This is a genomic window from Bacillus pumilus (assembly GCF_009937765.1).
Taxonomy (GTDB): domain Bacteria; phylum Bacillota; class Bacilli; order Bacillales; family Bacillaceae; genus Bacillus; species Bacillus pumilus_O.
Genome location: NZ_CP047089.1, coordinates 3513304 through 3628646 on the forward strand (window position 1 = coordinate 3513304; position 115343 = coordinate 3628646).

113 protein-coding genes, 1 tRNA gene, 2 pseudogenes and 1 riboswitch (2 of these 117 only partly in view) are annotated in these 115343 nt (G+C 41.6%); of the genes and pseudogenes, 55 read left to right on the forward strand and 61 right to left on the reverse strand.

Annotation, left to right across the window (positions count from 1 at the left end):
* On the forward strand, nt 1–494 hold the end of the coding sequence (gene xylB, locus GPS65_RS17705; RefSeq protein ID WP_012010224.1) for a xylulokinase. The gene continues 1006 nt to the left of window position 1, outside the view; the window shows 494 of its 1500 coding nt (coding positions 1007–1500); its start codon lies beyond the left edge, outside the window; it ends in the stop codon at nt 492–494.
* A gap of 90 nt (nt 495–584) precedes the next feature.
* On the forward strand, nt 585–1271 hold the full coding sequence (locus GPS65_RS17710; protein ID WP_012010223.1) for a glycoside hydrolase family 11 protein: 687 nt from the start codon (nt 585–587) through the stop codon (nt 1269–1271).
* 243 nt (nt 1272–1514) lie between these two features.
* Here the strand turns inward: GPS65_RS17710 and GPS65_RS17715 are convergent, their stop codons facing one another.
* Together GPS65_RS17715 and GPS65_RS17720 are read right to left on the reverse strand one after the other, a co-directional pair.
* The gene (locus GPS65_RS17715; protein WP_144468448.1) at nt 1515–3557 is read right to left on the reverse strand and encodes a molybdopterin oxidoreductase family protein; all 2043 of its coding nucleotides are present in this window, start codon (nt 3555–3557) and stop codon (nt 1515–1517) included.
* 121 nt (nt 3558–3678) lie between these two features.
* A complete protein-coding gene (locus tag GPS65_RS17720; RefSeq protein ID WP_119124983.1) occupies nt 3679–4875 on the reverse strand; it encodes a cytochrome P450 in 1197 nt (398 codons plus the stop codon).
* A gap of 471 nt (nt 4876–5346) precedes the next feature.
* On the opposite strand from GPS65_RS17720, the gene proC reads away from it, so the two are divergent.
* From proC to GPS65_RS17740, 4 genes are all read left to right on the forward strand, one after another.
* Nucleotides 5347–6144 (forward strand): pyrroline-5-carboxylate reductase, encoded by a 798-nt coding sequence (gene proC / locus GPS65_RS17725; protein WP_012010220.1) that lies wholly within the window; start codon nt 5347–5349, stop codon nt 6142–6144.
* Between the two features lie 27 nt (nt 6145–6171).
* Nucleotides 6172–7290, forward strand: coding sequence for a glutamate 5-kinase (gene proB / locus GPS65_RS17730; protein WP_119124982.1), 1119 nt, complete (start codon nt 6172–6174; stop codon nt 7288–7290).
* 13 nt (nt 7291–7303) lie between these two features.
* Nucleotides 7304–8572 carry a glutamate-5-semialdehyde dehydrogenase gene (locus tag GPS65_RS17735; RefSeq protein ID WP_012010218.1) on the forward strand — a complete coding sequence of 423 codons (1269 nt, stop codon included), beginning with the start codon at nt 7304–7306 and terminating at the stop codon, nt 8570–8572.
* Nucleotides 8573–8656: 84 nt separating this feature from the next.
* Nucleotides 8657–9217, forward strand: a complete 561-nt coding sequence (locus tag GPS65_RS17740) for a GNAT family N-acetyltransferase (protein ID WP_012010217.1) — start codon at nt 8657–8659, stop codon at nt 9215–9217.
* Between the two features lie 243 nt (nt 9218–9460).
* On the opposite strand, the gene GPS65_RS17745 is transcribed toward GPS65_RS17740, so the two are convergent.
* The gene (locus tag GPS65_RS17745; protein ID WP_119125699.1) at nt 9461–10030 is read right to left on the reverse strand and encodes a GNAT family N-acetyltransferase; all 570 of its coding nucleotides are present in this window, start codon (nt 10028–10030) and stop codon (nt 9461–9463) included.
* Nucleotides 10031–10116: 86 nt separating this feature from the next.
* Here GPS65_RS17745 and GPS65_RS17750 point away from each other — a divergent pair, with 86 nt between their 5' ends.
* Nucleotides 10117–10938, forward strand: a complete 822-nt coding sequence (locus tag GPS65_RS17750) for a MerR family transcriptional regulator (protein WP_119124981.1) — start codon at nt 10117–10119, stop codon at nt 10936–10938.
* Between the two features lie 46 nt (nt 10939–10984).
* On the opposite strand, the gene GPS65_RS17755 is transcribed toward GPS65_RS17750, so the two are convergent.
* The 3 genes from GPS65_RS17755 to gltC form a co-directional block, all read right to left on the reverse strand.
* Nucleotides 10985–12814 carry an ABC transporter ATP-binding protein gene (locus GPS65_RS17755; RefSeq protein ID WP_041815624.1) on the reverse strand — a complete coding sequence of 610 codons (1830 nt, stop codon included), beginning with the start codon at nt 12812–12814 and terminating at the stop codon, nt 10985–10987.
* Nucleotides 12811–14544, reverse strand: a complete 1734-nt coding sequence (locus GPS65_RS17760) for an ABC transporter ATP-binding protein (protein ID WP_119124980.1) — start codon at nt 14542–14544, stop codon at nt 12811–12813. The genes GPS65_RS17755 and GPS65_RS17760 overlap by 4 nt, the downstream gene beginning before the upstream one ends.
* A gap of 94 nt (nt 14545–14638) precedes the next feature.
* Complete coding sequence (gene gltC / locus GPS65_RS17765) at nt 14639–15541, reverse strand: glutamate biosynthesis transcriptional regulator GltC (RefSeq protein ID WP_012010212.1); 903 nt, start codon at nt 15539–15541, stop codon at nt 14639–14641.
* A 153-nt stretch (nt 15542–15694) separates the two neighbouring features.
* On the opposite strand from gltC, the gene gltB reads away from it, so the two are divergent.
* The 10 genes and pseudogenes from gltB to GPS65_RS17810 all read left to right on the forward strand — a co-directional run bounded on the left by gltB (nt 15695) and on the right by GPS65_RS17810 (nt 30458).
* Nucleotides 15695–20266, forward strand: coding sequence for a glutamate synthase large subunit (gene gltB, locus GPS65_RS17770; protein ID WP_144482366.1), 4572 nt, complete (start codon nt 15695–15697; stop codon nt 20264–20266).
* Between the two features lie 16 nt (nt 20267–20282).
* Complete coding sequence (gene gltD, locus GPS65_RS17775) at nt 20283–21767, forward strand: glutamate synthase small subunit (protein WP_119124978.1); 1485 nt, start codon at nt 20283–20285, stop codon at nt 21765–21767.
* 75 nt (nt 21768–21842) lie between these two features.
* Nucleotides 21843–21929: pseudogene (locus tag GPS65_RS19905) on the forward strand (hypothetical protein); the annotation flags it as partial.
* A gap of 309 nt (nt 21930–22238) precedes the next feature.
* A complete protein-coding gene (gene nirB / locus GPS65_RS17780) occupies nt 22239–24659 on the forward strand; it encodes a nitrite reductase large subunit NirB (protein WP_012010209.1) in 2421 nt (806 codons plus the stop codon).
* A gap of 14 nt (nt 24660–24673) precedes the next feature.
* Nucleotides 24674–24997, forward strand: coding sequence for a nitrite reductase small subunit NirD (nirD, locus tag GPS65_RS17785; RefSeq protein WP_012010208.1), 324 nt, complete (start codon nt 24674–24676; stop codon nt 24995–24997).
* Nucleotides 24998–25063: 66 nt separating this feature from the next.
* Complete coding sequence (locus GPS65_RS17790; protein ID WP_041815618.1) at nt 25064–25759, forward strand: DUF421 domain-containing protein; 696 nt, start codon at nt 25064–25066, stop codon at nt 25757–25759.
* A 94-nt stretch (nt 25760–25853) separates the two neighbouring features.
* Nucleotides 25854–26834 carry a pectinesterase family protein gene (locus tag GPS65_RS17795; RefSeq protein ID WP_119124977.1) on the forward strand — a complete coding sequence of 327 codons (981 nt, stop codon included), beginning with the start codon at nt 25854–25856 and terminating at the stop codon, nt 26832–26834.
* 127 nt (nt 26835–26961) lie between these two features.
* On the forward strand, nt 26962–28446 hold the full coding sequence (gene dacB / locus GPS65_RS17800; RefSeq protein ID WP_119124976.1) for a D-alanyl-D-alanine carboxypeptidase/D-alanyl-D-alanine endopeptidase: 1485 nt from the start codon (nt 26962–26964) through the stop codon (nt 28444–28446).
* A gap of 19 nt (nt 28447–28465) precedes the next feature.
* On the forward strand, nt 28466–29833 hold the full coding sequence (locus GPS65_RS17805) for an MATE family efflux transporter (protein ID WP_119124975.1): 1368 nt from the start codon (nt 28466–28468) through the stop codon (nt 29831–29833).
* 64 nt (nt 29834–29897) lie between these two features.
* On the forward strand, nt 29898–30458 hold the full coding sequence (locus GPS65_RS17810) for a CatB-related O-acetyltransferase (protein ID WP_012010203.1): 561 nt from the start codon (nt 29898–29900) through the stop codon (nt 30456–30458).
* Between the two features lie 19 nt (nt 30459–30477).
* Here GPS65_RS17810 and GPS65_RS17815 read toward each other — a convergent pair whose 3' ends face one another.
* A complete protein-coding gene (locus tag GPS65_RS17815) occupies nt 30478–34344 on the reverse strand; it encodes a beta strand repeat-containing protein (protein WP_338014786.1) in 3867 nt (1288 codons plus the stop codon).
* Nucleotides 34345–34824: 480 nt separating this feature from the next.
* Nucleotides 34825–34926, forward strand: a riboswitch (TPP riboswitch).
* Between the two features lie 98 nt (nt 34927–35024).
* Between GPS65_RS17815 and thiT the strand changes: the two genes are divergently transcribed.
* Nucleotides 35025–35600: an energy-coupled thiamine transporter ThiT gene (gene thiT / locus GPS65_RS17820; RefSeq protein WP_012011009.1), complete on the forward strand. Its 576-nt coding sequence runs from the start codon at nt 35025–35027 to the stop codon at nt 35598–35600.
* Between the two features lie 240 nt (nt 35601–35840).
* Here the strand turns inward: thiT and GPS65_RS17830 are convergent, their stop codons facing one another.
* Entirely contained in the window at nt 35841–36395 is a 555-nt protein-coding gene (locus GPS65_RS17830) for a GNAT family N-acetyltransferase (RefSeq protein ID WP_088002053.1), read from the reverse strand.
* 168 nt (nt 36396–36563) lie between these two features.
* On the opposite strand from GPS65_RS17830, the gene GPS65_RS17835 reads away from it, so the two are divergent.
* Genes GPS65_RS17835 through ftsW form a run of 3 tightly spaced genes read left to right on the forward strand, consistent with a single transcriptional unit; the run spans nt 36564 to nt 39507 of the window.
* Nucleotides 36564–37199 carry a DUF1232 domain-containing protein gene (locus GPS65_RS17835; protein WP_119125278.1) on the forward strand — a complete coding sequence of 212 codons (636 nt, stop codon included), beginning with the start codon at nt 36564–36566 and terminating at the stop codon, nt 37197–37199.
* A 14-nt stretch (nt 37200–37213) separates the two neighbouring features.
* A complete protein-coding gene (gene rodA / locus GPS65_RS17840) occupies nt 37214–38368 on the forward strand; it encodes a rod shape-determining protein RodA (protein WP_119125279.1) in 1155 nt (384 codons plus the stop codon).
* Nucleotides 38369–38370: 2 nt separating this feature from the next.
* Complete coding sequence (ftsW, locus tag GPS65_RS17845) at nt 38371–39507, forward strand: putative lipid II flippase FtsW (RefSeq protein ID WP_119125716.1); 1137 nt, start codon at nt 38371–38373, stop codon at nt 39505–39507.
* Nucleotides 39508–39536: 29 nt separating this feature from the next.
* Here the strand turns inward: ftsW and GPS65_RS17850 are convergent, their stop codons facing one another.
* Nucleotides 39537–41084 carry a flotillin lipid rafts scaffold protein FloT gene (locus GPS65_RS17850; protein WP_119125280.1) on the reverse strand — a complete coding sequence of 516 codons (1548 nt, stop codon included), beginning with the start codon at nt 41082–41084 and terminating at the stop codon, nt 39537–39539.
* An 11-nt stretch (nt 41085–41095) separates the two neighbouring features.
* Entirely contained in the window at nt 41096–41626 is a 531-nt protein-coding gene (locus GPS65_RS17855; protein WP_012011014.1) for an NfeD family membrane protein, read from the reverse strand.
* 204 nt (nt 41627–41830) lie between these two features.
* On the opposite strand from GPS65_RS17855, the gene GPS65_RS17860 reads away from it, so the two are divergent.
* Entirely contained in the window at nt 41831–42310 is a 480-nt protein-coding gene (locus GPS65_RS17860) for a DinB family protein (protein WP_003213650.1), read from the forward strand.
* Between the two features lie 39 nt (nt 42311–42349).
* On the opposite strand, the gene GPS65_RS17865 is transcribed toward GPS65_RS17860, so the two are convergent.
* Both GPS65_RS17865 and betB read right to left on the reverse strand, forming a co-directional pair.
* Entirely contained in the window at nt 42350–43558 is a 1209-nt protein-coding gene (locus GPS65_RS17865) for a choline dehydrogenase (protein WP_012011016.1), read from the reverse strand.
* A gap of 27 nt (nt 43559–43585) precedes the next feature.
* Nucleotides 43586–45055, reverse strand: coding sequence for a betaine-aldehyde dehydrogenase (gene betB / locus GPS65_RS17870; protein ID WP_012011017.1), 1470 nt, complete (start codon nt 45053–45055; stop codon nt 43586–43588).
* A 207-nt stretch (nt 45056–45262) separates the two neighbouring features.
* On the opposite strand from betB, the gene cudC reads away from it, so the two are divergent.
* Nucleotides 45263–45820: a transcriptional regulator GbsR gene (gene cudC, locus GPS65_RS17875; RefSeq protein ID WP_012011018.1), complete on the forward strand. Its 558-nt coding sequence runs from the start codon at nt 45263–45265 to the stop codon at nt 45818–45820.
* A gap of 72 nt (nt 45821–45892) precedes the next feature.
* Nucleotides 45893–45965, forward strand: a tRNA-Ala gene (locus GPS65_RS17880).
* Between the two features lie 54 nt (nt 45966–46019).
* Here GPS65_RS17880 and GPS65_RS17885 read toward each other — a convergent pair.
* The 18 genes from GPS65_RS17885 to GPS65_RS17970 all read right to left on the reverse strand — a co-directional run bounded on the left by GPS65_RS17885 (nt 46020) and on the right by GPS65_RS17970 (nt 61367).
* Nucleotides 46020–46208 (reverse strand): hypothetical protein, encoded by a 189-nt coding sequence (locus GPS65_RS17885; RefSeq protein WP_012011019.1) that lies wholly within the window; start codon nt 46206–46208, stop codon nt 46020–46022.
* 114 nt (nt 46209–46322) lie between these two features.
* Nucleotides 46323–47147, reverse strand: coding sequence for a peptidoglycan-binding protein (locus tag GPS65_RS17890; protein ID WP_012011020.1), 825 nt, complete (start codon nt 47145–47147; stop codon nt 46323–46325).
* A gap of 56 nt (nt 47148–47203) precedes the next feature.
* Complete coding sequence (locus GPS65_RS17895) at nt 47204–48274, reverse strand: acyltransferase family protein (RefSeq protein WP_012011021.1); 1071 nt, start codon at nt 48272–48274, stop codon at nt 47204–47206.
* Nucleotides 48275–48336: 62 nt separating this feature from the next.
* Nucleotides 48337–48600 (reverse strand): phage holin, encoded by a 264-nt coding sequence (locus GPS65_RS17900; RefSeq protein ID WP_012011022.1) that lies wholly within the window; start codon nt 48598–48600, stop codon nt 48337–48339.
* Between the two features lie 11 nt (nt 48601–48611).
* Complete coding sequence (locus GPS65_RS17905) at nt 48612–48824, reverse strand: BhlA/UviB family holin-like peptide (protein WP_012011023.1); 213 nt, start codon at nt 48822–48824, stop codon at nt 48612–48614.
* Nucleotides 48825–48884: 60 nt separating this feature from the next.
* Nucleotides 48885–50369 carry a hypothetical protein gene (locus GPS65_RS17910; protein WP_238389114.1) on the reverse strand — a complete coding sequence of 495 codons (1485 nt, stop codon included), beginning with the start codon at nt 50367–50369 and terminating at the stop codon, nt 48885–48887.
* Nucleotides 50370–50419: 50 nt separating this feature from the next.
* The gene (locus tag GPS65_RS17915; protein ID WP_119125291.1) at nt 50420–50719 is read right to left on the reverse strand and encodes a hypothetical protein; all 300 of its coding nucleotides are present in this window, start codon (nt 50717–50719) and stop codon (nt 50420–50422) included.
* Between the two features lie 11 nt (nt 50720–50730).
* Nucleotides 50731–51873 (reverse strand): hypothetical protein, encoded by a 1143-nt coding sequence (locus GPS65_RS17920; RefSeq protein WP_119125292.1) that lies wholly within the window; start codon nt 51871–51873, stop codon nt 50731–50733.
* A gap of 13 nt (nt 51874–51886) precedes the next feature.
* Entirely contained in the window at nt 51887–52270 is a 384-nt protein-coding gene (locus tag GPS65_RS17925) for a phage tail-collar fiber domain-containing protein (RefSeq protein ID WP_012011031.1), read from the reverse strand.
* Nucleotides 52271–52281: 11 nt separating this feature from the next.
* On the reverse strand, nt 52282–53205 hold the full coding sequence (locus GPS65_RS17930; RefSeq protein ID WP_012011032.1) for a YmfQ family protein: 924 nt from the start codon (nt 53203–53205) through the stop codon (nt 52282–52284).
* Nucleotides 53189–54238, reverse strand: coding sequence for a baseplate J/gp47 family protein (locus GPS65_RS17935; protein ID WP_012011033.1), 1050 nt, complete (start codon nt 54236–54238; stop codon nt 53189–53191). The genes GPS65_RS17930 and GPS65_RS17935 overlap by 17 nt, the downstream gene beginning before the upstream one ends.
* The gene (locus GPS65_RS17940; RefSeq protein ID WP_012011034.1) at nt 54231–54653 is read right to left on the reverse strand and encodes a DUF2634 domain-containing protein; all 423 of its coding nucleotides are present in this window, start codon (nt 54651–54653) and stop codon (nt 54231–54233) included. The genes GPS65_RS17935 and GPS65_RS17940 overlap by 8 nt, the downstream gene beginning before the upstream one ends.
* A 14-nt stretch (nt 54654–54667) precedes the next feature.
* A complete protein-coding gene (locus GPS65_RS17945; RefSeq protein WP_012011035.1) occupies nt 54668–54934 on the reverse strand; it encodes a DUF2577 family protein in 267 nt (88 codons plus the stop codon).
* On the reverse strand, nt 54931–55941 hold the full coding sequence (locus GPS65_RS17950) for an XkdQ/YqbQ family protein (RefSeq protein ID WP_012011036.1): 1011 nt from the start codon (nt 55939–55941) through the stop codon (nt 54931–54933). The genes GPS65_RS17945 and GPS65_RS17950 overlap by 4 nt, the downstream gene beginning before the upstream one ends.
* 11 nt (nt 55942–55952) lie before the next feature.
* Nucleotides 55953–56621 (reverse strand): LysM peptidoglycan-binding domain-containing protein, encoded by a 669-nt coding sequence (locus GPS65_RS17955; protein WP_012011037.1) that lies wholly within the window; start codon nt 56619–56621, stop codon nt 55953–55955.
* On the reverse strand, nt 56614–60747 hold the full coding sequence (locus GPS65_RS17960; RefSeq protein ID WP_012011038.1) for a transglycosylase SLT domain-containing protein: 4134 nt from the start codon (nt 60745–60747) through the stop codon (nt 56614–56616). Before GPS65_RS17960 ends, GPS65_RS17955 begins: the two co-directional genes overlap by 8 nt.
* A complete protein-coding gene (locus GPS65_RS17965; RefSeq protein WP_088002055.1) occupies nt 60748–60885 on the reverse strand; it encodes a hypothetical protein in 138 nt (45 codons plus the stop codon).
* A gap of 41 nt (nt 60886–60926) precedes the next feature.
* Entirely contained in the window at nt 60927–61367 is a 441-nt protein-coding gene (locus tag GPS65_RS17970; protein ID WP_012011040.1) for a phage tail assembly chaperone, read from the reverse strand.
* 152 nt (nt 61368–61519) lie between these two features.
* Between GPS65_RS17970 and GPS65_RS17975 the strand changes: the two genes are divergently transcribed.
* Entirely contained in the window at nt 61520–61609 is a 90-nt protein-coding gene (locus GPS65_RS17975; RefSeq protein WP_080772987.1) for a putative holin-like toxin, read from the forward strand.
* 285 nt (nt 61610–61894) lie between these two features.
* On the opposite strand, the gene GPS65_RS17980 is transcribed toward GPS65_RS17975, so the two are convergent.
* The 18 genes from GPS65_RS17980 to GPS65_RS18060 all read right to left on the reverse strand — a co-directional run bounded on the left by GPS65_RS17980 (nt 61895) and on the right by GPS65_RS18060 (nt 73159).
* Complete coding sequence (locus tag GPS65_RS17980; protein ID WP_003213309.1) at nt 61895–62338, reverse strand: phage tail tube protein; 444 nt, start codon at nt 62336–62338, stop codon at nt 61895–61897.
* Nucleotide 62339: 1 nt separating this feature from the next.
* Nucleotides 62340–63686 (reverse strand): phage tail sheath family protein, encoded by a 1347-nt coding sequence (locus GPS65_RS17985; protein WP_012011041.1) that lies wholly within the window; start codon nt 63684–63686, stop codon nt 62340–62342.
* A 3-nt stretch (nt 63687–63689) separates the two neighbouring features.
* Nucleotides 63690–63902 carry a YqzN/YkzM domain-containing protein gene (locus GPS65_RS17990; protein WP_012011042.1) on the reverse strand — a complete coding sequence of 71 codons (213 nt, stop codon included), beginning with the start codon at nt 63900–63902 and terminating at the stop codon, nt 63690–63692.
* Nucleotides 63889–64344, reverse strand: coding sequence for a hypothetical protein (locus tag GPS65_RS17995; RefSeq protein ID WP_012011043.1), 456 nt, complete (start codon nt 64342–64344; stop codon nt 63889–63891). The genes GPS65_RS17990 and GPS65_RS17995 overlap by 14 nt, the downstream gene beginning before the upstream one ends.
* A 4-nt stretch (nt 64345–64348) precedes the next feature.
* A complete protein-coding gene (locus GPS65_RS18000; RefSeq protein ID WP_012011044.1) occupies nt 64349–64846 on the reverse strand; it encodes an HK97 gp10 family phage protein in 498 nt (165 codons plus the stop codon).
* A complete protein-coding gene (locus GPS65_RS18005) occupies nt 64843–65199 on the reverse strand; it encodes a YqbH/XkdH family protein (RefSeq protein WP_012011045.1) in 357 nt (118 codons plus the stop codon). The genes GPS65_RS18000 and GPS65_RS18005 overlap by 4 nt, the downstream gene beginning before the upstream one ends.
* Entirely contained in the window at nt 65196–65579 is a 384-nt protein-coding gene (yqbG, locus tag GPS65_RS18010; protein ID WP_012011046.1) for a protein YqbG, read from the reverse strand. The genes GPS65_RS18005 and yqbG overlap by 4 nt, the downstream gene beginning before the upstream one ends.
* Before the next feature lie 13 nt (nt 65580–65592).
* On the reverse strand, nt 65593–66516 hold the full coding sequence (locus GPS65_RS18015) for a phage major capsid protein (RefSeq protein WP_088002015.1): 924 nt from the start codon (nt 66514–66516) through the stop codon (nt 65593–65595).
* Between the two features lie 22 nt (nt 66517–66538).
* Nucleotides 66539–67627: an XkdF-like putative serine protease domain-containing protein gene (locus GPS65_RS18020; protein WP_144459843.1), complete on the reverse strand. Its 1089-nt coding sequence runs from the start codon at nt 67625–67627 to the stop codon at nt 66539–66541.
* A 38-nt stretch (nt 67628–67665) separates the two neighbouring features.
* The gene (locus GPS65_RS18025) at nt 67666–69123 is read right to left on the reverse strand and encodes a phage portal protein (RefSeq protein WP_088002011.1); all 1458 of its coding nucleotides are present in this window, start codon (nt 69121–69123) and stop codon (nt 67666–67668) included.
* Entirely contained in the window at nt 69120–70433 is a 1314-nt protein-coding gene (locus GPS65_RS18030) for a PBSX family phage terminase large subunit (protein ID WP_088002009.1), read from the reverse strand. The genes GPS65_RS18025 and GPS65_RS18030 overlap by 4 nt, the downstream gene beginning before the upstream one ends.
* Complete coding sequence (terS, locus tag GPS65_RS18035; RefSeq protein WP_012011051.1) at nt 70430–71074, reverse strand: phage terminase small subunit; 645 nt, start codon at nt 71072–71074, stop codon at nt 70430–70432. Before terS ends, GPS65_RS18030 begins: the two co-directional genes overlap by 4 nt.
* Before the next feature lie 152 nt (nt 71075–71226).
* A complete protein-coding gene (locus GPS65_RS18040) occupies nt 71227–71745 on the reverse strand; it encodes a sigma-70 family RNA polymerase sigma factor (protein WP_012011052.1) in 519 nt (172 codons plus the stop codon).
* Nucleotides 71746–71870: 125 nt separating this feature from the next.
* Nucleotides 71871–72077 (reverse strand): XtrA/YqaO family protein, encoded by a 207-nt coding sequence (locus GPS65_RS18045; protein ID WP_012011053.1) that lies wholly within the window; start codon nt 72075–72077, stop codon nt 71871–71873.
* A 12-nt stretch (nt 72078–72089) separates the two neighbouring features.
* On the reverse strand, nt 72090–72476 hold the full coding sequence (locus GPS65_RS18050; RefSeq protein ID WP_012011054.1) for a RusA family crossover junction endodeoxyribonuclease: 387 nt from the start codon (nt 72474–72476) through the stop codon (nt 72090–72092).
* Between the two features lie 50 nt (nt 72477–72526).
* Complete coding sequence (locus tag GPS65_RS18055) at nt 72527–72769, reverse strand: hypothetical protein (protein WP_012011055.1); 243 nt, start codon at nt 72767–72769, stop codon at nt 72527–72529.
* Complete coding sequence (locus tag GPS65_RS19340; protein ID WP_162900861.1) at nt 72747–72899, reverse strand: hypothetical protein; 153 nt, start codon at nt 72897–72899, stop codon at nt 72747–72749. The genes GPS65_RS18055 and GPS65_RS19340 overlap by 23 nt, the downstream gene beginning before the upstream one ends.
* Nucleotides 72896–73159, reverse strand: a complete 264-nt coding sequence (locus tag GPS65_RS18060; RefSeq protein WP_012011056.1) for a helix-turn-helix transcriptional regulator — start codon at nt 73157–73159, stop codon at nt 72896–72898. Before GPS65_RS18060 ends, GPS65_RS19340 begins: the two co-directional genes overlap by 4 nt.
* A gap of 158 nt (nt 73160–73317) precedes the next feature.
* On the opposite strand from GPS65_RS18060, the gene GPS65_RS18065 reads away from it, so the two are divergent.
* The 3 genes from GPS65_RS18065 (at nt 73318) to bioB (ending at nt 75487) form a co-directional block, all read left to right on the forward strand.
* Nucleotides 73318–73695 carry a helix-turn-helix domain-containing protein gene (locus GPS65_RS18065; protein ID WP_012011057.1) on the forward strand — a complete coding sequence of 126 codons (378 nt, stop codon included), beginning with the start codon at nt 73318–73320 and terminating at the stop codon, nt 73693–73695.
* Between the two features lie 197 nt (nt 73696–73892).
* Nucleotides 73893–74243 carry a hypothetical protein gene (locus GPS65_RS18070; RefSeq protein WP_012011058.1) on the forward strand — a complete coding sequence of 117 codons (351 nt, stop codon included), beginning with the start codon at nt 73893–73895 and terminating at the stop codon, nt 74241–74243.
* 248 nt (nt 74244–74491) lie between these two features.
* Nucleotides 74492–75487 carry a biotin synthase BioB gene (gene bioB, locus GPS65_RS18075; RefSeq protein ID WP_012011059.1) on the forward strand — a complete coding sequence of 332 codons (996 nt, stop codon included), beginning with the start codon at nt 74492–74494 and terminating at the stop codon, nt 75485–75487.
* Between the two features lie 41 nt (nt 75488–75528).
* Here the strand turns inward: bioB and GPS65_RS18080 are convergent, their stop codons facing one another.
* The 8 genes from GPS65_RS18080 to dnaA form a co-directional block, all read right to left on the reverse strand.
* Complete coding sequence (locus GPS65_RS18080; protein ID WP_003212767.1) at nt 75529–76002, reverse strand: hypothetical protein; 474 nt, start codon at nt 76000–76002, stop codon at nt 75529–75531.
* A 764-nt stretch (nt 76003–76766) separates the two neighbouring features.
* Nucleotides 76767–79295 (reverse strand): DNA gyrase subunit A, encoded by a 2529-nt coding sequence (gene gyrA, locus GPS65_RS18085; RefSeq protein WP_119124309.1) that lies wholly within the window; start codon nt 79293–79295, stop codon nt 76767–76769.
* A gap of 232 nt (nt 79296–79527) precedes the next feature.
* Nucleotides 79528–81444 carry a DNA topoisomerase (ATP-hydrolyzing) subunit B gene (gene gyrB, locus GPS65_RS18090; RefSeq protein WP_041816108.1) on the reverse strand — a complete coding sequence of 639 codons (1917 nt, stop codon included), beginning with the start codon at nt 81442–81444 and terminating at the stop codon, nt 79528–79530.
* 57 nt (nt 81445–81501) lie between these two features.
* Nucleotides 81502–81747: an extracellular matrix regulator RemB gene (remB, locus tag GPS65_RS18095; protein ID WP_041815080.1), complete on the reverse strand. Its 246-nt coding sequence runs from the start codon at nt 81745–81747 to the stop codon at nt 81502–81504.
* Nucleotides 81748–81764: 17 nt separating this feature from the next.
* Nucleotides 81765–82877, reverse strand: a complete 1113-nt coding sequence (gene recF / locus GPS65_RS18100; protein WP_119124308.1) for a DNA replication/repair protein RecF — start codon at nt 82875–82877, stop codon at nt 81765–81767.
* A 16-nt stretch (nt 82878–82893) separates the two neighbouring features.
* A complete protein-coding gene (gene yaaA, locus GPS65_RS18105) occupies nt 82894–83109 on the reverse strand; it encodes a S4 domain-containing protein YaaA (RefSeq protein WP_041815077.1) in 216 nt (71 codons plus the stop codon).
* Nucleotides 83110–83259: 150 nt separating this feature from the next.
* A complete protein-coding gene (gene dnaN, locus GPS65_RS18110; protein ID WP_041815072.1) occupies nt 83260–84396 on the reverse strand; it encodes a DNA polymerase III subunit beta in 1137 nt (378 codons plus the stop codon).
* A 196-nt stretch (nt 84397–84592) separates the two neighbouring features.
* A complete protein-coding gene (gene dnaA, locus GPS65_RS18115) occupies nt 84593–85933 on the reverse strand; it encodes a chromosomal replication initiator protein DnaA (protein WP_012008628.1) in 1341 nt (446 codons plus the stop codon).
* Between the two features lie 620 nt (nt 85934–86553).
* On the opposite strand from dnaA, the gene rpmH reads away from it, so the two are divergent.
* The 11 genes from rpmH (at nt 86554) to GPS65_RS18170 (ending at nt 96873) form a co-directional block, all read left to right on the forward strand.
* Nucleotides 86554–86688 (forward strand): 50S ribosomal protein L34, encoded by a 135-nt coding sequence (gene rpmH, locus GPS65_RS18120; RefSeq protein WP_008360908.1) that lies wholly within the window; start codon nt 86554–86556, stop codon nt 86686–86688.
* Nucleotides 86689–86766: 78 nt separating this feature from the next.
* Nucleotides 86767–87126 carry a ribonuclease P protein component gene (rnpA, locus tag GPS65_RS18125; protein ID WP_003214983.1) on the forward strand — a complete coding sequence of 120 codons (360 nt, stop codon included), beginning with the start codon at nt 86767–86769 and terminating at the stop codon, nt 87124–87126.
* A gap of 158 nt (nt 87127–87284) precedes the next feature.
* The gene (gene spoIIIJ / locus GPS65_RS18130; RefSeq protein ID WP_095117972.1) at nt 87285–88067 is read left to right on the forward strand and encodes a YidC family membrane integrase SpoIIIJ; all 783 of its coding nucleotides are present in this window, start codon (nt 87285–87287) and stop codon (nt 88065–88067) included.
* Nucleotides 88064–88687, forward strand: a complete 624-nt coding sequence (jag, locus tag GPS65_RS18135; RefSeq protein WP_012011922.1) for an RNA-binding cell elongation regulator Jag/EloR — start codon at nt 88064–88066, stop codon at nt 88685–88687. The genes spoIIIJ and jag overlap by 4 nt, the downstream gene beginning before the upstream one ends.
* Nucleotides 88688–89090: 403 nt before the next feature.
* A complete protein-coding gene (mnmE, locus tag GPS65_RS18140; protein ID WP_012011921.1) occupies nt 89091–90470 on the forward strand; it encodes a tRNA uridine-5-carboxymethylaminomethyl(34) synthesis GTPase MnmE in 1380 nt (459 codons plus the stop codon).
* Between the two features lie 17 nt (nt 90471–90487).
* Entirely contained in the window at nt 90488–92374 is a 1887-nt protein-coding gene (gene mnmG, locus GPS65_RS18145; protein ID WP_012011920.1) for a tRNA uridine-5-carboxymethylaminomethyl(34) synthesis enzyme MnmG, read from the forward strand.
* Between the two features lie 13 nt (nt 92375–92387).
* Nucleotides 92388–93107, forward strand: coding sequence for a 16S rRNA (guanine(527)-N(7))-methyltransferase RsmG (rsmG, locus tag GPS65_RS18150; RefSeq protein ID WP_012011919.1), 720 nt, complete (start codon nt 92388–92390; stop codon nt 93105–93107).
* Nucleotides 93108–93212: 105 nt separating this feature from the next.
* Entirely contained in the window at nt 93213–94088 is an 876-nt protein-coding gene (gene noc, locus GPS65_RS18155) for a nucleoid occlusion protein (RefSeq protein WP_012011918.1), read from the forward strand.
* A gap of 118 nt (nt 94089–94206) precedes the next feature.
* Entirely contained in the window at nt 94207–95031 is an 825-nt protein-coding gene (locus tag GPS65_RS18160; RefSeq protein WP_012011917.1) for a C40 family peptidase, read from the forward strand.
* Nucleotides 95032–95264: 233 nt separating this feature from the next.
* The gene (gene soj, locus GPS65_RS18165; protein WP_034620351.1) at nt 95265–96026 is read left to right on the forward strand and encodes a sporulation initiation inhibitor protein Soj; all 762 of its coding nucleotides are present in this window, start codon (nt 95265–95267) and stop codon (nt 96024–96026) included.
* Complete coding sequence (locus GPS65_RS18170) at nt 96019–96873, forward strand: ParB/RepB/Spo0J family partition protein (RefSeq protein ID WP_041816105.1); 855 nt, start codon at nt 96019–96021, stop codon at nt 96871–96873. Before soj ends, GPS65_RS18170 begins: the two co-directional genes overlap by 8 nt.
* Before the next feature lie 25 nt (nt 96874–96898).
* Here GPS65_RS18170 and yyaC read toward each other — a convergent pair whose 3' ends face one another.
* A complete protein-coding gene (yyaC, locus tag GPS65_RS18175) occupies nt 96899–97525 on the reverse strand; it encodes a spore protease YyaC (RefSeq protein ID WP_003215235.1) in 627 nt (208 codons plus the stop codon).
* Between the two features lie 72 nt (nt 97526–97597).
* Here yyaC and GPS65_RS18180 point away from each other — a divergent pair, with 72 nt between their 5' ends.
* The gene (locus GPS65_RS18180; protein ID WP_081112347.1) at nt 97598–98653 is read left to right on the forward strand and encodes a YkvI family membrane protein; all 1056 of its coding nucleotides are present in this window, start codon (nt 97598–97600) and stop codon (nt 98651–98653) included.
* Between the two features lie 25 nt (nt 98654–98678).
* Here GPS65_RS18180 and GPS65_RS18185 read toward each other — a convergent pair whose 3' ends face one another.
* The gene (locus GPS65_RS18185; RefSeq protein WP_012011912.1) at nt 98679–99089 is read right to left on the reverse strand and encodes a hypothetical protein; all 411 of its coding nucleotides are present in this window, start codon (nt 99087–99089) and stop codon (nt 98679–98681) included.
* A 15-nt stretch (nt 99090–99104) separates the two neighbouring features.
* Complete coding sequence (locus GPS65_RS18190) at nt 99105–100424, reverse strand: phage hydrolase (RefSeq protein WP_041816102.1); 1320 nt, start codon at nt 100422–100424, stop codon at nt 99105–99107.
* Between the two features lie 285 nt (nt 100425–100709).
* Here GPS65_RS18190 and GPS65_RS18195 point away from each other — a divergent pair, with 285 nt between their 5' ends.
* The 10 genes from GPS65_RS18195 to wrbA all read left to right on the forward strand — a co-directional run bounded on the left by GPS65_RS18195 (nt 100710) and on the right by wrbA (nt 108625).
* Nucleotides 100710–100916, forward strand: a complete 207-nt coding sequence (locus GPS65_RS18195; RefSeq protein ID WP_012011910.1) for a DUF951 domain-containing protein — start codon at nt 100710–100712, stop codon at nt 100914–100916.
* A gap of 216 nt (nt 100917–101132) precedes the next feature.
* A complete protein-coding gene (gene ychF / locus GPS65_RS18200) occupies nt 101133–102233 on the forward strand; it encodes a redox-regulated ATPase YchF (protein ID WP_012011909.1) in 1101 nt (366 codons plus the stop codon).
* A 108-nt stretch (nt 102234–102341) separates the two neighbouring features.
* A complete protein-coding gene (gene rpsF, locus GPS65_RS18205) occupies nt 102342–102629 on the forward strand; it encodes a 30S ribosomal protein S6 (RefSeq protein WP_003215073.1) in 288 nt (95 codons plus the stop codon).
* 36 nt (nt 102630–102665) lie between these two features.
* Nucleotides 102666–103211 carry a single-stranded DNA-binding protein SsbA gene (gene ssbA / locus GPS65_RS18210; protein ID WP_003215157.1) on the forward strand — a complete coding sequence of 182 codons (546 nt, stop codon included), beginning with the start codon at nt 102666–102668 and terminating at the stop codon, nt 103209–103211.
* A 43-nt stretch (nt 103212–103254) separates the two neighbouring features.
* Nucleotides 103255–103494 (forward strand): 30S ribosomal protein S18, encoded by a 240-nt coding sequence (gene rpsR, locus GPS65_RS18215; RefSeq protein ID WP_008347556.1) that lies wholly within the window; start codon nt 103255–103257, stop codon nt 103492–103494.
* A gap of 201 nt (nt 103495–103695) precedes the next feature.
* Complete coding sequence (locus GPS65_RS18220) at nt 103696–104661, forward strand: ABC transporter ATP-binding protein (protein ID WP_012011908.1); 966 nt, start codon at nt 103696–103698, stop codon at nt 104659–104661.
* On the forward strand, nt 104654–106171 hold the full coding sequence (locus GPS65_RS18225) for an ABC transporter permease/substrate-binding protein (protein WP_119125662.1): 1518 nt from the start codon (nt 104654–104656) through the stop codon (nt 106169–106171). Before GPS65_RS18220 ends, GPS65_RS18225 begins: the two co-directional genes overlap by 8 nt.
* 169 nt (nt 106172–106340) lie before the next feature.
* Nucleotides 106341–107333, forward strand: coding sequence for a ring-cleaving dioxygenase (locus GPS65_RS18230; protein ID WP_162900867.1), 993 nt, complete (start codon nt 106341–106343; stop codon nt 107331–107333).
* Nucleotides 107330–107938, forward strand: a complete 609-nt coding sequence (locus GPS65_RS18235) for an alpha/beta hydrolase (RefSeq protein ID WP_144474236.1) — start codon at nt 107330–107332, stop codon at nt 107936–107938. Before GPS65_RS18230 ends, GPS65_RS18235 begins: the two co-directional genes overlap by 4 nt.
* A gap of 72 nt (nt 107939–108010) precedes the next feature.
* Nucleotides 108011–108625, forward strand: coding sequence for an NAD(P)H:quinone oxidoreductase (wrbA, locus tag GPS65_RS18240; RefSeq protein ID WP_186303743.1), 615 nt, complete (start codon nt 108011–108013; stop codon nt 108623–108625).
* Nucleotides 108626–108673: 48 nt separating this feature from the next.
* Here wrbA and katX read toward each other — a convergent pair.
* Nucleotides 108674–110158: pseudogene (gene katX, locus GPS65_RS19910) on the reverse strand (catalase KatX).
* Nucleotides 110159–110353: 195 nt separating this feature from the next.
* Between katX and GPS65_RS18250 the strand changes: the two are divergent.
* The 3 genes from GPS65_RS18250 to rsiV all read left to right on the forward strand — a co-directional run bounded on the left by GPS65_RS18250 (nt 110354) and on the right by rsiV (nt 112511).
* Nucleotides 110354–111010, forward strand: a complete 657-nt coding sequence (locus tag GPS65_RS18250) for a hypothetical protein (protein WP_144474235.1) — start codon at nt 110354–110356, stop codon at nt 111008–111010.
* A gap of 148 nt (nt 111011–111158) precedes the next feature.
* Nucleotides 111159–111653 carry an RNA polymerase sigma factor SigV gene (locus GPS65_RS18255; protein ID WP_144457360.1) on the forward strand — a complete coding sequence of 165 codons (495 nt, stop codon included), beginning with the start codon at nt 111159–111161 and terminating at the stop codon, nt 111651–111653.
* Nucleotides 111654–112511 carry an anti-sigma-V factor RsiV gene (gene rsiV / locus GPS65_RS18260; RefSeq protein WP_144457358.1) on the forward strand — a complete coding sequence of 286 codons (858 nt, stop codon included), beginning with the start codon at nt 111654–111656 and terminating at the stop codon, nt 112509–112511. It begins immediately after the preceding gene.
* Nucleotides 112512–112558: 47 nt separating this feature from the next.
* On the opposite strand, the gene GPS65_RS18265 is transcribed toward rsiV, so the two are convergent.
* The gene (locus GPS65_RS18265; RefSeq protein ID WP_144457356.1) at nt 112559–113485 is read right to left on the reverse strand and encodes a manganese-dependent inorganic pyrophosphatase; all 927 of its coding nucleotides are present in this window, start codon (nt 113483–113485) and stop codon (nt 112559–112561) included.
* A gap of 302 nt (nt 113486–113787) precedes the next feature.
* Here GPS65_RS18265 and GPS65_RS18270 point away from each other — a divergent pair, with 302 nt between their 5' ends.
* Together GPS65_RS18270 and GPS65_RS18275 are read left to right on the forward strand one after the other, a co-directional pair.
* Nucleotides 113788–114726, forward strand: coding sequence for a YybS family protein (locus GPS65_RS18270; RefSeq protein ID WP_041816396.1), 939 nt, complete (start codon nt 113788–113790; stop codon nt 114724–114726).
* A 30-nt stretch (nt 114727–114756) separates the two neighbouring features.
* Nucleotides 114757–115343, forward strand: partial view of a DHH family phosphoesterase gene (locus GPS65_RS18275; protein ID WP_041816092.1) — the 5' portion only. The gene runs 1393 nt beyond the window's last position; only the first 587 of its 1980 coding nucleotides appear in the window; its start codon is at nt 114757–114759; its stop codon lies off the right edge, out of view.

The following is a 115343-nucleotide window of genomic DNA, read 5'->3' on the forward strand; positions in this document are numbered from 1 at the left end:
TCACACCCTATTTAGTAGGAGAAAGAACACCTCATGCGGATTCTATCATTCGTGGAAGTTTGATTGGGTTAGACAGCAGGCATGAAAGGGCACATGTCGTCAGGGCTGTGCTAGAAGGGATTACCTTTTCGTTAAATGAATCGATCGCCTTATTTCGGCAAGCAGGGAAACACATAGATTCTATTGTCTCCATTGGAGGCGGCGCGAGAAGCCGGACATGGCTTCAAATGCAAGCAGACATTTTTCAGGCTGAGGTCATCCAGTTAGACAATGAACAAGGGCCTGCTTTAGGTGCAGCGATGCTTGCCGCCGTTGGCTGCGGCTGGTATCCATCGCTTGAGGCATGTGCAGATCAGTTTATTCATCAAGCTGGTGTCTATGAACCAGAGCAGAAACATGCAAATCTATATGCTGATCTATTTCATCTGTATCAACAGATTTATACACAAACAAGAGATATCCATGCCGGATTAGCGCAATACCGATCCATCTAGCAGAAAAGGGTGATATGAAAGGAGGTGATGGGTTCGCTTCATCTTAGAGAAGTCAGAACAATTTAATTGGAAAAAGGAGAGGGATGGAAAATGAATTTGAAAAGATTGAGGCTGTTGTTTGTATTGTGTATTGGATTTGTGCTGACACTGACGGCTGTGCCAGCTCATGCGGAAACGATTTATGATAATAGAATCGGCACACACGGCGGATACGATTTTGAGTTATGGAAGGATTACGGAAATACCTCTATGACACTTAACAATGGCGGCGCATTTAGCGCGCAATGGAACAATATCGGAAATGCTCTGTTTCGAAAAGGGAAGAAGTTTGATTCCACTAAAACTCATCATCAACTTGGTAACATCTCCATCAATTACAACGCAGCCTTTAACCCAGGCGGGAATTCCTACTTATGTGTCTACGGCTGGACACAATCTCCATTAGCTGAATACTACATTGTTGAGTCATGGGGCACATATCGCCCAACAGGAACGTATAAAGGATCATTTTATGCCGATGGTGGCACATATGACATTTATGAAACGCTACGTGTCAACCAACCTTCTATTATTGGAGACGCTACCTTTAAGCAATATTGGAGTGTACGTCAAACAAAACGTACGAGCGGAACTGTATCGGTCAGTCAGCATTTCAGAAAATGGGAAAGCCTAGGTATGCCGATGGGGAAAATGTATGAAACAGCATTGACTGTAGAAGGCTACCGAAGCAACGGAAGTGCGAATGTGTTTACCAACCAGCTGATGATTGGACGATAATAGAATACAAAAAAGCCAGCAGTTTTTTGCTGGCTCCAGCGTGTAGACAAACCCTCGCATTCGTTGTCAGTCCTGCGTGCTGGTGCTCACGAATGTCAAATTCGCTCCGCGCCAGTACTCGTCCTTCCTATACTGCAAAGGTTTTCTATCACGCTGCAAAGAAGACAAAGTGCTAAAATCAAGATCATTTTAGCACTTTGTCAACAATTTGAAGCCAGCAGTTTTTGCTGGCTTTTCTTCTGTCTATGATAACTTTTCAACTTCAACTCTGCCAGAAAAGAACGTCGCACCGCCGCCCATATCTGCTAGCCGATCAGGTGTTAGTCCATTGACTAGCTGTTTTTTGCCTTTTTGATCTGCCCATAATCCTTGGCTCACCACAACACCTGATAAGACATTTTGACCAACTGACACGACAAGCTCGCATTCACCCCGGTCATTCAGCACACGCACCATATCACCATCTTCAATCTCTCTTGCCTTTGCATCCTCTTCATTCATATGAAGCTTAGGAAACTTCTCGAGTTTTTGATGCTTTTCATGAAGAGAGAAGGTCGAGTTAAGGAAATTATGATTCGGACCCGGTATAAAGGTAAGTGGATATTCGCTTTCCTGATAGAGGGGCACATAGGTTGGAAGCGCTGGATACCCGTCTTTTTTCATTTGTTCAGAATAAAGCTCAATTTTACCGCTCGGAGTAGAGAGCTTTAAGTCCTGGAAAGGTCCTCTTTTTGCTTTGATCCATTTCTTTTCTTTTAATGCCTCGTATGAAATGTCCTCATAATGCGGATTTTCTGGATGATGAAGGGCTTGTTCCATAAGTTCCGCATCTGTCTCGCGGAAGGCTTCATCTTCAAAGCCCATCGCATGAGCTAACAAGCGAAATACTTCTGTATTGGATTTGCTTTCTCCATAGCGTTCAATCACTGGCTCTTGAATTTGAATATAGTGGTGCCAGTATGATGTATAGAAATCCTCATTTTCAAAGGCGGATGTGGCAGGCAGGACAATGTCTGCATACTTAGCTGTCTCTGTCAGAAATAGATCATGAACGACTGTAAATAAGTCCTCTCTCAGCAAACCTTCTCTTACTTTATTTGCTTCAGGCGTGACAACGGCTGGGTTTGACGAGTAGACAAAGAGTGCATCTATGGAAGGCGCTGCATTCGTCAGCACACTGCCAAGCTGATTCATATTAAATGACCTAGGCGTGTGGTCCTTTAATAGATCTGGCCGCTGAAGAGCTGTTTCATTATAGCTCAGAAAAGAAGAGTTTGATTTCATCGCACCGCCGCCCTTATGGAGCCACTGACCAGTCAGAGCAGGGAGGCAGGAAATAGTTCGAATGCTCATCCCGCCATTATCATGGTGCTGCAACCCATTGCCAATACGAATAAGAGATGGTGATGTCTCTGCATACATTCTTGCAAGTGTCACGATGTCCTCTTTTGAAACCCCAGTGATCTCCTCAACTGTGTCTGGATCATACTGTTTCACATGCTCACGCAGCTCCTGATGACCGGTTGTATACGTTTCTAAAAAGGCTTCATCTGTCAGTCCTTCTTTAAAAAGGACATGCATGATGCCAAGTGCAAGGGCACTGTCAGTACCAGGTCGAAGCGGAATGAACCAATCTGCCATCCGGCCAGTTTGGTTTTTGTGAACATCAATCACAACAATCTTTGCTCCTTGCTTTCGGGCTTTTTGCGCGAGGGTGATTTGGTGCATATTGGTCGACACAGCATTGATTCCCCAAAAGATGAATAGTTTCGTATGAATGGTGTCTTCTGGGTCAGTTCCGATGCTTGCACCCATTGTATATTTATAGCCGGTCGTTCCTGCTGACTGACAGATGGTTCGGTCTAACTGACTTGAACCAAGACGATAGAAAAAGCGGCGGTCCATGCCTTCAGCATTCAGATTGCCCATATTCCCATAGAAGCTGTATGGCAGAATACTTTCTGGACCTTTTTCGTCAATGAGCTTTGTCCATTTTTGCCGAATGGTTTCAATGGCTTCTTCCCACGTAATCGGCGCAAATTGCCCATCGCCTTTTCGGCCGACACGCTTCAAAGGAGTCGTCAATCGTTTTTCATCATATAAACGAGCTGTGACATTCCGCACTTTGTTACATATGTTGCCTTGGGTGACGGGGTGGTCTGGATCTCCCTGCACTTTTACGATCTTTCCATTTTCTTTATGTATCAAAAGACCGCACTGATCTGGGCAATCTAACGAACAAACTGATTTGAATATTCCGTCTTTCATTGCTGTATAATCGGTCATGAATTTTTGGCTCCTTTTCTGAAATCCGTTATCTCTTTGTATGGACTTTATTTTAGCATGTTCAGAGATGGAAGGTAAGAAAGAGATGATGAATTGAAAAAAAGCCCCTTAAGAGGGACTTTTAAAAACGGGTGACTTGTACAGGAAATTCTTTTACTCCAAAAACAAATGTGCTTTGGATAGGTTTTAGCTGATCTGCAACGCAGGTGATGTCTTGAAACGTCTGGAGTAAAACTTCAAGTGCAATGTTGCTCTCAAGACGGGCAAGCGGTGCGCCGAGACAAAAATGAATACCGAAGCCAAAGCTCATATGCGGGTTTGATTTCCGGTCAAGACGGAACGTATCTGGATCGTCAAATTTCTGTTCATCGCGATTTGCTGAAGCGACCCAGCTAATGAGATAGTCTCCTTTTTTAATTTTTGAGCCTGCAATCTCAACATCCTCGGCCGCGATTCGCCCAATGGCTTGAACAGGTGGGTAATAGCGTAACGTTTCCTCGGTCAATTGAGGAATAAGAGGAGGGTCTTGCCGTACGGCTTCGGCGATATGCGGCTGCTCTGTTAGCAGTCTTACTGCATTTGTAATCAAATTGGTCGTTGTCTCATTACCGGCAACAAGTAATAGAATACAAAAACCAAGCAGTTCATCCTCGGTTAAACGCTCACCGTCGATTTCTGCTTGAATGAGAAGTGAGATCAGATCATCAGTAGGTGATTCTTTTCGTTTTTGGATCAAGTGAGTAAAATAAGCGGACAGCTCTTCCTCTGCGCGTTTCTGCATATCGACTACTGCTTGAATGGCTTCTTTTGATTCATCCTTTGCACCTGCTACTAGGGCATCAGAATGTTTCTTAATGAACGCTCTATCCTTTACCTCTGCGCCGAGAAGCTCAGCAATGATCATGACAGGCAGGGGAGCTGCTAGATCTTGGACGATATCAAACGTACGCTGATCCTTGACTTGTTGCAGCAGGTCATGTGTCAGGTCTCTAATGTTATCTTCTAATTGTTTGATCGCTTTTGGTGTGAATGCTTTATTCACGAGTGCTCTCATTTTTGTATGTTTTGGCGGGTCCATCGTTAAAATACTCGTTTTCGTTGTGCTTCTTCCTCGCTGTGATGAGAACACTTTTGGCTGCTTCAGAACAGACTGGATATCCGCATATCGAAAGAGATCCCAGCACTTTCTTGTTTCATCATATCTAATATCACTCTGCGCACGTAGCTCATTGTAAATAGGGAATGGGAAAAGAAGGTCATCGGTCGAACGGATTTCTTTCATTGGAATGACATTGATATAGTTTTCTTTCACTTTCATTATGAACGCTCCTTTTTCACTTGGTTTCTCTTTCACGGTATCACCCGTAAAATATCATTTCAACGGACATGTTTTCTAAAATATGTCAATAGTCTAATCGGAAGATTCAAGCACATTCGTCGTATAGGAAAATAGAAATCCATTAAAAATGATAGCGCTTTCTATAAAATAGAATTGAAGTCACCGAAACCAAAAATAAAATGGGGAATTCAGTCGAACGAAAGGGTACTATGATGCAAATACGAATAGTTCTTTAGATCTAAATTGTTGTTTTACAAAAGCGCAGTCAGTATACATACAGCAAGCGGTTGAATGCCTATTCGGGACTTTTGAAAAGCGCTGGCTCTTTCTTGACACGATTTCTCATCATGTTACGATAACTAACGTGCGAAAAACACGAACAAAAAGCGAACAAGGGAGAGGATCAATATCATTGATCAAAAGAAAGTTGCTTTCATTGGAGCAGGTTCTATGGCGGAAGGAATGATTGCAGGGATTGTGCGATCAGGACAAATGCCGCCGGGCCAAATATACGCAACAAACAGACAAAATCAACTTCGATTGAATGAACTAACGACACGTTACGGAATACAAACAGCCACAATGGATTCTTTTCCTTTTGAAGAAATGGATATGTTGATCCTAGCCATGAAGCCAAAGGATGCTGAAACAGCACTTGAATCGTTAAAACCTCATATTCAGAGAGACCAGCTGATCTTGTCTGTCCTTGCAGGCGTGAAGCAATCCTATATTGAAGATATGCTGCATGAAGGGCAGCCCGTGATGAGGGTCATGCCGAATACGTCAAGTACGATCGGGGCTTCAGCGACCGCTTTATGTGCTGGGCGTTATGTGAAAGACGACCATATCAGCATGAGTCAGGCTCTTTTATCTGAAATGGGTGAAGTGTATACCATTCAGGAAGAACAAATGGATATTTTTACTGGAATTGCCGGAAGCGGACCAGCCTATTTTTATTTCTTAATGGAAAGAATCGAAGAAGCAGGGGAAGAAGCAGGTTTATCTAAGGAATTGTCTCGCCAAATTGGCGCGCAGACACTTCTCGGTGCTGCGAAAATGCTGCAAGAAACAGAGGAAGACCCTTCTGCATTAAGAGAGAAAATTACGTCACCAAATGGAACAACTGCGGCAGGACTGAATGCATTAGATGATTTTGGCGGAGGAGAAGCCATCAAGCAGGCCGTCAAACATGCTGCCAATCGATCAAAAGAAATCAGCAAACAGCAAAAACAAAAAGTATCTATATAAATAGAGCTCAAATACAGGAGTGATAAGGTGTACGCAGATAAAGAGAGAAAACGAATTGTTGTGAAAATCGGAAGCAGCTCTCTTACTAGCTTTCAAGGGGAGATTAGTTTAAAAAAACTAGAAAACCTCGTCAATCAAATTGTGAAACTCAAAGATGAAGGACATGAAGTCATTTTGGTTTCATCTGGTGCGGTTGCAGCTGGTTACCGAAAACTAGGATTTATCGATAGACCCAAAACACTGCCGGAAAAACAGGCATCTGCCTCGATAGGGCAAGGGCTTTTAATGGAATCATATTCTACTTTATTTTTATCACACGGTTATATTGCTTCACAGCTTTTAATCACAAGAAGTGATTTTTCAGATGAAACGCGCTATCAAAATGTGCGGAACACAATGAATGTGTTATTAGATCGAGGCATCATTCCGATTATCAATGAAAATGATACAGTGACGATTAATCGCTTGAAGTTCGGAGATAACGATACATTGTCTGCAAAAGTAGCTGGACTCATTGATGCGGATTTCCTTGCCATTTTATCTGATATTGATGGCCTGTATGAAGAGAACCCGCATACAAATCCGAATGCGAAAAGAATCCTTGAAGTCACAGACATCACAGAAGACATCGAAGCAGCAGCTGGAGATGCAGGTAGCAGTGTGGGCACAGGCGGAATGAAATCAAAGCTCGATGCGTTTAAAATTTCAATGGCTGCTGGTATCAATGGCTTTTTAGGCAAAGCGGATACGCCTCACATTTTAGACAAAGCAATCAACGGAACAGAGGATGGCACTTATTTTACCGCTGATGAAAACTTAGCACCGCTGAATTACAAGAAGCAGTGGATTGCCTTTCATTCTGGACCAAAAGGCGAGATCGTTGTGCAAAAGAAATCACAGGAACATCTTATGCACCGGGAGAAATGCCTTGATTCTGATGGGATTGTCAATGTAAAAGGTTCGTTTAAAAAAGGCGATGTCGTCCGTATTTTAGATCAAGATGAAAGAGAAATCGGGCTTGGTATTGTGAATTATCCATCTGAAGAACTGGCACTAAGCCGTGATTCGTTACAGGATGAAGTGGTTCATGTCGTCGATCTTGAAGCTTTTGTTTGTCATTTAGATTTATCGATACCAGTTTGCTAAAGGGAGGAATTTCATGACACTGACAGCTGAAGTTGTCACATCGGTCAAAGAAAAAGCGAAAAAAGCAAAGCACGTTTCAAAAAAACTAGGTTTACTTCATACAGAGGATAAAAACGAGGCACTGCTTAAACTAGCAGAAGCGTTAGAACAAAATAGCACGTTCATTTTACAAGAGAACCAAAAGGATATAGATGCCGGGAAGGAGAAGGGCTTTTCAGAGGCACTCTTGGATCGTTTAATGTTAAATGAAGAAAGAATTCATGAGTTTGCCGAAAGCTTGAGGCTTGTGACGAGATTAACAGATCCTGTTGGAGAAATATTGGATGAATGGACTCTTGAAAACGGCTTACATGTGAAAAGCCGAAGAGTACCGCTCGGTGTGATCGGGATGATCTATGAAGCGAGACCGAACGTCACTGTCGATGCAGCAGGACTTGCCCTTAAAGCAGGTAACGCAGTGATTTTAAAAGGCGGTTCCTCCGCTATTTCTTCCAACAAAGCGATCGTGAGTGTGATTCATCAAGCATTGGATCAAACAAAAATTCCGCGTGATGCGGTGCAATTGATAGAACAAACAGATCGTTCATCGGTTCAAGCTATGTTCCATCTAAAAGAATGGATTGATGTCTTGATTCCGCGAGGCGGAGCTTCTTTAATCAAAACAGTGGTTGAACAATCTACCATTCCCGTCCTTGAAACAGGAACAGGAAACTGTCATGTCTTTATTGATCAAACAGCCAATGTGAAAAAAGCGATTGAGATCGTCATCAATGCAAAAACGAATCGTCCAGCAGTATGTAATGCACTTGAAACGCTGATCATCCATCGCGATTGGCTGAAAGAAAATGCGGCATCATTGAATGATGCCCTGCTTGAGCACGATGTCACCGTACATGGTGACGAGGCTGCATTGTCTCATTTTTCAAATGCCATTCTTGCTGAGGAAGTAGACTGGACAGATGAGTATTTAAGTCTTGATCTTGCCATAAAGGTAGTCGATTCAATCGAGGAAGCGATCCAGCATATTGAGAAATACGGTACAAAACATTCAGAAGCCATCGTGACAGAGGATGAAGAGCAGGCACTCATATTTTTAAACGAAGTCGATGCGGCGGCAGTTTATCATAACGCATCTACTCGCTTTACAGACGGTGGTGCACTTGGATATGGAGCTGAAATTGGCATCTCCACACAAAAATTGCACGCCAGAGGTCCAATGGGGCTGCCAGCACTCACAACAACGAAGTTACTTCTGTCTGGTGACGGTCAGATTAGAAGCTAGATGAGATTCAAAAAACACTACCTTTTTTCATGGGGTAGTGTTTTTTAGTGTATGATGAAAGGATAGATGAGAAAGGGGTATGACATGGAGAATATCAACTTATCCATTTATTTGAGAGATTTTATAGAAGACGATGCTGAAGCGCTGACAACACTTGAATATGAAAATCGTGATTTCTTTCAGCCCTTTACTTCATTGAGACAAGAACATTTTTACACCATACCTGAGCAATTGAAGCGAATTCAGATGTATCAGAAAGGTCGGAAAAACGATGAGACATATGCAAAGGGTATTTTTCATCGTGAGACCAATCAACTCATTGGATCGATTACACTGTCTGGTATTGTCAGAGATGTGATTCAAAGTGCTTGGCTTGGCTACGGTCTTGATCAAAATCAAAATGGTAAAGGCTACACAACTCAAGCCATTGCGCTCATGCTTGATGAGGCATTTCAAAAGCTTGACCTGCATAGGATAGAGGCAGGTGTTCAGCCTCATAACCGCGGGTCTATTCGAGTACTTGAAAAAGCAGGCTTTCAAAAAGAAGGTCTATCTAGGCAAAATGTGAAAATTAATGGAGAATGGAAAGATCATTATTTATTTGCCATATTGTCTACAGATGAACGACCTAGTATTCTATCATGATAAAAACTCCCTATACGAGGGAGTTTCAGCGTGTAGACAAACCATCGCATTCGTTGTCAGGTCTGCGCTTCGGTGCTCACGAATGTCAAATTCGCTCCGCTCCGGTGCTCGTCCTTCCTAGACTTTAAAGGTTTTCTATCACGCTGAAAAGAAGAAAAAGGGCTAAAATGATGATCATTTTAGCCCTTTTTCAACAATCTGAAACTCCTATTACGAGGGAGTTTTTTTATCGTTTCCATGCATTCATTTGTTACAGCAGGTTTTCTTCATCACTTTCTCAAACTTAAAAAATTCAAATTCCTCAGGTGCTGTGTGCTCACTTTCTCTCTCATCCTCTTGAGGTGCGTTTGGATCTTGATGTTTCATATGATAAAACTCCACAATTTGAAAGCCGCATTTATTGACATAGAAGTGAATGTTGCGTTTTTCAAAATATGGGGTCACAACCTCCCAGACAATCGTTTCTGGATATTGCGCCTCAATGGCTTTCCATGCTGCCTGACCAATGCCTTTTCCGTGTGAGGATGAAGAGATGTATAATAGGTCAACTGAATTGTGGTTGGTCTCTTGGTTGATTTTAATAACCACGCCGCCTGCCTTTTCGCCATTTAGCATAATATGATAAACAATGTGGTCATTCGAATGAAAAGATGCGTCAATCACATCATCTGGAGGAATCGGCCCGTCATGCGCATCGCCAAATGCGTCAATCACGCCAGCTGTAAAAGCTTTCTGTAGCTCATTTTTCATAAAAGGGAAGTCTTCTTTTTTTGCAAGTTCTAATGTCACTTCATGTTGAGTGATGTTGTTCATGTTTTTATCCTTTCCAAGCGTAATAGTGTTCTGCATGTTATCATAAAGGGTGGAGTAACTCCATAGTCAAGAGAGGAGCCTTAATTTTGATGAATGATGTGCAAAAAACATTTTTCACTGGAGAATTTGCCAAGTTATTTGATGTGAAGAAAGATACCTTGTTTTATTACGATAAAATTGATTTATTTAAGCCTGCTGGTGTCCATGAAAATGGGTACCGTTACTATACCCTTGAGCAATTTGACCATTTCATAGCGATCCAATCCCTTCGTGCTGTGCAATTTCCGATAAAAGAGTTAAAACAATATTTCACTGAGCCTTCCCGCGAAAGGCTTCAAAGCCTAGCAGCTGAACAAATAGAAAAGGTCAAACAAGAGATTGAAAAACTTCAAGATATCCAGTCTTTTCTTATGCGGGTGGTGGAGACAACGCATGAATTATCAACTGTGAAAATAGGGGAGGTGCTGTTTCAAGAGCTGCCGGAAGAACCAGTTGTACTAAGCGCATCAAACCCGATCGACATGAATACATCCGTAGAAGAAATATCTCGTATTGTAGGACATTTTCTAAAGGAAATTGGCATAAAAGGGGCTGCTGCAAATGGAGCTGTCTTAAAAAAGGAACAGTTCCTTCAGCGTCAATATCATCAGTCAGATCAGTTGTTCTGCCGAATGGAAGCGCCGGAAGCAGTTAAAAAACCTGCTGGCCTTTATGCGGTGATGTATGATCAAGGATCATATGAAGAGATTGAATCTGCTTATTCGCGCTTGTTAGATGAAATTGAAAAAGAGGACATGATACTAGATGGAGATGTATTTGAAGAGTATTTGCTTCATTCACTCATGTCTAAAGATGAAGCAGAGTATATAACGAAACTCAGTGTAAAAGTGAAAAAGCACTTAGATTAACCAAAAAAGGATAGACCGCAGGGATGCGCGTCTATCCTTTTTGATATTAACCGACTTGATTCTCGGTAAATTGGCTCATATATAAGTCTGCATAAAAGCCATTTTGTTTTAAGAGTTCGCTGTGTGTTCCTTTTTCAATGATGGTACCATCTTTCATGACTAGAATAAGGTCGGCATCTTTAATCGTCGACAGTCTGTGTGCAATGACAAAGCTCGTTCTGCCGTTCATCAATTCATTCATCGCTTTTTGAATGTGCATCTCTGTCCGTGTATCCACACTGCTCGTCGCTTCATCTAATATTAAGATCTTTGGATCAGATAAAATCGCACGGGCGATGGTTAACAGCTGGCGCTGACCTTGGGACAAATTGCCGGCATCTTCTGTTAAGAGTGTGTCATATCCGTCTGGAAGCGTGCGGATGAAGTCATCAGCATATGCATGTTTGGCGGCTTTGATGACATCCTCTTTTGAGACGTTCTGCCTGCCATAGGCAATATTGTCATGAATCGTCCCTTCAAAAAGCCACGTATCCTGAAGAACCATCGCAAATAAGTCGCGTACTTGCTGACGGCTGAGATCAGTAGTTTTGACGCCACCGATGCGGATAGAGCCTTGATCTAATTCATAGAAACGCATTAAAAGATTGATGATGGTTGTTTTTCCAGCGCCTGTTGGCCCAACAATCGCAACCGTTTGACCTTCTTTGACATCTAAACTCAAATTTTTAATAATCGGATGGTCTTTTTCATATCCAAATTGAACTTGTTCAAAGCTCACATCGCCTGAAAGTGATTCAAGGTCAATTGCTGCATCTTCCTCAGCATTTTCTTCTTCCTCATCCAGGATGTCAAACACCCTTTCAGCAGAAGCAATCGCTGATTGAACCAAGTTGGCGACGCTTGATGCTTGCACGAGCGGTTGAGACATTTGCTGCGTATATTGGATAAACGCCTGCACATCCCCGACACGAATATTCCCGTTTATTACAAGAATACCGCCAGCTACACTGACTGCCACATAGCCAAGGTTCCCGATAAACGTCATCAATGGCATCATTAAGCCGGAAATGAACTGCGCTTTTCTCGATGATTCATATAGCTGTTCGTTTAATTGATCAAATGTATCGATCGCTTTCTTTTCATAGCCATATGCACGAACCGTTTGGTGCCCTGTGAACATTTCATTAATATGTCCATTGATCATCCCAAGCTCTTTTTGCTGCGCTTTAAAATGTTTTTGAGAAAATGACGTAATGCCGCGAATCGCAAACAGGCTGAGCGGTAGCGTCAAACAAACGAGCAAGGTCAGAAGCGGACTAATGAATAGCATCATGACAACAATCCCAATGACCGTGATGACAGATGTAATCACTTGGGTGAGTGCCTGTTGAAGCGAAGTATTAATATTATCGATGTCATTCATCACACGGCTCAGTGTGTCCCCATGGGTTGTTTTATCAAAATATCGAAGGGGGAGACGGGTGAGCTTGTCATTTGCTTCCTGCCTCAATTCAGCAATGGTCTGTTGGGAGACACCCGCCATCACATATTGCTGAACAAATGAAAAGAGAGAGGCAACGACATATAATAGGATAAGCAGTAATAAAATCCGCGAAATGACATCAAATTGAACAGCCGTTCCTTGAGTAAAGCTGTCAAATAGGGAAGAGGTGGCATCCCCTAGCAGCTTTGGACTAATGACATTAAAAACGGTTGAACCGACCGCTGCAATAAAAACAAGGATCAGCTGAAATTTTCTCGGTTTCAAATAGCCAATCAAACGAATTAGTGTTTTCTTAAATTCCTTTGGTTTTGCGACAGGCCCTCTAGGGTGGCCGCCTTTATGGCCCATGCCGGAAGACATTTTCTTACTCATCCTCGCTCCACCTCCTGACCTTCCTGTGATGCCACAATCTCTTGATAGACAAGATTGTCCTTCAGTAATTGTTCATGCGTTCCGATACCTGCAATTTTCCCTTCATCTAGTACGATGATTTTATCACTATGCTTCACTGTGCTAATTCTTTGCGCCACAATGATGAGAGCAGCATGTGCTTTTTCGGCTTCTAATGATGCCCGAAGCTTTGCATCTGTTTTATAATCAAGTGCTGAGAAACTATCGTCAAACAGATAGAATGACGGCTTTCTCACCAGCGCTCTTGCAATAGAAAGACGTTGCTTTTGACCGCCAGATAGATTCGATCCACCCTGGTCAATTTCCGCATCGATGCCGCCATCTTTTTGCAAAACAAATTCTTCTGCCTGCGCCGTGCGAAGCGCCTGCCAAACATCTTCATCGCTTGCATCCTGTCTGCCAAATCGCACATTATCGGCAATGGTTCCACTAAATAAAACCGCTTTTTGAGAAACATAGCCCATCTGGCTTCTCAGTTTCTCCTGAGGCAAATCTCTAATGTCTACACCATCAAGTGTAATCCGGCCTTCTGTCGCTTCGTAAAATCGCGTCATTAGCTGGAGAAGGGTGGTTTTCCCTGAACCTGTACTGCCGATAATAGCTGTCGTTTCGCCAGTTTTGGCTTCAAATGTAATATCTTGAACCGCCGGTTTTTCCGCATTTGAGTAATAAAATGACACATCCTCAAAGCGAATGGATTGTGCGGGCGCACGCAGGTCAGTAACCGTTCCTTCATTGTCTTGAATTTTCGGTTCCATGTTTAACACTTCGTTCATGCGTTTAGCTGATGCTTGTGCTCTTGGAACCATAATAAAACTCATTGACAGCATAATCAGTGCCATTAAAATCATCATCGCATATTGGATAAAGGCAATCAGATTCCCAACTTCCATCTCTCCGGCATCAATTCGGTTTGCACCAAGCCAGACGATGCCGATATTTGTGAAGTTCATGATGATGAGCATAAATGGAAACAAGTAAGCCATTAAACGGTTAACTCTAAGGCCCGTATCCTTGTAGGATGTGTTGGCTTCTTGAAAACGTTCCTTTTCATCATCTACACGGTTAAAAGCACGAATGACCCGGATGCCTGAAAGAGATTCTCGCATAATTAAATTCAGTCGGTCTGTTTTTTTCTGAAGCTGACCGAAGAGCGGAATGGCCTTTCTCGATACTAAATAGATAAATCCGCCAAGAAGGGGAAGGGCTGCTAAAAAGATGAGAGATAGGACAGCATCTCGGGATACAGCCAAAATAATTCCGCCCACAAGCATGAGCGGGGCTCTCGTCATCATTTGTAAAATCATGATCGTAACATCTTGGACTTGTTTCACATCATTTGTCGATCTTGTAATAAAGGAAGACGTGCCGATTTTTTGAAATTCTTCTAGTGAAAATTGTTCGACATGCACAAAAAGCTGTCTTCTCATATCACGCCCGAAGCCAAGTGCAGTCTTTGATGACAAGTAAGATTTCCAGATCGTGAGCAAGATGGCAAGTAGAGAACAAGCCACCATCCAGCCGCCAACCTTCCATATGTAAGCAATATCTCCTTGGACGATCCCGACATCGACGATATCTGCCGTAAGCGTCGGTAAATACAGCTGGAGCATACTGCTTAAAAAGGTGAGGATCACAATGGACACAACGGATAGCCGATAAGGCTTTAAAAACGATAAAATTGATTTCATACAAATACCTTTCTTCCATATAGTCTGTTGTTCTGTAACCCATCATATACAAAGAGGGTTTATTTCTACAAATGAAATGTCTTGTTTGAATGAATTATTTATATTGTTCGATTTTAGAAAAGAAATCCTTCACAAACACATAAAAATCATGAGCGGATGGAGACATTTCTCGTGATTTAGAAGCAATAATGCCAACGGTTCTTCTCACCTGCGGAAAATCGATCGGAATTTTCACTGTAAATCGCGGTGTGGTTTCATAAAAAGCACTTTCGGGTAATAAGGTAACGCCCATACCCGCTGATACGAGACCTTTAATGGCGTCTAAATCTTCTCCCTCTGATGAAATGGTTGGTTCATAGCCTGCCTGCTTACAAGCATCTACCGCAATTTGTCTCAGCACATATCCTTCCGGAAATAATACGAAATGATCTTTTCTTAAATCACTTAAATGAATACTCCTTTGTCCGCTAAAGGGGTGGCTGACAGGCAGCAAGGCATAAATGCTTTCTGAAAACAAAATATTTCCTTCTATTTGAGGGTCGTTTGTCGGTACAGGTCCTAAAAAGGCGAGATCAATATCTCGATTTTTTACAGCTTCAATGAGAAATTTATAGGATCCTTGACGAAGTAAAAAATCGACCTCTGGGTATTCCTGCTTAAAGGCGGAAATGACAGAAGGTAGCACTTGGCTTGCTAGGCTAGTAGGAAAGCCAATATTGACAGTTCCTTTGTGCGGATCTAAATATTCATCAATTTGCTCTTTCGCATAATCAATGGCTTTGAGTGCTGTTCTGACATGATCTAAAAATTGCCTGCCAATCTTCGTTAATTTGATATTTCGTCCTTCTCGTTCGAATAAGGCCACTCCAAGTTCTTCTTCTAAATTCGCAATCTGCCGACTGATCGCAGATTGGGCAACATGTAAGTTTTCAGCCGCTTCTGACACGTGTTCACGGTCTGCGACTTCTACAAAATAACGCAATTGACGAAGCTCCATTTTTACACTTCACACCCATCTATCTCAAAAAGAGATTGTTTTCATCTAAATTATATATTGTTTATATTAATTTGAAAACTTAAAATAAGTTACAGAGTTTGTGAGATTTTATTACTTTGAAAAAACGGATCTTTAAAACGGGGGAGAGAAACGATGACTTATAATCAACTACCACAACCACAAGGTCTCTACCGTCCTGAATTTGAACATGATGCATGTGGGATCGGACTGTACGCTCATTTAAAAGGGGAAGCGACACACAGCATCGTCAAAAAGGGATTACAAATGCTATGCCAGCTTGATCACCGCGGCGGGCAAGGCAGTGATCCGTATACAGGTGATGGTGCCGGTTTAATGGTACAACTGCCAGACGCTTTCTTTAGAAGAAGCTGCAAAGACTTTGCACTTCCTGAAAAGGGCCGTTACGGGGTAGGAATGGTCTTCTTTTCAAAAGAGGATGACGAGAAAACGCGTCAAGCCATCGAACAGAAAATCAACGGGTTCATTAAGCAAGAAGGTCAAACATTGATTGGCTGGAGAACCGTTCCTGTTGATGCTGGGAAAATTGGTACTGTCGCAGCGAAGAGCTGTCCGGTTGTGAGGCAAGTCTTTATCGGGGCAAACGACAAGATCACAGATCGTTTGTCATTTGAAAGAAAATTATATGTCATTCGTAAGCAGGCTGAGAACTGGGGAACAGAAGAGGAAAAGCAATTTTACTTTGTCAGCTTGTCGAGTCAAACCATTGTATACAAGGGGCTTTTAACATCAGATCAAGTCGATGCTTTTTATCTTGATCTTCAGGATGAAACATTTGTTTCTGCATTTTCACTTGTTCATTCACGATTTAGTACAAATACATTTCCTACATGGGAAAGAGCCCATCCAAACCGTTACTTGATTCACAACGGTGAAATTAACACATTAAGAGGAAACATCAATTGGATGAGAGCAAGAGAACAACAATTCGTATCTGAAGCTTTCGGAGACGATTTAGACAAGATTTTGCCAGTGCTGAATGCAGACGGAAGTGATTCATCCATTCTAGACAATGCCTTTGAATTCTTTGTGCTTGCAGGACGTACACCTGCTCATACAGCCATGATGCTGATTCCAGAACCATGGACTGAAAACACGCACATGTCGAAAGAGAAACGGGCATTTTATGAATACCATAGTTCTCTTATGGAGCCGTGGGATGGGCCAACAGCCATTTCCTTTACTGATGGTAAACAAATTGGAGCCATCTTAGACCGAAACGGATTAAGACCGGCAAGATACTATGTCACAAATGATGATCATATTATTTTCTCTTCTGAGGTCGGTGTGATCGACACAAATGAAGAGGATGTGAAGTATAAAGATCGTCTTGAGCCAGGTAAAATGCTACTAATTGACTTAGAAGAAGGACGAATTATTTCTGACGAAGAAGTGAAATCGACGATTGCGAATGAACTTCCTTATCAAAAATGGCTTGATGAAGAAATGGTGCACGTCAATCGCTCGGAAGAAAATTCAGAAAATTCTAGTATAATGGATGATTTATTGACGCGCCAGCGTGCGTTCCATTATACGTATGAGGACATTCAAAAGTATTTAATTCCTTTACTAGAAGAAGGCAAGGACCCAATTGGTTCAATGGGAAGCGACACACCACTTGCTGTGTTATCTGATCGTGCGCAGTCTCTGTTTTCTTATTTCAAGCAGTTGTTTGCACAAGTGACGAACCCGCCGATTGATGCCATTCGTGAGCAGCTTGTGACATCTACGATGACGTGGCTAGGTGCTGAAGGAGATATTTTACATCCGAATGAATATTCATGCCGGCGAATTAAATTGTATACACCCGTCTTAACAAGCGGGCAGTTTAACGGTTTGAAAACAATTGTTCATAATGCCTTTAAAAGCAAAACGATTCATACTCTTTTCACCGATGATTTAAAGCGCGGGCTGGATGCGATGTTTGAAGAGGCAGAAAAAGCGATTCGTGAAGGTGTATCTTTATTAATCCTTTCAGATCGTGACATGACAGAACAAAAGGTGCCAATCCCACCACTACTAGCGCTAAGTGCACTGCATCAACATCTTGTGCGTCAAGGCTTACGGACAAAGGTGAGTCTGATCGTTGAATCTGGAGAAGTGAGAGAGGTCCATCATTTTGCCGCACTGATTGGCTACGGTGCAGATGCCATTCATCCTTATCTTGTTTATGAAACGTACAAACAGTTGATTGCAGAAGAAGCCATCTCATTCAGCTTTGATGAAGCAGTCACAAAGTTTGGGAAAAGCGTAACCGAAGGTGTCGTCAAAGTCATGTCTAAAGTGGGAATCTCCACTGTGCAAAGCTACAGAGGAGCGCAAATCTTTGAAGCCGTCGGCATTAGTGAAGACGTCATTCAGGCGTATTTCACGGGAACCGCTTCTCAGCTTGGCGGGATTGACCTTGAGACCATTGCACATGAAGCAAAACTCCGTCATGAAGCAGGGTATCAGGCAGCGACTGACCAAACACTCGAATCAGGCAGTGATTTCCAGTGGAGAAAAAATGGTGAGCACCATGCCTTTAATCCAAAAACGATTCATACGCTTCAGTGGGCATGCCGCAATGAAGATTACGATCTATTTAAGCAATATACAAAGGCTGCGGATGAAGAAAGAATCGGCTTCCTTCGAAATTTATTTGCTTTTCAGCCAAAGCAAAAACCAGTTCGTTTGGAAGATGTTGAATCTGCTGAATCCATCGTGCGCCGATTCAAGACAGGTGCCATGTCATTTGGGTCTTTAAGTAAAGAAGCGCACGAAGCGCTTGCCATTGCCATGAACCGAATTGGCGGTAAAAGTAACAGCGGAGAGGGCGGAGAAGACCCTGCTCGCTTTACAGTTGATGAGCACGGCGATGATCGCAGAAGTGCGATTAAACAAATTGCTTCTGGACGCTTTGGCGTGAAGAGTCATTATTTGGTCAATGCAGATGAATTGCAAATTAAAATGGCACAGGGAGCAAAACCTGGAGAAGGCGGACAGCTGCCAGGAAATAAAGTATACCCTTGGGTTGCTGATGTACGCGGATCTACACCAGGCGTTGGGTTGATTTCACCACCGCCGCATCATGATATTTATTCCATCGAGGATTTGGCGCAGCTGATCCATGATTTGAAAAACGCGAACCGTGATGCACGTATCAGCGTCAAGCTTGTGTCTAAAGCAGGTGTTGGTACGATTGCAGCAGGTGTTGCAAAAGGGACGGCGGATGTCATTGTCATCAGTGGATACGACGGCGGCACAGGAGCTTCCCCGAAAACGAGTATTAAACATACAGGACTTCCTTGGGAGCTCGGTTTGGCAGAAGCGCATCAAACCCTTGTGCTAAACGGCCTTCGCGAAAGAGTCGTTCTTGAAACGGACGGAAAGTTAATGACTGGCCGCGACGTTGTCATGGCTGCGATCTTAGGAGCAGAGGAATATGGCTTTGCAACAGCTCCACTTGTCGTATTGGGCTGCGTCATGATGAGAGCATGTCATTTAGATACTTGCCCAGTCGGTGTCGCTACACAGAATCCAGAGCTTCGTAAAAAATTCATGGGAAACCCTGACCACATTGTGAATTTCATGATGTTTATTGCAGAGGAAGTCAGAGAAATCATAGCAGAGCTTGGCTTTACATCAATGGATGAATTAATTGGACGCACGGATGTTCTAGGAGTTAGCGAACGAGCAAAAGCTCACTGGAAAGCAGGCCAGCTAGACCTTGAAACACTGCTTTATCAGCCAGAAGGAGCTCGTACATTCAGAACACCGCAAAATCATAAAATTGATGAATCACTGGATATGAATGAAATCCTCCCTTATGTACAGGAAGCGCTGAATCATCAAACACCGGTTGATCTATCATTGAATATTCGCAATATCAATCGTGTGGCAGGAACCATTACTGGAAGTGAAGTGTCTAAGCGCTACGGGGAAGAAGGCTTGCCAGAAGATACGATCACATTAAGGTTTACTGGTTCCGCAGGACAAAGCTTTGGCGCATTTGTACCAAAGGGCATGTCTCTCTATTTAACGGGTGATTCAAATGACTATATTGGCAAAGGACTCTCTGGAGGCAAAATTGCCGTCAAAACCTCTGATCACTTTGTACAAAATGGACATGAAAACGTCATTGTCGGAAACGTTGCATTCTACGGAGCGACAAGCGGAAAGGCCTTTATTAACGGACGTGCAGGTGAACGCTTTGCCGTTCGTAATTCAGGAGTGCATGTGGTTGTTGAAGGAATCGGTGATCACGGCTGTGAATACATGACAGGCGGACGTGTCGTCATTTTAGGAGACGTCGGAAAAAACTTCGGTGCAGGCATGTCTGGCGGCGTAGCTTACGTCCATACTTCCGATGCGAAACAATTCAAAAGAATGTGCAACATGGAAATGATCATGTTTGAAAAACTCACAGATCGTGATGAAGAGCAAGAAGTGAAACAGCTGATTCAAGAGCACCTTCACTATACAAACAGCGCAAAAGCTTCGGCACTTTTAGAAAACTGGGCGCAAGAAAAGGATCAATTCATTAAAGTGATTCCGAGAAATTACAAAATGATGCTTCAAAGTATTGAAGAACAAAAACAAGCGGGCCTTAGTCATGAAGAAGCTGTCATGTTCGCCTTTGAAGCAAACACGAAACCGAAAAATCAAGAAACGGTAAACGGGCAAAAAGCAGCCCTCGCTCATTAAGAAAGGGGAGAGGACAATGGGCAAAGCAACAGGTTTTATGGATTATAAAAGAGAAAAGCCAAATGAACGTGACCCTCTCACTCGTCAAAATGACTGGAAAGAATATTCAGCTCCTTATACAGATGACGTATTGAAGAAGCAGGGCGCTAGATGTATGGATTGCGGCACACCGTTTTGTCAAATTGGGATGGAGATCAGAGGTGGTGTGTCAGGCTGCCCGATCTACAATTTAATTCCAGAATGGAACGACCTTGTGTATCGCGGGAGATGGAAAGAAGCACTCGAAAGACTGCAAAAAACAAATAACTTCCCTGAATTTACTGGAAGAGTGTGTCCAGCGCCTTGCGAAGGATCATGTACAGTCGCTATCAATGATCCAGCTGTTTCAATTAAAAATATCGAACGCACAATCATTGATAAAGGCTTTGAAAATGGCTGGATCACACCGAGAATTCCTTCAAGCCGTACAGGCAAAAAAATTGCCATTGTCGGCTCAGGACCAGCAGGACTAGCAAGTGCGGATCAATTAAACCAAGCAGGTCATGCCGTTACCGTGTTTGAACGGTCTGACCGCCTTGGCGGACTGCTGACATACGGCATTCCAAACATGAAGCTGGACAAAGAAGTCGTGGAGCGAAGAGTCAAACTGTTGAGACAAGAAGGCATTGACTTTGTGACAAACACGGAAATCGGTGTAGATGTCACTGCCGATGAACTGAAAGAACAGTTTGATGCGGTTATCCTTTGTACAGGTGCACAAAAGCAGCGTGACTTGTTGATTGAAGGCCGGGAAGCTAAAGGGATTCACCTTGCGATGGATTATTTAACCCTCGCAACAAAAAGCATGCTGGATTCAGAATTTAAAGACAAAAACTTTATTGATGCAAAAGGAAAAGACGTTATTGTCATTGGCGGGGGAGATACAGGTGCAGATTGCGTTGCAACTGCCCTTCGCCAAAAAGCAAAAAGTGTTGTTCAGTTCGGGAAGCATCCGAAGCTCCCAGATACACGTGTAGGGGATAACATGTGGCCTGAACAGCCTTACGTCTTCTCACTCGATTATGCTTATGAAGAAGCACAAGCGAAATTCGGGGAAGATCCGCGTCAATATTCCATTCAAACCACAAAAATAGTGGCAGATAAAAATGGAAAATTAAAAGAGCTTCATACCATCCAAATGGAAAAGGTGAAAAACGAACATGGGAAGTTTGAATTTCATGAGATTCCAGGGACAGAAAAAGTATGGCCAGCTCAGCTAGTCTTTATTGCAATTGGTTTTGAGGGAACTGAACAGCCACTTGTGAAACACTTTGGCGTGGACAGCAAAAACAATCGCATTGACGCAAAGTATGGGGAATATACAACAAATGTAGAAGGTGTATTTGCAGCGGGAGATGCAAGACGCGGGCAAAGCTTGATTGTCTGGGCAATTAATGAAGGCAGACAAGTGGCGCATGAGGTAGACCGGTATTTAATGGGGAGTTCGGTTCTGCCAAAATAGGTCAAACAAAGGGTGTTTACACATATAAAGAAAAGCCATGACCAAATAGTGGTCATGGCTTTTTATGATTCAGAAGATGTAATTTTACTTACTTCGTCATATTTAAAGGCTGAAGGTACCGTGACAAACGTAGAAGGGCGCGTTACGCTAAAAGAAGCAACATATCAATTTGTATTTTAGCAACTATATGAAGACAAATGCGGCTTTTTCACTCGCAGAAGAAAAATGGTGAGCCGTAATATGAAGAATCTGATTATTCTGGCATGACCTATGAACAGAACAATGATTTAAAAATGAATGCTCACATGATGATAGTGGAGCAAAACTTGCCGTCGTCACACAGCATGAAAAAAGGAGGCTAGGGAACTGTCCTAAAGCCACCAGACTATGTGAGAAATTAAAAGGTGTATTTTATATCTATGTTTAAATGATGGTACTTTCTAAAAATGATCACTTGAGGGGTGTTTTATCATGAAAGAAAGACTCGTATTAGTGGGGAACGGTATGGCTGGTATTCGGAGCATCGAAAACATTTTAAAAATGGACAGCGAACGATTTGAGATGACGGTATTTGGAAGCGAACCGCATCCTAACTATAACCGGATTCTTTTATCAAAGGTGCTTCAAGGAGATACGATGGTTGAAGATATTACACTAAACGATTGGAACTGGTATGAGGCGCATGATATTCAGCTTTTTACAAATGAAACCATTGTGAAGGTCGATACAGAAAACCAAACAGTCACCAGTGATCAAGGACGCACCGTGCCTTATGACCGGTTGATTTTAGCTACAGGCTCCCTACCGTTTATCCTGCCGATTCCAGGAAGTGATAAAAAAGGTGTGACGGGCTTTCGGACATTGCAAGATACAGAGGAAATGGTGAGTGCCTCTCACAAGTACAAAAAAGCAGCCGTCATTGGAGGCGGACTTCTTGGACTGGAAGCAGCACGCGGCCTACTTAACTTAGGCATGGAAGTGAATGTCATACACCTCTGTCCCCATTTAATGGAACGCCAGCTAGACCCTACTGCAGGTCAGCTTCTCCAAAAAGCATTAGAGGAACAGGGCATGAACTTCTTACTAGGAAAGAAGACAACTGAGATTTTAGGAGATACAAGAGTTGAAGGATTATCATTTTCAGATGGCTCAACACTTGAGACAGACCTCGTCGTCATGGCTGTAGGAATTAAACCAAGTAAAATGCTTGCAGAAATAAGTGGACTTGAAGTGAACAAAGGTATAATCGTGAATGATTTCATGGAAACAAGTGTACCAGGCATTTATGCCGTCGGAGAATGTGTAGAGCACAGGGGACAAACGTACGGTCTTGTTGCTCCTTTATATGACCAAGCGAATGTGCTTGCTGGGCATATATGTGACATGAACCCTGCCCCATACAAAGGATCTGTGATGTCAACACAGCTGAAAGTGTCAGGAGTTGACGTATTTTCCGCCGGTGATTTTATTGAAAACGATGAGAAAAAAGCGATCAAAATTTTTGATGATCAAAAAGGCATTTACCAAAAACTAGTCTTCCAGCAAAATCGATTAGTAGGTGCCGTCATGTTTGGAGAAACAAGTGATGGACCCCGCCTATTCTCGTACATTAGAAAAGGGATAGATATGTCGGATAAGGAAAAAGTGTCTGTTCTAACCTCAAATGATCCGGCGCAAGAAAGCACGATTGAAAGTATGTCAAACGACCATATCGTTTGCGGCTGTAACGGGGTCTCAAAGGGTCAGATTGTGGAAGCCATTCAAAAAGAGGGCTTAACAACGCTTCAGGAAGTCAAGCAATGTACAAGTGCCTCACGATCATGCGGAGGCTGTAAACCCGTAGTTGAAGAGATTCTTTGGCACACGCTGGGCGATGGTGCGAACCGAACAGCTCAAAAAGAAACCATTTGCGCTTGCACCACTCTTTCACGAGATGAAGTCATTCACGAAATCAAAGAGAAGGGCTTGCAGCATATCAAGGAAGTCATGAGCGTACTTGATTGGGAGACAGAAGAAGGCTGTTCAAAATGCCGACCTGCCCTGAACTACTATTTAGGCATGCTTCAACCTCTTGAGTACAAAGATGAAAGAAGCTCAAGATATGTAAATGAACGCTTACACGCCAATATTCAAAAAGATGGCACTTATTCGGTTGTTCCACGGATGTATGGTGGCGTCACAAATGCAAATGACTTGAGAAAAATAGCTGATGTCGTCGACAAATATGAAATACCGCTTGTGAAAATGACGGGTGGTCAGCGTATTGACCTTCTAGGTGTCAAAAAAGAAGATTTACCTAAAGTATGGGAGGACCTGGATATGCCTTCTGGTTATGCATATGGAAAATCTTTAAGAACGGTCAAAACGTGTGTTGGCGAACAATTTTGCCGGTTCGGCACACAGGACTCAATGGCGCTTGGTATTGCACTTGAAAAGAAATTCGAAGGTCTTGCGACACCGCATAAAGTCAAATTGGCTGTCTCTGCTTGCCCTAGAAACTGTGCAGAATCTGGCATTAAGGACCTTGGCATTGTGGGGATAGAGGGAGGATTCGAATTGTACGCTGGCGGTAATGGCGGCACGCATCTGCGTGCTGGAGATTTATTGATGAAGGTCAGTACAGCTGAAGAAGTAGAGCAAGTGGCAGCTGCATACCTTCAATATTACAGAGAAACGGCAAACTATTTAGAAAGAACCTCTGCTTGGGTAGAACGACTTGGATTAGATCATATCCAATCTGTACTTCTAGACGATGAAAAACGAGAAGCCTTGATCCAAAGAATGGACATCGCACTTTCCACGTATGATGAGCCTTGGCAGGAGCTTCGCGAGAGTCAAAAAGCGACGAAACAATTATTTCAAAAAGCAACGGCTTCTGTATCAATCAATTGAAGGGATGAGATCATATGACAGTTTCAGTTGTAAAAGTTCACATTGGCACCTTATCAGATTTTCCGATGCAGCTAGGAAAAACAGTTGAAGCAGGTACTCTTGAATTAGCTGTTTTTCAAACCTCTCAACAGCAATTCAAAGCGATTGAAAACCGCTGCCCTCATAAAGGCGGTGTTCTGGCTGAAGGAATGGTAAGCGGAGATTATGTGTTCTGTCCAATGCATGATTGGAAAATCGATCTTTCTTCAGGGAACGTTCAAGCACCAGATGATGGATGCGTTAAAACATATGAAACATTGGTTGAGGGAAATGAGGTCTTTGTTTTATTACCTTCATAACTAGTTTAGATCCTTCCTTTCATGTAAATGCTGTATGTAAATAGAGCAAGAAAGGAAGGAATCTTCGTGCCGTTTATTAGTATTTTGCTTGAGCTCTTTATCGGGTTTTTCGCTTTATTTTTTATTACAAAATTATTAGGAAAGACACAATTTGCACAAATCACGCCATTTGATTTTATTTCTGCACTCATTTTAGGCGAAATGGTCGGAAACGCTATATTTGACCCAGAAGTCAAAATTCAGCACATTTTATTTGCTGTTGCGGTATGGGGCATTCTCATCTACACAGTTGAATGGTTTTCACAGCGCTTTAAAGGGATCAGGGCCTTTTTAGAAGGAAGACCGACACTAGTCATTGATCAAGGTAAGATTCACTACAATCGCTTGAAGAAAAATATGCTTGATCTTAATCAGCTGCAGACATTAATTCGTGCGAAAGGTCATTTTGCCTTGAATGAAATTGAATATGCCATTTTGGAAACAGACGGCTCTGTCAGTGTTCTTCCGAAAATGAAATACGCAACAGCAACCGCAGAAGATGTGAATGTGAAGGGAAAAGAAGTCAAATTGCCTAGAACGTTTATTATTGATGGTGAAATTTTAAAAGATGATCTACAAGAAGCTGGCTTTGACGAAACATGGTTGAGTGAGCAATTAAAAAGGCAGCACATTTCCTCCTATCGAGACGTTCTATTTTGTGAATGGATTGAAAATGAAGGGATTTATGCGATGAAATATGAAAAGTCTAAAAAACACTCATAACAGCAAGAAGTGGGTGTTTTTTTATGCCCGTCATGAATAGGATCAAAAAGAATGTTTGATTGAGAACGTTCACAAAAAGAGGAGGAGATGTACGATGAAGTATGGAAAGGTATGGATTGTGATCGCCTTGTCTTTATTGCTATTGAACTCTGCTTCACTTCAAGCAGCCGGACATCAGAATCAAACAAATCGCGTCCTTGTGGTCGATCAAAAGGGAAATGGCTCGTTTCGAACCGTTCAGTCTGCCATTGATGCGATTCCAGCAAATAATCAACAGCGCGTAACGATCTATATTAAAAATGGTGTGTATAAAGAGAAAATCCTGCTTCCGCAAAATAAACCTTACGTGTCCTTGATCGGGGAAGACCAAGACAATACGATTCTGACCTATAATGATACAAATGCAAGTACTGGCAGCACAACAAATAGTTCAAGCACAATGATTCGTGCGAACGACTTTTATGCGGAAAATATTACCTTTCAAAATACGGCGGGCAGATATGCTGGTCAGGCGGTTGCACTGTACGTTTCTGGTGACCGGGCTACGTTCAAACAAATACGTGTCTTAGGATATCAAGATACACTTTATGCAACGGGTACAGGCCGGCAATATTATGAAAACTGCTATATTGAAGGTACGGTCGATTTTATTTTTGGATCAGCTACAGCCGTGTTTAAAAGAGCTGAAATAAAAAGTCTTGGAAATGGGTATATTACTGCAGCATCCACAACAGAATCTCAAAAATATGGCTATGTATTAATTGATTCTACGCTGCAAAAGGGGACGGCTGCTGCTCAATCGGTTTATTTAGGACGTCCGTGGAGGCCTCATTCTGCTGTGACATTCCTCAATACAAAAATGGATCATCATATAAAGGCAGAGGGCTGGCATAACTGGGATAACCGCGATAACGAAAGAACAGCAAGATATAAAGAATACGGATCGACAGGGGCAGGAAGCAATTTGACAAACCGCGTAAAATGGTCCAGCATTTTAACGAAAAACGAAGCAAGTCAAATCACCGTGCAAGCTGTTCTTGGCGGAGCCGATGGCTGGAATCCAGAAAAAAGGTAAAGGGCATGTCAGTTTTCGTCAAAGAAAGCTGACTTTTCTGTTTAAAAAACCTTTGAGAACAAACGTTCTTTTGTGTATAATGAACATATTCTTCTAAAATTGGCTGAGACAAAAAAGGAGGGATTCCGTGAAGCGTTTTTCACAGCTCTTGTTTTTACAAATATGCATTCTGTCGATTTTATTTCTCCCGTTTTCAGCAAAAGATGATCAACTGACAGCTCGTAACGGCTCACTGTCGTGGATGACCACTTTAGATGAATTTATACGAAAAGCACCTGATTTAGAAGGCGCAATCTCAGGCATTAGCGTCCGTGATACTTCTGACTCCTCTCTTCTTTATGAACATCAAGCCGATATTCGCCTTACTCCTGCTTCTAATATGAAACTGCTCACATCAGCCATCGCCCTTGATATACTTGGAGAAACACACACATTCCCTACAGACATCTGGATGGATGGTTCTATTCAAAAGAAAACGTTACATGGAAGTCTGTATCTACGCGGTACCGGAGATCCGACTTTATTAGAAGAGGATTTTGCAGCACTTGCCAAACAAGTGAAAAAGGCCGGAATACATACGATTCGCGGACAGCTTGCGGCAGACGATACATGGTATGATGACACAAGATATTCGATTGATTTACCTTGGAGTGATGAGGATCAATATTACGGTGCACAAATCTCTGCTCTCACCGCTTCACCGAATCAAGATTATGATGCCGGAACAGTGATTCTTGAAATAAAGCCAGGCAAAAAGGCAGGGCAAAAAGCGACCTATGACATGATTCCGAAGACTTCTGTCCCTCAAGTCATCAATCAAGTAAAAACCGTACCAGAAGGCGGGAAAAAGAAAATTTCTTTTAAGCGTTCTCACGGAACCAACAAGATCACTTTGACTGGAACTATCCCGGTGAAAGCGAGTGTATCTAGGCAATGGGTAGCGTTATGGGAACCAACCTCTTATGCGTTAGATTTAATGAAACGCGCGTTAAAGGCGGAAGGGATCCAAGTAAAGGGACCACTGAAAACAAAACAAGTTCCTAAAAAAGCGAAGAAAATTGCCACCCATTCATCTATGCCTTTATCAGAGCTTCTTGTTCCCATGATGAAACTCAGCAACAATACCCATGCAGAAGTTTTGCTAAAGGAGCTAGGCAAGAAAGTGAAGAACAAAGGGAGCTTTGAAGCTGGACTAGATGTCATGAATGAACGGCTTCCTGCCTTTGGCATCGATTCTTCTCTGACAGTTTTGCGAGATGGGTCAGGCATATCACCTATTAACCTTGTTTCTGCCAATCAGTTCACATTATTTTTAGCAAACATTCAAAAAGAAAAGTGGTTTAAGACCTTTGAACATGCGCTTCCGTTAGCTGGGGCAAGTGAACGAATGGTCGGAGGGACGTTAAGGAACAGATTAAAAGAACCTGCTACACTAGAAAAAGTACGTGCCAAAACAGGCTCATTAACTACAGTCAGTACACTTTCTGGATACATTGACACGAAGAGCGGAAAGACAATCGCTTTTTCCATTTTATTAAATCATCTTGTTGATGACGAAAAGGGGAAAGAGATAGAAGACCACATTGTCAACATTTTAGCTGAGAATCTTTAGATAGAGAAGGAGAACCATCATGACGTTAGATAACAATCAATCTTTAGTAAAAACCATGTCCATTTTTCTCGTCCCGCTTTTGCTTAGCAATATTTTGCAATCAATCGGACAGCTTGTATCCATCGTTCTTGTCGGCAGATGGATCGGAGAGGATGCAGTAGCTGCCATTTCTGCATTCTTTCCGCTTTTCTTTTTACTCGTTTCTTTTTCCATTGGAATTGGATCGGGTAGTTCAATCCTGATCGGACAAGCGTATGGAGCAAAAAATGAACAGAGATTAAAAGAAATTATCGGCACGACGCTTTCATTCACTTTTTTGATCGGTCTTTCTTTAGCAATCATTGGAGGTTTTTTCGCCACGGACATCTTAAACCTCATGGGGACACCTGCGAATATCGTGGAAGAAAGTGCGGCTTATGCCAGAATTCTATTCATCTCAATGCCCATCTTATTTCTTTATTTTGTTTACACAACCTTCCTGCGAGGAACTGGGGATTCGAAAACACCTTTTTATTTCTTAATGATTAGTACAGCAACGAATATTTTAATGCTGCCAATTTTATTATTTGGCTGGCTCGGACTGCCGGCGTTCGGTTTATACGGCGCTGCGTATGCTTCTGTAATTTCAACCATTGTGACGTTTACTATTCTACATATCTACTTATATAAGACAAAGCACCCGCTTCGCATTGATGCATCGGTTAGAAAGCATTTATTGATGAAAGGGGATTTACTAAAAACATTATTAAAACTCAGCATTCCATCGAGCATTAATATGATTCTCATTTCCTTATCAGAAATTGCCGTTATTTCTTTCGTCAATGATTATGGGTCACAGGCGACTGCTGCGTATGGCGTTGTCAATCAAGTTGTGAGCTATGTGCAGATGCCGGCGGTAAGTCTCGGCATTGCAGTCTCGATCTTTGCAGCTCAATTCATCGGTGCAGGGAATATCAACCGCTTGAAAGATGTAATAAAAATCGGGTTAGGGCTCAATTTCGCCATAGGCGGATTCATTATTATCATCGTTTATCTCTTTGCACCACAGATTTTATCTATCTTTTTAACAGATTCTAAGACGATTGACATTGCCTATAGCTTAGTCGTCATTACATTATGGAGTTATCTTATTTTTGGAACAGCCCAAATTGTTGCTGCCACGATGAGAGCAAGTGGAACAGTTTTATGGCCAACGATCTTTAGTATTTGCTCCATCTGGCTTGTAGAAGTACCAGTTGCTTATGTGTTATCGCACTACACATCCCTTGGTATCAAGGGCATATGGATTGGCTACCCTGCGGCTTTCTTTGTGAACTTACTCCTTCAATATGGCTACTATCAGCTGGTCTGGAAGAAAAAACAGATTGTTGCGCTTGTGCAGTCATAATGTAAACGTGTGAAACAGCATATACATACGAAGATTTATCACTTTTCAGGAGGTGTGATCTTCTATGTTTCTGAATCAAAGAAGTGAACTGAGCTCGTACAATATCGGTGATTTTTCTTATGCTGGACCAGATTTCCAAGTGCTGACATGGGGGGAAGGAACGACACTAACCATTGGAAAGTTTTGTTCCATTGCAAACGAAGTGAAAATTTTTCTTGGTGGTGAACACCGGACAGATTGGGTCACAACGTATCCGTTTAATCAAATTTTCAAAGAAGCTGCCCACATCAAAGGACATCCCAAATCAAAAGGAGATGTGCAAATAGGACACGACGTGTGGATTGGATATGGAGCGACGATTATGTCAGGAGTATGTATAGGAAACGGTGCAGTAATTGGAGCAAATAGTGTGATCACAAAAGATGTGCCGTCATATGCCATAGCTGCAGGTAATCCGCAAAAGCTCATGAAATACCGATTTTCATCTGAAACAATTGAAAAACTTCAGTTATTAGAATGGTGGAATTTAGAGTTTACCATCATCCAATCTATTTTTCACCTCTTACAATCTGATGATATTGAACAATGTATAAAAGTCATAGGAGACATAAAAAAGAAAGGCTGAAAAGCCTTTCTTTTTTCGTTTAGCTAAGCCGAATGATGGTCAAGGTAGCACCTGCAGCACCGCCTCCTCCAACTAAAATAGCTGTGACAACTGCCCCAAAAAACTGCAGTGAAATGGTGCTTCCAGCTGTTAAATTAACAATAACAGTGTTGTTGATAAATGAAGTTGAGATAACAGGTGATTGAACAGAACCAGAAATAGTAGTTGCTCCATTTAAAAGCAAACGTGTACTAATCAAAAGAGCTGTAGTGGTGTTGACTTGATACGTAATATAATATTTACCAGTTTGCAGAACGGTAAAAACAGTACTTGTGCCGTTTGCCGTAAAACCAGTAATGTTTTGAAAGTTTGGCAGAGGAATATTCGTTCCACCGGCTACAGTAACAATGGTAGGTCCAGAACTATTAGCAGCATAAAGTGCAGTATCTGTAAAACCACCTGTTCCAGTAGCTCCCGTAGGTCCGGTTGAACCAGTGATTCCGGTAGCCCCTGTAGGCCCAGTGGCCCCAGTAGATCCGGTGGCACCAGTCGGACCAGTTGGTCCAGTGCTACCTGTGGAACCAGTAGATCCGGTATCTCCTGTAACCCCAGTAGGTCCGGTTGAACCAGTGATTCCTGTCGCTCCAGTGATTCCTGTAACACCAGTCGGACCGGTTGCACCAGTGATACCCGTAGCTCCAGTTGCACCAGTGATACCCGTAGCCCCAGTAGGTCCGGTTGAACCAGTAATTCCTGTGGCACCAGTAGGTCCGGTTGAACCAGTAATTCCTGTGGCACCAGTGATACCAGTCGCTCCAGTAGATCCAGTTGCACCAGTGATCCCCGTGGCACCCGTAGATCCGGTAGCACCAGTGATACCTGTGACGCCAGTAGGTCCGGTTGAACCTGTGATTCCCGTGGCACCCGTAGATCCGGTAGCACCAGTAATTCCTGTGGCCCCAGTAGCTCCAGTTGCACCAGTGATTCCTGTAGCGCCAGTAGGTCCAGTTGCACCAGTGATCCCCGTGGCCCCAGTAGTTCCGGTTGAACCAGTAATTCCTGTGGCACCAGTGATTCCTGTAACACCAGTCGGACCGGTAGCACCAGTGATTCCTGTGGCACCAGTGATTCCTGTGACGCCAGTCGGACCAGTTGCACCAGTGATCCCCGTGGCACCAGTAGGTCCGGTTGAACCAGTAATTCCTGTGGCACCAGTGATTCCTGTAACACCAGTCGGACCGGTTGCACCAGTGATTCCTGTGGCACCAGTTGGTCCAGTTGCACCAGTGATTCCTGTGACGCCAGTCGGACCAGTTGCACCAGTGATCCCCGTGGCACCAGTAGGTCCGGTTGAACCAGTAATTCCTGTAACACCAGTCGGACCGGTTGCACCAGTGATTCCTGTGGCACCAGTTGGTCCAGTTGCACCAGTGGTCCCCGTGGCACCAGTAGATCCGGTTGAACCAGTGATTCCTGTAGCGCCAGTAGGTCCGGTTGAACCAGTAATTCCTGTGGCACCAGTAGGTCCGGTTGAACCAGTAATTCCTGTGGCACCAGTGATACCAGTCGCTCCAGTAGATCCAGTTGCACCAGTGATACCAGTCGCTCCAGTAGATCCAGTTGCACCAGTGATCCCCGTGGCTCCAGTAGGTCCAGTTGCACCAGTGATCCCCGTAGCCCCAGTAGGTCCGGTTGAACCAGTAATTCCTGTGGCACCAGTAATTCCTGTGGCACCAGTAGGTCCGGTTGAACCAGTAATTCCTGTGGCACCAGTGATACCAGTCGCTCCAGTAGATCCAGTTGCACCAGTGATCCCCGTGGCACCCGTAGATCCGGTAGCACCAGTAATTCCTGTGGCACCCGTAGATCCGGTAGCACCAGTGATACCTGTGACGCCAGTAGGTCCGGTTGAACCTGTGATACCTGTTGCACCAGTAGGTCCTGTTGCACCAGTGATTCCTGTGGCTCCAGTAGGTCCGGTAGCACCTGTGATACCTGTGGCTCCAGTCGGACCGGTAGCACCAGTGATTCCCGTGGCTCCAGTAGGTCCGGTAGCACCTGTGATTCCTGTGCTGCCAGTAGATCCGGTAGTACCAGTGATACCTGTGACGCCCGTAGGACCAGTTGAACCAGTGATACCTGTGACGCCAGTAGGTCCGGTAGCACCTGTGATTCCTGTAGAACCAGTCGGACCAGTTGGTCCAGTGCTACCCGTGGCACCCGTAGGTCCGGTTGAACCAGTAATTCCTGTGGCACCCGTAGATCCGGTTGAACCTGTGCTACCCGTTGCACCCGTAGATCCAGTTGAACCTGTGCTACCCGTTGCACCCGTAGATCCAGTTGCACCAGTGATTCCTGTGGCTCCAGTAGGTCCGGTAGCTCCTGTGATACCTGTGGCTCCAGTCGGACCGGTAGCACCAGTGATTCCCGTGGCTCCAGTAGGTCCGGTTGCACCAGTGATTCCTGTAGAACCAGTCGGACCAGTTGGTCCAGTGCTACCCGTGGCACCCGTAGATCCAGTTGCACCAGTGATACCTGTGGCACCAGTAGGTCCGGTAGCACCAGTGATACCTGTGGCACCAGTAGGTCCGGTTGCACCAGTGATACCTGTTGCACCAGTAGGTCCGGTAGCTCCTGTGATACCTGTGACGCCAGTAGGTCCGGTAGCACCAGTGATTCCCGTGGCTCCAGTAGGTCCGGTAGCACCAGTGATTCCTGTAGAACCAGTCGGACCAGTTGGTCCAGTGCTACCCGTCGCACCCGTAGATCCGGTTGCACCAGTGATTCCCGTGGCACCCGTAGATCCAGTTGCACCAGTGATTCCTGTGGCTCCAGTAGGTCCGGTAGCTCCTGTGATACCTGTGGCTCCAGTCGGACCGGTAGCACCAGTGATTCCCGTGGCTCCAGTAGGTCCGGTAGCACCAGTGATTCCTGTAGAACCAGTCGGACCAGTTGGTCCAGTGCTACCCGTGGCACCCGTAGATCCAGTTGCACCAGTGATACCTGTTGCACCAGTAGGTCCGGTTGCACCAGTGATACCTGTTGCACCAGTCGGTCCGGTAGCACCAGTGATACCTGTGACGCCAGTAGGTCCAGTTGCACCAGTGATACCTGTTGCACCAGTAGGTCCGGTAGCTCCAGTGATACCTGTGACGCCAGTAGGTCCGGTAGCACCAGTGATTCCCGTGGCTCCAGTAGGTCCGGTAGCACCAGTGATTCCTGTAGAACCAGTCGGACCAGTTGGTCCAGTGCTACCCGTGGCACCCGTAGATCCAGTTGAACCAGTGATACCTGTTGCACCAGTAGGTCCGGTAACACCAGTGATTCCTGTGCTGCCAGTAGATCCGGTAGTACCAGTGATACCTGTGACGCCCGTAGGACCAGTTGAACCAGTGATACCTGTGACGCCCGTAGGACCAGTTGCACCAGTGATACCTGTGACGCCCGTAGGTCCGGTAGCACCAGTGATTCCTGTTGCACCAGTCGGACCGGTAGCACCAGTGATTCCCGTGGCTCCAGTAGGTCCGGTAGCACCAGTGATTCCTGTAGAACCAGTCGGACCAGTTGGTCCAGTGATACCTGTTGCACCAGTAGTTCCGGTTGCACCAGTGATACCTGTTGCACCAGTCGGTCCGGTAGCACCAGTGATACCTGTGACGCCAGTAGGTCCAGTTGCACCAGTGATACCTGTTGCACCAGTAGGTCCGGTAGCACCAGTGATTCCTGTAGAACCAGTCGGACCAGTTGGTCCAGTGCTACCCGTGGCACCCGTAGATCCAGTTGAACCAGTGATACCTGTTGCACCAGTAGGTCCGGTAACACCAGTGATTCCTGTGCTGCCAGTAGATCCGGTAGTACCAGTGATACCTGTGACGCCCGTAGGGCTCGACTTGCATGTATTAGGCACGCCGCCAGCGTTCGTCCTGAGCCAGGATCAAACTCTCCGAGGTATGCAGGATGCATATCACACATGCGTTGCTACACGATGTAGCGAACTTAGCATGTGATCATCTCCTGCCTCGTCAGTGTTTGACTGACTACCTATGAAACATCATAGGATTTTTTTATAAAAACTCGAATTAACAGGTACGTTTTGTCTTGTTTAGTTTTCAAAGATCATCTTCGCCGTCTCTCAGAGGCGACTTTATTAATATAACATTCTATCAAGATAAAGTCAACAACTTTTTTCTTTATGTTATTTAATAACCGCGCTGTTTTAGCGGCGAATACAAATATAACACCTTTTGAGAGAGGAAACAAGTATTTTTTCTAAATAATTTATTTTCCCTTATCTCTACCTATATAATCATACAAAAATCGATTGTCACAGGAATTCTCTATTGTTGATCTAGAAGGTCTTTAGTATATTTATAATAGAAGAAAACTAAATAACCGCAGGGGGAGCTTTGTGCTGAGAGTGAACACTTGTTGTTCTGACCCTTTGAACCTGTCAGTTAATACTGAAGTAGGAATGTGGATTCATTTGAATACATATGGTGTATTCAACTCGATATGTTTTTCTATGAATAACATACTCATCCTTACACGGTCTCTCCTTGCTCAATTCATGAAAAGGGAGATTTTTTTATGCAGCAATCAAACCAATTGGTACGACTGATGGAAATCGCAATTATGACTTCACTTGCACTTGTATTAGATTACTTATCAGGTCTCTTTTTAAGAATGCCGAATGGCGGATCTCTTGCGCTGATTATGATCCCCGTCATTCTTATGTCTATTAGATGGGGAATATCAACCGGGTTTATCATTGGCGTGCTTATTGCAGGCCTTCAGCTAATGAATGGCCCTATTATCGCTACACCAGTTCAAGGATTCCTCGATTATTTCGTCGCATCTGTTGTCATTTCCCTAAGCGGCCTATTTGCTGGATTGATTAAAAAAGCCATTCAGGATCAAAAGCGAAAGCAGCAATTCTTCTATATTACTTTATCCGTATTTGTTGCAAGTTTCTTCAGACTGTTGACATTCTTTATTTCTGGTGTTGTTTTCTTTTCTCAGTATGCACCAAAAGGAACGCCAGGTTGGGTTTACTCTTTAATTTATAACAGCACATATATGGTTCCTTCATTTATTATTTGCAGTATCGTTCTTTGCATACTCATACCAAGTGCATCTCGTTTGGTTTTTCCTCACAAAAAATAACTGGCTGATTTCAGCTGGTTATTTTTTTATGCATAAATTGCCGCTCTATGGAATCTATTAATAGTAGAAGATTTCATGTTGGAGGTACATCAATGAACCCTTACTCCATTATGCTGTGCTGTTATATTCTCAGTCTTGCTTATTTTTTGGCAGGTTTCTATGAAGCTTTAAAGATAGCAGGAATAAAAGGAAAAGTAGAAGCTTCTCCTCTTATCTCTTATATGTTGCTAGCGGTGCTTTTCACATTTTTCTCTCATTATTATTGGAAGCTGACGATTTAATTCGGTGTAGATGGTCATTTAATACAGGTAGCTCCCACCCGTACCCTATTTCATCATGCTTCTCGCCAGCCAGCTCGAACTGGCTGGTAACGACAAAATGAGGTTGAAGCTTTTGATAAAAATGCTTTGCCGAGTTTTGTTCAAATACCCACAGTAGTATATTTTGATACCCTTTCTCTATTAAATAACGCACTCCTTCTGCAATTAAAGCAATTCCTGCTCCTGATCTCTGTTTCTTTTGCAATAAATAGATCGCGTAAAGTTCTCCATCATATGTTGGATACCTCTCATCACGTTGTTTTCCAAAAGAAGCAAAACCAAATACCCCCTCGGCATCTTCTGCGACAAACGTCCCTTCAAGTGACATTCTTCTCCAGCTCTCTTCTCGCTCTTCTATTTTTAAACCATCCAAATAATCCTGATTGATAATACCTTGATAAGTCGTCTGCCAGCTCTTCACATGTATTTCGGCGATTTTAGGAATATCTTGTTGTACAGCATGTCTCACCTTCATCCGCGCCACTCCTTCTCATTTTTTCACCATATCTTTATTATGATAAATTCCTATTTCCTAAAATTCAACCAGTAAAGGATATCCGTTGACATTTTGTCAACACACCTTTATATTGAGTACGACTTCTTCTATAGAAGAGTTGATACATCATACAAAGGATGGCGTAAAATGGATTCTAAAACAACTGAGCTTGGGACTCTTTTAATGGAAAGATTGCAACAACGTTCTTTATCTTTAAGAGAGCTCAGCACATACACAGAAATTGATAAAGCGACACTGTCTCGAATCATGAACGGAAAAAGAAAACCAACTTTGAATCATCTGCAGCGGCTTTCAGATTCTCTCAACCTATCATTAGATCAACTATTAGCTGCTGCTGGGTTTCCAATCAAAAACGAAAAGGTACATAGTGATACGTTCATCCAAGCGGTAGAAGAGATCGAAACAACACTGAAAGATCAGGAGGTCTATGACGGTACATTTAGTCAGACGAAATTGAAACAAAAGCTAAACGAATATGAGACCTATAGCCAAACAAACGAGGGAAAAGAAACGATCTCGGCAAAGTTTGAGAAAAAGATGGAGACGCTAAACGGCATCGGACCATTCCTTCAGCATTTGAAAGACATGTACAGCTTATTCATGACCGGACGAGGTACTTCTCGAGAATTAATGCTGATGGGGGGCGCGCTCCTTTATTTCATTATGCCTGTTGATTTAATACCAGATTATATTTTTCCGATCGGCTACATTGATGATGCTGCGGCTGTGAAAATCGTCATAGACCAGCTGACAAATAGGTAACAGGAAAAGAAGCTATGAAAAAACAGTACAGCATTGACTTCATCCTTTTACTCACTGTCATTTGTTTCTTTGTCATCAGCCTGATAGCTGTATATAGCGGATCGGGGCAGTATGAAACGCAGGATATGTTTTATTTCGTCAAAAGACAAATCTTCTGGTATATCGTCGGCTTTGGTCTCATGGCCATAGCTGCATACTTTGATTATGAATTGCTTGAGCGTTTATCTTTTCGGTTATTTGCAGGTGGTATTTTTCTCATTATTCTTGTGCACTTTTTTGGAACGAGTCAAAACGGTTCGCAAAGGTGGATCAGCTTCGGTTCAATCAAAGTTCAGCCATCAGAGTTCATGAAAATTTTTATGATCTTGCTTCTAGCGGCTGTGCTGAACCAATACAAGCATCAGCGATTCTCGTTTAAAGAAAGTATCATTCCTACAAGTAAAGTCGTTTGCTGGACCGTTGTTCCTTTTTTCCTCATTTTAGTTCAGCCTGATTTAGGGACAGCGCTCGTCGTATTATCTATCGCCTTTACACTAATGCTTGTTTCAGGGATTTCTAGCAAGATGATGGCCGCATTAACGGCTTCTTTTCTGGCATTTCTTTCATTTTTGGTCTACTTACACAACGAACATTTTGAGCATTTCACAAAAATCATTAAGCCACATCAGCTTGATCGCATTTATGGCTGGCTCTCTCCCGATGAATTTGATTCAACATACGGGTATCAGCTGAAACAATCGATGCTCGGTATTGGATCAGGTCAATTATCAGGAAGCGGTTTTACAAAGGGGCATCAAGTACAAGGCGGTAATATCCCTGAAGCGCATACGGATTTTATCTTTGCCGTCATTGGTGAGGAGTTTGGTTTTATCGGCGCCTCCCTTTTAATGTGTTTGTACTTGATGATGATTTACCGAATTATTCATGTGGCTATGCACGCGAATACGCTTTATGGTTTGTACATATGTGCGGGTGTCGTTGGACTGATCGTGTTTCAAGTTTTCCAAAACGTAGGAATGACAATTGGATTAATGCCTGTAACAGGACTCGCGCTTCCTTTTATCAGCTATGGAGGCAGTGCGCTACTCACTAACATGATTGCCATTGGCCTCGTGTTTAGTGTCAATATCAGATCATCATCCTATATGTTCGGAGACAATTGGAATTGAAGATGGTAACATTTTTTCTATCTCATCTCAAAAGAGTCGACCTCGTTCTTGTTGGAACAATTGCGTTCCTCTGTTTATTTGGTTTACTGATGGTGTACAGTGCTAGTTATCCTTTAGGAGAAGTGAAGTATGAGAAAGGCAGCTATTTCTTTATTAAACAATGGCAATGGCTCCTGATTGGAGGATTCTTTTTCTTCATTGCTGCTCTTTTCCCTTATCAGATTTATCGTAAATGGATCAAGTGGCTTGTCATGCTGTCATTGCTATGTCTCATTCTAGTTCTGCTTCCTGGAATCGGTGTTGTGAAAAACAATTCTCAGCGATGGATTCAGCTGGGCTCTCTTATGCTCCAACCTTCTGAAGCTGTGAAACTAGTGATGGTGATTTATTTTGCCTATGTGTACGCGAAAAAACAGGCGTACATTACCTCTTTTAAAAGAGGTGTAATGCCGCCACTGATCCTTTTAAGTTTTGTTTTTTTATTCATCTTAAAACAGCCTGATTTAGGCACAGCTGTGTCTATTTTATTAAGCTGCGGCATTATTTTATTGTGCGCTGGACTGAAAACGCGCCATCTCATTTTACTAGGATCGATTGCCGCAGCAGGCATCACTTTTTTTGCAGTGACAGCTCCATACCGTTTGAAGCGGCTGACTTCTTTTCGTGATCCTTTTCAGTATGAAGATGGAGATGGCTATCAGCTCATTCATTCGTATCTCGCCATGAATTCAGGCGGGCTGACAGGGAATGGCTTAGGAGGGAGCATTCAAAAGCTAGGCTTTCTTCCTGAAGCCCATACGGATTTTATTATGGCCATTATCAGTGAAGAGCTGGGCATCATGGGGGTGTTGATTGTGATGGGCGCATATCTACTCATCATGTATCGCGCAATGCGAATTGTGCATGCTTTACAAGACCCTTTTGGAAAACTGTTAACGATTGGGCTTACGTTTCAGATCATACTCCAAGCCGTCTTTAATTTAGGCGCTGTCTTTGGTCTTCTTCCGATCACAGGCATTCCGCTTCCCTTCATTAGTTATGGCGGCTCCTCCCTAGTGTTCATGATGATATCTGCTGGTATTCTCGTAAATCTTTCTTCATATGTAAATAGGAATCCATACTGGGCACATGCCAAATAGACACCTTCTGATGGAAGGTGTCTATGATTTTATTCTTCTATTTGAGTATCAGCGATCTCTTTTTTTCTTGGTTGTTTGATTTCATTCGTTAGTTCCTGAATGCTTTGCTTCACATTGCCTTTTCCGGAAAAGTTCTCAATAATTTCTTTGACATCAATTCCAGAGGATGCTTTCAGACTTTCTTGTAGACTGGACATGAGGTTTGTAGCATAGCCAGTGACTTTATTGGCTCCGCTACCTTCTCCGTTACCTCCCGTATCCACAACCGTAATTTTATCAATATTAGAAAGTGGTGCAGATACTTGCTTCGCATATTCAGGAAGCATTTTCACGATCATATCAAGGATCGCTGCCTGACCATACTGTTCAAATGCTTCAGCGATTTTCTCTTTCGTTTCTGCTTCCGCAAGACCTTTCAGTCTAATGACCTCTGCTTCAGTTTCCCCTTTCGCACGATCCGCTTCCGCTTTGGCAAGCCCGTCAATTCGGACTTTCTCAGCTTCTGCTTTTGCCATTGCTTCAATGCTGTATTTCTTAGCATCCGCTTCTGCAAGGCGTTTCGCTTTTTCCGCTGCAGCTGACTGCTCAACAGCATAACGGTCTGCATCTGCTTTCTTTTTCACTTCAGAATCGTATTGACGCTCACGACGCTGAATCTCTTTTTCTTCTAATTCAATTTGCTTCTGTCGTTCAATGATCTTTACTTGCATTTCTTGTTCAGTTACGTGCTGACGATTACGAGCTGTTTCAAGATCGTACGCTTGGTCGGCGCTTGCTTTTGCTGTATCTTGTTCACGTCTGAATTCTGCTCTTTTCAGCTCATTGATTTTTTCTGCTTCAGCGATTTCAGTAGCACGCTCAAGCTCAGATTTCTTCGCATCTTTATCTGCTTCTGCACGTTTGATACGTGTTTCTTTATCTGCTTCTGCTGTCGCAATATCTGCATCGCGTTTCACTTGGGCAATTCTTGGTTTACCTAGTGATTCTAAATAGCCATTTTTATCACGGACATCTTTGATGGTAAACGATACAATGACGAGGCCCATTTTTGCTAAGTCTTGAGAAGCGACACGCTGTACTTCTTGAGAAAATTTCTCTCTGTTTTTATAAATCTCTTCAACTGTCATTGACCCTAAAATGGAGCGAAGGTGTCCTTCTAGTACTTCTCTCGCTTCGTTTTCGCGGTCTTCTTTTGTTTTACCTAAAAACTGCTCGGCAGCAGTAGCAATTTCTTCAATCGATCCACCAATTTTAATGATGGCCGTTCCGTCTGCCATGACTGGTACACCTTGTTCAGTATAGACTTCAGGCGTTGAAACATCTAGCTTGCTAGATAGTAAGCTGAGCGGCTCTGCTTGTTGAAAAACAGGGAGTACAAAGGTACCTCCACCTCTTACAATCTTAATCTTGTTTCCACCTTCATCGACGTGGACATTTTTACTTCCGAGGTAACTTCCTGTGACGATTAATGCTTCATCTGGACCAGCTGTCCGGTATTTCGAAACAAATACACCAATAAGTGCAATTAAAATCACAAGCACAATTCCAATAATAATTAAAATAGTTGTTCCTGGCATAGCATTCCCTCCTAGATTTCTTCATCTGGTATAACTGATAAGACGCCTTTGTTCACTTCGACGACCAGCACCCGGGTTCCATATGGAATCTCCTCTTCGTCGAAACTGACAGCAGGCTTTGAGATTTTCCCGCTATTACTAATTAACAGCACTTCTCCAAACCCGTCTTTTGGAACAGATACAATGATCTCCCCAGTCCTTCCTTTTAAGTCGGCCTCCGTATATGAGAGAGATTCTTCAGCAGAGGAAAGCGGGACTAAGACAAAGACATTCAAACAAGTCACAAGTACCACCGCGAGGACGGCAGATAAGACTGCGCCAAGTCCACTCCCTACAATCGCTGTTTTTTCAGAGATAAATCCTCCAGCCGAGAAAAAGGTAAGAAATGCGAGGATTAATGTTGGTTGAAGGAATGGAACAGGAATCGCTTCAAACAATCCATCAAACACATCGCCGAAAAAGACGAAAACAAGTGTCAGGATTCCTGATATCATCAATATGTATAAATATAGCGTCTGAAGTGGCAGCCCAAACACATCCATCTTCCTCACCCTTTCTTCATGAAATGAATAGCCTTTGTTTCATTTAGACCATGCCCACCTCCAATGTATTCCTTCTAACAGGTAATACGAACCACTTTTGTAAAGGTTTCAAATTTCCTCACAATTCTTCAAAGGAATTCAAGGATAGCTCAAGAATGATTGTCATGTACCAGTATGTTAAAATTTGATCTTGAGGTGATGAAAATGAGTTTATTACATGATGCAAGACAAGAATTGTGGCAAGAGTTGCAAGGTTTGAACGAAGAACAATTGAATCAAAAATTATCTGATGATACTTGGAGTATTCAAGAGGTGGCAGATCATTTAAAAAAGATGGACCTCGTGGCAGCAAAACATCTAGCTGCTGAAGGAAAAAAAGCACCGATTAAAGAATATGAGCCAAAGCCGGTGGAAATGGCAGAGGATCGTTCTAGAAAAGCGACTGCGCCTAGTATTGTTGAACCTGAGCGCAAGCATGTGACACCTACACACCTAAAAGATGAGCTTGATACAGCACGTGAGCAGCTCAATCAAATTCTATCAACGTTTACTGAGGATGATTTCAAGCGTGTCATTGCACACCCTGTGTTTGAAGAATTATCTCTTAAGCAATATCTTGATTTTATCGGCGCACATGAAAAACGCCATATCCATCAAATCAAAGAAATTAAAGAACAGCTATAAGACATAAAAAGACTCCCTTTTGGGAGGCTTTTTTCATTGTTACACTGTTTTAGGTGTTAGATCAAAACAGCGAGCATAAATCCAGTTGTACGCTTTTTCGTTTAGATCTCTTGGGTTTCCAATGGTTTGCGGATCTTTCATTGCTTCTTTAGATAAGCGGTCAATCATCTCTTTTGATACACCTTGCTCTTCTAATGAAGGAACCTCTAGGTCTTCCACTAAATCATACATCCAGTTCACAGCAGCTTTGGCTGCTTCCTCTGTTGACATTCGGCTAGTATCAATACCAAATGCTTGCGCGATACGAGCAAATTTTTCGGGATACCCCTTCCAATTATACTCCATGACTGGTCCCATCATTGCTGCTACACACTGACCGTGCGCTACAGGAATCATTCCTCCGAGTGTTTGACTCATCGCGTGTGCAGCGCCAGCTGATTCGCTTCCATAAGAAAGCCCGGCAAGCATTGCGGCTTGTGCCATTCCATATCTGGCTTCTATGTCCTCACCATCGGCAAAGGCACGGCGAATATAATGAGCTGCATATTCAATGGCCATGAGCGCGACCGCATCTGTAATAGGCTGAGCAAATTTCATTGTATAGCATTCAATCGCGTGTGCAAGTGCATCAATTCCAGTCATTGCTGTCACATGAGGCGGCATGGATACATGGAGCTCTGGATCAATGACTGTGAGGTGTGCTGCAATGAGCGGGCCACCTGTGTTGAATTTGAATTCTCTTTCTTCATCTGTGATCACTGCCCACTGCGTCACTTCTGAACCTGTACCAGCCGTTGTTGGAATAGTGGTTAACGGAGGGATTCTATTTTCAAGCGGTTTTTTCCCCTCTGCTGCTTCGTAATCAAGGACTGAGCCTTCATGCGTCGCTTCTACACCGATCGCCTTTGCCGTATCCATTGAGCTTCCGCCGCCTACTGCGACTAATCCATTACAGCCTTCTTTTTCATATAACGCAGAGCCTTCATTCACTAAACGGACTGGCGGGTTTGGCTCTACTTTATCAAATAGAACGACATCGATTTGTGCTTCTTTTAATGAAGCAATGACTGGATTTACCACGCCCGCCAGGTAAATACCCGGGTCTGTTACAAGCAATACCTTTGAAACACCGTATGCTTTTACTTCTTCCCCAACATGTTTCACTGAGCCGATACCATGTTTGATGACAGTCGGAATTTCAAATGTATGGAACTTCTGCATGCTTTCAATTTTCATATTTAATGTCATATAGAATCTCCTCCAAATGTGTGATTTTTATTGAAACCAATGAACCGCTTCGGGTTTTGTATTACGATATACATGCTTCAGCTCTGTATATTCCTCGAGCCCGGTGCGTCCTAACTCACGTCCTAGACCTGATTGCTTATATCCACCCCAAGGTGCTTGAGCAAAATAAGGATGGAAATCATTGATCCAAACTGTGCCCAATCTTAATTGACGAGCGACTCTTTCGGCCTTGCTGATATCAGTAGACCACACGGCCCCTGCTAATCCATAAATCGTATCGTTTGCCAGCTCAATTACTTCTTCCTCTGTACGGAAGGATTCAACTGTCAATACTGGGCCAAAGACTTCTTCTTGGACAATCCGCATCTCTGACGTGCAGCCTGAGAAAATCGTTGGCAAGTAGAAGAACCCATTTGAAAGCTCCTCTGCGTCAGGTCTTTTTCCACCTGTTTCTAATTTGGCGCCTTCATCTAGCCCAATGCTGACGTATTTTTCTACTTTTTCTCGATGCTCAGCTGAGATGAGTGGGCCGCTTTGGGTTTCTTCATCAAAGCCGCTTCCTAGCTTGATTTTTTTCGTCCGCTTCACCAGTTCTTCTAGAAATTCATCATGAATGGATTCTTCCACTAGCAAACGTGAACCTGCTGAACATACTTGCCCTGCATGGAAAAACACAGCATTCATTGCCTGGTCAACCGCTACGTCTAAATCAGCATCTTGAAACACAATATTCGGATTCTTTCCGCCAAGCTCAAGGGCTATTTTTTTCACATTCCCGCTGGCTCCCTGCATAATTTTCTTGCCTGTTTCAATACCGCCTGTAAATGAAATCAAATCGACTTGATCATTCACAGCAAGCTCATCACCAACCGTTGCACCTGGTCCAAGGACTAGGTTTGCCACTCCTGATGGAATGCCCGCTTCTTCCATGAGTTTGAATACTTTGATCGTGGTGAGCGGTGTGATTTCACTTGGCTTTAATACGATGGTATTCCCCGCCGCAAGAGCAGGAGCGATTTTCCAGCTTGCTTGAAGCAATGGATAATTCCAAGGAGTAATTTGCCCGCATACACCAACAGCCTCCCTGACCAATTCGCTTTTCGAGTTCGGAATTGGTGATGCAATGATTTCCCCGCCATCTTTGTCAGCAAGCCCTGCATAATATTGGAACACGTTCGCAATATCGTCCATATCTGCTTTGCTTTCCTCTAATGTTTTGCCTGTATCAAGCGATTCCAATTTGGCTAGTTCATCAAGATCACGTCTAATCAATTCAGCCATCTTAAACACCATATTTCCTCTTTCAATTCCAGGCAAGTTTGCCCAGTCACCTTGATCGAAGGCTTTTCTCGCTGCTTTAATGGCGAGCTGCGCGTCATTTCTTGATCCTTCACTCACCTTCGCGATCACTTCTTGATTAAATGGATTGATGATATCCCGCGTGTCGCCGCTTTTGGCGCCAACCCATTGTCCATCTATAAATAGTGTTTGACTCATAGAAGGAACCTCCTCTGATTCTTTTTGGTAAGTTTGTTAAATAAAAATTTAACGTTTTGAACATAATTAACGTATCATGTTCAAATTTTTCTGTCAAAGGGAGATATGCTTCAATTTCTTTTGACATTTCGCATTCTTTCTTTAACATATAGTCCATAAAGATTTTTTTGAACGTACTGAATTCTCTTAATAGAAAGCAGGGACAAGATGAAAAAGCAGGAACAGCCACAAGCAGAAGAACGTATTTTAGCTGCTAAAGATCTAGTCATTGATTCAATAGCTGAAACGATGGATCTCTATGGGATTACTCGAAGTGCTGGTATTCTCTATGGGACCATGTATTTAAATGAGGAAATGACACTGGATGAAATGCGTGAAGAGCTGCAAATGAGTAAGCCTAGTATGAGTACGGGTGTCAAAAAACTGCAAGACATGAATATTGTCAAAAAGACCTTTCACCGCGGCCGAAGAAAACATAGCTTTGTTGCTGAAAAAGACTTTTTTAAGTTTTTCATGAACTTCTTTCCGCAAAAATGGGAACGAGAGGTCGAGGTGAATTTAGCGGCAATTGAAGAAGCGCAAGTGCGGCTTCAAGAGGTAGCTCACGATGATCAGTTGGAGGCACATATAAGAGAGGAAGCCCAGCAGCTCATTGAGCAGCTTGAAAGCTCAAAATCCTATTATGACTGGCTGAGACGATTAGCGAACTCTGTTCATTCAGGGGAAATCTTTGACTATATCCCAATTAATCAGAAAGAAAAATAGACAATGTGTGTGCGTTTTAAAGGTTGAATTTTATAGGAGGATTGATTATAATAAATTATGTCGTAACACATCGGGGCATTAGCTCAGCTGGGAGAGCGCTACGCTGGCAGCGTAGAGGTCAGCGGTTCGATCCCGCTATGCTCCATAACGAAAAGCCATTCTTGAGAATTCAAGGATGGTTTTTTTATGTATTTATTTCTTAAAGCTCTGATTGTTCTTTGTTTTTTCTTAAGCCTAATATTTTTATGATGCGGTACGTGATCACAGAGACATAAGCCGTGATGAGTATGATTGTGTAAGACAAAGGAAAATCGCTTGTCATACCGTGATAAATGAAATAGATGAGCAGCACTGACAGTATGATGACTTGGAACAGTTCCTTTTTCATTTTACTCTCCCCTCATGATAGTGATTTGGTCGATTATATCATAAATGATGTCATTTTTTGTTAACTATCAGCAAGGGAAAATCCATTCTCCTGCTGATAGCACTTTATGAATCATCACTTTTTCAACAATTGTTCCATTTTGTTCCTCGTCTTCGGACCGTATATACCGTCTGCCGCTAGACCATTCATGAGCTGGAACCGTTTGACCGCATTCGCCGTTTTTGGTCCATAATAGCCATCAATCCCGTTGTTTTTTGCCCCTTTGTCTGGGTAGAAATAGAGGGAGGATAAGGCTTTTTGCACGGCCGTGACTTGTGATCCTTTTGTTAAGGGCTTGGTTATTTTTAAGATGCCAGATGGCAAGATGACTGACTTTTCAGATGTACTTGTTTTAGATTTTATCGAACCATTTTCTAATAGCTTTTCAAGTGGCTTTGTCTTAATTGGCTTTTCAGAAACTTTGTTTGATAAAAATGACACCAAGAAAGGTCGTTTACCCGCTTGAAGCTGTGTTAAAGTCAAACTGCCCATCATTTCAAGGTGTGGGTAATCCTTAAAACTCTTCCAGTCTCCGCCCCACGAAAATCCTAGTGATTTCCCGATTTGCGCTACTCGGCGCCATTTCTCGTTAACTGTCCAAAGCGCTTTTTTTCCATCCGCACTTAATAGAACATAATCAATCGCTAAACCATAGTTGTGATTTGATTGACCACCTTTAGCGTTGGTGACAATCTTCCCAGGAGCGGTACGACCTTGAGCGTAAAGCTTATTTTGTTCTGCAAACGAACGGTAGCCAGAAGTAATCTGAACAAAGATACCTTCTTTGTATGCTTGTTTGATCATTTCAATTGCGCTTTCTTTTACAATCTTGTGAATGCCGGAACCCATATTTCTAATGGAACGGTCTATAAGAGTTTGCAATCCAATTTTTTCAGCCATGTTCTTTCTCCTTTGATTAGTGTATTGAATATTAAAAAAAGCCCCTGCTAAGGGACTTAGAAATTTGTATTTTTTTCTTTTGCTTTTGGTTTTAATAAAGATGTTAATTTTTTGATTGTATTATATGGGGAAGTGATGAACCAACTGACTGCCGCAAAAAGATTGGAGCCTAGACAACTCACAATGATAAATGCTAGTGCGAAATAAAAAACAAGTTGAGTATCTCCGCTCCATTCATTCATGAATTCCGTCTTTCTTAATATAAACACAAAAACAGGATGGAACAAGAAAATTCCTAGTGAATAATCTCCCCACTTTGTCAGAATGCTCTTCTTACTATTTACTGCGATAAGAACAAGCAAACATATCCAAGCTGACAAGAGATAATGAAGGAGTATTTTCATTAAATAACTTTCATCATGAGTCAAAAATCTTTTTATTCCAAAGCTGCCGCGAAATAGCCACTCTAAGTTTGGTGTGAACTCAATCAATAAAATTGTTAATGATCCTGTCACTATGAGTAACACCTTTGCCATTGAGGGTTTTACAATCTTATAAACAGCATTCAAGCTTTCCTTTGTCATAAAAAAGCCAGCAAAAAAGAAGGGTGCAAATGAAATTGTCCTTTGATAACTAAGAGTGTAAGATGTAAAATTCGGATAAACCTCTTTCACTGTATCTACGATCACACCTGTGTACTGGCGTGAAATAAAACAGACAATGAATATTATAATAAAAATACTTAATTTCCCTATTAAACTTAGTCTTAACTTTGATAATCCCCAAGCTAGTGCATACCAAAAGAGCATACTTACGATATACCACAAATGAAATTGCGGCTTACCATAATGAAAGGATAGGGTTTTATATTCTCCTATAAAATAAAGAAACCAGTCAAAAAACGACTGAAATATAATGTATAAAAGAAATAGATTCATCATTTTACTTATTTTCATTCTTTTAGCTAAATACCCACTGATAAAAATAAAAAGCGGCATATGAAAAGCGTAAATAAACACAAAAAGCTGATAATAATTCTGTTTATTGAGTTCTATTAAGTGTCCAAAAACAACTAGAAAAATCAACAAGCCCTTTATATTACTTAATTTCAAATCTTTTTCTAACAACTGGCTTCCCTCCAACTCCAATTTTAGGATATACGAAGAAGGAAGTCAGCGCAACTATACATTTATTTTGTTAGCCCTCTTTGTTTCAGGGTATCTTTTTGTAAATGACCTTTGTAGGTCACATAATTGTTTTTAAACCAAGCGATAATGGCTGTCACCATCGTAAATATGGTGGAACCTGCTACATATAGCGCCTCACCAGCTGTTTGTACTTGCTCCTCACTAATCGGCAGCACCGTCTGCCCAAACATGACAAGCGTTTGATTGATGAGTGCAATAAAAAGAAGCACTGTGCGAATCACAGTGCCTTTGTCGAATGTTTTCATGATGTTTCCTCCTATTTTAAATTCCGTTCAATTTTATCGAGTTTGTCGATGACGACGTCATATTTCTCACTAAACTTTGCTAACACTTCATTTTGTGCCTCGATTTGTGCATTGAGCTTATTTTCTCGTTCCTTCGTTGTGTTGAGAACATAAAACAGAATCCAGCAAAAGAGAACGGCAAATGGGCCTTGTGTCATTAAGTTTTGTACGACATCTACTTCCATTGGAATCACCTTCTTCCCGAGATAAATTATCCACATTGCACCAATTTTTCCATTCCTGATTTACCATCTCAATTGAGATAAGGTAACGTAAGCTGTTCCAACCGTAATGGTTCTTCCAGTATTTTTGGGAGTAATATAAAAGGTTAACTTATCTCCTGCTTTAAATTTTTGTTGAAGGAACATCACATAGACACTGGATGAAATAACTGGATTCCAATTTCCAAAGCGTTGATATTCTGATCCATTCACGTAGCATGAGATAATACTATCTGATCCAACCGGAATATTCGTACTTGTCAAATAAAGTCTTATTAAATATAATCCGCTATTTTTCAAAGTAATTTCAGACCGTGAACGATCATATTCGCCCAAATCATCTGATCTTGTATCTCCAAAAAGTAGTTTTGTTGGAATATTTTCAGAGGCTACAACTGAAGAATTATTCTGATCATATGAATCAACAAAAGAAGTATTTGACATATCCTCCACTGTCAATATCCGTTTCCAGCCTCTGAAAATCCCATCTGTATGAGTAGTGCCATACCAATGGCTATTATCGTAGCTTCGACTCACATGAAATGTTTTACGGTTATTTCCCGTTTCTAAAATATCTACATTAAACCACGAAGCATCGGTCGTGGATGGCATATTCATTGCGTTCGTTCCAGAGACATAATAAAAACCAGAGGGCAGGGTGAGTATATCTGTACCAGTAGGAATAAGCATTCTATTCCCATTCGCCTTCAATAACGGGTGCTCGTTTAACCTCTTCCAACCGCTCCATTCTTGCTGAGTACCCGAAACATCTGTCGTGGAACGATTGATGTACACATCACCTGTATTATTTGCCCCAATAATCCATCCATAGGTATTTTCACTAAAGACTGATAAAGCCCTCATTGAACTTCTTGTCGGAAGGTCGGGGTGTGCTTCATGGATATACCAAGAATGCACGCCTGGTAATTTGATGAGTTTATCCAAAATACTAGGATCGTCTGCATTAATTCTTTCAAAAGCTTTTCCATCGTCAGCAGTAATTTTAGACAGTTGACCTGCATCCCATTTGTTTTTTTCATTTTGAGTCGGCATTTGCCCCCAGTTGATTCCAATGTCTTTTACATAATAGGAAAAATAAAATGCATTGCCTAATGTGTCAATTGCGATTCCTACACCAATATTATTTTGTCCTACAAGCTGGAAGCCTCTTAATGCAGCGTTCCCAATAGCAGGAGAATCAACTACTCCAGATCCTCCTGGGGCATAGAATGAGCAGGCACCTAGCGCTTTAATTTCCTCATAGATACTGCCACCAGCAGGGATATTAATCAATTGGGACCCGTTATCATTTGTCAGTTTATATAGCTGGGATTCATTCCATTTCTTCTTTTCTGAACCAGATATATGAGGATCTATATCCTCTTCATGATGACGGATTTGCGCTAAAAGTTCCGTGTCATTTTCAAGCAATATCTGCATCATATTGTTAAATAACTCTGCATGTGCCTTATCATTTATCTCAAAAGAACGCGGTGTTTTTAAAACCATAATCCTCCCCCTTATACATTACTAATGAAAACAAAGATCCTCGTGAATTTTTATAGTAGTTTTAACTCTTCTATGTCTCGTAATATGTGTGTCATTTGTTTTGTTAAAAATGCAATTTGCTTCTTCAATATTTCAAGATCATTAGGTAAAGGCTTTATTTTAAAACTATTCATATACTCTTGCGTGGCTGTTTCCTCCCATTGATTTTTTTTAGCATCAAATTTTGCAATATACGATTCAACTGGAGGTGGTACATCTGTAAAACCTTCAGGGATATTATCATGTTCATTTAAGAGTTTTTCTTCACCTGGAACATAGATAAATTGATCATCATATTTATAAATCCACATATTATTACCTCCTATAACGTACTAAATTTTATTAAAAACGCAATAAATTCTGTTGGATTTACTGTGTTAGAAGATAATTGCACACACACTCGTCCATCAGTTGTGATCAATGTCCTATGATATTGCGGTGTTCCAGAAGTTCCGAGGCTAGAGGCCACTCCAACGTAATAAACAGGTTGCTTTGGACGGTAGCCTTCAGGTAAAACAAAAACAGGAATTTCCCCTAATGGTCCATCTCTAACAGCTCCATTAATTTCGACTTCTCCTAAAGCGTTTTTACTAAACCGAACCGGTAAAGAACTTGTACTATATAGTTTCCATCCATTTATTATTCTAGGTGTGGTCCACGTTACTTCTTGATCTGCTTCAGTAAGACTACGTCTCCAACCTTGCCAACCTAGATTCAAGTCAAGATAATTTGTAAACATGTTATTTTTATAGTCTATTGCAATAACCCATCCAAACGTACCTCTGTTGTTACTGTCAGATGAAGTAAAATGATAAAAACCGCGAGAAGCCAGTGCTGAGGGATTCTCTTGTACACCAGCAGGAGAATAAAATGTACCAAATGTTTTTCCTGTTTCAGTTAACTTATCTAATAAATTTTCTGTCGCTCCTACAGATACACGTACTCCCCCAGTATCATTTGTAATTTTAATCAACTGGCTTCCATTCCATTTGTTTAAATCCGATATATTTGGTAGAGGCGTCCACGTAATTGTAGTGTGACCAGAATTGTAGTAAAAACTGTAAGAATTCCCAGATATATCTACCGCAAAACCTGCCCCAATATTATCTTGACCTACTATTTGCATACCTCTCAGTGATATATTTGACGATGTTGGAGAATCTTCCACTCCAGGAGCTGCGTAAAATGTACATGTACCTTTATCCTTAATTGCATCAAATATTTTTGAATCCGCTGAGACATTGATAAGCTGCATACCGTTATCTGCAGTTATTTTATAAATCTGCGAGTCATTCCATTTTTTCTTTTCTTCTTCAGATGCATGTGAGTTCGTATCTTGTGTATGGTTGGTAAGCTGCTCTAACAGACCATTGTCGTTTTTAAGCAAGGTTTGAACCATTTCATTAAATAAGTCAGCATGAGCTTTATCAGTCGTTTCAAATGTTTTCGGCTTATTTAGATCCATTTAAATTCCCCCTTTAATAAATATCATCAATCTCAAAAACAAATTCGATGTCGCCGTCTTTTTGTTTGTCTGTCATGGTGCGGACGGCGGTGAATTTGCCGGCTTCGTCGACAAGTGCTAGTTCGTTGATGACTTCTCCTGCAAGTTCTCCTTCGGCGATCGTGCAGGTGTAGCGGATTTTTGCTGGTTCCATGAAGGTAAATGAATCAATCTCTTTTTGGACGAGTTCTTTTTTGAGTTTTTGTTCAGTGCCGTCTAGTGAGATCGGTTTCCCATCCTTCGTCCCGCCATTTCCAAATGCCATTTTGACGACTTTTGTGAGTTTTGTTCCTTCTGCTCTTGCCTTTGCCATTTGTTGACGTGCATATAGTGTTGTTACGGTTAATTGATCAGCCATTGTGATCCTCCTTATAGTTCTATTTTTTGAGAAGTAGCTGCTAGCATTTTTGATCCGTCCAGCGGAACAGATCCATCGAGAATCCAGTAGTGATTCTTGATCAGTAAGCTTCCACCTTGCTCAGTTTGGACATGTACTGGCAGACGGAACGTCATCTTCTTCTTGGTTTGTTGCTGGAGCTGATTTTTTGTGCGTACAGTGAATGCCGCTCCTTGCTTCGTTTCATGTACCGCTCCAGTCATGACATAATTCATTCGATATGCGTTCTCCGTACTATGCTGAAGCGGCATTCTCAACTTCAACGAATGCCGAAAACGAGTCGGAACCTCTGCTGTACCTCTTGTCCCGCTCAGATAAAACGTACCATTTAAAACGAATTCACCATTGAGTAAAATCGGGATATGATCGAAAAAACCCACTCTGCTTCGCAGTGTGAGCCTCACGTGATGTTCATTTTTTTCATGTACATCGGTATGATGAAATGCAGTGAACGTATACGCCAAATGAGCTGGCTTTAACGTTTCAAGTATGTCTACAATATATCTAGTGTTTTGCAGATCATCTAAATTGACTCGTAAGGCGAAATGGTAGCGATTGGTGGTCAGACGAATGATGGCACTTGGATTTTTCAGAAAACGATTCACCGATTTCTCTAAAGAAAGATACGTGATCGGTGGAATGTTTGACATCATATTGAGTAAACGTGCTCTGCGAAGTTCAATGGAATCATCTGATTCTCGCTGCACCTTCAGCATTCTTTCCCATCTATTCAAGCCCCATGTCGCTGTCAAAGGGAAGAACTGATCCGTCAAATCGAAAACGGATTCATCCAATTGCTCAAACTCTGGCGCTTCTGTTTTGAGCAGGTGATCGACTTCATAAATCTCTGTAAAATATGGCGGCAAGTAATTTTTCATTTCATCCTGTTTGCTCAATAACCTTCACCTGCCTCAGACGCGGTATCTCAATGTCCTGCAATACTAAGTTTTTTGACTCCCCATTCAATAATACGTTTGCATAATCTGATACACTTTCTGAATGGTACAAAATATCATTTAATGCGGACATTCGAATGGTACTCTTTTCAAATGCGATTGATTTCAACAGCGCTTTGACCTTTTCTTCTATTTCTTTCTGCGCTCCTTCAAGGGTCCAGTCCATTTGAAGTTCGACCGCTACTTCTATGTCAATGTCCAGCCATTTGGCGCTTTCGACGGTCGCTTTTGAACCGATAGGCGCTTGTCCTTCTCCTTCGCCTGGCACTGGGTCAATATATTCCTGTACTCTTTTAACAAGCAGATCTGATGCGATATCTAGATTGCCGTCTGTGATGACAATTTTGACTGTGCCTTCTCCATTCCAAAGCGGGAATACTTTCGCTCTGCCAACACCTGCCACTTCCTCAGCCCATTTTTTATAGTGCGCCTTGTTGGCACTGACAGCCTCCCGCCTAGCACGTATTAAGTAACGATCGTATAACGAAGCGTCATCTTCTTCCTCTTGTCCGGGTATCACCAAATCTTTCATGATAATTGATTCAAGCCCCGGAATTGTATCAAGTGAAAGCAGCGGCTGATCTGTTAATTGACCATTGCCGACTTTGCCAGGTGTCTCGCATTCTAGCGTGCCATCGTTCGAATATTGGAAATAGACGTCTTCAATAAAAAACCGGGAGCCAGCTGGGATGTTGATATCCTCTGGCTGAATGGCTACGGACCAAACCGCTTTAGTTGCTGGTTTTCTTTCAATTCCTACTTCAGCAGCCCGTCTATCTAAAAACTCTCCTTGTGCTGTATCTGCAAAGACCAGCTCGAATACTTGATCAAGCCAAATATAGGACTGTGCCAATTCAGCGGCAGCAGGTGCCAAGGCATTCCAAATGACGCTGTTTTCTCTTTTATCTATGTCATCTGGCAGTCTGTCTAGCATTCTTTCCATGAGTGCTTCGTACGTTTGTTCCTCAAACATCGCTCTCCATCACCTCCTCTATTTCTAATGTGCCTTCATCTGTGACAATCGCTAGCTTGACATGAAACGAATCATTTTCCTTTGTGACCTCTATCTCTTCAATATGATCAATCCGTTCGTCCACAATCAATGCTTCCTCTAGCAGCCTCGGAATCTCCATTTCTTTGTATTCATCCGTGGCTTCTGTATCCGTTAAAAGCTCCTGAATTTCAGTACCAATGTCGTGGCTGTAGATAGGATGTGCATACCGCTCTGTCCTAAGTGTCATATAAACGAATTGACGAATTGCTTCAATGCCTGAAATGGTTTCACCTGTCAGTCTGCCAGTTTCAACATCTATTCGATATGTTGTCGAGGTTTCCACCTCTTCATCTTCTTCTGTTTCTTCAATTTCTTCCTCTGGTGAGAGTGCCACGTTCATCACCTCCCTTACAATTTGTCGATGATGTAGAAGGATTGCCCTCCTGCCATTGCCAACACCATAATGCTGTCTCCCCTTTTCAGTTCATCCTCCTCACCCTTATTTAGACGCTTTGGCCAAATCAGTAATTCTTCCGGAATGATCAGTTTATGGTTGTCATTTAACCGGATGCTTACAGGAGAAACTGCCGTGACTTCTCCAACCACTAGATCAATTGGGGAGGCGGCATCTACAGCATTCACTGCTAATCGTTTAATTGCTTCACTTAACCTCACGCTTGATCACCCTTTGGAATGGAATTTTTCTCAACGACATCAATTGTCATGGTGTGTTTCACTCCACTGAATTCATGTTTGTCTTGATCGATCCAGTAGGTTTTTTTCACGTTGATTTCAGGGATTTTCAAATAGATCGGAAGACCGCTTTGCAGTTCAGGAATACCCAGCGCTTGGATGCTTTTGACTTCTTGTTTCACGCCTTTTTTCTCTGCCAGCCGTACTTTGGCTCTTTTTTGCAGCTGCGGTTGGTTGATTTGCCCTGTAACCGTCTCAACATGTTGTAAAATACCGTATTTACTCTGACCTGCTTTATCCTGTTCGACCACTACAATCTCTGATTTGCTGCCTTTTTTCTTATTTTTCCCCTGTTCATCTGCAGACGTGCGCAGCTTAACACGAGTGGCTGTTTCTTCAATCGAGGTACTGTACTGATAGTCAATGAGATTGACACCTGATTCAATGACCCATACGTCCTCTGGATCTGGCCAAGCTCTCAGCCCCATCTTTCCTTTAGCAGAATAGATTTGATAGTTTCTGCCGGTTTGCCGCTTTGTTTCTTTTAATGCTTTCAGAATCATGTCATATAGGCTCGTATCATTTTTAAACACTAGCGATTTTATGACATGACCGGTATTGGCGATGGAGGTCATGGGGATTTGAAAGTCAGCCCCTATCCGTCTCAAAATTTGATCTGCTCTTTGTTTTGAAAAAACATAGACATCTTGGTTTTTCACCAAATATTGAAGCATGTCGTATGCGGTAAAGGTTAGTTTTCCTTCAACAGGCGTCCGAGAAAACACAATGCCTCTGAACAGCTCTTTTCCTTTCCATTTAAAAAGAACCGTGTCCCCTTCTGAGACACGGTAATATGTTTGACTGCCTTGTTTAGTAATAATATTTGCTTGAATAGAGCGAGGGGCTTGATACCTTTGCCCCTGAAGTGTCACACTCTCTGTGACAAGCTCATACATGGTGCCGCTTCTGATGGCAAAAAGCTCGATCAATGCCAGCCCCCCTATTGTGGTATTTTTAACCTTTGTCCAGGGAAAATCCAATGCCCCGGCTGCTTAATATTGCGTTTGCTCCGTTTAATCATCGCTAATTTATTGGCATTCCAAATACGCCGCCATTTTGTACTGTCGCCATAAAATCTGCCTGAAATGGCCCATAGCGTATCCCCTTTTTTGACGGTGTACATTTTTGGTGGTGTTTTTGAAGGCCTTTTCTTTTTCGTTTGTTTTGCTTTTTTCTTTCGTTTGATTTTCCTAGGCGATGCGGTTTTGTATTCCTTTAACTCGATCGTAAATTCACGATCGCCAATATCATATGATCCTTCTTTATGAGTGAAGCTTTCAATGCTACACGTCATATTGATTTTTGTCCCCGTTACAATGAGCCGCACCGACTTCTTTGATCGCATCATTCGTTCTATTTTCGCTATCGCATTCTCTGGTGATGGAATGCTTTTATATTCAACAATTGGCGAATATTTCTTAGGAAATAATGAAGTGAATGATACTTGCTTAGCCGATGGGACATCAATAAAGGTTAGTTCTCCAAAAGAGGCAACCTTTACCGTTTCATTTTGTACGTTATTTGTGATTTCAAGTTCGGATGGAAGGACAGGGAATCGCAACTTGTCCTTTCCTTGGGAAATCCACAATTGATACACTGATTTACCCATCAATCACGACCCCCTTCGTTCCTGTATGAAGCTCTACTTCCAGTTCATCTACGAGCATTTCTCTAATTTTTTCGACAAGCGATTGCTGATCTTGTCCATTATGGAAATGCTGATCCCCATTAAATTGAATGGTGATTTGCTTATTACTTGACGATTCTGTTCGACTAGAAGACTGAGCTGAGGTGACTTGCTGCATTTGTGATTCTGGTAAAGGAGCAGACGCATTTGCTGGATCATATACTTGCATCCCAAGTGCCTTGGCTGCCTGCGTTAATAAATACCTTCCGCGTATCCCTCTTTCTTCAGGAATGATCCATTCGCGTTTGTTTCCTTCACCGACTCTAGCAACTTGCTCCTGAGTAATCAGTCCACCATTTGCATAGCCTTTATAAGGCCCGCCTCTTCTCATACTTCGTAATCCTGGTGTATTGAAGACTGTTCCATACCTGCCCTTAATGTAGTTAATGGCAGCTACGGCATTATGAATTGGATTCCAAATGTCATTCATGCCCTTGCCTTTATTGGAGTTAAACGTCGGTCCAATGGTTTGCATTAAGCCTTTAGAAGGCGTTCCCTTCTTGGCGTTGGAATCCCATAAGTTGATCGCTCTCGGATTTCCATTTGACTCATGCTGTGCAATGGTCATAAGACCTGGAAGCCAGTTCATCGATGTGCCAGTTGCCATGAGAGCTGCCATGAGCCATTGCTGAACACTAAGACCCGAAGCCCCCATACCGCTGAAGGCACCGATTAAGGAACCCGCTTGATTCTCTGCGAATTTCTTCACATCAACTGAATCAAGACCTTTGACGACTCCAATCGATGCGAATTTTCCAAGACTCATCATGACACGAGAAGGAGAATGTATATCTAATTCTTCTCTAAACGCCTGTTCTACTTTCTTCGCCATTTCTTTGGCAGCTTGTGTGACTTCACTAGCTTTTGAACGCATGCCGTTGTTAAAAGCATCCATCATTCCTGAGCCCCAGCCTGGTGAGTCTTGTTTTGCTTGTAGAAAAGGTTGTTTGATGTGCTGATCTACGTATTGGCTAGTACCAACTGATGTGGCATTTTGACCTGTGGCAAAACCACTAACCGTTCCAGAACCCCAAGTTGGTGATGCTGTCATCACTTGCTGGTATGGTGCTTTTACACGACTTTGCAAAAAGCTGTCTGTTCCTGTTGGTGTCACCTGCTGACCATTCGCAAAAGCAGCAACTGTTTGCTGACCATACTTACTTGAGTCTGAGGTCAATTGAGCAAAAGGCTGCTGAATATTCTTTTGCTTCCATTGATCAAGTGTAATCACTTTTTGATTTAACCCTTGTTCAAAATCCTTATTAAATTGCTCGCCTATGCTGGAGGCTTGAATATTCCCAGTCATCGAGACAGATCCGTCTATTGGACCGACAGAAGAAGATGAAGCTACTGCTGTAGGAGCTGAAGAACTTGACACTTGATTTCCAGCTGCTCCGCTTGGCATAACAGACATTCCAAGATGAGAAGCAGCCTGAGCAAGCAGCATCTTCCCGCGTCCTCGGTTATTTTGAGTTGGAATGACAAATTCGTTACCAGCTTCACCGACCCATGATAAGGTTGGCTGGGTAATATAGCCGCCTGTGGCATTTTGATCGGGTTTTTTCTTCCCGACAATCCAATTTATGACTACATCTACAATACCGCCTGCTTTGTCAAAAATCTTTTTAACCCAACCAAATGCTTTAGAAAACCCATCACCAATAGCTTCTGCTACTTTTACAATCGGCTTTTGAATGTTGTCTTCAAACCATTTGGATAATCCATCCCATATATCTGTGACCAATTTATACGCTTCTTCAAACTTTTTAGCGAAACTGTCTTTAATGGTTCCTACCGTATCTACAAGTGGATTCCACACATTTTCCATAAACCATGTCGATACAACTCCAAAGATTGACTGTATCTTTTTCCATGCATTTGATAATGCGGTCCAAATCCCTGTAGCAACTGTAACAACTGTACTGCTCAGTGGTGTCCATACGTTTTCAATAAACCAACCCGCTACCGCACTGAACGTTTCTTGTATCCATGTCCATGCATTGACTAAACTTGACCAGATAGTCGTTGCTACCGTAACGACTGTGTCGCTAAGCGGTGTCCATACGTTTTCAATAAACCAACCTGCTACTGCACTAAACGTTTCTTGTATCCATGTCCACGCATTGACTAGATTTGTCCAAATGGTCGTTGCTACCGTAACGACTGTGTCGCTGAGCGGTGTCCACACATTTTCAATAAACCAGCCTGCTACTGCACTGAACGTTTCTTGTATCCATGTCCATGCATTGACTAAACTTGACCAAATGGATGACGCGACTGTGACAACCGTACTGCTTAATGGTGTCCATACATTTTCTGTGAACCAAGCCGCGACTGTTGACCAAACTTCGATAATTTGATTTTTGATTTCAATGGCTTTTTGGCCAATCTTTTCAAACCCGCCGCCATCAAACCATTTTCCAATTGTTTCACCGATAGATTCTCCGCCCATACTTCCAGCGATGCCGCCTACTAGACCACCGATGGCTGTACCTATCCCTGGGACTACGCTTCCAATAGCTGCACCTGCTGCAGCACCTGCCATTCCGCCGGCGATGCCGCCTCCAGTCGTACCAATCTTTTCACCAGCATTATCTTTGTTCATACCGATGAGATTTGTTGCACTGAGTACACTTCCTAGAATAGGTACTTTCTTTAATAACTTGCCGCTCCCTTTACCTATACTTTTCATCGCTTTCCCTAATCCACTTAACCCCTTGCTACCTTTCACTAAACCCTTAAGTCCACCAGCTGAAGCTGCGATACCCGCACCTTTCTTTAGTCCATTAGGGATTTTCCCAAATAATTTACCTGCATTTGTTTTCAGTTTCCCTAATCTACTTGGAGGTCTTCTATTCATTTCGGTTCTTGATGTAGCATTTGGATTTCTTGTCTGTCTTGGTGAGCGACCATTTCGATTTTTAGTTTTAGTAGATCCTCCCCTGCTTAAACCTCTTGCACAACAGGGGCAACAACTATTGCGAAACAAGCCTTTTCCACCTCGTGACTGAGGTTTCGTTTTAGGAGCTGGATTTGATGGTGTTGATGTTGGTACTGTTGTTGGTGCTGTTGTTGGTGCTGTTGTTGGTGCTGTTGTTGGTGCCTGAGTGGTACTTTCACTTGATTGATCACTTGCACCTAAGAACCGATCTAATACATTAGTCACCAATTGATCTAGTTTTTTTTCAGGATTAAATTTAATCTTCTCTTTAATTCTTCCGATCACATCTTGCTTGTACTCTTCTATTTTATTTTCAACCCAAGGAAGTGCCTTTTCATCCCAAAACTTTCTAGGACTCAATTTTTCCTTCACTTTATCTGCAACGTCACCTGCATATTTTTGAATTTCACTTAATCCCTTATTGGCAAGGTTCTGGATCCAGCTCTGTTTAGGATCTTCTGTTTTCACTGACGAACTAACAGCCTCAGGTTCTTTTTTGATGCTTTGTTCTTTCACAACCGACTCTGCTTGATCTCGTTTTTTCAACTTACTCTTTGCATTGTCTTGTACAGACACTCTGATTTCGTGTTTAGACATCGTCAAACTTTTGAGTGTCTTTTTGATTCGTTGAATTGCAGCGGTGGCTTGGTCAACCATGTTTAATCTCATATAGTACGTTCTGTTCATGAGCTGAAAGATAGATTTTTTGATTGATGACATTTTACCTGACAATTGATCATTTAGTTTGAATGTCAGCATAATTGGGCTTGTTCCCGCTTGCTTGAAACGATTTATGCTGGATTTAATGACATCTAGCCCCTTCGCTTGAATGGATATGACCAAGTGATTTGGGAGCATATTTAATTGATTATTTAATGTTTTCAGATCACGAAAGATTCCTTGATCCAGTCTCATGGAGATCATTGATATTTTCCGAAGCGATAAACTGAAGTTTTTTAATTTCTTGTCATCTATATCCAGGTTTATTTTTACCGGTTTTCTAAATGGTTTGAGCTGCTTCTCAAATGTTTGAAATCGCTTTTGTATTCGCAGCAGCTTCTTCGATACTTTGTCTTCTAATTCAAATCGTGCAGTGAGTTTCGCCAATTATTTCCCTCCTTTCTTTGCTTCTTTTTCTAGCATGTCTAGCTTGTAGCTGATGAGTCCGAATAGGAGTGCTTTAAACGGTCTTGGTGATTCATATAAATCTAGGAGTTCAGATGGGGAGTAGTGAAGCTCATGCATGGCGTAATATAAAAACACGGCTTCTTTATCCCCATCTTTTATTAGTTTTTTGCTGCTTCTTCTAAATCTTCAATTTCGTCTTCAAATCCGTTGATTTCAATTGCCTTGTTTAACCAGTTTGCGTATTCACCGCCGACAGATAATACACGTTTTGCGACTTCAACTGGATCTTGTGTGCTGTAGGCTTCTCTTAGTTCCTTTGAGCGGAAATCTGGGTAAATCGTTGATTCAATGGCAATACGTGCGTAGAATCGTTGGCTGTCTAAGTCTTTCACGCGGCCTCTTCCTTTGACATTTTTGAAGGTCGTGTTTTCTTTTTCCAGTTCATCAATGCGTTCAGTTGTAATGGCTTTAAAAACAAAAGGAATGACATTCCCTTTTTTATCAACAAAACGCTTAGAAATCGGCACTTTGACCTCTTCTGCTTCTACTGTTTGTCCTGGCATAAAAAATGAAAGATCAAATGTTTGTTTTTCGCTCATGTTTAAAAACTCCCTTTGTTATGTTTTTTTGAATGCAAAAAAGCACATCCATTTTTGAATGTGCTTTCCAATCTTTTCATGTATAATTTAAATTGTACAATTGAACGGCTAGCTCAAGGGTGTCTGGCTCATCCCCCGATAGGAAGGGGGTGATGCTCATGTCAACATTTCAAGCACTAATGTTAATGCTTGCTTTCGGGTCATTTATCATAACCCTGTTGACGTATATAGACAAAAAATAGACTCCCCCTTGAGCTTTGGTAGGTAAAAGGGAAGTCTATCCTAAAGTATCCTATTCGATTAGCCAGCCCCTTAAGGGCCGAATTGTACATTGCCGGGATGTTGACGCATCCTGGCTTCTTTTTATTTTATGCAAACTACTTTGCATGTAAACATATTTCTAAGAAACTTTTTGAGGTTACACAGTCACTTTTTTGTAGCTACTCTGTAACTATGAAAAATTATACCATATTGCTGAATAAAATAAAAACAACATCTATTTGCGTCATTTGTATGCCTTTTGTTCATTAAAAGGAATTCTTCAGCTTTTCAGGAAGATCAAAGTCCTCGAACGTAAACGGAACTTCTTCTTCAAGTGCTTCTGAATCGACATCCAGTCCAGCAATTTTAGCTGAATCGAAGTTGACATCAAATAATGTTACACGCTCCGTACCTCGGCCTGATGATTTATCGTCAATCACCGCTTGAAGAGTGAAATAAGGATCTTCCCCTTTTTTCACATAGTTGAGCATTAATTGAACGAAACGAGATGTAACTTTATAGAATGTGGCCGTTCCTGTTCCATTTGCTCCTGTTGTTTTATGACCAGTCATTCTTCGGCCCATCACGTTGACTTCTGATTTATTTTTCTCCACGTTTGCTTCAAACGTTTTGATAAAGGCAAGCTCCTCACCTTCTAAGAAAAGACGACCTTCTTTACCTGAAATTGTATTTTGCGCTTTAAAAGCCATCTTACTTCACCTCCACATTGAAATAGAATTTTTCTGCTGCATCTACTGGCTGAACAGCTAGATCGATGATAAATCCATCACGATCTTCATTGAGACCGATGACGATATCTGTTTCTGAATTAAAGCCTGTAATGCCGCTGCCATCTTGAAGCTGCGTGAGATACTGTGTAATCAGTGTTTTCACAAGTTGCACTCCATCATCGGATGCTGGGATGTCATTGCCATTGGCTTTGCGTAATTTAATCAGATTTTTTAATTCGAACGTTAAATCATTGTTGATGGCATCAAGCACACGAATGATTTTGTTTTTCGCCATTTGCTGATTCTTTTCAGCTGTGAAACTTGTTAAAGAGTTAATATCTTTTTCAACACTCACCGTGCGGTCTCTCGCATCAAAGGTGAAGAGGAACTCCCCTTGTGATAATCGGTATTCTACTTGATCATTATCAAGGCGTTCTAATGTATCCACTGCTCCTTCGTATTCAACAAAGGTGAGTGACTGATTGAAGTTTGCACCTGCACTAGCCCCTGCGACCCAAGCTGTTGTTTGAGCAGGTGTTAGTTCTGTTCCATCTTCCAGCACGACACCACTTGTCACATTGATGATGCCTTCCTGGTCAGCTGCATAGTTCGCGACAACGCCTTGAACCTTACGTCCTTGCTTATCACGTAGACGCTCGATAAACGAAGCGAAGGTTGCTTTTAATTGCTCACTATTATCGACTGGGAGCGCAATGACATCAAAGTATTCTGTTTCTGCTGCTTCTAGGAAAGCTGTATAATCTGCGACACTTGCCACACCGTTTTTTCCGCCGCTTAGTGCCACACCAGCTGTGATCACTGCTTCCCCTTCACCAGAAAATTGAACATATTTGTTTTTCACAAGATCTTTGACATCCGTCACAATCTGCTTATCCACAATATCTGTTCCAAGATAAGTAATGACGTCACGTTTGGTGCTGTCGAGTACATTTTCTGCCACTTGAATGGTGATCTCATTTCCTTTTAGACCGCCATAATTAGCTGTAACCACAAAGTTTTCTGAGATTTCAGCTTTGGCTGGCTCCCCTTCGTTTAAGCGGTAAAGCAAGACTGTTTGCGCTTTTTTCTTTGCTTCACGGAAAAGAAGAAGCGACTTGTCATCAATATTGAGTCCAACCTTTTTATTTAAGTCTTCCATATTGGAAACGGAAATAAAGGTTTTTGGTTCTCCCCAGCTCATCACAAGAGGAAGTGCCACCGTACCTCGATCGCCTAAAGTAATTCGCTGCTCTGCTGTTGTTTTAAAATTAAAGTAAATGCCAGGACGCTTTTTCTCTGTACCTGGTGTAAATGTGCCTCCGTTCATCCTTTAAACCTCCTTGGACAAAAAAGCATCAATGTGCTTTTTCGCTTCTGTTTTTGTAATTGGTTGATGTTTGATATAAAAAAGAGCACCTTCAAGGATTTCTGGTTTTACCCCAAAAAGATCCTTACTGTGCTCCTTTAAGGCCTCAAATGAAAAGCCAAATTCTTTTTCTTCGCCAGCTACTTGAGCGGGCTCTGCTTTTTTAGTCTTGCTCACGTTTGATCACCCCATCTGAAAAGTTGATGTCTTCAAGGCTTGCTAGTTTGTCTCGGTTGTACCAATAACTGCTATCCCACGTCAGGACAATCGCTGCTACGCCTTGATCTAACATTCTAGTTTCCACTCTTTTTATGCGGACATAATCATCAAGCACCTCTCCATCTTCACTCATCATCTGAATCATTTGACGATCAGCAAGCAATGCATCAACAATGATTTCTACCGCGTTATGCGCTTTTTCTGAATCCATATGAAACACTTTCACTTGCAAAGAATAAGATTTCATAAACGTAGATACCGTATCTGGACCGCTAATCACTGTTACAGGCGGTACATAAACGGATGGCACTTGAAAACGCTCTGGTAAAAGTCGATCATACATTTTTACAGGAAAGTGTGTGTAAATATAATGCATGATTGCCCCGACTTCTTGATTCATTTCATCACCTCCCAAAATGTCGATCGAACCAGCTTTGAAGCTTTCGATCCAGCGATTGTTCAAACATTTGCTCATAAAGCATGACAGCATGATCCCAGTAGCCATTTCCATCTATCCATTGAGAGGCAAGCATCATTCCTGTCTTTGCATTCGGATCATATTCAAAGCGGCTGCCGGCCCATCTGCCAGGCACCCATCTTCGCTCTCCATTTGAAGAAGTAGCATGTCCGTCATTGACATAGGAGGCATATTCAAGCTGCGTTCCCACTTCAAGCGTGAGACCACCTTTTGATATGAGAAAATGATTCTCCTTATCTCCTTGCGAAAAGGAGCTAAGAAGCCGGCCTGTATCGACAGCATTTTCCTTGATTAGCTCATCCTGAATGATGTCCAAAAGCTCTAGGCCCATGTCCTCTAGCCAATCTTGATATTCCGCTTTTAATCCGCCGGTACACGCTGTTTCCAACTGCGAAAGCAGCCGGTCAAGTCCATCAATTTTCATAGATTTTCCTTCCTGACTGCCATCACTTCAATGTGATGATTTTTCACTATTTTGGGCTGCTGCAACTTAAGTGAGACGCCGTTCCACACCATTTTGTCATGCAGGCGAATATCACTTGCTAAAGGGAAATGGACAAGATAGGACTGATAAATCACTGTATTTGGCTCTTCTTGCACAAGTGACTGATTCTTTTCTATGACATAACAAGACAGATCTGTCAGGCTAGGTGCATCAGGATAGGAAAGCGTCATTTGTAAGTCATCAGCTGGAATCCCGAATTTTCCTCGGGAAGCCTCCTGATGTTCAAGGTGAAATAGATCACAGCGGTCTGTTAAGAGAGATTGATAACTCATAATGATCTCACCTTTAATTTGGTACTGCCGCGAGTTAATGATGGTTCAATGTAATCGACAAGCAGGGCATATACATAAGGTTTGCCTTTTACTTGATCAGCTGCCTTTGCATATGAATAATCACCCATTTTTTCTGACGTAAAGCCCTTCATCATAGATTCATCATCATTCAACATGGCAAAATATTGGGCCATCTTTAATAATGCGATTCTTGCTTTTTCAGGGAGGGGCTGATATTTTTCGCTTGAGAAATCATGACCTACGATCTGAAATACCGCAGCTTCTGCTTCGATAATATCTGCTGTCAGTCTTTCTACAGATCGATTTTTCACACGCTCAAATACAGAATAGGCTTGCAGTTCTTCAGGAGAAATCATCATGGCCTGCTGTCACCTACTCTTTCACTTTCATCACTTTTGCTACAGCATCCTCTTCCTCAAATTTGCTGTCTAGCTTCGCTGTCAGAACAATAATAAATTTCCGGCTACGAATATCTTTTTCTACTTCAATTCGAATATGACGAGAAAACCCTACGATAATATTTTTAGGGTGTGTCAGCAAAATATCTGATACGTCTGTTCCCGCTTCGTCATATGGCTGCATATTGGCAAGGCCTTTGACCGGTACACCGAATGCAGAAGAAAGTCCGCCTTGAATCACCGCATCTCCGAGAGTTGTCTGGCGGTTTGCTACTTGATCCTTCCACTCCACTTCTAAGCTTGGGGATGTGTAGAATCGGAAATCCTGAGGTACACGTAAATATTTTGACGGCATTGCTTTATAGGCTTGTTTCAACATTTGGCGGCTAATTTCCGCTCCATTGGCATCCACAATATGAGTGACTGCTTGTTTTCTGACACCATCCATTTGGGCTAAAAATGGATCAGATGAAGTCGTATCTCCATTGACGATGAGCTCTTCAATATCAACTGCTGCTCGTTCAGCCAGCATTTGCATAATTGTCTGCTGAATTCCGTCTTTTTCAATATTGTTTTCAATGCTGTCGTAGGTCATATGAATTTCTGCAATGACCTCTTTTGCATTTAGATGGACAGTGCTTGTCGCTGGGACAACACGGTCTTTTGCATCAAGCGCTTGACCTTCTTCTGCTGGACGCAAAATACGCTGGCCAAAGCCGATTTTTTCAATTTTTTGTGAATCACTTTCCATCGGAATGATGCGTGCATCATTTAAAACGGTTGGTGTGTTTTGCATCATTCTAATGAATGTGTTGGATTGGGTTGCGTTCATGAGACCGCCGGTTTTTAAGCTGGCAAGTGTCATTTCGGCCTTGCGAATCAACTCTTGATTTCTCACACTGTTTCCTCCTTATATCGGCTTATAGTAAGCCATCCCATATGGGTTTTGTCGTGTCGTTTTGTGTATCGTGGATTGTTTGTTTTGATATGCCCCTTGCCTTTTCAAGCATGTGAATACGCTCTGAAATAGGCAAAAGCTGCTGCTGAAGCACTTCCTGCATCGCTGCTTTTTCTCTGCTGGCTGATTTCTCTAAGGAAGAGAGCTGATGACGAATTGGTGCAACGACTTGTTCGAGCACTTTTTGGACAGGTTCTTCCCCTGTTTGTTCTGTTTTCTGTTGATCAGCCTGCTGCAAGACGTTTTCGATGGCCTTTTTTGCTTTTTCGAGCTCTTGCACTTGATCCGTCGTCAAAGCAGACTCTTCTTTTTGTACGTCTGCTGGCCTTTCACCAATCGCTTGAAGTACATCCTCTGTCTTCAGGATGTCCTGCACGATTGGAATGAGCTGTTCTAAGGAAGCTCTTACATCCGCCTCATCACCATCACTTGACTGTAAGGCTTCCAGCAGATCGTCTAAAATGTTCCAAAATGGTTGTGACATGTTTGCACCTTCCTCTTTTAAAAAGAAATTTTTCAGCAAAGAAAAAAGCCCTCTCTCATTTGTGTCTTGAGATAGAAGCTGATCTTGTTCTTCTATCGCGACGATGTCCGCCGTTCCGGCCATTGAATAGCCTGTAATGTGGCCTTTTTGAATTTGATCCCAAATCTCTTGGGAGGCCTTTGTCACAAGCACCCAAGATCCTTTTCGAATGAGCTCCCCGCCCACTTCAACGTCAGCTGGGGCAATATATGATTCAACCACTTCGCCGACACCATCCTGAAAATCATGCTGCTTGTCAATATGACGGGCATCCTTCATAAAGCCGTGCGCTGCTCTTTCAATTTCCTTCGCTGTCATAAAGTCTTGATGTGCATCAGGCGTATTCGGCTCATACACGACACCGTACACGAGGCGATGAGCATCTTCTGCCTTTGTCAGGACACTGACCTCTTTTTGAAAGTCGGGCCGCTTTTTCTTTGCTTTCATCAAAAAGAATTTCTTCTTGTTCGCTGCTTTGTCCACGTAGGAAACATGCGTAATTTTAGCGTTTTTTAGTTCTCTTGGCATATGTTCACCCCCTTTCAAAAAAGCGCAACAGCTTTTGTTTATTTCGTTAGCTGGTCCGGCTCTGATTGAGGCTTTTCTTCAGCTGATTTCATGCGGCTTTCTAAAGGTCGGTGATACAGTTCCTCAGGCCATTCCTCTAACGTTTTTCCGAGAATTCTTCCTGCTAGATCGCGCAAATCGTTAGGTGACACTGCCCCCGCTTGAATAAATGGCGTCAGTACCTTGGCAATCTCTAATGGGTCTCTAAAATCAGGACCATTTAATAGAAAACGGACATGCCACATATCAAGATCCGGTAGGAAAAGCGTATTGAGTTTTCCTGTGATGAGATGTCGTTCCGGCTGAAATACTTGCTCTTCTGTTGTTTTACGCGCGGTATCTGCTGTCGCTTTGTTATAGTCTTGAGACTCACCTGTGTAAATTGGCGGAAGGCGAAACGCCGAGCGGATTTTGTTTCTTGTTTTTTCATCGTATTCTAAAAAGAGCGCATCTTCTTGCAGGATCTCGGCTAGAGATTTGAAGTTTACTTTGACATTTGAGACATCTTCTTCTCCCGTCAACCCTTTTTCTGTCGGGAGACCTTCAACTTCAAGCAATAGAAATTTATGTGCATGATCAGATCCTTCAATATCGTCCATATAATCTTGAAGCTGCTGATAAGAGGATTCTGACAGCATCCCATTTTCGACAATGATGGCACCTGGTACATGCCGCCCTTGTTTAAAATAAAGATAGTTCAATTCCTCTGCCTTGCGTGCTCCGTACATATTGACGATGTTGCCAATCCAGCGGGGGATCCCATACGTACCGCTGCCAATTTTAAAATGAATCACTTCTGTTGCACGAAGCAGCTCTGGTGTGGTGTCATCGTATTTGCCTGTTTCACAGTTCAAAATGCGCGGATCACCATACTCCTTAAAGAAGACTTTCTTTTCGTTGATCACCTGCACATATTTGCGGAATCGTTTCTTTCGATTCATTGTCTTCAATTCGCCATTTTCTGTGAAACTGAATTCAACATCGACTGGCTCACTAAGCTTGCAAATGCGGATATGGAGCGCATCTAAATACTCGATTCCTGCTGGCTTTCCTTGTCCATCTCTCAGCACCTCTAAAAAACCATTTCCCGTTTTCTCTCGGTCTTCGAGGACATAGCCAAGAATCACATCAGCGGACTCATCATAGTTCATGTATTTCGTAAACTCTTCAAGTCTTGTCCATTCCTTTTCTGCGGCTTTCTTTTTTGCCGGTTTTACACCTTCTGCATTAAAGTCAAAGGCGTATTCCACTCCAAATCCAAAGCCTAAAATATTCGTTTTGTACGCATCAATACATTGCTGAAGAATAGTTGAATATTCTGCCATGCTTTTTAATTCATTGATGTTGTAAGGCGGGGGAACAATATCATCTTTTTCATAGGAAAATTCATCTGCATACATTTGTTTTGTATGATCAGACATGTTTGCCTTCATAATCGTTGCTTTCAATTGTTTCATTGTATGGACCTCCTCTCTCTGTTTGGACGGACACGCTCTGAGGCAGTCTGTTTCAAATCCGTCACTTCATAATCATCCAGCGCATACCAGATGGCTGATAATGTATGCGGATCGATTTGAAATGCATCTTCCTCTAAACGTCCATCCTTATCTGCCTTATAGGTCAGTGATTGAAGTTCATAGATTGTGTGCGGACAAGCATCAGAGCAAATGATTTTCTTAAACCGTTTGATCTTTTTCGTATATTGCAAACGCGAACCTTGGAACTTATGTGCTGCCACCATTTGAAATCCAAGCTGCCGGAAATAGTGAATGGTTTTAGGTTCGGCTGCATCGGCTTTGATGAGTTCCTTTGATTCAATGAACTCTTTTAAGTCAACGGCTGTTTCATCATCTGTTTTCCCGCGGTCGTAATATTCCCAGTAAATATATAAGTACTTTTTTTCATGATCGACAGCTAATCGAATGAGCGCATTGTATGATTCAACAAATCCAAAATCCATGCCTGCTCGTTTTAGCGGACGATCCATCTGTTGAATGGCTTCTAATACATCAGCATGATTTCGTACCTCGAATTGAGGAAAAACCTTTGTTCCATTGATGCCGAAATAGCCCTTCCTGGCAATTCGATAAAGGTCTGGGTCGTATTCTTTCAGCTCATCCAGCTGCTTCACATAGCTTTTAGGGAGAAATAGGTTATCTTCCGCTGTGGAGTGATGATAGTACGTATCTTTGATCACAACGGTGCGTTTTTTGTATAAGGTTTCGTCATCTAGGACAAATCGCTTTAGCTGTTCATCTCGAAAGAAATGTCTGTACGTCCAATTATCTTGACCAACAGGATTGGTTGATAACATCATATAAAGCGGTAAGAACGGATGCCTCAGCCTTCCCAGCAGCTCTTTAAAGCCTTCATAAGAAACCTCTGAACACTCCTCAATCCAAATGATCGAGATGTTGTTGATTGATTTTAATTTCTCAGGCTTGTCCAGTCCTTTGAATAAGATGCTGCTGCCATTTCGAAACGTCAAGGCAAGCGGCGAACTGCGGCACTTCACCACATGATCGATGCCAAGATCGCTGACGATCTCTTGTAAGAGAGAAAAGGTTGATTCGCGGTGCGTATCATATACTTCTCGAATGACAAGTGCTGTCCGCTTTTCTTCCAGTAACTTTAAAATAAGTTTTAACGCAATGTGATAGCTTTTCGAGGAGCCGTAGCCGCCTACTAAAAATTGAAACTTCTGATTCCAATCGAATAGAAAGTGTTCAAAGTGAGGATTGACTTCTTTTTCAATCAACTTCGTCATGAGTGATCCTCTTTTCGCTTGATCATGATGTGAAGATCTTCCTCTTTTTCTTCGCGCACTGCTTTTTTTGTTTTTTCGATGGTCAGTTCAATTTGCTTTAGCCTTAATCTTCGTTCATCCTTCGCATGTGCGAGCTCTTCAAACTGTTTAATGAGTCGCCTGAGCTCTCCCATCGCACGGGATTGGGCATTTAAAAAGGTAGCATGCCGATCCCATGAAAATTGAAACGAATATTCTTCTGTGCTCATTTCTTGCTCTGGTTGAATGCCTTCTACTGTTTCTTCTAATGAAGGAGGCATGTATGCCGCCTTTTTCAGCTCTTTGATCATGTCATCTTGATCGGACACATACATAATGCGCTGCGCCCGAATAATGGCAGCATATTGAATTTGAATTTGATCCCAGATTAAATCAAGCGATGTACGCCCGCCCATTTTCTCCATGATTTCAATCGTTTCATCTGAAAAAAACTGATTGAAGATCGAGTGTGCCTGCTTTGATGAACCTTTTTGCCTTTGCCATCCGTATCGTCTTTTCCATGATTTCACGGTATGGATTGAGACATTGTAATGATCAGCAATTTGCTGGTACGTCATCCCTTTCATATAATCTTGCTTGGCTCCTATCCGTTTATCTTTCATTTACATTCACCTGCCGCCTCCTTTTAATTCGAACGATTTCCTGTGAAGAAATCATTTGTGTAGGGCTAGCAAACATCCGTTTGGTCTTTCTAACTATAGGTGGCAACTGTAAGACAAGTGCTGATGCATTTATTTTGTAAAAGAAAAAACGCCTATTCAGCTGCTTCGAATAGGCGTTCTTGTACTTTTTTGGACATCTTGGTCCGAGCTCTCTCCATATGTTTTTGGACAGTTCCTTTTTTCACATCCAGCATGACCGCTATCTCGCTAAACGATAATCCTTGTGTTGTATGCATGAAGAATACGTCCTTTTCTCGATCCGTTAAAACAGACAGGGCTTCGTCAATTCGTTTCTTGTCTCGTTCACTGAATTCTCTTTCATTTTCTTGGATAATTGTATATTCATGTGATAAAGCCTCTAACACTTCTGGATTCGCCAGGATGGTACGCTGATAGACTGAACGTCTGTCTAATCCTCTTCGTGCACCTGGCTGCCTCCCAATTTGAAGCCATTCTACGACGTATTCAAGATCGCTGACCATACTAGCGATAATTTTTTTATCATGCTTCTCTTGATCTGACAGCTGTTTGTCTTCTTTTTCTCTAAATGGTTCATATCTTTTTCTCGCATCCTTTAATGCACGTTTGTATTCGATAAGTAAATCTTGCATGTTGGCTCTCTCCCTTTTTTAAGAAAATAAAAAACGGACACCAATCAATCCCTTTTCATAGGGTCTTGATCAGTGTCCGCAGGCTTTCCGTCTTGGACGTATGATGTTGTGATCTGTTCAATGATCTAGCTGATTTTAAAACCAATCTCGTGATCTACTCTTGCAAAATGACCTTTTGCCGTTTGTATAATGGTTTTTCCATGTTCAGGCACATCTATCTGATAAGCCGTTCCTACATTCCCATCTAACACGATGACTTGAATTTTTCCTGTTTCCATCTCGCCGACAAACGTCTGGTTTTCTTGAATGAATAATTGTTTTGGCTCGTTCATATGCTTGTCTCCTTAATTGGTGAGGGTCTTCGTTCCATCACCTATCGTATTTAAAATGATTTCAATTCTTGGACGCATACTATAAAACTGGGAAACTCTTAAATCGACAATTTGTAGATGGGCCCTATCTGCAATAGCATGAAGTGCTTGTTGAATATGATGTAGTCGTGGCTGAAAGATGCTGACGTTCACTGGGCGTATCAAACCTTTTTCTGCGTATGTACGCTTGATTTGACAGTCAGCTATGTCAAGCGGCATGTCGTCAAATAAACGAATCTCGAGTGATAGTGCGTCTTTTATTTTATGTGGGCATTGTGCTTTTGCTGCTGCCCGTATTCTTTTTATCAATCTATCTTTTGTTAACAATACCTCTGTCTCAATGATGAAATGGATGACCATATTATGATCTCCCGTCATCCTTTTCCCACTGACGGATATCTTGTTCGTTTTTATTCGCTTTGAGCAAGCATTTGAGGATTGTCATGATTTTCTTCCATCGTTTCATGTCGTCTTGATTCCTCCTTTGTTACTTCAGCGACCTTTTCCGCCAATAGGGTCATGTATGTTAGCTTGTCTTCTGCTGTGGAAAAAACAAACACCGGTTTCTGATGATGAAAGGTGATCCAGCCGCCAGCTTGGACTAAACAAAGCTGCGCTTCCTTTCTGGCATCAAACGTCATCTGATGTTTCATCTTCTTCAAATCCCTCCAGGCTCTCCTCAATCTCTGTTTGATATCCGTAACGTGTCATGTCATATGACCAGTAGCTTTTTGGATATCCAAAGTCATTCATCTGCGCTACCATTGGATGATCGATGTTCATTTTGTTTGTCTCTCCTTTTCAAAGAAGTGCTCTTCTTTTAAAGAATTACTCATTTCGTGTAACTTTTGATCAAAAAAAAGCTCTTGAACACCTCTATTCAGCAGATCTGCAATATGCTTTGCTATTTCTAAGCTGGGCTTCGTTCTGCCCATTTCTATATTTGCATAGCCACTTGTGTACTTATACCCTAACTTTTTCGCCATATAGGTTTGTGTTTTTCCTTGTAAAATGCGTTCTTCTCGTAAATTTTCAAGTTTCATCTTTCCACCTCTTACTCAATATGTGTAAGTTATATTCATTATGATAATATACACGAAACGAGTAAGTCAATCAATTTTTATTCTTTTTGTGTAATTATTTATCTTTTCCGTGTAATTCATGATAAAATTTACTCATAACATGAAAAAAGGTGTTTCCAATGGATAATTTGACTGGAAAGATTTTAACTGAATTAAGAGAGAAGCATGGATGGAGCAAGTCAACGGTTGCTAAAAAACTCGGCTTAAAGGCAATGTCCACTTATGCAAATTGGGAATATGGCTTGAGAAAGCCCGATGGTGAAATGATTGTGAAAATCGCCGAGTTATACGGGGTCTCAACGGACTATCTTCTCACAGGTAAGGACAAAGGCGGAACTGATGTCGATCTTGCAGACGATCCTGATTTGCAAATTGCGTTTAAGGCTGCCTCCGATTTTTCCGAAGAAGCACGAAGACAAACCATCGATTTTATTCACTACATTAAAGAAAAAGAGAAACAAAAAGGTCGTCAGCCAAAACAGCGAGACGACGATTGATATCTCTCTTCATAAAGCTTGACATTGCTGGGATGCACCCAGCTTTTTTTATGCCTCTTTTTCCCCTAAAAAAGAGAAGACTCATGAATAATATGTGACAATTTTCACCATAAATACTCTTTTTTTCACATATTTTAATTGACATATAATACTATTATTATTAATATATGTATATACTAAAAAAAGGAGTGTTACCGATGAAAAAATTAATGAAAGCTTGTACATTGTCTTTAGCTGCTTTAGGTGCTCTTACGTTCTTCCAAACTGAAGGTGCTCATGCAGCTGCACAGCCAAAAGAACCAGTCATAGCAAAAGCTCCTATTATGAATAAAGTGATTAGAGTGAACCGCACGCTTACTGTAGGTTCCTCAATCGCCGTCTCTCTTCCAGCAAGCCAAATTTCTGTGTCGGGCGCAACATATGCCATTCAATTAGATCAAACAGCTCCGAACTTCACTTGGATTCGTGCCGTACAACGCGGATCTGTCACAGTTTCTTACTATAATTCACTAGGCGAGCTTGTGATTAACTATATTACTGTTCGATAAGCTACATGACTTTACATATAAAAAGGCGATGACTTCATGATCATCGCCTTTTTGTATGTCTACGTGTATTGTTAGACTTCATGATCATCGCCTTTTTGTATGTCTACGTGTATTGTTAGACTTCATGATCATCGCCTTTTTGTATGTCTACGTGTATTGTTAGACTTCATTTATCCAATGCTTGCCAACGACCACCCTTTATGTTAACTTTTAATAAAAATAAGTTAACATAATGAGAGGAGCTTATGATGGGGAAACCAATCACTTTGTCTTGGGAAGCGATAACAGAGAAAGCGCTGAAAAATGAACGAATCACGCTGCAAGAAGGGCTAGATATTCTTGAAGCGGACGATAGAGAATTATTATCGATCATGCATGCAGCCTATCAAGTACGATTTCATTTTTTTCAAAATAAGGTGAAATTAAATATGATTTTTAACGCAAAAAGTGGTTATTGTCCTGAAAACTGCGGTTATTGTTCACAGTCGATCATTTCAAACGCACCGGTTGAACGATATACAATGCTTGATCAAAAAACGATTGTGGCTGGCGCGCGTGAGGCGCTGAAGAGAAAAGCGGGGACTTATTGTATTGTTGCGAGCGGGAGAGCACCTTCTCATAGAGAATTAGATGAGGTGACGGCAGCAGTAAAAGAGATCACGGAGACCATGCCATTGAAGGTGTGTGCATGTCTTGGGTTATTAAATGAAGACAAAGCGAAGCGGCTGAAGGAAGCAGGGGTTCATCGGTACAATCACAATATCAATACACATCAAGATCATCATCCTCACATTACGACAACTCATACATATCATGACCGCTTGTCGACCCTTAAGAAGGTCAAGCAGTCTGGCATGTCACCCTGCTCAGGGGTTATTATTGGAATGGGTGAAACCAACCAGCAAATTGTTGAAATGGCTTTTGCGCTCAGAGCCATTGATGCGGATTCCATTCCAGTCAACTTTCTTCATGCAATTGAAGGAACACCACTTGAGCATCAAGAACGAACACATCCAATCAAAGCATTGAAAGTGTTGGCACTCATGAGGTTTGTTAATCCAACCAAGGAAATTCGAGTATCTGGAGGCAGAGAGTTCAATTTACGGACGCTTCAGCCGCTTGCCCTTTATGCCGCAAATTCCATTTTCGTAGGTGATTATTTAACAACAAAAGGTCAGCAGGTTCAAACGGATCATCACATCATTGAAGATTTAGGTTTTGACATAGAAGAATGTGCATTATAAAAAAGTCTGCCGGTGAATCGGCAGACTTTTTGACAAGACAATTAGAATCTTTTATGGAAATCGACAGTGCCGCTTCCTTCCTCGCGGTCAAAGCTGCCAACAAATGTCCAGTTAATATAGCCGCCGTCACCATTATTGACGAACGTCCCATCTTCAAATACCCAAATACCAAACGTAATACCATCATATTCAACACTATCATAGTAAACCACATTGTTCAGTCCACTAAAGTCATGATCTTGGCTTAAGTTTTGGACAACGACGTTATAGTTTTGACCTGCTTCATAGAAAGCGCTGTAAGCCGCATTTTTTACAAATCCATCACGATTTTGAGATGATTTTACTGCTTGTTCAATTTTATCGGCAATGGCTACTGGATCAATCGAGACACTTCCATCGACACCTGTTGTCGTTGCAGCTTCAGCCGTTTGACCAAAAGTCGTAAGAGATAGAGGGGCAGCAACCATTGACGTAGCGATCACAGAACTAACAAAAAATTTGCTTGTTTTTCTCATTATTTCTAACTCCTCCTTTAATTGGTATGTTTATGTACTACCCCTTCTCCTGTCTCTTAAACACTATTTTATGAAAAAAATTCTTTTTCTACCAATTAAGAGGGTAATTTTACTGTTTAAAAGAGTTGAAACAACAAAAAACTACTCTTTAATAAGAGTAGTCAGACCGTAGACAAACCCTACCTTTACTTCAAGTAAAAGTGGGGTTTTCACATTTTTTTTGAAAAACATCATGTGTTTTACGCTGGACATGGTACTTTCCATGTCCAGTTTGCTAGTTTTTTAAGGCTCGACTTGCATGTATTAGGCACGCCGCCAGCGTTCGTCCTGAGCCAGGATCAAACTCTCCGAGGTATGCAGGATGCATATCACACATGCGTTGCTACACGATGTAGCGAACTTAGCATGTGATCATTTCCTGCCTCGTCAGCGTTTGACTGACTACCTATGAAACATCATAGGATTTATTATAAAAACTCGAATTAACAGGTACGTATTGTCTTGTTTAGTTTTCAAAGAACTTGTGTGTCACTCTCTTAAAGCGACCACTTAAATATATCATATATCTCTATCAACAGTCAACATTTTTCTTAAAAAACATTTTGTTTTTCTAAGAAGTTTTTACTGGGGAATGAGATAAAAAATAGAGCCTCTTTTTGCTCCTTTGAAAGATTAACATATATCTATGAAAAAAGCATTATTAATTTCAAAAAAAGTGAAGTTTTTTCAAAAAAAATAAAGCCGGTGAAAAAACCGGCTTTATTTTACTCAGATTGCTCTTGATCTGACTCTATGTTTTCTATGTTTTCTATGTTTTCTATGTTTTCTACGTTCTCTTCATTATCTTCATCGTCTTCTGGTGATTGTTCAACTAATGCCACTGTTGCGACATGTTCCTCATCACCGAGACGGATTAGGCGAACACCTTGAGTAACTCGACCTGTTGTTGAAATGTCAGAAACGGCCATACGAATGATTACACCGCTTCCTGTAATAATCATCAAGTCTTCTTCGGCTTCAGCATTCGTTGCTTTCACTGCGACAAGTGGACCGTTATTGTCAGTGATTTTGCACGTTTTAAGACCTTTACCGCCACGACTTTGAACACGGTATTCTTTTTCAGGGGTTAGTTTGCCGTATCCTTTTTCAGTTACAATCAAGACGTTTGCATCTGGCTCAAGGATTTCCATGCCTACGACAATGTCATCTTCGGAAAGTGTGATCCCTTTCACTCCAGCTGCCGTACGTCCCATTTCACGAACATCTGTCTCGTCAAATCGGATCAGCATTCCTTTTTTCGTTCCAATGATGATTTGTTTTTCTCCATTGGTTAAACGAACAGCCATCAGTTCATCTTCGTCACGAAGGCTAAGTGCAATAAGACCGTTGTTTCGAATGTTAGCGAACTGCGACAATGTCGTCCGTTTTGATACACCGTGTCTTGTTGTAAAGAAGAGATAAGAATTTTCATCAAATTCGCTTACTGGAATAATGGCGTTAATCCATTCTCCCTTTTCTACTTCAAGAAGATTAATGATCGGAATCCCTTTCGCCGTCCGTCCGAATTCAGGAATTTCGTACCCTTTCGCACGATAAACCTTCCCTTTATTAGAGAAGAAAAGAATCGTATCGTGGGTCGATGTTGAAATCAACTGTTCAACGAAATCATCTTCGTTGGTTCCCATTCCTTGGACACCTTTACCGCCTCTTTTTTGACTGCGGTATGTAGAAGCTGGGAGACGCTTGATATAACCATTATGCGTGAGCGTAATCACGATGTTTTCAACAGGAATCAAATCTTCGTCTTCAATTGTTTCGATACCCGCTGTCACAATTTCAGTACGGCGCGTATCATTGAAGCGTTCTTTAATTTCTGTTAATTCTTCTCTAATGATTTCAAGTACTTTCTCATTGTCTGCTAAAATGGCTTTTAATTCAGCAATCAAATCAACAAGTCCTTTATATTCATCTTCTATCTTTTCTCGTTCTAGACCAGTCAAACGCTGAAGTCGCATATCAAGAATAGCCTGTGCCTGTTTTTCAGACAAGCTATAGTTTTCCATCAAACCATTTCTCGCAATTTCCGCAGTTTGAGAGCCTCTAATTAAAGCAATGACTTCATCTAAGTGATCAAGTGCAATTCTCAGACCTTCTAAAATGTGTGCTCTTGCTTCTGCTTTACGCAGCTCATACGCTGTTCTTCTGCGAATGATCACTTTTTGATGCTCTAGATAATACTCAAGACATTGTTTGAGGGACAAGACTTTTGGCTGCCCATCAACAAGTGCCAATAAGTTGATACCAAATGACGTTTGAAGTGTCGTTTGTTTATAAAGATTGTTTAATAGAACATGGACGTTTGCGTCTCTACGCAGTTCAATGACAATACGCATACCATTACGGTCTGATTCATCACGCAAATCTGTAATGCCATCAATCTTTTTATCACGTACAAGATCAGCAATTTTTTCAATTAAACGGGCTTTGTTGACTTGGTAAGGAATCTCATTGATAACAATGCGCTGTTTACCGCTAGATGTTTCCTCAATATTCGATTTTGCTCTTAATGTAATAGAGCCGCGCCCTGTTTCATACGCCTTCCGAATACCACTTCGGCCAATGATTTGACCTGCTGTTGGGAAATCTGGACCTGGAATGATGTCCATAAGCTCCTGTGTGGTCATTTCCGGGTTTTGACTGATAGCCAATACCCCATCAATCACTTCACCTAGTTGGTGCGGCGGAATATTGGTCGCCATTCCTACAGCAATTCCTGTCGCTCCGTTGACCAACAAGTTAGGGAATCTTGCAGGCATCACCATTGGCTCTCTTTCACTGCCGTCATAGTTATCCTGATAATCAATAGTATCCTTAGTGATATCACGGAGGATTTCCATAGAAATCTTCGATAGACGTGCCTCGGTATAACGCATCGCCGCTGCTCCGTCTCCATCGACTGAACCAAAGTTTCCATGACCATCTACTAACATATAACGATAGTTGAAGTCTTGCGCCATACGAACCATCGCTTCGTATACAGCACTGTCACCATGAGGGTGATACTTACCGATAACTTCCCCGACGATACGTGCAGATTTCTTAAATGGTTTATCACTTGTCATACCTAGGTCATTCATCGCATACAAAATTCTTCGATGCACGGGCTTTAATCCGTCACGCACATCTGGTAATGCACGCGACACAATCACACTCATTGCATAATCTAAAAAAGACGTACGCATTTCCTGACTAATATTCACTTCGCGTACATTTGGTGTATGTTGTTCACTCACTATAAGAACCTCCCTTTACGTATCACATGAAATAAATTATGTGGGAGTAAAATATGTATTTATCTTCACAAGACTATTCTCCATTATATCAATAATCTCGTCTTTATACACATTTATTTACTAGAAAATCAACGAAAACACGGAAAAACAGGACATTGGTTACACGCTCCTATTTCTTGAAAAACAACCTTATTCCAAACAAGAAATAAGGTTGTTCTCAGTAGGGAGCTATCTAAATATCGAGGTTTTTCACGTATTGCGCATTTTCTTCGATAAAGTTTCTTCTCGGCTCTACTTTATCTCCCATGAGCATTTCAAATGTCTCATCAGCATCGATTGCATCCTCAAGTGTCACTTGAAGAAGTGTTCTCGCATCAGGATCCATTGTTGTTTCCCAAAGCTGAGCTGCATTCATTTCTCCAAGACCTTTATAACGCTGAAGTCCAGGTTTTGGTGTTTGAGAAAGTGATTTCAACAGCTCGTCTAGCTGTTTATCGTTATACACGTACTCAACACGTTTTCCTTGTTGCACTTTATATAAAGGTGGCTGTGCAATATACACATAACCGTTTTCAATGATTTCACGCATGTAGCGATAGAAGAATGTTAGAAGCAGCGTTCGAATGTGCGCTCCATCCACATCGGCATCTGTCATAATCACAACTTTGTGATAGCGAGCCTTCTCTAAATTGAAGTCTTCTCCGATTCCAGTTCCTAATGCTGTAATCATTGAACGAACCTCGTTGTTCGATAGAATTTTATCTAGTCGCGCTTTTTCAACGTTTAGGATCTTCCCTCTTAACGGCAAAATGGCTTGGAAGTGACGATCACGACCTTGCTTAGCAGATCCGCCCGCTGAATCTCCCTCTACGATATAGAGTTCAGAGATGGATGGGTCTTTAGAAGAACAGTCCGCTAGTTTCCCCGGTAAGCTGGAGACTTCCAGTGCGCTTTTACGTCTTGTCAGCTCACGTGCCTTTTTGGCAGCCATTCTTGCACGAGCTGCCATCACGCCTTTCTCCACAATTTTCTTTGCCGCATCAGGGTTCTCTAAGAGGAATTTCTCAAGTGCTTCAGAGAAAAGGGAGTCGGTAATGGTTCTTGCTTCTGAGTTCCCAAGCTTTGTCTTCGTTTGCCCTTCGAATTGAGGATCTGGATGTTTGATAGAGATAATGGCTGTTAAGCCTTCTCGCACATCTTCACCGCTCAAATTCGAGTCTCCATCTTTGAATACGCCATTTTTACGAGCATAATCATTGATCACACGCGTCAGACCTGTTTTAAAGCCTGCTTCGTGTGTTCCGCCTTCATACGTGTTGATATTGTTGGCGAAGGAATAGATGTTGCTTGTATAGGAATCGTTATATTGTAATGCCACTTCAACCGTAATTCCGTCTCTTTCACCTTCGATGTAAACAGGTTCTTCATGAACGACTTCTTTTGAGCGATTTAAATGTTCTACATAGCTCTTAATACCGCCTTCGTAGCAGTATTCATTTCGTCGTTCTTTACCTTCGCGTAAATCTTCAATAATGATGTTTACACCTTTTGTTAAGAAAGCTAATTCACGTACACGGTTAGCAAGTGTGTCGTAATCAAATTCAATGGTTTCAGTAAAAATTTCTGGATCTGGCACAAAATGAGTGGTTGTCCCTGTAACATCTGTTTCACCAATGATCTCTAAATCTCCAACTGGAACACCGCGTTTGAATTGTTGATAATGAATTTTCCCATCACGATATACGGTCACGTCTAAGGTCGTAGATAACGCATTAACAACAGATGCCCCTACGCCATGCAGACCGCCAGATACTTTATAACCACTGCCGTCAAATTTACCGCCAGCGTGAAGAACAGTCATAATAACCTCTACAGCAGGACGTCCCATTTTCTCATGAATCCCAACAGGAATTCCGCGACCATTATCTTTCACTGTAATGCTATTATCCTTTTCGATTTGCACGGTAATATCTGTGCAATATCCAGCTAAAGCCTCATCAATACTGTTGTCGACAATTTCCCATACAAGATGGTGAAGTCCTTTTGCACTGGTTGACCCAATGTACATTCCTGGACGTTTTCTAACAGCTTCTAGTCCTTCAAGCACCTGTATCTGATTTTCATCATAACTATTATGTTGCTGTTCCATTGCCACGTACATTCACCTACACTTTTCTTAAACGATATATTTATATGAATTGAGCTTTTAGACTTCAATTTCAATCACAAATGAAGCACGTTTTTTGAGCGTGCTTGAGGAAAGAGGAGAGTAATAAACAGATTTAGTTGTGACGACGATGGATTTTGGTGTCCCTTGTGATAACGAAATGATTTGTCCTTCTTGTTTTTGAAGAAACTCTTCTACAACAGAAGACGACCTCATTTTGTAATCAACAATTGCGACAATCTCTCGTGTAGAAACAACACAATCATCACCTAAATGAATATACAAGACCCACACCTCATTTATCAGTCAATTACTTTTCCACTGGCTACTCTGAAAATTTCCGCTTCTTTCAAGGTGGCGTGATCGATGCCTTCAACACTTGTTGTGGTGACGAAGGTCTGTACACGTCCCTGAATGGTATGGAGCAAATGAGACTGTCTGTAATCATCAAGTTCAGATAAAACATCATCGAGTAGAAGAATGGGATATTCTCCGATTTCTTCGTGTATCAAGTCGATTTCTGCCAGCTTTAGTGAAAGAGCTGTTGTTCTTTGTTGCCCTTGAGAGCCATATGTCTGAACATCCCGACCATTCACAAAGAAAAGAATGTCATCTCTGTGAGGTCCCCACAGCGTCACTCCTCGGTCTATTTCTCTGTCTCTTAGTTTCTGAAACGATTCTTCATAGCTATTCTTTATTTTCGACAAGTCTGACGCTTCTGATACCTCTATCGCCGTGTGGTATTGGAGCGTGAGTGTTTCTAGCTCTCTAGAAATGCCAAAATGCAACGGCTGCGCCCATTTTTCGAGCTGTTTCGTAAAAGTCAGTCGTCTTTTGACAACCTTCGCTGCCGCATCAATCAATTGCTCTGTTAAAACCTCCAGCATCGCTTGATCCGTTTGCTTTCTAGTCTGCAATTGTTTCAAGTAATGATTCCGCTGAGAGAGAATTTTTTGATAGAGCGATAAATCATGCAAGTAGACAGCAGAAACTTGTCCAATCTCCATATCGAGGAATCTTCTGCGGATTTGCGGGCTGCCCTTTACAAGACTTAAGTCCTCTGGTGCAAACATGATGGTGTTTAGCGCACCAACATAATGACTGAGCTTCTGTTGTTCAATGTGATTGACCTTGCCCTTTTTCCCTTTTTTTGAAATCACGAGCTGCATTGGGAGTGGACCATTTTTTTTGATGACTCTACCTTCTATTTTAGCATAGTCTTGGTCCCATCGGATAAGTTCTTTATCATTTGACGTACGATGCGACTTTGCCATCGACAATACATAGATCGCTTCCATCAAGTTCGTTTTACCTTGGGCATTCTCACCGATCATGACATTCACCTTGTTGTCGAATTGAAGCTCGGTGTGTTCATAGTTTCGGTATGAAGTTAACGCCAGACTTTGAATGTACATGTATTGTCACCCGTTTCTAATTCACAACTTGAAATGTGCCATAACCTTCTATCTCGACAACATCTCCTGGGTATAGTTTGCGTCCCCGTCTATTATCTGGCTCTTGATTAATGAACACCTCATGTTCACTCAAAAACCATTTCGCCATTCCGCCAGATTGGATGACTTCGGCTAATTTCAAAAATTGCCCTAATGTAATCATTTCTTTCTCAATGGTTATAGGATTAGGCATTATATCGACCTCTTTCAATATCACTAATATCTAATTGTACTAAAAAACAAGACAAGAAGGAAAGGGGGAAAGCGAACTGGGATGAAAGAAAGCATGGTAAACGAGAAGAAAAGCTGCTATGCACTCACACAGCAGCTATTTTAGATTGAATTAATATGTTCTGACTGGAAGAATCAACTGCAAGATTGAATCATCATTTGGCGTGCGCAACAGGAACGGTCTCATAGCACCAGTAAAACTTACATGAATCTCTGTTCCCTCTAATACTTTTAACGCATCTAGCATATATTTTGGACTAAAGGAGATTTTAAGGTCCTCCCCTTTAATGTCATCTGCTTGAACTGTTTCGACTACTTTACCGATTTCAGGTGAATTAGAAGAAATCTCAAGGCTTTGTTCAGGATCAGCTGACAGCTTTACGACATTATTGCGTCCTTCTCTTGCCAAAAGTGATGCACGATCAATGGCTTGAAGGAATTCCTTTGTGTTGACCACAACATCCGTTTTACTTTCCTGCGGGATCAGGCGAGCTGTATCTGGATAATTCCCATCCAGCAATCTTGAGAAGAACAACACGTTTTGTGCTTTAAAGAGAACTTGAGTTTCTGTAATCACGATGCTCACAAGATCTTGCCCATCATCAAGGATTCTACTTAGCTCTGTTAAACTCTTCCCTGGAATGACGACATTGTATGAGCTTTCCTCGTCAATATCCAACTTCGCTTTTCTTAAAGCAAGACGGTGGCTATCGGTCGCTGTGCATATTAATTCACCTTTTTCCACCTTCCAGTTTACACCTGTCAAGATAGGTCGTGTTTCTGAGGTGGACACTGCAAAAACAGTTTGACGAATTAAGTTTTTAAGCAGATCTGTTGGAATTTGAAATGCATGATGCTCTTCAATTTGCGGAAGATGCGGATACTCTTCAGCATCTAAGCCGTTTAAGTTAAATTCTGCTGAACCAGAACGAATGATGGTGAGGTGATTTTGTTCTACTTCAATTTCGACAGTAGCCATTGGCAGTTTCTTCACAATTTCACTAAAGAAGCGAGCCTGAAGCACAATACTTCCTGGACGATCAATCGTAATTACTTCTAAATCTCCATCTCTTTGAGGAATAAAGGATTCAATTGAGATATCAGAGTCACTTCCTGTGAGAGAAACCCCCTCATCAGATGCTACAATTTTTATCCCTGTCAAAATAGGTATCGTTGTTCTAGAGGATACGGCCTTTAATACATCTTGGACACTTTCGACAAGACGATCTTTTTGAATCGTGAATTTCATAGTGGTCCTCCTAAATTTTCTTAATGACATGTATATATATTTTATTAATAAAAATCGTAGAAGTAATAGTAGGGCTTGTGAATATGTGGATAAGTCGGTAAAAAGAAAGGAAAGACAGCCTATCCACATGTGGACAGACTGTGTATGACTATGCTCTAGTTATTCACATTTTCCCGTACTTATTATATCAGCTAGGTTATTTTAATTGTTCTTTTATTTCTTTGACATGCTGCTGAAGCTGTTCATCCTCAACCATTAATTTCGAAATCTTCTCATGAGCGTGAATGACAGTCGTATGATCACGACCTCCAAATTCTTCTCCTATTTTAGGCAGAGAGGAATCGGTCATTTCTCTAGAGAGATACATGGCAATTTGTCTTGGATAAGCAACTGACTTCGTACGTTTCTTCGCTTTGAAATCCTCTAAACGGATATTAAATTGCTGCCCTACAATTCTTTGAATATCTTTAATTGTAATGACCCTTGGCTTCGACGAAGGAATGATGTCCTTTAGCGCCTCAGCTGCTAGATCCGCATTAATGTCTTTATTAATTAAAGAAGAGTAAGCAACGACACGAATCAAAGCACCCTCCAGTTCACGAATGTTGCTGTCGATTTGATTGGCAATATAGAGCATCACTTCATTCGGAATATCTAATCCCTCTGCTTTTGCCTTTTTTCGTAAAATCGCAATACGCGTTTCTAAATCTGGCGGGGTAATGTCCGTGATTAGGCCCCATTCGAATCGAGAGCGTAATCTGTCTTCAAGTGTCGGAATTTCTTTCGGCGGCCGGTCACTAGAAATGACGATTTGCTTACTTTCTTCGTGAAGTGTGTTGAATGTATGGAAAAACTCTTCTTGTGTTTGTTCTTTTCCTGCTAAAAATTGAATATCATCTATCAAAAGCACATCGACATTCCGATAGCGATTACGGAAATCGACAGCTTTGTTGTCTCGGATTGAGTTGATAAATTCATTTGTAAATTTTTCAGATGATAGATAGACCACTTTGGCTGATGGATTATGGTCGATGACATAATGACCAATCGCATGCATCAAGTGAGTCTTTCCTAAACCAACGCCCCCATAAATAAAGAGCGGATTATATGCTTTTGCTGGTGCTTCCGCAACTGCAAGTGAAGCGGCATGCGCAAATCGGTTGCCTGAACCAATAACAAAAGTATCAAATGTATATTTTGGATTCAGCATATTTTGTGGAATATCGACGGGATCTTCTTTAGACATCTTTTTAATTGGAGACTTTGGCATAGCTTCCACTTCATCCTGATTTTGAGGAATAATAAATTTAATGCTGAGCTCTTCACCTGTCAGTTCGTAGATGGTATCAGCAATTAAGTGAAGATATCTTGATTCCAACCAGTCTCTAGCAAATTCATTAGGTGCTGTAATTGTGAGCGTATCACCTTGAAGAGAATGGGCTTTTGTCGATTTCATCCATGTCTCAAAACTAGGTTTGCTCAACTTTGTCTCTATTTTTTGAAGTGCTTTATTCCACAGATCCAAAATATTTTCCATAAGGCTTCTCCCCCCTCCTTTTCTTTTTAAAATGACCAGTATCAAACTGTTATAGAACACGAAAAAGAGCAAATGGTCATCACCATTCGTGCACATACATTGTTGAAAACAAATAATATAGTAGAAAAACGTCTTTTCGACAAATCACACAGTCTGTGGATAAACAATTCAACAATCTGTGTAATATCTTTCCACAGGTTGTCCACAATTTGTGGATAACATAAATAGGTCAGATAAGTAATTAAGAGTTAAAACACAAATATAATATCAAAATAAACAAGATGGCGCAATGGGTGTCACAAACTTATCCACACACTTTACATCCTGTTGAAAAATAATTATCCACATCAGTTATTTGTGTGAAAAAAATGTCGATAATGAATGTGGATAGTCTAAATATGCCAAAAACATATCCACACCCTTGTTTTGGAGACCTTTTAGGAGGAAAAAGAGAAGAAAATGTTAGAAACTAAAAAAGAAGGTTTCTTCGTTTGATAAATTATGTTATGCTTATAAGGTTGATAATAAGAGTTTTATCATTGATATTGACAATCGATGGGTTACACAAATATAATGAGTTAGACTGTCTTAAACAGCTATTCCTCAGGGAGGTGTCATACATGAAAAGAACGTTTCAACCAAATAACCGTAAGCGTAGTAAAGTTCATGGCTTCCGCAGCCGTATGAGTTCTAAGAACGGACGTCTAGTTTTAAAGCGACGCCGCAGCAAAGGTAGAAAAAAATTATCAGCTTAGGCCACTGAATAATGTCAGTGGTCTTTTTTACATAAAATCGTAAATGAACTGTCAGTTTTTATCGGAGTGGAAGAAAACATGAAGAAGCGAAACAGGCTAAAAAAAAATGAAGAGTTTCAAAAAGTGTTTAAAAAAGGTCAATCAATGGCGAATCGTCAATTCGTTATTTACCAGCTGGATCAACCAAATCAAGATGAACTGCGTTTAGGATTGTCTGTGAGTAAGAAGATTGGTAATGCAGTGATGAGAAATCGAATTAAACGACTGATCCGTCAGGTGTTTTTAGAGGAAGGTCATAAGTTAAAGCAAGAAAAAGACTACATTGTCATTGCGAGAAAACCAGCAAGTGAATTGACCTTTGAAGAAACAAAGAAGTCTCTCCAACATTTATTTAGAAAATCCGCTGTTTATCAACAACAACCGAAAAAGTCTTCGTAATAGAAACTTTCGTTGAATCAATTTTTAAAAGCGCTTCCTTCATCTAGTGAATTAAAATGAAACCACCACTTTGTAATGAAAAAATGTTACCATACTGATTAGGTGAGTCACTTTCGTAATCATTTCCAACTTAAATATAGTTTGAAGTAATGGGAGGAATCTTGTTGAAAAGGCGATTATTACTAATATTTAGCTTGATTGGCGCATTGGTTCTATTGGCAGGATGTACACAAATTAATGAACCAATCACATCAGATAGTAAGGGATTCTGGAACTCTTATATTGTTTACCCGCTATCTCAATTAATCACGTACATGGCAAATTTGACTGGTGAAAACTACGGAGTTGCGATCATTATTGTGACACTGTTAATCCGCTTGCTCATTTTACCATTAATGATTAAGCAGTTAAGAAGTACAAAAGCAATGCAAGCATTGCAGCCTGAACTGAAAAAGCTTCGTGAAAAATATAGCTCTAAAGATCAAAAAACTCAGCAGCAGCTTCAGCAGGAAACAATGGCTCTTTTCCAAAAAAATGGCGTCAATCCATTAGCCGGATGTTTCCCGATTTTAATTCAGATGCCAATCCTAATCGGATTCTATCATGCGATTATGAGAACAGCTGAAATTAAAAAGCATACTTTCTTATGGTTTGACTTAGGCAGTCCAGATCCATTATTCCTATTACCGATCATTGCGGGGGTAGCTACTTTCATTCAGCAAAAACTGATGATGGCTGGAAATCCTTCGGACAACCCTCAAATGGCGATCATGTTATGGGTTATGCCGATTATGATCATTGTATTTGCTATTAGTTTCCCAGCAGCACTTTCATTGTACTGGGTTGTAGGTAACATTTTCATGATCATCCAAACATTAGTGATTAAAACTCCTCAAGTAAAATTAGATACAAAAGAAAAAGCTGGCGGGAATAAAAAATGAAGGAAATAACTGCTGTCGGTCGCACAATCGAAGAAGCAGTAGATTCCGGACTTAAACAAATTCAGCTTCTAAAAGAAGAAGTAGACATCACAATTGTGGATGAAGGAAATAAAGGGTTTTTAGGATTATTTGGTAAAAGACAAGCTGTAGTCAAATTGGTAGAAAAGAGAAATGCTCTTAAATTAGCTACACAATATTTAGATAATATTGTTAAATCCATTGATCCTAAAGCGAAGATTGTTTCCAAACAGGAGCCGAAAAAGATTTCTTTCCATATTGATGGAGATAAAACGTCATTAATGATTGGAAAAAGAGGACAAACTTTGTACTCTTTAGAAACTTTGGTACAGTTAGTGTTTAATCGCTATTCTGATCAGTATCATCATATTACCATTGATATTGGAGATTATAGGAAGAAGCGACAAGAAGCACTTGAACAATATGCCGTCAAGACGGCAAACAAAGTTTTAAAAACGAAGAGAAAAGTTCACTTAGAACCAATGCCTTCGAACGAACGAAAAGTAATTCATGATACGATCGCTACTTTTTCTAAAGAACTAGCAACGGCATCGGAAGATACAGGTAGTAAGCGTCATGTAGTGGTGCTGTATAAAAAATAACAGAAAGACTAGAATTCAGCAAAGCTGGATTTTAGTCTTTTTTTATTGAAAAATTGTGTATCTATAGAAGATTCATCCTTTATTTCTAAAAAGTTAGGGTGTAAGTTGAGTCGAAAATGCCATTTTTACAAGTAAACAAAGGCATCGGGGCGTTTAAATTTATCGGGTTTCGGTGTAAGATGTGAAGATAAGTTTAGAACGTCGTTATTCACATGTGGATAAGTTAAGTGTTAAAATAGATAGGATGCAAAGCTGTGGATAATTGGATAGAGGATACTTTCACTTCGCTTTCATTTATGGTATCTTTAAATTTTGGATTAAGCGTTTTTGATATAGAGATGGACAACGTCCATTTAATAGATAAAAGACTGTCTATTAAAGTAGAGAAAGAGGTGATTGAGCGATGGATACAATTGCAGCCATTTCGACACCGATGGGTGAAGGAGCAATCGCGATTATTCGTTTAAGTGGGCCTGAAGCGGTGCAGATCGCTGATAGGATGTATAAAGGACCTAAGGAGAAAAAACTTGTATCAGTGGATTCTCATACCATCCATTATGGTCATATTGTGGATGCAAGAACTGATCAAGTAATAGAAGAGGTCATGGTGTCAGTACTTCGAGCGCCAAAAACATTTACGAGAGAAGACGTTATTGAGATTAACTGCCATGGCGGAATTGTAACGGTCAATAAAGTATTGCAGCTTGCTTTAAGAGAAGGAGCAAGATTAGCGGAGCCAGGTGAGTTCACAAAGCGTGCTTTCTTAAATGGAAGAATAGATCTATCGCAAGCAGAGGCTGTCATGGACTTGATTCGGGCAAAGACGGATCGGGCGATGAATGTAGCGATCACTCAAATGGAGGGACGTCTCTCCGGTTTGGTTCAGCGACTGCGCGGCGAGATCCTAGAAACATTGGCGCATATTGAAGTCAATATTGACTACCCTGAGTATGACGATGTTGAAGAAATGACACATCGCGTCTTAGTGGAAAAAGCGACATCGGTCAAAAAAGAAATTGAGTCGCTACTCTCGACTTCTCACCAAGGGAAAATTCTTCGAGAGGGCTTATCCACTGTCATTATAGGAAGGCCAAATGTTGGAAAGTCTTCCTTGTTGAATAGCCTTGTACAGGAAACAAAGGCCATTGTCACAGATATTCCTGGAACTACGAGAGACGTTATTGAGGAATATGTGAATGTACGAGGCGTACCTCTCCGTCTAGTCGATACTGCGGGTATACGTGAGACAGAGGACATTGTTGAGCGTATAGGGGTTGAACGATCTAGACAGGTCTTAAAAGAAGCTGACCTGATTTTACTTGTGCTCAATTATAGCGAAGAATTATCGGAAGAAGATATTAAACTTTTTGAGGCTGTCTCAGGTATGGATATCATCGTGATTGTGAATAAGACAGACCTTGAGCCTAAGCTTGATGTAGAAAAGGTCAAGCAGTTAGCAAAGGATCGTCCGGTGGTCACTACATCATTATTACAAGAAAAGGGCATTGATGAGCTTGAAATGGCAATTCAATCACTGTTCTTCACTGGATCAATTGAAAGTGGAGATTTAACGTATGTAAGTAATACAAGGCATATTGCTCTTCTTCAGGCAGCAAAACAATCAATTGAAGATGCACTTGAAGGAATTGAAATGGATGTACCAATCGACATTGTTCAAATAGATTTAACACGCTGCTGGGAACAGCTCGGTGAAATTATAGGAGATGCTGTTCATGAAAGCTTGATTGATCAGTTATTCTCTCAATTCTGTTTAGGAAAGTAAAGGGAGGAACATAAGAAATGGGTTATGAAGCTGGCAATTATGACGTCATCGTCGTGGGTGCCGGTCATGCTGGGGTTGAGGCTGCTCTTGCTTCTGCAAGACAGGGCGCTAAAACACTTGTATTGACTATCAACCTCGATATGGTTGCTTTTATGCCATGTAATCCGTCCGTAGGCGGTCCTGCAAAAGGGATTGTCGTTAGAGAAATTGATGCACTGGGCGGAGAAATGGCACGAAATATAGATAAGACGCATATTCAAATGCGCATGTTGAATACGGGGAAAGGACCTGCTGTTCGTGCTTTAAGAGCGCAAGCAGACAAGTTCCAATATCAGCATGAAATGAAAAAAACAATGGAAAATGAACCGAACCTGACAATGCTGCAAGGTATGGTGGATCATTTAATTGTAAAAGATGATGAATGTAAAGGTGTTGTTACACAAACAGGGGCAAACTATCGTGCGAAGTCTGTTGTATTAACGACGGGAACTTTCTTAAAAGGTCGCATTATTTTAGGGGATCTATCGTATTCAAGTGGTCCTAATAACCAGCAGCCATCTATCAAATTATCGGATCACCTAGCAGATTTAGGATTCGATTTGGTTCGCTTTAAAACAGGAACACCTCCTCGAGTGAATAGTCACTCGATTGACTATAGTAAAACAGAAATTCAACCAGGTGATGACGTTCCGCGGGCGTTTTCCTATGAAACGGTTGAATATATTACAGACCAACTCCCATGCTGGTTAACATATACAAGTTTAGAAACACATCAAATTATTGATGAGAATCTTCACCGTTCTCCAATGTATTCAGGTATGATTAAAGGAACTGGTCCTAGATACTGCCCTTCCATTGAAGACAAAGTGGTTCGTTTCAATGACAAACCGAGACATCAAATTTTCTTAGAGCCAGAAGGTCGTAATACGCAGGAAGTTTATGTTCAAGGATTGTCTACAAGTCTTCCGGAGGATGTACAGCAGCGCATGCTTTCAACCATCCCAGGACTCGAGAATGTACAAATGATGAGAGCGGGTTATGCCATTGAGTATGATGCAATTGTGCCTACTCAGTTGTGGCCTACACTCGAGACGAAGAAAATTTCTGGATTATATACAGCTGGCCAAATTAATGGTACGTCTGGCTATGAGGAAGCAGCAGGTCAAGGAATTATGGCAGGTATTAATGCAGGAAGAAAAGCATTGGGTAAAGAAGAAGTCATTTTAAGCCGATCTGATGCATATATCGGTGTTCTCATTGATGATCTTGTCACAAAGGGAACAAATGAACCTTACCGTCTTTTAACATCCCGTGCAGAGTATCGTTTGCTTCTTCGTCATGACAATGCGGATTTAAGATTAACTGAACTTGGCTATCATATTGGATTAATATCTCAAGAAAGATTCCAAGCATTCCAGCAGAAAAAAGAAGCCATTGAAGCAGAGAAAAAACGTTTATATTCAGTCATCATCAAACCTACAGCTGAGACACAAGAGTTTATTCGTTCACTTGGTGGAAGTGAGCTGAAGGACGGTATTCGTGCTAGTGATTTGATGAAGCGTCCAGAAATGAACTATGAATCAGTTGTGAGATTAGCTCCTGCTGAAACTCCGCTTCCTTCTGATGTGTGTGAGCAGGTAGAGATTCAAATTAAATACGAAGGTTATATCGAAAAGTCACTCCAACAAGTTGAAAAGCTGAAAAAGATGGAGAATAAAAAGATTCCTGATCGTATTGATTATGATGCCATCAAAGGAATTGCAACTGAAGCGAAACAAAAGTTGAAAGAAGTCCGACCGCTTTCTGTTGCACAGGCTTCTCGTATTTCAGGCGTTAACCCTGCTGATATTTCTATCCTTTTAGTATATTTAGAGCAGGGACGTATTGCGAAGATAGCAGAATAGAAAGGATGTCGGCATGAACATTGAACAATTTACAGCAGCACTAGAGGAGAAAGGGATCACTCTTTCTCCTGTGCAGCTTGAACAATTTGAAACTTACTTCCGCATGCTTGTAGAATGGAACGAGAAAATGAATTTGACGTCCATTACTGAAAAGGAAGAAGTGTATTTAAAGCATTTTTATGATTCCATTTCCGCATCATTTTTCATTGATTTTCACAAAGTGACGACGATTTGCGATATTGGAGCTGGTGCTGGTTTCCCGAGCATTCCTCTTAAAATTTGCTTCCCTCATCTACATGTGACCATTGTTGATTCTCTTCAGAAACGAATTACGTTTCTTAATGAGTTAGCAAAAGGGTTAAACTTACAAGATACTACTTTTTATCATGATCGTGCGGAGACGTTTGGACAACGTAAGGAAAAGCGTGAAAGCTATGATCTTGTCACTGCTAGAGCAGTTGCGCGTCTATCTGTCTTGAGCGAACTATGTCTCCCCCTTGTAAAAAAGGAAGGGCTGTTTGTGGCATTAAAAGCATCTGCTGCTGATGAAGAAATGCAAGCAGGGAAAAAAGCCGTTACTGTCCTCGGAGGAGAGGTTGTTGAAAAGCATTCCTTTGTTCTTCCTTTAGAAGAAAGCGAACGAAACATTATTGTCATTGAAAAGAAAAAGCAAACACCAAAAAAATATCCTAGAAAACCAGGAACACCTAATAAATCACCAATAGAAGGTTGATCATGTAAAAGGTCGGTTTTTCTTCAATATTTAAGATTTTACAGAAGGAAAAAACATGAGAAAATAGAATTATAAAAAGGTAGTTTTTAAAGGTGGTGTAGGTTCATGAAGCATTCACTCTCACGCTTCTTCGGGCTTGGTGACAAAGAACATCCTGAGCGTGAAACCGAAATAGAGGCAGAGATTGCTGAGCATGATACATTAAAGGAAGAGATACAGGAGCTCCCGGTTGACACAATTATGCCAAACCGTTTTCAGCCACGCACCATTTTTTCAGAAGAAAAGATACATGAGCTGGCCACGACGATTCATACCCATGGCATTATTCAACCTATTGTCGTCAGACCGACAGAAGAAGAAGGAAAATATGAACTGATCGCCGGTGAAAGACGATGGAGAGCGGTACAGACTCTTCAATGGGAGAAAATCCCCGCTATTATAAAAGATTTTACTGATACGGAAACGGCATCTGTCGCATTGATTGAAAATTTGCAAAGAGAAGAGCTGTCTGCTATTGAAGAGGCTCATGCCTATGCACGTCTTTTAGAGCTTCATGATTTAACACAGGAAGCGCTTGCTCAGCGTTTAGGTAAGGGACAATCTACTGTTGCAAACAAACTTAGACTTTTAAAGTTGCCTGAAGAGGTACAACAAGCCATTTTAGAGAAAAAAATCTCTGAAAGGCATGCACGTTCACTTGTACCCCTAAAGCTTCCAGAATTACAAATCGCACTCTTGCAGGAAATCATCGAAAAGCAGCTGAATGTAAAACAGACTGAAGAGCGTGTAGTGAAAATGCTTGAACAAAAAACAGATCGCAAACCGAGGCCAAAACGTAAGGCGTTTAGTCGTGATACACGAATTGCGATGAATACCATTCGTCAGTCTCTCCATATGGTAGAAGACAGCGGGCTTAAAATAAATACCGAGGAAGAAGAATTTGAGGAATATATCCAATTAACAATTCGGATTCCTAAATAGAAAAAAGCTGATGAGAGCCACTCGTCAGCTTTTTTTATTGATTCTACATTATATTTACTTATTATTCATAAATTGGTAGAATATGATTTTCATAGAGGGAAGGAGGTGACATAACTCGATGAAAATGAAAAAGATGAATCTTGTTATTATTTGTTATTTACTGTTTTCTTTTTCTCTTTTTACAAATGAAACAACCATATTTGCTGTGAACTCGCCAACGATTGCTCCAGATGAAAGCCCGCTGACCAAAAAAGAACTGAACGTTCTGAAGAAACAAGGTGTTGTTTCAAAAGAGATCACGTTAGATCAATTAAATCATGAACATGAGTCTCAGGACGACACTATTGACTTGATTTCAGCTGGCGATCATTTGAAAGATTATGGCTTACAACAAAACAAGCAGGATGAGTTTGTGACGGATGAAAAGCCTCACACCATCAAGCACCTTTTAGGAAGGCCGTATCCTGGTACCAATATTATGCCTAAAAAAGGGGATATCTTGGTGACAAACACTGATGCTGTGAAGGGTATCGTTGGACATGCAGGTATCGTCATTAATGAGGAAAGTTTTGCTTCTATTCCCGGGTTTCGACAGCATCCTCAGCTTGATTCCATTCTTAACTGGTTTCGCTATAATGCCAACACAAAGGTCATTCGGATTAATCAAAAGGAAACAGCAGACCTGGCAGGGGAATGGGCGCGTGATTATGTGAAAGCTCATCCAACTGCTCGATACTCCATCACTATGTCCATTCAATCACTGGATCCGACCTATTGTTCAAAGATTGTGTGGCAGGCCTATGCCAAAACAGGCGATGCTGTAGGTCATGCGACATTTACCATTAAGACACCCTATGGATTCTTAAAAAAGAGAAGCTACAAAACGGTGATCCCTAAGATCATTGTGAACGAAGGCCGAACAATCGGTGGATTACAATTTTGATAGATGCCCTCACTTTTGATGCAAGTGAGGGTTTTTCATATTGATTTTTTCTTCAATAGTTATATTGATATATTTTTTACTGTGTTTAAATTCGTTTTTTCATGTGCGAAAATAGAGATTTGCTGACGAATATATAATGGAGAAACAAAAAAAGCAAACGTTTCATACTTTTTTTGATAGAATAGGAAGTATGAATGAATGAGAAACTTGTTAAGTTGAAAGTGGGTGTCATCGTGGGAAAAATCATAGCGATTACCAACCAGAAGGGCGGCGTCGGGAAGACGACAACTTCTGTTAATTTGAGTGCGTGTTTAGCATACATAGGTAAACGAGTGTTGTTAGTTGATATTGATCCGCAGGGTAATGCCACGAGTGGTATTGGGATTGAGAAGGCCGACGTAGAAAAGTGCGTGTACGATATTTTAGTTGATGATGCAGATGTTCTTGATGTGATTAAGACGACAGAGGTCGAAAATCTCGATGTCATTCCTGCGACGATACAACTTGCAGGGGCTGAAATAGAGCTTGTGCCTACGATTTCACGAGAAGTGAGATTGAAGAGAGCACTTGAGTCTGTTAAGCAAAATTATGATTATATGATTATTGACTGCCCGCCATCACTCGGATTACTGACGATTAATGCGTTAACCGCATCCGATTCCGTTTTAATTCCGGTACAGTGTGAATATTATGCGCTTGAAGGATTGAGCCAATTATTAAACACTGTTCGTCTCGTGCAGAAACATTTAAATACGGATCTTGCCATTGAAGGTGTATTGCTGACAATGCTTGATGCACGAACAAATCTTGGGATTCAAGTCATCGAAGAAGTGAAGAAATACTTCAGAGATAAGGTCTATCAGACCGTGATTCCGCGAAATGTAAGACTGAGTGAAGCGCCTAGTCATGGGAAACCGATTATCTTGTATGATCCACGTTCAAGAGGTGCAGATGTCTATTTAGACTTAGCAAAGGAAGTGGATGCGAATGGCTAAAGGTCTTGGAAAGGGTATTAATGCACTATTTAACACTGTAGATTCAAATGAAGAAACGGTTGAAGAAATCAAAATAAAGGATTTGCGTCCGAACCCATATCAGCCAAGGAAAACGTTTGATGAAGATGCATTGTCTGATCTGAAAGAATCTATTCAGCAGCATGGTGTGTTACAGCCGATCATTGTCCGCAAATCGATTAAAGGATATGACATTGTAGCAGGTGAACGTCGTTTCCGTGCAGCTCAACAAGCTGGTCTGACAACGATTCCTGCGATCGTCCGAGAATTTTCAGAAACGCTGATGAGAGAAATTGCCCTTTTAGAAAACTTGCAACGAGAGGATTTATCTCCATTAGAAGAAGCGGAAGCCTATGCTTCCTTGCTAGATCACCTAAGTGTGACGCAAGAAGAATTAGCGAAGCGATTAGGGAAGAGCAGACCGCATATTGCGAATCATCTCCGCCTTTTGACTTTACCGGATGAAGTACAAAAGCTGATTGCAGATGGTACGTTATCGATGGGACATGGAAGAACCTTGCTTAGCTTGAAAAACAAAAATAAGCTGGCGCCATTGGTAAAGAAAATCGTGGACGAGGGATTAAACGTACGTCAGGTTGAGAAACTTGTTCAGCAGTTAAACGAAAATGTTCCACGTGAAACAAAGAAAAAAGAAGCACCAAAGGATCGAGTGTTGAAAGAAAGAGAGTCTTTCTTACAAAACTACTTTGGCACTTCAGTGTCGATCAAGAAACAGAAGAAAAAAGGAAAAATAGAGATTGAATTTCTCTCCAACGAAGATTTAGAAAGAATCCTCGAATTGCTTTCTACGAGAGAATCATCAGAGTGACCATCTTGATACGAGATGGTCTTTTTTATATTCTCCCAGTGATATTTTGAATAGGAGCAAAGAGAGAACGACTTTTTTCTCTTGTCCAATCCATTTGATCAATATGAGATAGACTTTCAGAAAGTGTATTGGCCATAGACATGACAAGATGAAGGCGTGTGTTTTGGAGAACGAAGTATTCCATAAAGCCGCTCACATTGACGATCCCATTAATATGAATATCTCCTACCTCTGGCAGCTCTTTTTGTACACCCGCTCCAGGCTTTAACGGTCCATCGCCAATTTGGAAGGAGCCTACACTTTTCACTCTTCCTAAACAGGCATCAATTGCTACAATAAATGGATGTTTATGAGCTTGTTCAATTTCAGCAAGCTTTTCTTTTAAATTAACCGCATGAACTGGGTCAGAGAGCGTTCCATATACATGAAGCTTTTTCAAATCAAGACCTGAAAGCTTTGTACCAACAAGTGGACCTAGAGAGTCGCCAGTTGAGCGGTCTGTTCCAATACAAACGATGGCAACGGGTCTTTTTCCTGCTTTCTGAAGATGCGAGAATAAAATACTTTTAAGCTGTTGAATGGCGTTTGTATCCGTATGGGACACGTATTCTTTCACCCTATTTCTAAAAAAAAGACCGTTCTTGCTATTCATAGGTCTCACTTCCTTGTCATAGTAGTTAGTAACAGTATACGGAAACAAGCTTAATTCTATACCTATGAGGTGATGATTGTGTGGAAGGCTGGTTCAAGGTGGACGCTTTTAATTTTAGGAAGCTTAATAGGAGCGGGGTATGCTTCCGGCCAAGAAATTTGGCAGTTTTTTGGCATTGATAGTGGACTAGCCATTCTACTGTTTACATTGATGTTCATGCTGTCTACCTATGTGGTGTTAAAAATTAGTTATGAGGTACGTGCCGATCACTTTGTGCCAGTGCTAGAGCGGCTTGTCGGTCCATGGCTGGCTAAAGTGTATGACGTTTTAATTGTCCTTTATTTATTCACGACAACGACAGTCATGATTGCCGGTGGTGGGGTGACGCTAGAGATGTATCATGTGCCATTTTGGGTGGGTATCGGTGCCTTTTGTCTATTTTCATTTATGATTTTTTTCTGGGATGTGAAAGGGCTCTTATCTGTGAATGCTTTCATTATACCAATTTTGGTGGCGGGGCTCATCTATGCGTTTGTTTTTTATTATATGAACCATGATCATATGTGGCGGATTGATTTTGGACAGCAGTACAATTGGCCTGCCAGTATTGTCTTTGCTTCTTTGAATATATTATCTGTGGTCGCAGTGCTGTCTTCGGTTGGGAAAGAAATGAAGGGACTTGGAGAGGCAAAAGTGGCGAGTATATTAAGTGGTCTGATTTTTGGGGTTATCTCGTACGTGTATAACGAAATACTGGTTGATATTTCTGGGAGCCTATCAGCAGAAGGCATTCCCTTGTTTACAGTATTAGAAGGAGCGCCAACATCATTGTTTGTTTTTATGACCGTTGTCCTTTGTCTAGCCATTTATACGACGACAGCGGCAGGTTTATTTGGTTTATCCAGCCGAATGCTCTCTTTTGTACCATTGCCTCGATGGTTGGTGGTGCTCATAATGCTTCTTTTAATGGCGCCTTTGACATCTCTTGGGTTTGCCGATTTGATTGCTTTCTTGTATCCAATATATAGCTTGCTGAATCTGTATTTGCTTGTCTGTTTAATGCTATATCCGATTTTAAGTAAAAAGATATTTTCTCACCCTAAAAATTATATTGATAAAATAAAATAAGCACCTCTCTTTGGCAGAGCTGTGCTTATTTTATACGAATAGAATCAATGGCTTCTTTGATATCATCATAGACTGGCATTTGCTTAAGACGCTGAAGGCGTTCTTCTAGTTCTGAAATGGCTTGTCCTTTTAAGTGCTGAGAGATGTGTTGTTTGACAATGGTCGTCTGGTTGATCATGTCTTCTGTTTTAGACAATTGATACTCCAAGTGCACGCGAGTGTTTGCTAATTCGTCATGCAGTCGCATTTTGAGCAGCCGTTTTAGATCCTTTCGCTGTCCTTCTCTTCGTATGGCCTGAATGGCGGCTATCTCTTCTGGGGACTGCGTTTGTGTTTGTGGTGCTGATTGATTTTCAAATACAGACATGGAGCGGCGGGCACTCACATTTTGCAAGAAACGCTGGGCGTCACTAGGAGGTTTATTTTGATTGATCATGCGGCGACTCCTTTCTTAATGAATACCCATTTGCATCGCAAGGCGCCTATCTGCCTTGGCGTAATCATCACCCATTGTGTACATATGTCTTGAAAGGGTAGAAAGTTCTTGTTCGTAATCTCTCAAGGTATACAGGGCATTCAGTTGTTTTTCATGTGAATAAAAGGAGGAATGAGGTTGTTCCATCCTCACTTCTTCTACTAGTGCTTCCACATCACTTGGACTTAATAAATCATAGTGACCAAAGCCGACGAGTCCTTTGAGCTCTTGTTTTACATGCTGGACGGCGTCTTTTACACTTTCATCGATCCCATCAATTTTATCAAATATAGTGTGTACTTCATGATCAATCACACTTTGGAGATCGTAGGATGAATTTTTCAGTAAATGGGATTTTATGATAATTTCTAGACCGCTTTGTGCATATGCACGTCCAGAATGGATTTCTTGCAACAGCATGGCTGTAAAACTTGTATTATGATCAAGTTGTTCATCTAAAATCCGGGCAGATCCATCTTTGTGGAATGAATATCCATTTTCTTTTAAGCTCCCAGAAATTAGAGCTAAAAAAGCATTTGTATCAAAGGATTCGTTCCATTCTATATTCATAGACGCAAAAGCTGATTTTAAAAAGGTGTCAATTTCTCTTTGTTTATATTTAACCGATTCTTGGACGGCGCCTTGTCGCTGTGGCGGTACGGTGTACTTAACTTGACCAACTCCATGATCATGACGATTGAGTAAACCTACATAATGACTAGGTTGAATATATTCAGTCAAGACCCGTGTATAATCACCTTGCTGCGCTTTCTCCTGAATCGAAGGCGCCAGACTGCTCCAAATATTGGGGCTATCAAAGGTGATGGCTTTTTTGACAGCTGGTTGTTCTGTTGCAACATAAGCACAAACAGCACCGGCAAGGGCTTGTCCAGTGAGATAAATACCTGCATTGGGGTGCTTCTGACTGATTTGCTCTATGTACTCCTTCCCTTTATAAAAGACATGATCTTGATTGCTATCAAGGGACTTCCTTTGAATGGGATAGGCATAATCTGTTTTAAGCAATGACTGTGCCGCGGTGTGTACATCTTGTGGCGAGGTCACCGGCATTTGATTTGGCATTGGACAGTGAAAAGCGACGATGAACTCATCTGCTTTCTCCGGCTGCATCGTTAAACCATATAATTGATGATCGACCTTGAGAAAATCATGGACAGTGAGCGTTTGTTGACCTATTTCTATCGTATGGTGCTGCTGGTAATGATCTATGTTTCCAGCATGATCGGATATGATTTTATATTCTTTATCAGTTAATCTATCCTTTCGATTGACCATCGTACCTGCTCCCTCACATAACATTTATGCAGATATCATAAATCAAAAAATATGGAAAAACCACAGCGTTCTACCAAGAAAAACCTTTTGGCCTACAGTGTTTGTGACAATATTGAAAAAAAGCGGAGTTTAAGTAACTATTGGTCACAAATAAAATGATCTAAAAGAAGGGTTTTTTCTATAAACAAGAATAGGAGAAAAAGGGTCTTTGCTTTGTGCATTGCTCTTCATCGTCGTTTTTTTGTACAATAGATTCAATGAAGTGAGCAAGAGAGGTGTAAGCTGATGGCAGACAAAGCGTTTGGGTTACATGACGTCGTTGAAATGAAGAAACCCCATCCATGTGGTGTCAATCGGTGGAAAGTGATTCGATTGGGCATGGATATTCGCATTAAATGTGAAGGCTGCGGGCATAGCGTCATGATTCCCAGAAGAGACTTTGAACGAAAAATGAAGAAAATTCTCGTCAAGCATGAGGAGCCAACTGCTTAAGTAGGCCTCATGCTTTTTTGATGAAATTTGTCTTTTGTATAGAAGAATTAGATGCAAATTCCCGTTTTAAAGGATTGATTTATTCTTTTTGGCAATGTTTCTTCTATTGATAATGCGTAACGGTTAGCTTGTCTTTTCATGTAAACCTACTTATAATTGCTCTAGGTTCATATTACGCAGTATAACGAGCACGTTTGATATAGAGGAGATGAAAGAATGGCTTTAACAGCTGGTATTGTTGGCTTACCTAACGTCGGGAAGTCAACGCTATTTAATGCAATTACACAGGCTGGAGCGGAGTCTGCTAACTATCCGTTTTGTACCATTGATCCAAACGTCGGAATTGTAGAAGTTCCAGACGAGCGTTTGCAAAAACTAACAGAATTGGTGCAGCCGAAAAAGACAGTTCCGACTGCTTTTGAATTCACTGATATTGCCGGTATTGTCAAAGGGGCTTCAAAAGGTGAAGGTTTAGGGAATAAATTCCTTTCGCACATTCGTCAAGTAGATGCAATCTGTCACGTGGTGAGAGCTTTTGCTGATGATAACATCACGCACGTATCAGGTAAGGTTGACCCTGTGTCAGATATCGAAACCATTAATTTAGAGTTGATTTTGGCTGATTTAGAAACAGTTGAAAAACGTTTGGCTCGTGTGAGTAAGCTTGCAAAACAAAAGGATAAGGAAGCGGTAGCTGAATTTGATATTTTGTCGAAGCTAATGCATGCATTTGAAGCTGGGAAATCGGCAAGATCTGTAGAATTTACAGAGGAGCAACAGAAACTTGTGAAACAGCTTCATTTACTCACATCTAAACCAGTTCTTTATGTAGCAAATGTGAGTGAGGACGAAGTAGCAGATCATGACGGCAACGAGTATGTGCAGCAAATCCGTGAGTTTGCTTCCGGTGAAAATGCTGAAGTCATCGTCGTATGTGCGAAGATCGAGTCTGAAATTGCAGAGCTTGAAGGGGAAGAGAAACAGATGTTCCTTGAAGAGCTTGGCATTAAAGAGTCAGGTCTAGATCAGCTGATTCAAGCATCTTATTCACTTCTTGGTTTAGCTACTTATTTCACAGCAGGTGAGCAGGAAGTACGCGCTTGGACGTTTAAAAAGGGAATGAAGGCGCCGGAATGTGCTGGAATCATTCATACAGACTTTGAGCGTGGGTTCATTCGTGCTGAAACGGTTGCATATGAAGATTTACTTGCTGGCGGGAGCATGTCTGCTGCAAAAGAGGCTGGAAAAGTCCGTCTAGAAGGTAAAGAATATGTAGTGAAAGATGGAGACGTTATTCATTTCCGTTTTAATGTATAGGTTCTTGTCATAGGCCAAGTAATTTGTTATAATATACAATTGTGAGTAATATAATTTATTGCTCCTTGCCCGTTTAGGGCCGCTTAGACCAAAAGGAGGTGCAATCAGATGAGAAAGTACGAAGTTATGTACATCATCCGCCCAACAGTTGACGATGAGGCTAAAAAAGCAGTTATCGAGCGTTTCAATAACGTGTTAACTTCTAACGGTGCGGAGATCACTGGAACAAAGGATTGGGGTAAACGTCGTCTTGCATACGAAATCAACGATTTCCGTGAAGGCTTCTACCAAATCGTAAATGTTCAATCTGACGCTGCAGCAGTTCAAGAATTTGACCGCTTAGCTAAGATCAGTGACGATATCATTCGCCACATTGTTGTTAAAGAAGAAGTATAAATCATTGAAATATATATTTAAAGGTGGTCTTTCAATATGCTAAACCGTGTTGTATTGGTCGGAAGACTAACAAAAGACCCTGAGCTTCGCTACACGCCTAATGGTGCGGCTGTAGCCACGTTTACTCTAGCTGTGAATCGTACGTTTACGAATCAATCTGGAGAGCGTGAAGCCGATTTCATTAACTGTGTTACTTGGAGAAGACAAGCCGAGAATGTGGCTAATTTCTTGAAAAAAGGAAGTCTTGCCGGTGTAGACGGTCGTTTGCAGACAAGAAACTATGAAAATCAGCAAGGACAGCGTGTCTTCGTGACAGAGGTTCAAGCTGAGAGTGTTCAATTTCTTGAGCCTAAGAGCGGCGGTGCTGGTTCAGGTGGATACAGCGGCGGTGGCAATAGCGGAGGCCAGTATTATGGCGGTAGCCAAAACGATCAGAATCCATTTGGAAATGAACCAAGTCAAAATCCATATGGCAATCAAAGCAACCAACAAAATCGTAATCAGGGAAATAGCTTCAATGATGACCCATTTGCGAATGACGGTAAACCGATTGACATCTCCGATGATGATTTGCCATTCTAATTGATCTGAAAAAACAATGACTAAAGGAAAGGTGTGAAAACAAATGGCAGGTGGACGCAGAGGCGGTCGTGCGAAACGTCGTAAAGTATGTTTCTTTACTTCTAACGGTATCACGCACATCGATTACAAAGATGTTGATCTTCTTAGAAAGTTTGTTTCTGAGCGTGGTAAAATTTTACCTCGTCGTGTAACAGGAACTAGCGCTAAGTATCAACGTAAATTGACATTAGCGATTAAAAAATCACGTCAAATGGCATTACTTCCATACGTTACTGGTGAGTAAGTCGTTGACTTAAAAGCGGAGAGCCTCGAGCTCTCCGCTTTTTTTTATTGTCTCAAGAAGATCTCACTTGAACTGGCTAGAGCTGATTTTGGCGGGTATCCTAGGAGAAGTATGTAAAATAGACAGTTTGTTCTATACAAATATGGGGTCGATCTGTCATATTGGTAGTCAAGAAAATAATTGCAGTCAGGGCGTGGAAAGATGATTGAATTTAGGAAGGTATCAATGCAATTTTCAGATGAGCGTTATGCTGTTGAATCGGTTGATTTAGAGATTCAGAAGGGCGAGTTCTTTGTTTTCATTGGACCTAGTGGAAGCGGGAAAACGACGTCATTGAAAATGATCAATCGTCTCATTTCTTCTACAGAAGGTGAGATTTACATAAAGGGTCAAAAAATAAATGATTATGATATGTACGAGCTGCGATGGGATATTGGTTATGTTCTGCAGCAAATTGCTCTTTTTCCTCATATGACCATTGAAGAAAATATTGCTGTGGTTCCAGAGCTCAAACGATGGAGCCGTCACGAGATCAATAAGCGAGTGGAGGAATTGATGCAGATGGTTGGGCTTGATCCTGCTATGTATCGGCATCGGAAGCCGTCAGAGCTATCTGGTGGACAGCAGCAGCGTGTTGGTGTGGCACGTGCACTTGCAGCTGATCCTGAGATTATCTTGATGGATGAACCCTTTAGTGCGTTAGATCCACTAACGAGGGAGAAATTGCAGGATGATCTGCTTGATTTGCAGCGCCGTATTCAAAAGACCATTGTCTTCGTGACGCATGATATGCAGGAGGCGATGAGACTCGGTGATCGGATTTGTATCATGAAGGAAGGGAAAGTGGTGCAGATAGGTCGTCCTGAGAAATTGGTTCAACACCCGGTCAATGCTTTTGTTCGAGAGTTTGTCTCAGGTGCTACTCGCCATGTAGGACAACAAGCGTTTGAGCTAGAGGCCATGGCTAGACCAATGCCTCATGAGTCTCTTTTAGGCTATGAAGCAATCACAACACATGCCACGCTGAATGAGGTCTTATCCGAATTGGCAAAGCATGAGGAATTGGCTGTGGAAAAGGACGGGGAGCGAATTGGACTAGTGAATCGTCAAGCGGTGATTCAGTTTTTAGCTGATTCTCCTAAAGAGAGGGGCGAATCACATGAATGACTGGATCAATGTGTTATTGGATCGAAAAGAACAATTGGGTCATGCTTTACTTGAACATATTCAAATTTCGCTTATTGCTTTATTTTTAGCCATTTTGATTGCCATTCCATTAGGTATCTATTTAACGAGGGTGCCAAAGCTTGCAGAATGGGTGATTGGGGTGACGGCGGTCTTGCAAACAATCCCGTCTCTTGCGCTGCTTGGCTTGCTGATTCCTCTTGTTGGGATTGGGCAAGTGCCTGCGATTATTGCGCTTGTCGTTTATGCCCTCCTCCCGATTTTAAGGAATACATATACAGGCATTCAGGAGGTCGATCCTTCGCTGAGAGAAGCGGCGCTTGCCATGGGAATGAATCACCGCAAACGATTATTAAAGGTAGAGCTGCCTCTAGCTATGCCAGTTATCATGGCAGGTATCCGAACCGGGATGGTTCTCATCGTGGGAACTGCCACTCTTGCCGCACTGATTGGAGCTGGGGGATTAGGAAGCCTTATTTTGTTAGGAATTGACCGAAATGATATGGCACTCATTGTCATTGGTGCTATACCAGCTGCCTTACTCGCACTCTTATTTGATGTGGTACTGCGCACGTTTGAGAGAATCTCTTTTAAAAAGACTGTGATCTCTGTGACGGTTTTTGCTGTGATTGCAGGAGCTATTGTCGCGGGCCCATCATTGTTTCAACAAGAAAAAAAAGAAATCACCATCGGTGGAAAGTTAGGATCAGAGCCTGAAATTCTAATCTCGATGTATAAACTTTTAATTGAACAGGATACGGATATTCAAGTCAATCTTAAGCCTGGTCTTGGCAAGACGTCTTTTGTTTTTCAAGCTTTACGGTCTGGTGATATTGACATTTATCCTGAGTTTACGGGTACTGTAATTTCTGAGTTCCTCAAACAAACAGCGAAAAGCACAGATAAAGAAAAAGTGTATGAGCAAGCGCGGCGCGGTTTGGAATCATCCTTTCAGCTCCGCCTTCTTGAGCCGATGGCTTACAACAATACGTATGCTTTAGCCGTGCCTCAGTCGTTGGCTGATCAATATGATGTATCCAATATTTCAGATCTAGGCAAGATCAAGAATCGCATAAAGGCTGGATTTACCTTAGAATTTTCTGATCGACAGGATGGGTATCGAGGTATTCAAAAGACCTATCAGTTTTCCTTTGATGATGTGGTGACGATGGAACCGAAGCTTCGGTATCGAGCGATTCAAAAAGGAGATATCAATTTAGTCGATGCCTATTCGACAGACAGTGAATTGAGGCAATACAAGTTAAAGGTGCTTAATGATGATCAGCATGTTTTCCCGCCATATCAAGGAGCACCGCTGTTAAGGCAAGAGACATTAACGGAGTACCCTGAGATTGAGACCTCTCTCAATAAGCTCGGGGGTCAAATTACAGACGATGAGATGAGAGAAATGAATTATGAAGTGAATGTGCAAGGTAAGGATGCATTTCAGGTAGCGAAAGCCTATTTAAAAAAGAAAAAATTACTGCATTAATCAAGGAAGAGCAGGTCTGTTATGTAAAAGCAGATCTGCTTTTTTAAAAGGAAAAACAAAAATCGTTGACTTTTATTTAAAAACATCATATCCTTAATTCGAGATAAATATATTTTTTTAATTTAATATCTCGAATTCGAGATAATATAAAGACAGCAGTCAAGACATAATGAATAGAGGCTTGTTACTTCATGATAGGAGGTCATTAGAAGTGAAGAAAACAGAAGGAATTCACCATATCACAGCAATTGTAGGGCATCCTCAGGAGAACGTTGATTTTTATGCAGGTGTTTTAGGACTTCGTCTCGTGAAGAAGACCGTGAATTTTGATGATCCAGGTACTTACCATTTATATTTTGGAAATGAAGGAGGATCTCCGGGAACGATTATTACGTTTTTCCCTTGGCCAGGTGCTCAAAAGGGACAAATTGGCGCGGGTCAAGTGGGGGTGACGACATATGTTGTACCACCAGGCGCTTTCTCTTTCTGGAAGGAACGTCTTGAGCAGTTTGATATTTCTTATGAAATGGTTGAACGCTTTGATGAAGCCTTTCTCTCATTTGAAGATCCACACGGCTTGTTGATAGAGCTAGTAGAACGTGCGGATGGAAAACAAAATGATTGGACATTTAACGGAGTTACGCCAGATGTAGCGCTAAAAGGGTTTGGGGGAGCTGTTTTATTAACATCACAGCCAGAGCAAACGATGCAGCTGCTAGAACAAACAATGGGATTCGAACGAGTTGGAGCAGAAGAGGATTATGTAAGATTCCGTTCATTTGGTGAGATAGGGAATGTCATTGATGTGAACAAGACACCTGTTGCACGCGGACGTATGGGTGTTGGGGTGGTGCATCATATTGCATGGAGAGCGACCGATGATCAGGATCAGTTAGATTGGCAAAGACATATTGCACAAAGCGGGTATCAAGTGACACCTGTGCAAGATCGAAATTACTTCAATGCGATTTATTTTAGAGAGCTTGGCGGCATATTATTTGAAATTGCAACTGATCCTCCAGGGTTTGCACACGATGAATCAGTGGAAACTATGGGTGAAGCATTGAAACTTCCACCACAATATGAAGCGCAGCGCAGTCAGATTGAACAAATTGTGCTACCGATAGAAGTGAGAGAGTTGAAAGGGAAAGGAGACGCATGATGAAACATCTTTTTCGTAAAGGAAAGAATGATCAAAGACCTGTTTTGTTATTACTGCATGGTACTGGCGGGACAGAAGAAGATTTATTGCCGCTTGCCGATTTAGTCGATGCTGACGCTTCTGTTCTTAGTGTGAGAGGAAATGTGTTGGAAAACGGTATGCCGCGCTTTTTCAGACGTTTAGCTGAGGGTATTTTCGATGAGCAGGATTTAATTGAGCGGACAGAGGAACTGTATACATTTATCGGAGACGCAGCAGATAAATATGGATTCGATCGTCATAATGTCGTCGCTCTCGGATATTCCAATGGGGCGAACATTGCAGGAAGTCTTTTATTCCATTACGAGGATGCGTTAAAAGGAGCGATCCTGCATCATCCAATGGTTCCAAGACGCGGTGTTTCATTGCCTTCATTAGCGGGGAAACAAGTCTTTATCGCAGCTGGTGAAAATGACCCAATGTGCCGACCAGAGGATTCACAAGAACTCGAGCAATTGCTGCAAGGCGCAGGCGCTTCGGTCACACTACATTGGGAAAACCGCGGACATCAGTTAACGAGAGAAGAAGTCGATGCTGCGGCATTATGGTATCGTCGTCAATTTTAATGAAGGTAGGGAAAATAGGTGGGATTTTTACAGAAGCTTTTTGGACAAACCAAACAAAAGGAGATGGAACAAATGGAAAACGTAAAATTAGCAGTTATTTATTATAGTTCAACCGGTACAAACTATCAGATGGCAAAATGGGCAGAGGCGGGAGCGAAAGAAGCTGGCGCCGAAGTGAAAGTATTAAAGGTTGCTGAATTGGCACCAGAAGCAGTTGTAGCATCAAATCCAGCATGGAAAGCACATTTAGACGAAACAAAGGATATCCCAGAGGTTCAATTAAGTGATTTAGAGTGGGCAGATGCCATCATCTTTAGCATGCCAACACGTTTTGGTAACTTACCGGCTCAAATGAAGCAATTTTTAGACACAACTGGTGGCCTATGGTTCCAAGGGAAATTGGCAAACAAAGCGGTAAGTGCAATGACATCTGCACAAAACCCAAATGGTGGGCAGGAGCAGACCATTCTTAGTCTTTACACAACAATGTTCCACTGGGGAGCGATTATTGCCGCTCCTGGTTACACAGATGACTCATTGTATGGTGCAGGGGGTAACCCATACGGCGTGAGTGTCACTGTTGACCAAAACGGAAAGATCCAAGAGGATGCAGAAGCTGCTGCAAAACATCAAGCAAAACGTACGGTCAATGTAGCAGAATGGATCAAAAAGGGTCAAAACGCTTAATGAATGAATACAAAAAGAATGCAGCCTAGGCGCTGCATTCTTTTTTATTTAATAAGGATCTGATGGTGTGCTGTTGTTAATCGCATCATCCACGGCTTGAGCGGCGCCTGTAGAGCCTATAGGTCCGCTTGGCTGTTCTTGTTTGAAGGCCTTTAAGCCGTCAGCGACACGCTTTCCGTAGTCAGGGTCTGCCTTTGTAAAGTTTTCGATCATTTGCGCTTGAATGTCCTTTTGACAAGTCGCAAGAGTGTTGACTAAGTTCTTAATCAATTCCTCACGTTCCCAATCATTGAAGCGGCGATACGTTTCTCCGGCTTGTCCGAAGTTGTTTGGGCGGTCAATGGCTTCCCGTTTGACGTCACCCTCTACAAAAGGCGTATGATCCTTCCCGTCCTGCTTAGCTTCTTTTAGTCCGCCGAGAATCGATGGTTCATAATTTACATGGGGGTTTTGGCCTTTGCCTTGATCGACCTGGTATTCCATTTGCCCATCTCTTTGATTCGTGGCGACATGCTTTTTCGGGGCATTGATCGGCAGCTGTAAATAGTTCGGTCCCACTCGATATCGCTGCGTGTCAGAGTAAGAGAAGGTGCGTCCTTGAAGTAATTTATCATCTGAGAAATCCAAGCCGTCTACAAGAACGCCAGTCCCAAAGGCAACTTGCTCAACTTCTGCGAAATAATTTTCTGGATTTTTGTTTAATACCATTCGTCCAATAGGCTTCCATGGATAGTCATCCTTGTACCATAGCTTGGTTGGATCAAGCGGGTCAAAGTCAAGGTGAGGATGGGCATCATCTTCCATGATCTGCGCATAGACCTCCCATTCAGGATGATGCTTCATATAAATCCTGTGTGGCGTGATTAAAGTTTTCGCCTTGTATCGCTTGAGCCTGTTCTTGTGTCAGGTTGCGAATGCCTTGCTTCGGTTCAAAGTGATATTTGACCAGTACCGCTTTTCCTTCATGGTTCACCCATTTGTAGGCATGCACACCTGAGCCTTGCATGTGCCGATAGGTTGCTGGGATGCCCCATGGTGAAAAGAGAAATGTCACCATATGTGTCGCTTCAGGAGATTGCGAGACGAAGTCAAAAATACGTTCGCCGTCCTGACGGTTGGTGACAGGGTCTGGCTTAAACGCATGAACCAAATCGGGAAATTTCAAAGCATCTCGGATAAAGAAAATTTTCAGGTTGTTTCCAACGAGATCCCAGTTGCCTTCTTCTGTATAAAATTTAATCGCAAACCCTCTCGGATCGCGCAATGTTTCTGGAGAATGACCGCCGTGAAGACAGAAGAAAAACGGACGAAAACAGGTGTCTTTTTTCCTTTTTTCTGAAATAATTTCGCTCTTGTATAAGTAGAAATAGGTTCATCACCGAATGTGCCATAGGCTTCAAAATAACCGTGAGCTCCCGCCCCGCGTGCATGGACGACACGTTCAGGAATACGTTCGCGGTCAAAATGACTGATTTTTTCTAGGAAATCGTAGTTTTCAAGCGTAGTCGGGCCTCTATTTCCGACGGTTCTCATATTTTGATTGTCTGTTACGGGGTGACCTTGCCGATTTGTCAAAGTGTCTTCTGGCTCTGAAGATGATTTAGGGTGTTGATCTTCTTTCAATTCGAATCCCTCCTTCAATATCTCCCTAACAATATGGTCATCTTTCTCCCTATTTCATACAAGGATTGATATAATGATTGAAAACTTTCACGAGGAGCGAACCTGATGATTCGATTACACTGCCTTCATGCCCATCCGTCTAATCAGTCTTATATAGAAGACGTGTTTGATGATCCAGATATTGAGTTGCATCACACGGTCGATTCATCATTTATAGAACGTGCCACACAAGATCCAGATTTTCATCCTCACAAGCAACAAGCCTATGCCATCAACAAACTGATGAAAGAAGATGAAGCTGACATCATTCTGCTCACGTGTACACAATACATTGCCGCATTAGGTGATCAAAAGCATCTCTTTAAACAACCAATTGTTCCTATCGATGAACCTTTATTTGAGCTGATTTGTCAGAGAAAAGGGCCGCTTCAACTTGTGTTTTCAAACCCGGATACAGTGGAGGGGACAATGGAGCGGCTTGAATCATATGCAAAAAAGCACGGCAAACAGATTGATGCAGAAGTTATGGTGATGGAGGGTGTCTTTCATCTTTGCCTAAACGGTGATTTGCACGCTTATGAGGAGGAAATTAAAAAGCAGCTCAGAAGATGTATGAAAGAAGATGGGGACATTTGCGTGATGCAGTTATCGATGGTTCATGCGGCACAGCAGATGGTAGAAGAGACAGGTGTTCCGATCATTCATCCGCTTTCTCCACTTAAACAGTATGTCCATCAAACAATATCTGCTTTGAAAGAGTGAACCTGCCTGGTTCGCTCTTTTTGTATAGAAACGGAAATGGAATGACATGATAAAAAATAATTAAGTGCAAACTATTTTTAAAAGGAGCGCGTCTATCCATTGTAAGAAATAACCGATGCGCATTTAAGATAAAGGAGCTCTTTGCAAAATGAAGAAACGAAAAATTGAGGATCAATTTGCTGATTACGTAATGGAGCATAAACACAGTTTTTATCGATTGTCCTATAGTTATGTCAAAAATCCAGAAGATGCGATGGATGTCGTTCAAGAGGCGATTCATAAAGCACTCAAATCTGTTCACAGATTAGAGGATGCGACCAAGATGCATAGCTGGTTTTATAAAATCGTGGTGAACGCTGCCCTAGACTTTTTACGAAAGAAGAAGCGGGTGCAAGTGACAGATGATGACACGCTTGAGTTCTTATCACAGGGTGAATCAGATGTTTATGAAGATCAAGATGTCAGACGAGCCATAGAGGATTTACCCGACATGTACCGGGTCATCATTATCTTGAGATTCTTTGAAGATTTAAAACTAGAGGACATCGCCCACATTCTCGAAGAAAACGAAAACACCATCAAAACAAGATTATATAAGGCGTTGCGGCTTTTAAAAGTAGAATTATCGCAGGAGGAATTATAAATGGATAAGCATTTGGAACAGTTAAAAGAGGAATATTTAGAAATCCCTATTCCGCCGGAATTTGATGCTATGGTTGAACGAACATTAAAACGAAAAAACAAAAAAACTCATTTTCAGCAATGGACGATCGGACTTGTTGCTGCGGCTGCTTTATTTGTCACGACTGTGAATGTCAGTCCACAGGCGGCAAGAGCGATTTCAGAGGTACCGATCATTGGCGAGCTGGTGAAAGTTGTGACATTCACTGAATTTAAAAAGAGCGACCAAGGAACGAATATTGACCTTAAAACACCACACGTTTCAGGGCTTGGGGACGGAAAATTACAAGACAGCCTGAATCAAAAATATTTAGCTGAAAACAAAAAGCTGTATCAAGATTTCGAAAAGGAAACAAAGGGTTATAAAAATGGTCATTTGAGTGTAGAGAGCGGATATGAAGTGAAAACAAACAATGACCAAATCCTTTCACTAGGTCGATACAAGGTAACGACTCAGGCTTCTGCGGCAGAGGAAATGACATATGATACGATCGATAAGAAAAACCATGTACTCATTACATTGCCAAGTCTGTTTAAAGATGATCGGTATATTGATGTGATTAGTGAAAATATTAAAGAACAAATGAAGAAACAGATGAAAGAGGATTCAAATAAGATTTACTGGATTACCAAGCAAGATACGGTTGATCCGTTTAAGAAGATTCAGCCAGACCAAAGTTTCTATATCAATTCAAAAGGCAAACTGGTGATTTCTTTTAATGAATATGATGTGGCGCCTGGTTACATGGGCGTAGTTGAATTTACGATTCCAACAAGTGTGCTAAAGGATATTCTTGTCAGCGATATGTACATTCATTAAAAGAAGAAAAAAGACTGCTGAACTTGTCAGCAGTCTTTTAATGTTTATTATGAAAGTGCGTCTGTCAGTGCAGGTACAACTTGTTTCTTTCTTGATACGACACCTTTTAGTAAAGCAGTGTTGTTTTCAAGTGTGACATGAAATGCTTTTTCTACTTTTGCCGCTTCTGCACCGAGAGCAAGTGCAAGAGAGTCATTTTCTAGGATGTCTGTGATCACTAGAACGAATAGATCAAGACCTTTCGCTGCGATGACTTCATTGATTTTCGCTTCAATATCAGTCTGTCTTGCTGTCACTTCTGCGATATCTACTGTATTGACTTGCGCAATTTCCACTTTGCTATTGCCTAGTTCGAATTCTTTTGCATCGATTGTAATTAATTCTTGAACCGTTTTTTGGCTTAGGTCAGCACCAGCTTTTAGCATGTCTAGGCCGTAAACTTCTGGATCTACCCCTGCGATTTCAGCTAGCTCATGCGCAGCATCAATATCCTGCTGTGTGCATGTTGGGGATTTGAATAGCAAGGAATCAGAAATGATTGCAGATAAAAGCAAACCAGCGATTTCTTTTTCAATCTTCACTTGGTTCTCTTTGTACATTTTGTTTAAGATTGTTGCTGTACAGCCAACAGGCTCAGCGCGATAGTATAGAGGTTCACTTGTTTCAAAGTTGGCAATACGGTGATGGTCAATGACTTCAGTCACTTGTACTTGATCAATATCGCTTACACTTTGTTGGAATTCGTTATGATCGACAAGAATGACTTGCTTTGTTTCATTTGCAGCCGTTTCAATGAAACGAGGTGCTTCTTGTTTAAAGAAGTCTAATGCGAATTGTGTTTCTCCGTTGATTTCTCCAAGTCTGACCGCTTCTGCTTCGACGCCGATTTTATTTTTTAGATCAGCGTAAGCGATAGCAGAGCAAATCGTGTCTGTGTCAGGATTTTTGTGTCCGAATACGAGTGTTTTTCCCATGTGAATTCTCCTTCTTACATTTATTGATGATGTTTCTATTCTAACAGCTTTTGTCCTTGAATTCAGGGTTTATAGCTAAGAATAATTTAAAAAATTGTAACATGCTGTTTGAAAAGTTGCATGTACGATTCTGTATCAGTGTTCCACGTGAAACGCTCTTAAGATAGCCTGCATTTTACTTGCGATTTACCGCTATGGTAAAATAAAGGTTGGGGTAAGACATGGAGTAGCTTACATCGTACGTATACATAGAAGGACACATTGAGCAAGATATAGTAAAAGGATTGGATAGAGGTGAAGGTGTGAAACAAACAAAAGCGTTAGTAGAGGGCGCTATCATGATCAGTATTTTCTCTGTCATGACGCTGTTTTATTTGTATGTGCCGCTATTATCCATTATTTTCTTTCTAGCTGCTCCGATTCCGATCATCCTCTATACAATCAGGCACGGCTTGAAAAAAGGAATTGCTGCTGGCGCTATCGGGATAGTGATCAGCTTTTTAATTGGGTCTATTAATGGACTCATGACTGCGCCCGTTCTGATTGCTGTCGGATTAGGCATGGGTGTTTTCTACAGCAGACGGCAGCCCGGGAATGCCATCATTGCAGGTGGGCTGATTTATTTATTCAGTTTTCTTATCTCCTTTATTGTCAGTGTTCAGCTTTTTCAAATCGATATCATGAATATTGCGAAAGAGTCGATTGAGCAAATGATGCCGATGGTAGAGAGTACTTTAAAGCAATCCGGCGCGTCTGAAAAGGAGATTGCCAAACAGCTCAAACAGTTTAAAGAGTTGCAGGATACAGCATTAAACGCTTTACCTGTAGCGCTTTTGATCACTGCTACTTTGATGGCTTTTGTGAATCATTGGTTCGTGCGGCCCTTGATCAAACGGTTTGTATCAGACATGCCAGTCCTTAAGAAATTTAAGGATTTGCGGCTGCCAAAAAGCATGGTATGGTATTATTTACTCACACTGCTTTTGATGCTGATTCAGACAGAAAAAGGCAGCTTTTTATGGCTCGTTCAATCGAGTGCGTTTAAAATTTTATTTATACTGGTGCTTATTCAGGGATTTTCTTTTATCTTCTATTATTGCCACGAAAAAGGCATCTCAAAAGCAGTCCCCATTTTCGCTATCGTGTTAGGGGTTCTCTATCCGCCAGTCGGTGTGGTTGTGCGTATCATAGGGATTGCTGACATAGGCTTTGATTTAAGAGAAAAAGTGAAAAACAAATAATTCACTCTGAATGTTGAGGAGTTGATATCAGTGCCAAGCTTCTATAGAAAACCTGTCATCAAGTATCCGATCATCGCTTTAATTGTCCTTGCGGTGGTCACAGTTCTCCTCAACCTTTATTATAATTGGATCATAGGAGCTGTTGGTCTTTTAGTCCTTGCAGGTGTGCTCTACTTCTTAAAGTGGGCAGATACGCAAGTTCAAAAAGAGATTGATTCATATATTTCAACATTATCCTATCGAGTCAAAAAGGTTGGAGAAGAAGCATTAATGGAAATGCCAATTGGTATTATGCTGTTTAATGACCAGTATTATATCGAATGGACAAATCCATTTCTCGCTTCGTGTTTTCATGAAAGCACGCTTGTCGGCAGATCCTTGTATGATACATTCGAGTCCATTGTGCCTCTTATTAAACAAGAGGTCGAGACAGAAAATGTGACGCTGAATGATCGGAAATTCAAAGTCATTATTAAACGGTCAGAACGCCTTTTATATTTCTTTGATGTCACAGAACAGGTACAGATTGAAAGACAGTACGAAAATGAACGAACGGTGTTATCTTATATCTTTTTAGACAATTATGATGATGTCACGCAGGGTCTTGATGATCAGGT

Excerpts from the sequence above, each read along its gene's own strand:
- rnpA (WP_003214983.1), top strand. The coding sequence starts at position 86,767 with ATGAAGAAGCGAAACAGGCTAAAAAAAAATGAAGAGTTTCAAAAAGTG.
- rpsF (WP_003215073.1), top strand. The coding sequence starts at position 102,342 with ATGAGAAAGTACGAAGTTATGTACATCATCCGCCCAACAGTTGACGAT.
- mnmE (WP_012011921.1), top strand. The coding sequence starts at position 89,091 with ATGGATACAATTGCAGCCATTTCGACACCGATGGGTGAAGGAGCAATC.
- GPS65_RS18160 (WP_012011917.1), top strand. The coding sequence starts at position 94,207 with ATGAAAATGAAAAAGATGAATCTTGTTATTATTTGTTATTTACTGTTT.
- ychF (WP_012011909.1), top strand. The coding sequence starts at position 101,133 with ATGGCTTTAACAGCTGGTATTGTTGGCTTACCTAACGTCGGGAAGTCA.
- yyaC (WP_003215235.1), bottom strand. The coding sequence starts at position 97,525 with ATGAATAGCAAGAACGGTCTTTTTTTTAGAAATAGGGTGAAAGAATAC.
- recF (WP_119124308.1), bottom strand. The coding sequence starts at position 82,877 with ATGTACATTCAAAGTCTGGCGTTAACTTCATACCGAAACTATGAACAC.
- GPS65_RS18185 (WP_012011912.1), bottom strand. The coding sequence starts at position 99,089 with ATGATCAATCAAAATAAACCTCCTAGTGACGCCCAGCGTTTCTTGCAA.
- GPS65_RS18030 (WP_088002009.1), bottom strand. The coding sequence starts at position 70,433 with ATGACGAAGTTGATTGAAAAAGAAGTCAATCCTCACTTTGAACACTTT.
- GPS65_RS17745 (WP_119125699.1), bottom strand. The coding sequence starts at position 10,030 with ATGAACAACATCACTCAACATGAAGTGACATTAGAACTTGCAAAAAAA.
- GPS65_RS18060 (WP_012011056.1), bottom strand. The coding sequence starts at position 73,159 with ATGAAACTTGAAAATTTACGAGAAGAACGCATTTTACAAGGAAAAACA.
- yqbG (WP_012011046.1), bottom strand. The coding sequence starts at position 65,579 with ATGATGATTTCTCCTGAAGAACTGCAAGCCTATTCTGTATTTGAGCGT.
- GPS65_RS17965 (WP_088002055.1), bottom strand. The coding sequence starts at position 60,885 with ATGCATGAGCTTCACTACTCCCCATCTGAACTCCTAGATTTATATGAA.
- GPS65_RS17865 (WP_012011016.1), bottom strand. The coding sequence starts at position 43,558 with ATGACATTAAATATGAAAATTGAAAGCATGCAGAAGTTCCATACATTT.
- rsmG (WP_012011919.1), top strand. The coding sequence starts at position 92,388 with ATGAACATTGAACAATTTACAGCAGCACTAGAGGAGAAAGGGATCACT.
- nirD (WP_012010208.1), top strand. The coding sequence starts at position 24,674 with ATGACAGTTTCAGTTGTAAAAGTTCACATTGGCACCTTATCAGATTTT.
- ssbA (WP_003215157.1), top strand. The coding sequence starts at position 102,666 with ATGCTAAACCGTGTTGTATTGGTCGGAAGACTAACAAAAGACCCTGAG.
- GPS65_RS18045 (WP_012011053.1), bottom strand. The coding sequence starts at position 72,077 with ATGAACGAGCCAAAACAATTATTCATTCAAGAAAACCAGACGTTTGTC.
- cudC (WP_012011018.1), top strand. The coding sequence starts at position 45,263 with ATGAAAAAGCAGGAACAGCCACAAGCAGAAGAACGTATTTTAGCTGCT.
- GPS65_RS18190 (WP_041816102.1), bottom strand. The coding sequence starts at position 100,424 with ATGGTCAATCGAAAGGATAGATTAACTGATAAAGAATATAAAATCATA.
- betB (WP_012011017.1), bottom strand. The coding sequence starts at position 45,055 with ATGAGTCAAACACTATTTATAGATGGACAATGGGTTGGCGCCAAAAGC.
- GPS65_RS18230 (WP_162900867.1), top strand. The coding sequence starts at position 106,341 with ATGAATAGAGGCTTGTTACTTCATGATAGGAGGTCATTAGAAGTGAAG.
- GPS65_RS18040 (WP_012011052.1), bottom strand. The coding sequence starts at position 71,745 with ATGCAAGATTTACTTATCGAATACAAACGTGCATTAAAGGATGCGAGA.
- dnaN (WP_041815072.1), bottom strand. The coding sequence starts at position 84,396 with ATGAAATTCACGATTCAAAAAGATCGTCTTGTCGAAAGTGTCCAAGAT.
- GPS65_RS17985 (WP_012011041.1), bottom strand. The coding sequence starts at position 63,686 with ATGAACGGAGGCACATTTACACCAGGTACAGAGAAAAAGCGTCCTGGC.
- GPS65_RS18170 (WP_041816105.1), top strand. The coding sequence starts at position 96,019 with ATGGCTAAAGGTCTTGGAAAGGGTATTAATGCACTATTTAACACTGTA.
- GPS65_RS17755 (WP_041815624.1), bottom strand. The coding sequence starts at position 12,814 with ATGAGTAAGAAAATGTCTTCCGGCATGGGCCATAAAGGCGGCCACCCT.
- GPS65_RS17760 (WP_119124980.1), bottom strand. The coding sequence starts at position 14,544 with ATGAAATCAATTTTATCGTTTTTAAAGCCTTATCGGCTATCCGTTGTG.
- GPS65_RS18055 (WP_012011055.1), bottom strand. The coding sequence starts at position 72,769 with ATGAAACATCAGATGACGTTTGATGCCAGAAAGGAAGCGCAGCTTTGT.
- GPS65_RS18080 (WP_003212767.1), bottom strand. The coding sequence starts at position 76,002 with ATGAGAAAAACAAGCAAATTTTTTGTTAGTTCTGTGATCGCTACGTCA.
- GPS65_RS17720 (WP_119124983.1), bottom strand. The coding sequence starts at position 4,875 with ATGAAAGTGAAAGAAAACTATATCAATGTCATTCCAATGAAAGAAATC.
- GPS65_RS18065 (WP_012011057.1), top strand. The coding sequence starts at position 73,318 with ATGGATAATTTGACTGGAAAGATTTTAACTGAATTAAGAGAGAAGCAT.
- GPS65_RS17975 (WP_080772987.1), top strand. The coding sequence starts at position 61,520 with ATGCTCATGTCAACATTTCAAGCACTAATGTTAATGCTTGCTTTCGGG.
- GPS65_RS18050 (WP_012011054.1), bottom strand. The coding sequence starts at position 72,476 with ATGGTCATCCATTTCATCATTGAGACAGAGGTATTGTTAACAAAAGAT.
- GPS65_RS17915 (WP_119125291.1), bottom strand. The coding sequence starts at position 50,719 with ATGTGGATTTATAAATATGATGATCAATTTATCTATGTTCCAGGTGAA.
- dnaA (WP_012008628.1), bottom strand. The coding sequence starts at position 85,933 with ATGGAAAATATTTTGGATCTGTGGAATAAAGCACTTCAAAAAATAGAG.
- GPS65_RS18005 (WP_012011045.1), bottom strand. The coding sequence starts at position 65,199 with ATGAGTTATCAATCTCTCTTAACAGACCGCTGTGATCTATTTCACCTT.
- GPS65_RS18025 (WP_088002011.1), bottom strand. The coding sequence starts at position 69,123 with ATGAAACAATTGAAAGCAACGATTATGAAGGCAAACATGTCTGATCAT.
- GPS65_RS17740 (WP_012010217.1), top strand. The coding sequence starts at position 8,657 with ATGGAGAATATCAACTTATCCATTTATTTGAGAGATTTTATAGAAGAC.
- GPS65_RS18235 (WP_144474236.1), top strand. The coding sequence starts at position 107,330 with ATGATGAAACATCTTTTTCGTAAAGGAAAGAATGATCAAAGACCTGTT.
- GPS65_RS18180 (WP_081112347.1), top strand. The coding sequence starts at position 97,598 with ATGATTGTGTGGAAGGCTGGTTCAAGGTGGACGCTTTTAATTTTAGGA.
- mnmG (WP_012011920.1), top strand. The coding sequence starts at position 90,488 with ATGGGTTATGAAGCTGGCAATTATGACGTCATCGTCGTGGGTGCCGGT.
- GPS65_RS18225 (WP_119125662.1), top strand. The coding sequence starts at position 104,654 with ATGAATGACTGGATCAATGTGTTATTGGATCGAAAAGAACAATTGGGT.
- GPS65_RS17890 (WP_012011020.1), bottom strand. The coding sequence starts at position 47,147 with ATGGCTGAAAAAATTGGATTGCAAACTCTTATAGACCGTTCCATTAGA.
- GPS65_RS17810 (WP_012010203.1), top strand. The coding sequence starts at position 29,898 with ATGTTTCTGAATCAAAGAAGTGAACTGAGCTCGTACAATATCGGTGAT.
- rpsR (WP_008347556.1), top strand. The coding sequence starts at position 103,255 with ATGGCAGGTGGACGCAGAGGCGGTCGTGCGAAACGTCGTAAAGTATGT.
- proC (WP_012010220.1), top strand. The coding sequence starts at position 5,347 with ATGGCGGAAGGAATGATTGCAGGGATTGTGCGATCAGGACAAATGCCG.
- GPS65_RS17850 (WP_119125280.1), bottom strand. The coding sequence starts at position 41,084 with ATGCCAGGAACAACTATTTTAATTATTATTGGAATTGTGCTTGTGATT.
- GPS65_RS17920 (WP_119125292.1), bottom strand. The coding sequence starts at position 51,873 with ATGGATCTAAATAAGCCGAAAACATTTGAAACGACTGATAAAGCTCAT.
- GPS65_RS18250 (WP_144474235.1), top strand. The coding sequence starts at position 110,354 with ATGATTCGATTACACTGCCTTCATGCCCATCCGTCTAATCAGTCTTAT.
- GPS65_RS17710 (WP_012010223.1), top strand. The coding sequence starts at position 585 with ATGAATTTGAAAAGATTGAGGCTGTTGTTTGTATTGTGTATTGGATTT.
- GPS65_RS17935 (WP_012011033.1), bottom strand. The coding sequence starts at position 54,238 with ATGTTTGAGGAACAAACGTACGAAGCACTCATGGAAAGAATGCTAGAC.
- GPS65_RS17970 (WP_012011040.1), bottom strand. The coding sequence starts at position 61,367 with ATGAGCGAAAAACAAACATTTGATCTTTCATTTTTTATGCCAGGACAA.
- GPS65_RS18020 (WP_144459843.1), bottom strand. The coding sequence starts at position 67,627 with ATGCCAAGAGAACTAAAAAACGCTAAAATTACGCATGTTTCCTACGTG.
- gltB (WP_144482366.1), top strand. The coding sequence starts at position 15,695 with ATGACTTATAATCAACTACCACAACCACAAGGTCTCTACCGTCCTGAA.
- gyrB (WP_041816108.1), bottom strand. The coding sequence starts at position 81,444 with ATGGAACAGCAACATAATAGTTATGATGAAAATCAGATACAGGTGCTT.
- GPS65_RS17980 (WP_003213309.1), bottom strand. The coding sequence starts at position 62,338 with ATGGCTTTTAAAGCGCAAAATACAATTTCAGGTAAAGAAGGTCGTCTT.
- rpmH (WP_008360908.1), top strand. The coding sequence starts at position 86,554 with ATGAAAAGAACGTTTCAACCAAATAACCGTAAGCGTAGTAAAGTTCAT.
- GPS65_RS17855 (WP_012011014.1), bottom strand. The coding sequence starts at position 41,626 with ATGGATGTGTTTGGGCTGCCACTTCAGACGCTATATTTATACATATTG.
- nirB (WP_012010209.1), top strand. The coding sequence starts at position 22,239 with ATGAAAGAAAGACTCGTATTAGTGGGGAACGGTATGGCTGGTATTCGG.
- noc (WP_012011918.1), top strand. The coding sequence starts at position 93,213 with ATGAAGCATTCACTCTCACGCTTCTTCGGGCTTGGTGACAAAGAACAT.
- gltD (WP_119124978.1), top strand. The coding sequence starts at position 20,283 with ATGGGCAAAGCAACAGGTTTTATGGATTATAAAAGAGAAAAGCCAAAT.
- gltC (WP_012010212.1), bottom strand. The coding sequence starts at position 15,541 with ATGGAGCTTCGTCAATTGCGTTATTTTGTAGAAGTCGCAGACCGTGAA.
- GPS65_RS18255 (WP_144457360.1), top strand. The coding sequence starts at position 111,159 with ATGAAGAAACGAAAAATTGAGGATCAATTTGCTGATTACGTAATGGAG.
- rodA (WP_119125279.1), top strand. The coding sequence starts at position 37,214 with ATGAAAAAACAGTACAGCATTGACTTCATCCTTTTACTCACTGTCATT.
- GPS65_RS18000 (WP_012011044.1), bottom strand. The coding sequence starts at position 64,846 with ATGAAAATTGATGGACTTGACCGGCTGCTTTCGCAGTTGGAAACAGCG.
- GPS65_RS17885 (WP_012011019.1), bottom strand. The coding sequence starts at position 46,208 with ATGAAAAAGGAACTGTTCCAAGTCATCATACTGTCAGTGCTGCTCATC.
- rsiV (WP_144457358.1), top strand. The coding sequence starts at position 111,654 with ATGGATAAGCATTTGGAACAGTTAAAAGAGGAATATTTAGAAATCCCT.
- GPS65_RS18265 (WP_144457356.1), bottom strand. The coding sequence starts at position 113,485 with ATGGGAAAAACACTCGTATTCGGACACAAAAATCCTGACACAGACACG.
- yaaA (WP_041815077.1), bottom strand. The coding sequence starts at position 83,109 with ATGCCTAATCCTATAACCATTGAGAAAGAAATGATTACATTAGGGCAA.
- wrbA (WP_186303743.1), top strand. The coding sequence starts at position 108,011 with ATGGAAAACGTAAAATTAGCAGTTATTTATTATAGTTCAACCGGTACA.
- GPS65_RS17900 (WP_012011022.1), bottom strand. The coding sequence starts at position 48,600 with ATGAAAACATTCGACAAAGGCACTGTGATTCGCACAGTGCTTCTTTTT.
- GPS65_RS17805 (WP_119124975.1), top strand. The coding sequence starts at position 28,466 with ATGACGTTAGATAACAATCAATCTTTAGTAAAAACCATGTCCATTTTT.
- GPS65_RS17925 (WP_012011031.1), bottom strand. The coding sequence starts at position 52,270 with ATGGCTGATCAATTAACCGTAACAACACTATATGCACGTCAACAAATG.
- GPS65_RS17860 (WP_003213650.1), top strand. The coding sequence starts at position 41,831 with ATGAGTTTATTACATGATGCAAGACAAGAATTGTGGCAAGAGTTGCAA.
- GPS65_RS17905 (WP_012011023.1), bottom strand. The coding sequence starts at position 48,824 with ATGGAAGTAGATGTCGTACAAAACTTAATGACACAAGGCCCATTTGCC.
- GPS65_RS17830 (WP_088002053.1), bottom strand. The coding sequence starts at position 36,395 with ATGAAGGTGAGACATGCTGTACAACAAGATATTCCTAAAATCGCCGAA.
- bioB (WP_012011059.1), top strand. The coding sequence starts at position 74,492 with ATGGGGAAACCAATCACTTTGTCTTGGGAAGCGATAACAGAGAAAGCG.
- terS (WP_012011051.1), bottom strand. The coding sequence starts at position 71,074 with ATGAAAGATAAACGGATAGGAGCCAAGCAAGATTATATGAAAGGGATG.
- ftsW (WP_119125716.1), top strand. The coding sequence starts at position 38,371 with ATGGTAACATTTTTTCTATCTCATCTCAAAAGAGTCGACCTCGTTCTT.
- GPS65_RS18220 (WP_012011908.1), top strand. The coding sequence starts at position 103,696 with ATGATTGAATTTAGGAAGGTATCAATGCAATTTTCAGATGAGCGTTAT.
- GPS65_RS17835 (WP_119125278.1), top strand. The coding sequence starts at position 36,564 with ATGGATTCTAAAACAACTGAGCTTGGGACTCTTTTAATGGAAAGATTG.
- GPS65_RS18195 (WP_012011910.1), top strand. The coding sequence starts at position 100,710 with ATGGCAGACAAAGCGTTTGGGTTACATGACGTCGTTGAAATGAAGAAA.
- GPS65_RS18070 (WP_012011058.1), top strand. The coding sequence starts at position 73,893 with ATGAAAAAATTAATGAAAGCTTGTACATTGTCTTTAGCTGCTTTAGGT.
- GPS65_RS17735 (WP_012010218.1), top strand. The coding sequence starts at position 7,304 with ATGACACTGACAGCTGAAGTTGTCACATCGGTCAAAGAAAAAGCGAAA.
- GPS65_RS19340 (WP_162900861.1), bottom strand. The coding sequence starts at position 72,899 with ATGAACATCGATCATCCAATGGTAGCGCAGATGAATGACTTTGGATAT.
- jag (WP_012011922.1), top strand. The coding sequence starts at position 88,064 with ATGAAGGAAATAACTGCTGTCGGTCGCACAATCGAAGAAGCAGTAGAT.
- GPS65_RS17795 (WP_119124977.1), top strand. The coding sequence starts at position 25,854 with ATGAAGTATGGAAAGGTATGGATTGTGATCGCCTTGTCTTTATTGCTA.
- GPS65_RS17910 (WP_238389114.1), bottom strand. The coding sequence starts at position 50,369 with ATGGTTTTAAAAACACCGCGTTCTTTTGAGATAAATGATAAGGCACAT.
- thiT (WP_012011009.1), top strand. The coding sequence starts at position 35,025 with ATGCAGCAATCAAACCAATTGGTACGACTGATGGAAATCGCAATTATG.
- GPS65_RS17715 (WP_144468448.1), bottom strand. The coding sequence starts at position 3,557 with ATGACCGATTATACAGCAATGAAAGACGGAATATTCAAATCAGTTTGT.
- GPS65_RS17955 (WP_012011037.1), bottom strand. The coding sequence starts at position 56,621 with ATGGGTAAATCAGTGTATCAATTGTGGATTTCCCAAGGAAAGGACAAG.
- GPS65_RS17995 (WP_012011043.1), bottom strand. The coding sequence starts at position 64,344 with ATGAATCAAGAAGTCGGGGCAATCATGCATTATATTTACACACACTTT.